Annotated in this window: 98 protein-coding genes and 3 tRNA genes (1 of these 101 only partly in view); 45 read left to right on the top strand and 56 right to left on the bottom strand. The window is 70.4% G+C overall.

The features are described 5' to 3' along the window. Nucleotides 1-617, top strand: the end of a protein-coding gene (locus ACTWPP_RS37085) for an SDR family NAD(P)-dependent oxidoreductase (protein WP_443109100.1). It extends 11242 nt beyond the left edge of the window; 617 of the gene's 11859 nt are visible here — the last part of the coding sequence; the start codon falls outside the window, past its left edge; the stop codon is at nucleotides 615-617. 37 nt (nucleotides 618-654) lie between these two features. Here the strand turns inward: ACTWPP_RS37085 and ACTWPP_RS37080 are convergent, their stop codons facing one another. Continuing rightward, nucleotides 655-1236 carry a TetR/AcrR family transcriptional regulator gene (locus ACTWPP_RS37080; RefSeq protein ID WP_443109099.1) on the bottom strand — a complete coding sequence of 194 codons (582 nt, stop codon included), beginning with the start codon at nucleotides 1234-1236 and terminating at the stop codon, nucleotides 655-657. A gap of 389 nt (nucleotides 1237-1625) precedes the next feature. Here ACTWPP_RS37080 and groL point away from each other — a divergent pair, with 389 nt between their 5' ends. Further along, nucleotides 1626-3257, top strand: coding sequence for a chaperonin GroEL (gene groL / locus ACTWPP_RS37075; protein ID WP_443109098.1), 1632 nt, complete (start codon nucleotides 1626-1628; stop codon nucleotides 3255-3257). 188 nt (nucleotides 3258-3445) lie between these two features. On the opposite strand, the gene ACTWPP_RS37070 is transcribed toward groL, so the two are convergent. Next, nucleotides 3446-4930: an MDR family MFS transporter gene (locus ACTWPP_RS37070; protein WP_443109097.1), complete on the bottom strand. Its 1485-nt coding sequence runs from the start codon at nucleotides 4928-4930 to the stop codon at nucleotides 3446-3448. 415 nt (nucleotides 4931-5345) lie between these two features. On the opposite strand from ACTWPP_RS37070, the gene ACTWPP_RS37065 reads away from it, so the two are divergent. The 4 genes from ACTWPP_RS37065 (at nucleotide 5346) to ACTWPP_RS37050 (ending at nucleotide 9913) form a co-directional block, all read left to right on the top strand. After that, nucleotides 5346-6620: a nucleotide disphospho-sugar-binding domain-containing protein gene (locus ACTWPP_RS37065; protein WP_443109096.1), complete on the top strand. Its 1275-nt coding sequence runs from the start codon at nucleotides 5346-5348 to the stop codon at nucleotides 6618-6620. A 51-nt stretch (nucleotides 6621-6671) separates the two neighbouring features. Continuing rightward, nucleotides 6672-7856: a cytochrome P450 gene (locus ACTWPP_RS37060; RefSeq protein WP_443109095.1), complete on the top strand. Its 1185-nt coding sequence runs from the start codon at nucleotides 6672-6674 to the stop codon at nucleotides 7854-7856. Between the two features lie 144 nt (nucleotides 7857-8000). Then, nucleotides 8001-8981, top strand: a complete 981-nt coding sequence (locus ACTWPP_RS37055) for an aldo/keto reductase (protein WP_443109094.1) — start codon at nucleotides 8001-8003, stop codon at nucleotides 8979-8981. A gap of 71 nt (nucleotides 8982-9052) precedes the next feature. After that, complete coding sequence (locus ACTWPP_RS37050; protein ID WP_443109093.1) at nucleotides 9053-9913, top strand: TylF/MycF/NovP-related O-methyltransferase; 861 nt, start codon at nucleotides 9053-9055, stop codon at nucleotides 9911-9913. A gap of 46 nt (nucleotides 9914-9959) precedes the next feature. On the opposite strand, the gene ACTWPP_RS37045 is transcribed toward ACTWPP_RS37050, so the two are convergent. Both ACTWPP_RS37045 and ACTWPP_RS37040 read right to left on the bottom strand, forming a co-directional pair. Next, entirely contained in the window at nucleotides 9960-10433 is a 474-nt protein-coding gene (locus tag ACTWPP_RS37045) for a MarR family winged helix-turn-helix transcriptional regulator (RefSeq protein WP_443109092.1), read from the bottom strand. A gap of 537 nt (nucleotides 10434-10970) precedes the next feature. After that, the gene (locus ACTWPP_RS37040; RefSeq protein WP_443109091.1) at nucleotides 10971-11615 is read right to left on the bottom strand and encodes a class I SAM-dependent methyltransferase; all 645 of its coding nucleotides are present in this window, start codon (nucleotides 11613-11615) and stop codon (nucleotides 10971-10973) included. 114 nt (nucleotides 11616-11729) lie between these two features. Here ACTWPP_RS37040 and ACTWPP_RS37035 point away from each other — a divergent pair, with 114 nt between their 5' ends. The 5 genes from ACTWPP_RS37035 to ACTWPP_RS37015 all read left to right on the top strand — a co-directional run bounded on the left by ACTWPP_RS37035 (nucleotide 11730) and on the right by ACTWPP_RS37015 (nucleotide 17255). Continuing rightward, nucleotides 11730-12827 (top strand): radical SAM protein, encoded by a 1098-nt coding sequence (locus ACTWPP_RS37035; protein WP_443109090.1) that lies wholly within the window; start codon nucleotides 11730-11732, stop codon nucleotides 12825-12827. A gap of 115 nt (nucleotides 12828-12942) precedes the next feature. Then, nucleotides 12943-13854 (top strand): putative selenate ABC transporter substrate-binding protein, encoded by a 912-nt coding sequence (locus tag ACTWPP_RS37030; protein ID WP_443109089.1) that lies wholly within the window; start codon nucleotides 12943-12945, stop codon nucleotides 13852-13854. Beyond that, a complete protein-coding gene (locus tag ACTWPP_RS37025; protein WP_443109088.1) occupies nucleotides 13851-14597 on the top strand; it encodes a phosphonate ABC transporter ATP-binding protein in 747 nt (248 codons plus the stop codon). The genes ACTWPP_RS37030 and ACTWPP_RS37025 overlap by 4 nt, the downstream gene beginning before the upstream one ends. 56 nt (nucleotides 14598-14653) lie before the next feature. After that, nucleotides 14654-16309: a PhnE/PtxC family ABC transporter permease gene (locus ACTWPP_RS37020; RefSeq protein WP_443109087.1), complete on the top strand. Its 1656-nt coding sequence runs from the start codon at nucleotides 14654-14656 to the stop codon at nucleotides 16307-16309. Between the two features lie 253 nt (nucleotides 16310-16562). Beyond that, nucleotides 16563-17255 (top strand): hypothetical protein, encoded by a 693-nt coding sequence (locus ACTWPP_RS37015; RefSeq protein ID WP_443109086.1) that lies wholly within the window; start codon nucleotides 16563-16565, stop codon nucleotides 17253-17255. 204 nt (nucleotides 17256-17459) lie between these two features. Here the strand turns inward: ACTWPP_RS37015 and ACTWPP_RS37010 are convergent, their stop codons facing one another. After that, complete coding sequence (locus tag ACTWPP_RS37010; RefSeq protein ID WP_443109085.1) at nucleotides 17460-17882, bottom strand: acyl-CoA thioesterase; 423 nt, start codon at nucleotides 17880-17882, stop codon at nucleotides 17460-17462. A gap of 172 nt (nucleotides 17883-18054) precedes the next feature. Then, nucleotides 18055-19125 (bottom strand): hypothetical protein, encoded by a 1071-nt coding sequence (locus ACTWPP_RS37005; protein ID WP_443109084.1) that lies wholly within the window; start codon nucleotides 19123-19125, stop codon nucleotides 18055-18057. 338 nt (nucleotides 19126-19463) lie between these two features. Here ACTWPP_RS37005 and ACTWPP_RS37000 point away from each other — a divergent pair, with 338 nt between their 5' ends. Further along, nucleotides 19464-22733: a phospholipase D-like domain-containing protein gene (locus ACTWPP_RS37000; RefSeq protein WP_443109083.1), complete on the top strand. Its 3270-nt coding sequence runs from the start codon at nucleotides 19464-19466 to the stop codon at nucleotides 22731-22733. Between the two features lie 377 nt (nucleotides 22734-23110). Beyond that, nucleotides 23111-24346 carry a poly(ethylene terephthalate) hydrolase family protein gene (locus ACTWPP_RS36995; protein WP_443109082.1) on the top strand — a complete coding sequence of 412 codons (1236 nt, stop codon included), beginning with the start codon at nucleotides 23111-23113 and terminating at the stop codon, nucleotides 24344-24346. A gap of 143 nt (nucleotides 24347-24489) precedes the next feature. Here the strand turns inward: ACTWPP_RS36995 and ACTWPP_RS36990 are convergent, their stop codons facing one another. The 7 genes from ACTWPP_RS36990 to ACTWPP_RS36960 form a co-directional block, all read right to left on the bottom strand. Then, entirely contained in the window at nucleotides 24490-27387 is a 2898-nt protein-coding gene (locus ACTWPP_RS36990; protein ID WP_443109081.1) for a M36 family metallopeptidase, read from the bottom strand. Nucleotides 27388-27964: 577 nt separating this feature from the next. Then, nucleotides 27965-29122, bottom strand: a complete 1158-nt coding sequence (gene alc, locus ACTWPP_RS36985; protein ID WP_443109080.1) for an allantoicase — start codon at nucleotides 29120-29122, stop codon at nucleotides 27965-27967. Further along, a complete protein-coding gene (gene allB, locus ACTWPP_RS36980; protein ID WP_443109079.1) occupies nucleotides 29119-30450 on the bottom strand; it encodes an allantoinase AllB in 1332 nt (443 codons plus the stop codon). Before allB ends, alc begins: the two co-directional genes overlap by 4 nt. Then, complete coding sequence (locus tag ACTWPP_RS36975) at nucleotides 30447-31589, bottom strand: glycerate kinase (protein ID WP_443109078.1); 1143 nt, start codon at nucleotides 31587-31589, stop codon at nucleotides 30447-30449. Before ACTWPP_RS36975 ends, allB begins: the two co-directional genes overlap by 4 nt. Before the next feature lie 8 nt (nucleotides 31590-31597). Further along, nucleotides 31598-32500, bottom strand: a complete 903-nt coding sequence (pucL, locus tag ACTWPP_RS36970; protein WP_443109077.1) for a factor-independent urate hydroxylase — start codon at nucleotides 32498-32500, stop codon at nucleotides 31598-31600. A gap of 38 nt (nucleotides 32501-32538) precedes the next feature. After that, the gene (gene uraD, locus ACTWPP_RS36965; protein WP_443109076.1) at nucleotides 32539-33066 is read right to left on the bottom strand and encodes a 2-oxo-4-hydroxy-4-carboxy-5-ureidoimidazoline decarboxylase; all 528 of its coding nucleotides are present in this window, start codon (nucleotides 33064-33066) and stop codon (nucleotides 32539-32541) included. A gap of 137 nt (nucleotides 33067-33203) precedes the next feature. Then, nucleotides 33204-34280 (bottom strand): C45 family autoproteolytic acyltransferase/hydolase, encoded by a 1077-nt coding sequence (locus ACTWPP_RS36960; RefSeq protein ID WP_443109075.1) that lies wholly within the window; start codon nucleotides 34278-34280, stop codon nucleotides 33204-33206. A 305-nt stretch (nucleotides 34281-34585) separates the two neighbouring features. On the opposite strand from ACTWPP_RS36960, the gene ACTWPP_RS36955 reads away from it, so the two are divergent. Both ACTWPP_RS36955 and ACTWPP_RS36950 read left to right on the top strand, forming a co-directional pair. After that, entirely contained in the window at nucleotides 34586-36307 is a 1722-nt protein-coding gene (locus tag ACTWPP_RS36955; RefSeq protein WP_443109074.1) for a sulfatase, read from the top strand. Between the two features lie 36 nt (nucleotides 36308-36343). Then, nucleotides 36344-38005, top strand: coding sequence for an ArnT family glycosyltransferase (locus ACTWPP_RS36950; protein ID WP_443109073.1), 1662 nt, complete (start codon nucleotides 36344-36346; stop codon nucleotides 38003-38005). Nucleotides 38006-38012: 7 nt separating this feature from the next. On the opposite strand, the gene ACTWPP_RS36945 is transcribed toward ACTWPP_RS36950, so the two are convergent. Further along, nucleotides 38013-40838, bottom strand: a complete 2826-nt coding sequence (locus ACTWPP_RS36945) for a hypothetical protein (protein ID WP_443109072.1) — start codon at nucleotides 40836-40838, stop codon at nucleotides 38013-38015. 257 nt (nucleotides 40839-41095) lie between these two features. Between ACTWPP_RS36945 and ACTWPP_RS36940 the strand changes: the two genes are divergently transcribed. Continuing rightward, nucleotides 41096-42574 carry a phytoene desaturase family protein gene (locus ACTWPP_RS36940; protein ID WP_443109071.1) on the top strand — a complete coding sequence of 493 codons (1479 nt, stop codon included), beginning with the start codon at nucleotides 41096-41098 and terminating at the stop codon, nucleotides 42572-42574. Here the strand turns inward: ACTWPP_RS36940 and ACTWPP_RS36935 are convergent. The 3 genes from ACTWPP_RS36935 to polA all read right to left on the bottom strand — a co-directional run bounded on the left by ACTWPP_RS36935 (nucleotide 42571) and on the right by polA (nucleotide 47415). Continuing rightward, nucleotides 42571-44124, bottom strand: a complete 1554-nt coding sequence (locus ACTWPP_RS36935; RefSeq protein WP_443109070.1) for an FAD-dependent monooxygenase — start codon at nucleotides 44122-44124, stop codon at nucleotides 42571-42573. The two genes, ACTWPP_RS36940 and ACTWPP_RS36935, sit on opposite strands and share 4 nt — an antisense overlap. 71 nt (nucleotides 44125-44195) lie before the next feature. Then, nucleotides 44196-44687, bottom strand: coding sequence for an inorganic diphosphatase (locus tag ACTWPP_RS36930; RefSeq protein WP_443109069.1), 492 nt, complete (start codon nucleotides 44685-44687; stop codon nucleotides 44196-44198). Nucleotides 44688-44775: 88 nt separating this feature from the next. Next, on the bottom strand, nucleotides 44776-47415 hold the full coding sequence (gene polA, locus ACTWPP_RS36925; protein WP_443109068.1) for a DNA polymerase I: 2640 nt from the start codon (nucleotides 47413-47415) through the stop codon (nucleotides 44776-44778). A 61-nt stretch (nucleotides 47416-47476) separates the two neighbouring features. Here polA and ACTWPP_RS36920 point away from each other — a divergent pair, with 61 nt between their 5' ends. After that, a complete protein-coding gene (locus ACTWPP_RS36920; protein ID WP_443109067.1) occupies nucleotides 47477-48316 on the top strand; it encodes an LLM class F420-dependent oxidoreductase in 840 nt (279 codons plus the stop codon). A 76-nt stretch (nucleotides 48317-48392) separates the two neighbouring features. On the opposite strand, the gene ACTWPP_RS36915 is transcribed toward ACTWPP_RS36920, so the two are convergent. Next, nucleotides 48393-49907, bottom strand: coding sequence for a M20/M25/M40 family metallo-hydrolase (locus tag ACTWPP_RS36915; RefSeq protein WP_443109066.1), 1515 nt, complete (start codon nucleotides 49905-49907; stop codon nucleotides 48393-48395). Nucleotides 49908-50430: 523 nt separating this feature from the next. Between ACTWPP_RS36915 and ACTWPP_RS36910 the strand changes: the two genes are divergently transcribed. The 4 genes from ACTWPP_RS36910 to ACTWPP_RS36895 are packed head-to-tail and all read left to right on the top strand — an operon-like array spanning nucleotide 50431 to nucleotide 54142. After that, a complete protein-coding gene (locus tag ACTWPP_RS36910) occupies nucleotides 50431-52740 on the top strand; it encodes a nitrate- and nitrite sensing domain-containing protein (RefSeq protein ID WP_443109065.1) in 2310 nt (769 codons plus the stop codon). Then, a complete protein-coding gene (locus ACTWPP_RS36905) occupies nucleotides 52725-53180 on the top strand; it encodes a roadblock/LC7 domain-containing protein (RefSeq protein ID WP_443109064.1) in 456 nt (151 codons plus the stop codon). The genes ACTWPP_RS36910 and ACTWPP_RS36905 overlap by 16 nt, the downstream gene beginning before the upstream one ends. Nucleotides 53181-53187: 7 nt before the next feature. Then, nucleotides 53188-53562 (top strand): DUF742 domain-containing protein, encoded by a 375-nt coding sequence (locus ACTWPP_RS36900; protein ID WP_443109063.1) that lies wholly within the window; start codon nucleotides 53188-53190, stop codon nucleotides 53560-53562. Then, nucleotides 53543-54142: a GTP-binding protein gene (locus ACTWPP_RS36895; RefSeq protein ID WP_443109062.1), complete on the top strand. Its 600-nt coding sequence runs from the start codon at nucleotides 53543-53545 to the stop codon at nucleotides 54140-54142. The genes ACTWPP_RS36900 and ACTWPP_RS36895 overlap by 20 nt, the downstream gene beginning before the upstream one ends. Here ACTWPP_RS36895 and ACTWPP_RS36890 read toward each other — a convergent pair. Continuing rightward, on the bottom strand, nucleotides 54139-54699 hold the full coding sequence (locus ACTWPP_RS36890; protein WP_443109061.1) for a TetR/AcrR family transcriptional regulator: 561 nt from the start codon (nucleotides 54697-54699) through the stop codon (nucleotides 54139-54141). The genes ACTWPP_RS36895 and ACTWPP_RS36890 overlap by 4 nt on opposite strands. A gap of 184 nt (nucleotides 54700-54883) precedes the next feature. On the opposite strand from ACTWPP_RS36890, the gene ACTWPP_RS36885 reads away from it, so the two are divergent. Next, nucleotides 54884-56020, top strand: coding sequence for an acyl-CoA dehydrogenase family protein (locus tag ACTWPP_RS36885; protein ID WP_443109060.1), 1137 nt, complete (start codon nucleotides 54884-54886; stop codon nucleotides 56018-56020). A gap of 15 nt (nucleotides 56021-56035) precedes the next feature. Here ACTWPP_RS36885 and boxB read toward each other — a convergent pair whose 3' ends face one another. From boxB to ACTWPP_RS36870, 3 genes are all read right to left on the bottom strand, one after another. Next, on the bottom strand, nucleotides 56036-57451 hold the full coding sequence (boxB, locus tag ACTWPP_RS36880; RefSeq protein ID WP_443109119.1) for a benzoyl-CoA 2,3-epoxidase subunit BoxB: 1416 nt from the start codon (nucleotides 57449-57451) through the stop codon (nucleotides 56036-56038). Nucleotides 57452-57453: 2 nt separating this feature from the next. After that, a complete protein-coding gene (gene boxC, locus ACTWPP_RS36875) occupies nucleotides 57454-59139 on the bottom strand; it encodes a 2,3-epoxybenzoyl-CoA dihydrolase (RefSeq protein ID WP_443109059.1) in 1686 nt (561 codons plus the stop codon). Between the two features lie 140 nt (nucleotides 59140-59279). Further along, nucleotides 59280-60881 carry a benzoate-CoA ligase family protein gene (locus tag ACTWPP_RS36870; protein WP_443109058.1) on the bottom strand — a complete coding sequence of 534 codons (1602 nt, stop codon included), beginning with the start codon at nucleotides 60879-60881 and terminating at the stop codon, nucleotides 59280-59282. A 176-nt stretch (nucleotides 60882-61057) separates the two neighbouring features. Between ACTWPP_RS36870 and ACTWPP_RS36865 the strand changes: the two genes are divergently transcribed. Continuing rightward, nucleotides 61058-61918 carry a PaaX family transcriptional regulator gene (locus ACTWPP_RS36865; RefSeq protein WP_443109057.1) on the top strand — a complete coding sequence of 287 codons (861 nt, stop codon included), beginning with the start codon at nucleotides 61058-61060 and terminating at the stop codon, nucleotides 61916-61918. Nucleotides 61919-61976: 58 nt separating this feature from the next. On the opposite strand, the gene ACTWPP_RS36860 is transcribed toward ACTWPP_RS36865, so the two are convergent. Further along, nucleotides 61977-62378: a PaaI family thioesterase gene (locus tag ACTWPP_RS36860; RefSeq protein WP_443109056.1), complete on the bottom strand. Its 402-nt coding sequence runs from the start codon at nucleotides 62376-62378 to the stop codon at nucleotides 61977-61979. Between the two features lie 185 nt (nucleotides 62379-62563). On the opposite strand from ACTWPP_RS36860, the gene ACTWPP_RS36855 reads away from it, so the two are divergent. From ACTWPP_RS36855 to ACTWPP_RS36845, 3 genes are all read left to right on the top strand, one after another. Further along, nucleotides 62564-63382: a 4Fe-4S dicluster domain-containing protein gene (locus ACTWPP_RS36855; RefSeq protein WP_443109118.1), complete on the top strand. Its 819-nt coding sequence runs from the start codon at nucleotides 62564-62566 to the stop codon at nucleotides 63380-63382. After that, entirely contained in the window at nucleotides 63379-64461 is a 1083-nt protein-coding gene (nrfD, locus tag ACTWPP_RS36850; RefSeq protein WP_443109055.1) for an NrfD/PsrC family molybdoenzyme membrane anchor subunit, read from the top strand. The genes ACTWPP_RS36855 and nrfD overlap by 4 nt, the downstream gene beginning before the upstream one ends. Nucleotides 64462-64613: 152 nt before the next feature. After that, on the top strand, nucleotides 64614-66503 hold the full coding sequence (locus tag ACTWPP_RS36845; RefSeq protein WP_443109054.1) for a carbohydrate-binding module family 20 domain-containing protein: 1890 nt from the start codon (nucleotides 64614-64616) through the stop codon (nucleotides 66501-66503). An 84-nt stretch (nucleotides 66504-66587) separates the two neighbouring features. Here ACTWPP_RS36845 and ACTWPP_RS36840 read toward each other — a convergent pair whose 3' ends face one another. Further along, nucleotides 66588-67127 carry a DoxX family protein gene (locus ACTWPP_RS36840; protein ID WP_443109053.1) on the bottom strand — a complete coding sequence of 180 codons (540 nt, stop codon included), beginning with the start codon at nucleotides 67125-67127 and terminating at the stop codon, nucleotides 66588-66590. Between the two features lie 320 nt (nucleotides 67128-67447). Here ACTWPP_RS36840 and ACTWPP_RS36835 point away from each other — a divergent pair, with 320 nt between their 5' ends. Together ACTWPP_RS36835 and qcrB are read left to right on the top strand one after the other, a co-directional pair. Beyond that, nucleotides 67448-68107 carry a hypothetical protein gene (locus tag ACTWPP_RS36835; protein ID WP_443109052.1) on the top strand — a complete coding sequence of 220 codons (660 nt, stop codon included), beginning with the start codon at nucleotides 67448-67450 and terminating at the stop codon, nucleotides 68105-68107. Nucleotides 68108-68252: 145 nt separating this feature from the next. Continuing rightward, complete coding sequence (gene qcrB, locus ACTWPP_RS36830; RefSeq protein WP_443109051.1) at nucleotides 68253-69929, top strand: cytochrome bc1 complex cytochrome b subunit; 1677 nt, start codon at nucleotides 68253-68255, stop codon at nucleotides 69927-69929. Between the two features lie 53 nt (nucleotides 69930-69982). On the opposite strand, the gene ACTWPP_RS36825 is transcribed toward qcrB, so the two are convergent. Next, the gene (locus tag ACTWPP_RS36825) at nucleotides 69983-70540 is read right to left on the bottom strand and encodes a TetR/AcrR family transcriptional regulator (protein ID WP_443109050.1); all 558 of its coding nucleotides are present in this window, start codon (nucleotides 70538-70540) and stop codon (nucleotides 69983-69985) included. Between the two features lie 177 nt (nucleotides 70541-70717). Here ACTWPP_RS36825 and ACTWPP_RS36820 point away from each other — a divergent pair, with 177 nt between their 5' ends. Both ACTWPP_RS36820 and ACTWPP_RS36815 read left to right on the top strand, forming a co-directional pair. Then, the gene (locus tag ACTWPP_RS36820) at nucleotides 70718-71056 is read left to right on the top strand and encodes a YciI family protein (protein WP_443109049.1); all 339 of its coding nucleotides are present in this window, start codon (nucleotides 70718-70720) and stop codon (nucleotides 71054-71056) included. Between the two features lie 4 nt (nucleotides 71057-71060). Further along, entirely contained in the window at nucleotides 71061-72296 is a 1236-nt protein-coding gene (locus ACTWPP_RS36815; RefSeq protein ID WP_443109048.1) for an RNA polymerase sigma factor, read from the top strand. Nucleotides 72297-72360: 64 nt separating this feature from the next. Here the strand turns inward: ACTWPP_RS36815 and ACTWPP_RS36810 are convergent, their stop codons facing one another. From ACTWPP_RS36810 to ACTWPP_RS36780, 7 genes are all read right to left on the bottom strand, one after another. Beyond that, the gene (locus tag ACTWPP_RS36810; protein WP_443109047.1) at nucleotides 72361-73065 is read right to left on the bottom strand and encodes a Crp/Fnr family transcriptional regulator; all 705 of its coding nucleotides are present in this window, start codon (nucleotides 73063-73065) and stop codon (nucleotides 72361-72363) included. Nucleotides 73066-73196: 131 nt separating this feature from the next. Continuing rightward, complete coding sequence (locus tag ACTWPP_RS36805; protein ID WP_443109046.1) at nucleotides 73197-73436, bottom strand: LysE family transporter; 240 nt, start codon at nucleotides 73434-73436, stop codon at nucleotides 73197-73199. A 196-nt stretch (nucleotides 73437-73632) separates the two neighbouring features. Next, on the bottom strand, nucleotides 73633-74592 hold the full coding sequence (locus ACTWPP_RS36800) for a PfkB family carbohydrate kinase (RefSeq protein ID WP_443109117.1): 960 nt from the start codon (nucleotides 74590-74592) through the stop codon (nucleotides 73633-73635). Continuing rightward, nucleotides 74592-75380, bottom strand: coding sequence for a DUF427 domain-containing protein (locus ACTWPP_RS36795; protein ID WP_443109045.1), 789 nt, complete (start codon nucleotides 75378-75380; stop codon nucleotides 74592-74594). Before ACTWPP_RS36795 ends, ACTWPP_RS36800 begins: the two co-directional genes overlap by 1 nt. A gap of 44 nt (nucleotides 75381-75424) precedes the next feature. After that, the gene (locus tag ACTWPP_RS36790) at nucleotides 75425-76846 is read right to left on the bottom strand and encodes an erythromycin esterase family protein (protein WP_443109044.1); all 1422 of its coding nucleotides are present in this window, start codon (nucleotides 76844-76846) and stop codon (nucleotides 75425-75427) included. Further along, a complete protein-coding gene (locus ACTWPP_RS36785) occupies nucleotides 76843-77040 on the bottom strand; it encodes a hypothetical protein (RefSeq protein ID WP_443109043.1) in 198 nt (65 codons plus the stop codon). Before ACTWPP_RS36785 ends, ACTWPP_RS36790 begins: the two co-directional genes overlap by 4 nt. 63 nt (nucleotides 77041-77103) lie before the next feature. After that, nucleotides 77104-78072 carry a helix-turn-helix domain-containing protein gene (locus ACTWPP_RS36780; RefSeq protein ID WP_443109042.1) on the bottom strand — a complete coding sequence of 323 codons (969 nt, stop codon included), beginning with the start codon at nucleotides 78070-78072 and terminating at the stop codon, nucleotides 77104-77106. Between the two features lie 233 nt (nucleotides 78073-78305). On the opposite strand from ACTWPP_RS36780, the gene ACTWPP_RS36775 reads away from it, so the two are divergent. Then, a complete protein-coding gene (locus ACTWPP_RS36775) occupies nucleotides 78306-79004 on the top strand; it encodes a dioxygenase family protein (protein ID WP_443109041.1) in 699 nt (232 codons plus the stop codon). Nucleotides 79005-79362: 358 nt separating this feature from the next. Continuing rightward, complete coding sequence (locus ACTWPP_RS36770) at nucleotides 79363-80511, top strand: DUF2637 domain-containing protein (protein ID WP_443109040.1); 1149 nt, start codon at nucleotides 79363-79365, stop codon at nucleotides 80509-80511. Nucleotides 80512-80583: 72 nt separating this feature from the next. On the opposite strand, the gene ACTWPP_RS36765 is transcribed toward ACTWPP_RS36770, so the two are convergent. From ACTWPP_RS36765 to ACTWPP_RS36715, 11 genes are all read right to left on the bottom strand, one after another. Then, entirely contained in the window at nucleotides 80584-81339 is a 756-nt protein-coding gene (locus ACTWPP_RS36765; RefSeq protein WP_443109039.1) for an SDR family NAD(P)-dependent oxidoreductase, read from the bottom strand. A gap of 100 nt (nucleotides 81340-81439) precedes the next feature. Continuing rightward, nucleotides 81440-82315 (bottom strand): ABC transporter permease, encoded by an 876-nt coding sequence (locus ACTWPP_RS36760; protein ID WP_443109038.1) that lies wholly within the window; start codon nucleotides 82313-82315, stop codon nucleotides 81440-81442. Further along, nucleotides 82312-83238, bottom strand: a complete 927-nt coding sequence (locus ACTWPP_RS36755) for an ABC transporter permease (protein WP_443109037.1) — start codon at nucleotides 83236-83238, stop codon at nucleotides 82312-82314. Before ACTWPP_RS36755 ends, ACTWPP_RS36760 begins: the two co-directional genes overlap by 4 nt. Then, entirely contained in the window at nucleotides 83228-84448 is a 1221-nt protein-coding gene (locus ACTWPP_RS36750) for an ABC transporter ATP-binding protein (protein WP_443109036.1), read from the bottom strand. Before ACTWPP_RS36750 ends, ACTWPP_RS36755 begins: the two co-directional genes overlap by 11 nt. Before the next feature lie 145 nt (nucleotides 84449-84593). After that, complete coding sequence (locus ACTWPP_RS36745) at nucleotides 84594-85814, bottom strand: ABC transporter substrate-binding protein (protein ID WP_443109035.1); 1221 nt, start codon at nucleotides 85812-85814, stop codon at nucleotides 84594-84596. 62 nt (nucleotides 85815-85876) lie between these two features. After that, entirely contained in the window at nucleotides 85877-86914 is a 1038-nt protein-coding gene (locus tag ACTWPP_RS36740) for a LacI family DNA-binding transcriptional regulator (RefSeq protein ID WP_443109034.1), read from the bottom strand. Nucleotides 86915-87377: 463 nt separating this feature from the next. Continuing rightward, on the bottom strand, nucleotides 87378-87821 hold the full coding sequence (locus ACTWPP_RS36735; protein WP_443109033.1) for an SRPBCC family protein: 444 nt from the start codon (nucleotides 87819-87821) through the stop codon (nucleotides 87378-87380). 47 nt (nucleotides 87822-87868) lie between these two features. Next, nucleotides 87869-88222 carry an ArsR/SmtB family transcription factor gene (locus ACTWPP_RS36730; protein ID WP_443109032.1) on the bottom strand — a complete coding sequence of 118 codons (354 nt, stop codon included), beginning with the start codon at nucleotides 88220-88222 and terminating at the stop codon, nucleotides 87869-87871. Then, nucleotides 88219-88671, bottom strand: coding sequence for an SRPBCC family protein (locus ACTWPP_RS36725; protein WP_443109031.1), 453 nt, complete (start codon nucleotides 88669-88671; stop codon nucleotides 88219-88221). Before ACTWPP_RS36725 ends, ACTWPP_RS36730 begins: the two co-directional genes overlap by 4 nt. A 482-nt stretch (nucleotides 88672-89153) precedes the next feature. Then, a complete protein-coding gene (locus tag ACTWPP_RS36720; protein WP_443109030.1) occupies nucleotides 89154-89627 on the bottom strand; it encodes a carboxymuconolactone decarboxylase family protein in 474 nt (157 codons plus the stop codon). A gap of 101 nt (nucleotides 89628-89728) precedes the next feature. After that, entirely contained in the window at nucleotides 89729-90289 is a 561-nt protein-coding gene (locus ACTWPP_RS36715) for a hypothetical protein (RefSeq protein ID WP_443109029.1), read from the bottom strand. Between the two features lie 452 nt (nucleotides 90290-90741). On the opposite strand from ACTWPP_RS36715, the gene ACTWPP_RS36710 reads away from it, so the two are divergent. After that, the gene (locus ACTWPP_RS36710) at nucleotides 90742-91188 is read left to right on the top strand and encodes a hypothetical protein (RefSeq protein WP_443109028.1); all 447 of its coding nucleotides are present in this window, start codon (nucleotides 90742-90744) and stop codon (nucleotides 91186-91188) included. 524 nt (nucleotides 91189-91712) lie between these two features. Here the strand turns inward: ACTWPP_RS36710 and map are convergent. Further along, nucleotides 91713-92537 (bottom strand): type I methionyl aminopeptidase, encoded by an 825-nt coding sequence (map, locus tag ACTWPP_RS36705; RefSeq protein ID WP_443109027.1) that lies wholly within the window; start codon nucleotides 92535-92537, stop codon nucleotides 91713-91715. A gap of 87 nt (nucleotides 92538-92624) precedes the next feature. On the opposite strand from map, the gene ACTWPP_RS36700 reads away from it, so the two are divergent. Continuing rightward, complete coding sequence (locus tag ACTWPP_RS36700) at nucleotides 92625-92894, top strand: helix-turn-helix domain-containing protein (RefSeq protein WP_443109026.1); 270 nt, start codon at nucleotides 92625-92627, stop codon at nucleotides 92892-92894. A gap of 521 nt (nucleotides 92895-93415) precedes the next feature. On the opposite strand, the gene ACTWPP_RS36695 is transcribed toward ACTWPP_RS36700, so the two are convergent. The 6 genes from ACTWPP_RS36695 to ACTWPP_RS36670 all read right to left on the bottom strand — a co-directional run bounded on the left by ACTWPP_RS36695 (nucleotide 93416) and on the right by ACTWPP_RS36670 (nucleotide 99942). After that, entirely contained in the window at nucleotides 93416-94543 is a 1128-nt protein-coding gene (locus ACTWPP_RS36695) for a hypothetical protein (RefSeq protein ID WP_443109120.1), read from the bottom strand. A 40-nt stretch (nucleotides 94544-94583) separates the two neighbouring features. Continuing rightward, nucleotides 94584-96860: a carbamoyltransferase HypF gene (gene hypF, locus ACTWPP_RS36690; protein WP_443109025.1), complete on the bottom strand. Its 2277-nt coding sequence runs from the start codon at nucleotides 96858-96860 to the stop codon at nucleotides 94584-94586. Nucleotides 96861-97066: 206 nt separating this feature from the next. Next, entirely contained in the window at nucleotides 97067-97702 is a 636-nt protein-coding gene (locus ACTWPP_RS36685) for an SRPBCC family protein (RefSeq protein WP_443109024.1), read from the bottom strand. Beyond that, on the bottom strand, nucleotides 97699-98085 hold the full coding sequence (locus ACTWPP_RS36680) for an ArsR/SmtB family transcription factor (protein ID WP_443109023.1): 387 nt from the start codon (nucleotides 98083-98085) through the stop codon (nucleotides 97699-97701). The genes ACTWPP_RS36685 and ACTWPP_RS36680 overlap by 4 nt, the downstream gene beginning before the upstream one ends. A gap of 46 nt (nucleotides 98086-98131) precedes the next feature. Further along, nucleotides 98132-98851, bottom strand: a complete 720-nt coding sequence (locus ACTWPP_RS36675; RefSeq protein WP_443109022.1) for an FMN reductase — start codon at nucleotides 98849-98851, stop codon at nucleotides 98132-98134. Next, nucleotides 98848-99942 (bottom strand): LLM class flavin-dependent oxidoreductase, encoded by a 1095-nt coding sequence (locus ACTWPP_RS36670; protein WP_443109021.1) that lies wholly within the window; start codon nucleotides 99940-99942, stop codon nucleotides 98848-98850. The genes ACTWPP_RS36675 and ACTWPP_RS36670 overlap by 4 nt, the downstream gene beginning before the upstream one ends. Nucleotides 99943-100065: 123 nt before the next feature. Between ACTWPP_RS36670 and ACTWPP_RS36665 the strand changes: the two genes are divergently transcribed. Beyond that, complete coding sequence (locus tag ACTWPP_RS36665; protein WP_443109020.1) at nucleotides 100066-100254, top strand: hypothetical protein; 189 nt, start codon at nucleotides 100066-100068, stop codon at nucleotides 100252-100254. Nucleotides 100255-100313: 59 nt separating this feature from the next. Here ACTWPP_RS36665 and ACTWPP_RS36660 read toward each other — a convergent pair whose 3' ends face one another. Beyond that, complete coding sequence (locus ACTWPP_RS36660) at nucleotides 100314-100931, bottom strand: YceI family protein (protein ID WP_443109019.1); 618 nt, start codon at nucleotides 100929-100931, stop codon at nucleotides 100314-100316. Between the two features lie 107 nt (nucleotides 100932-101038). Here ACTWPP_RS36660 and ACTWPP_RS36655 point away from each other — a divergent pair, with 107 nt between their 5' ends. From ACTWPP_RS36655 to ACTWPP_RS36635, 5 genes are all read left to right on the top strand, one after another. Continuing rightward, nucleotides 101039-101854 (top strand): universal stress protein, encoded by an 816-nt coding sequence (locus ACTWPP_RS36655; protein WP_443109018.1) that lies wholly within the window; start codon nucleotides 101039-101041, stop codon nucleotides 101852-101854. A gap of 169 nt (nucleotides 101855-102023) precedes the next feature. After that, the gene (locus ACTWPP_RS36650; RefSeq protein ID WP_443109017.1) at nucleotides 102024-102989 is read left to right on the top strand and encodes a CHAP domain-containing protein; all 966 of its coding nucleotides are present in this window, start codon (nucleotides 102024-102026) and stop codon (nucleotides 102987-102989) included. A gap of 41 nt (nucleotides 102990-103030) precedes the next feature. After that, nucleotides 103031-103103 (top strand) — tRNA-Gly (locus tag ACTWPP_RS36645). A gap of 29 nt (nucleotides 103104-103132) precedes the next feature. After that, nucleotides 103133-103203: transfer RNA gene (locus ACTWPP_RS36640), tRNA-Cys, on the top strand. A gap of 13 nt (nucleotides 103204-103216) precedes the next feature. Then, nucleotides 103217-103291: transfer RNA gene (locus ACTWPP_RS36635), tRNA-Val, on the top strand. Nucleotides 103292-103522: 231 nt separating this feature from the next. Here ACTWPP_RS36635 and ACTWPP_RS36630 read toward each other — a convergent pair. Together ACTWPP_RS36630 and ACTWPP_RS36625 are read right to left on the bottom strand one after the other, a co-directional pair. After that, nucleotides 103523-104728, bottom strand: coding sequence for a tyrosine-type recombinase/integrase (locus ACTWPP_RS36630; protein WP_443109016.1), 1206 nt, complete (start codon nucleotides 104726-104728; stop codon nucleotides 103523-103525). Between the two features lie 61 nt (nucleotides 104729-104789). Then, complete coding sequence (locus ACTWPP_RS36625; RefSeq protein ID WP_443109015.1) at nucleotides 104790-105005, bottom strand: helix-turn-helix domain-containing protein; 216 nt, start codon at nucleotides 105003-105005, stop codon at nucleotides 104790-104792. Between the two features lie 830 nt (nucleotides 105006-105835). Here ACTWPP_RS36625 and ACTWPP_RS36620 point away from each other — a divergent pair. Both ACTWPP_RS36620 and ACTWPP_RS36615 read left to right on the top strand, forming a co-directional pair. Further along, the gene (locus ACTWPP_RS36620) at nucleotides 105836-106258 is read left to right on the top strand and encodes a hypothetical protein (RefSeq protein WP_443109014.1); all 423 of its coding nucleotides are present in this window, start codon (nucleotides 105836-105838) and stop codon (nucleotides 106256-106258) included. A gap of 107 nt (nucleotides 106259-106365) precedes the next feature. After that, the gene (locus ACTWPP_RS36615) at nucleotides 106366-107454 is read left to right on the top strand and encodes an IS630 family transposase (RefSeq protein ID WP_443109013.1); all 1089 of its coding nucleotides are present in this window, start codon (nucleotides 106366-106368) and stop codon (nucleotides 107452-107454) included. A gap of 53 nt (nucleotides 107455-107507) precedes the next feature. On the opposite strand, the gene ACTWPP_RS36610 is transcribed toward ACTWPP_RS36615, so the two are convergent. Further along, the gene (locus tag ACTWPP_RS36610; RefSeq protein ID WP_443109012.1) at nucleotides 107508-108086 is read right to left on the bottom strand and encodes an ImmA/IrrE family metallo-endopeptidase; all 579 of its coding nucleotides are present in this window, start codon (nucleotides 108084-108086) and stop codon (nucleotides 107508-107510) included. After that, nucleotides 108083-108607 carry a helix-turn-helix domain-containing protein gene (locus ACTWPP_RS36605; protein WP_443109011.1) on the bottom strand — a complete coding sequence of 175 codons (525 nt, stop codon included), beginning with the start codon at nucleotides 108605-108607 and terminating at the stop codon, nucleotides 108083-108085. The genes ACTWPP_RS36610 and ACTWPP_RS36605 overlap by 4 nt, the downstream gene beginning before the upstream one ends. Before the next feature lie 199 nt (nucleotides 108608-108806). On the opposite strand from ACTWPP_RS36605, the gene ACTWPP_RS36600 reads away from it, so the two are divergent. The 3 genes from ACTWPP_RS36600 to ACTWPP_RS36590 all read left to right on the top strand — a co-directional run bounded on the left by ACTWPP_RS36600 (nucleotide 108807) and on the right by ACTWPP_RS36590 (nucleotide 112609). After that, on the top strand, nucleotides 108807-109814 hold the full coding sequence (locus tag ACTWPP_RS36600; protein ID WP_443109010.1) for an SMODS domain-containing nucleotidyltransferase: 1008 nt from the start codon (nucleotides 108807-108809) through the stop codon (nucleotides 109812-109814). 490 nt (nucleotides 109815-110304) lie between these two features. Next, nucleotides 110305-110865 carry a hypothetical protein gene (locus ACTWPP_RS36595; RefSeq protein WP_443109009.1) on the top strand — a complete coding sequence of 187 codons (561 nt, stop codon included), beginning with the start codon at nucleotides 110305-110307 and terminating at the stop codon, nucleotides 110863-110865. 697 nt (nucleotides 110866-111562) lie between these two features. Next, entirely contained in the window at nucleotides 111563-112609 is a 1047-nt protein-coding gene (locus tag ACTWPP_RS36590) for a hypothetical protein (RefSeq protein WP_443109008.1), read from the top strand. A 65-nt stretch (nucleotides 112610-112674) separates the two neighbouring features. Here the strand turns inward: ACTWPP_RS36590 and ACTWPP_RS36585 are convergent, their stop codons facing one another. Continuing rightward, nucleotides 112675-113403: a 3'-5' exonuclease gene (locus tag ACTWPP_RS36585; RefSeq protein WP_443109007.1), complete on the bottom strand. Its 729-nt coding sequence runs from the start codon at nucleotides 113401-113403 to the stop codon at nucleotides 112675-112677. Nucleotides 113404-113541 lie beyond the last annotated feature (138 nt).

The following is a 113541-nucleotide window of genomic DNA, read 5'->3' as shown; positions in this document are numbered from 1 at the left end:
AACTCGATCTGCGGCACCTGCGCGCGCAGCTCGTCGCGGACGCCCTCCCGCCGGTGCTGCACGGTCTGGTACGGGTGCCGCCGCGCCGGGCGAGCGGCGCGGAGACCGCCATCGCCGAACGGCTCGCCGGACGCGACCGCGGGGAGCAGGAGGCGATGGTGACGGAGCTGATCCGCGGGCAGGTCGCCGCCGTTCTCGGGCACGGGTCACCAGCGGAGCTCGCCGCCGACCGCGCGTTCCAGGATCTGGGCTTCGACTCGCTCACCGCGGTGGAACTGCGCAACGGGTTGGGCAGGTCGACCGGGCTGCGACTGCCGGCCACACTCGTCTTCGACCATCCGACCGTGCGGGCCCTGGCCGAGTATGTGCTGGACCGTCTCGCTCCGCCCGAGCCGTCGCCGGCCGACGCCGCGCTGGCCTGCCTGGACAGGTTGGAGGAGGCGCTGGCGGCGCTTCCGGTGGACTCCGCCCGCGAGCTGGTCGGCCGGCGGCTGCGGCCGCTGCTCGGGACCGCGAACGGGGCGAACGGCATGGCCGGAACGGACGGCGCGGAGATCGAAGGCGCCTCGGCCGATGAACTCATGGACATCATCGACCGGGAGCTCCGGCAGGCGTGAGCCGCGCTCGACCGGCCCGCCGGTTCTCCCGGACGGTTCAGGACCGGTCGAGCGCCCTCGGGCCCAGCACCTGCCGCAGCGCCTCCCCCAGCACCTCGGCGAAGGGCCACGGATCGGCGCTGCTGAGCCAGTGCTGTCCCGCCGCCCGGACGGCCGCCGCGACGGCGGCGGCCAGCACCACCGGGCGCAGTTCGTCGGTGTCATCGCCGAGGCGCTCGGCGATCGCAGCGGCCAGCGGCCCCTCGGCCATCGCGAACGCCTTCAGTGCCTCCCCCTGCAGCGTCGGCGTGGACATGATCATCTTCAGGCCGCCCCGGTCCGGTTCGGGATCGGCGAAGACCTCGATGGTCGCCGCGATGACGGCATTGTCCAGCGACTCCTCGACGGGCCGGTCGCGCAGCGCGCGGCCCAGGCGGCGGGCCTGGTCGGCCTGGAAGGCGCAGATCGCCTCTTCCCGGCTGGAGAAGTAGTTGTTGTATGTGCGCGGCGCGACGCCGGCCGCCTCGGCTATGTCCCGGACCCGGACCAGGGCCAGCCCGTCGGGTCCCTTCTCCAGCGCCAGGCGCAGGGCCGCCTCACTGATCGCCTCGCGTGTGGCCTGCTTGTTACGGGTCCGCATGTCATGGGGTTCTTCGACGGGTTCTTCGACGAACATGCTGGTCGAGGGACTGGTCAGGGCGCGGCCGCCGACTGCCGGTCCCGGCCTCCTTCCTCGTCTCGGGGACTGCCACATCGTTCTGGGCCGTCCCACAGTATTCTCCGCAAGCCGCGGCCGCCCCACCTGCACGTCGTGGACGCGGCTCACGAAACCTCTCCGGCTACGTGCCAAGCACTATATGCGCGATACGCATCTCTCGGCTAGAGTACGGAACTGCGCCTGGCACTCAGAGCATGTGAGTGCCAACCACAGTGGTGTGCCGGACGGCGAGGTCCGGTCCCCCGGACCGTCCGTCGCGGGCGTCGTCCCGGCCCACCGCTCAGGAAAGCAGACTGCAGGGAGGACAACCCATGGCAGCAAAGATGATCTCGTTCGACGAGGAGGCCCGCCGCGGTCTTGAGCGCGGCATGAACCAGCTCGCCGATTCCGTCAAGGTGACCCTTGGTCCCAAGGGCCGCAACGTCGTGCTGGAGAAGAAGTGGGGCGCCCCCACGATCACCAACGACGGTGTGTCGATCGCCAAGGAGATCGAGCTCGAGGACGCGTGGGAGAAGATCGGCGCGGAGCTCGTCAAGGAAGTGGCCAAGAAGACCGACGACGTCGCGGGTGACGGGACCACCACCGCCACCGTGCTGGCCCAGGCGCTGGTGCGCGAGGGCCTGCGGAACGTGGCGGCCGGCGCGAACCCGATGTCGCTGAAGCGGGGCATCGAGGCCGCGGTCGAGCGGGTCAGCGAGGAGCTGTCCAAGCTCGCCAAGAATGTGGAGACCAAGGAGCAGATCGCCTCCACCGCCTCCATTTCCGCCGGCGACCCGCAGATCGGCGAGATGATCGCCGAGGCGATGGACAAGGTCGGCAAGGAAGGCGTCATCACGGTCGAGGAGAGCCAGACCTTCGGTCTGGAGCTCGAGCTGACCGAGGGGATGCGCTTCGACAAGGGCTACATCTCGCACTACTTCGTGACCGACCCCGAGCGGATGGAGGCGGTCCTCGAGGACTTGTACATCCTGATCGTTCAGGGCAAGGTGTCGGCGAACAAGGACCTGCTGCCCGTCCTCGAGGGCGTCATGCAGTCCGGCAAGCCGCTGCTCATCATCGCGGAGGACGTCGAGACCGAGGCGCTCGCCACCCTGCTGGTGAACAAGGTCAAGGGTGTGTTCAAGTCCGTGGCCGTGAAGGCGCCGGGCTTCGGCGACCGCCGCAAGGCCATGCTGGGCGACATCGCCGTCCTCACCGGCGGCCAGGTCATCAGCGAGGACGTCGGCCTGAAGCTGGAGAACACCACCCTCGACATGCTCGGCCGGGCCAAGCGTGTCGTCATCAGCAAGGACGAGACCACGATCGTGGACGGCGCCGGTGACGCCAACGAGATCGCGGGCCGGGTCAACCAGATCCGCACCGAGATCGACAACACCGACTCCGACTACGACCGTGAGAAGCTCCAGGAGCGCCTGGCCAAGCTCGCGGGCGGTGTGGCGGTCATCAAGGCCGGCGCCGCGACCGAGGTGGAGCTCAAGGAGCGCAAGCACCGCATCGAGGACGCCGTCCGCAACGCCAAGGCCGCGGTCGAGGAGGGCATCGTCCCCGGCGGTGGCGTGGCGCTGCTGCAGGCCGGCACCAAGGCGTTCGACAAGCTGGAGCTCGCCGGCGACGAGGCCACCGGGGCCAACATCGTCAAGCGCGCTCTGGAGGAGCCGCTCAAGCAGATCGCCGTCAACGCCGGCCTCGAGGGCGGCGTCGTGGTGGAGCGGGTCCGCAACCTCACCCCGGGTGAGGGACTCGACGCCGCCACCGGCGAGTACATCGACATGTTCGAGGCAGGCATCATCGACCCGGCCAAGGTGACCCGGTCCGCGCTGCAGAACGCCGCGTCCATCGCCGCGCTGTTCCTCACCACCGAGGCCGTCATCGCCGACAAGCCGGAGAAGAACCCGGCCCCCGCAGGGGACCCGACCGGCGGCATGGGCGGAATGGACTTCTGACGCCCCATGGCCTTCCTGATGCGGCCGGCCGTGACGTACGGCGGCGAGGACTGTCTGGTCCAGTCCGCCGGTGACGTGCTCGCCGCCATCGAGAAGTGATGACGACGCCGCCCCGTTCCGTTCGCCTCGCCGGGTTGGAGCGGGGCGGCGCCGTACGCCCAGAGGCGCCGTCACATCACCTTGGGTCCTCACGTGGGGCGCGGGGCGCTCTCGGGCCTCTTCACGGGCCGTCCCCCCCGTACCGCGGTCGGCAGGATGAGCGTCGGCACGATGGCGAGGACGAGGACGAGGACGCTCCACCAGAACGTGTTGTTGTACGCGCGGGCGAGTTCGTCGAGCCCGCCCCCGGCCCCGGAGGAGCCGTGGCCGTGCGCGGTCAGCTGGAACTGCAGCACGACGCTGGTCACCGCGGTGCCCGCCGACAGCCCGACCTGCTGGAAGATCCGCGAGCCGCTCGTCGCGCGGGCGATCTGGTCCGGCGGCAGCCCGATGTACAACGCGGTCGTCATGGACAGCACCATCATGCCGAATCCCACCCCGGTCACGAACATGGCGACCAGGATGACGACGTCGCCGGTGCCGGCGTCGAACTGCGTGAAGAGGCACCGGCCGAACAGGGAGCAGACCAGGCCCGCGAACCCGACCTTGCGCGGGCCGAGCCGGTTGAACACCTTGCCCATCGCGAGCGAGGAGAGCGACGAGCCGAAGCCCGTCGCCACCAGCAGCAGCCCCGCGCTCAGCGCGCTGTCGGAACGGACCTGCTGCAGGAACAGCGGATCCACGAAACCGGCCCCCATGGTGACCCCGGACAGCAACAGAAGGACACTGGACGACGCGAACCCGCGGAACCGGAACAGACGCATCGGCACCAGGGCGTCGTCGTCCGGCCGCGCCGCGTGCACCGCGAACGCGGCGACCAGGGCGGTTCCCACCGCGAGCGGCACGGCGGTCCGGGCGTCGCCGAACCCGGCCTCGGGGGCCCGGGTGAAGCCGTAGACGATGGCCACGAGCCCGGGCACGATGAGCGCCACCCCGAGCACGTCCAGCACAGCGCCGCTGCGCGCCTTGATGTTCGGCATGGTCCGTCCCGCCGCCAGGAACGCCGCCACCCCGATCGGCAGGTTGATGAAGAACATCCACCGCCAGCTGAGGTGGTCGACGATGATCCCGCCGAGCACCGGGCCGAGCGTCGGGCCGACCAGCGCGGGCACCGCCATCAGCGACACCAGCCGCGCGCGGCGTTCGACGCCGCCGATCCGGATGAGCATGACCTGGCCGACCGGCACCATCATGCCGCCGCCGAGCCCCTGCACCACGCGCGCCGTGATCAGCATCCAGATCGAGTTCGACAGGCCGCACAGCAGCGAACCGGCGAGGAACGAGACGAGAGCGAGGTTCCACATCGTCCGGGTACCGAACCGGTCGGCCGCCCATCCGGCGACCGGCATCCCGGCCATCAGCGAGAGCAGGTAGGCGGTCACCACCCACTGCACGGTGGACACCGAGACCGACAACTCGCGCACGAGCCTGTTCAGCGCGATGCTGACCATCGTTCCGTCGAGTTGCATCAGCAGCATGCCGAGCAGCACGACGCCCGCGACCTTCAGCAGTTCCAGTGGGAGACGTTGGTCGTCGCCCGCCACCGGAGAGTCATCCGACCTTGCCTGCGCCATCAGACTTCCTTCGGAGAATGTAGAGATCGCGCGCGACCCGGGACACCGACCGGAGACCGCGCGCGTACCGGCCTTCGACGCGACGGCCGCGCCACCACGGTCGCGGCCCGGACGTTCTCTTACGCACCCCGCCAGGCCCCGGGCGGGGTAGCGGGGCCTGGCGGGGCGGCCTCACCTCGGCGTGACGGACTCGGCGGACGCGACGGTCCGGTCCGCCGGGGCGCCCCCCGTCTCGGTTTCAGGCTGACACAGGGTTGCGCGTCACGCAAGAAGATGTCGATACAGCAGAATTTTGCTGACTCGGCAAGGCTGGCTTCAGTCGGATTTTAGCCGGGCGGGTTTTGCTGGAACCGGTCCGCTGCTGCGGCGGAGCCGACCGCATCCCCGAGCGGAGCCGGCCGCATCCCCGAAAGGCATGCCGTTGCGAATTCTGTTCACCGTGGCCCCCTTCCCGACCACCCTGTTCCACATGGTGCCGTTGGCCTGGGCGTGCCGGGCGGCTGGACACGAAGTACGCGTCGCCGCCCAACCGGAGCTCGCCCCGTCGACCACCGGTATCGGGCTGATCGCGGTCGAGGTCGGCGGCGGCTACGACCTGATGGACGGCATCCTCCGGGCGCGCGGCGGGCGGCGGGTCATCGAGGCCCCGGCCAGGGACTGGAACCGGACCGAGCCGGCGGCGTCCCGGCCGGCGAACGGAGTCCCGCCCGCCGACGAGAAGCGCCGGCTGCGCGACCAGCTGATCAGCCCGCACGTCACGGCGGCCACCAGGGTCGCGTCCGACCTGGTGCGGTTCGCTGAGCGCTGGCGGCCGGACCTCGTGATCACCGATCCGCTGCTGTTCGCCGCTCCCCTGGTGTCGGCGGCCCTGGACGTTCCGTTGCTGCGCCACCTCGTGGGGCCCGACGTCTGGCGGCGGTTCTGCCCATTGCAGGGGCAGGAGGCCGACGGCGACGAGCGCGAACGCTGGCCGGAGAAACTCGTCGACCTGTTCGACCGCTTCGGCGCAGCGGTCCGCGACGACCATCCGGTCGGCGCGGTCGATCCCTGGCCGACCAGCCTCCAACTGCCCGGCGTCGCCGGCCGCATCCCGATCCGCTTCGTCCCGTACAACGGATCCGCGGTCGCCCCGGAGTGGGTGCTCGAACGGCCCGGCAGGCCGCGCGTATGCGTCACCTGGGGTACCACGACCGCGGCGCTCGGCGGCGAGGACACCTTCGTCCTCCCCCGCGTCCTCGACGCCCTGGCCGGGCTCGACATCGAGGTCATCCTGGCGGTGACCACCGCCGAGCGGGAGAAGCTCGACCGGGTCCCCGGCAATGTGCGGATCGCCGACGGGGTGCCGCTCCACCTGCTCATGCCCACCTGCGACGCGATCGTGAACCAGGGCGGCGCGGGCTCGGTCCTGACCGCGGCGGCATGGGGAGTGCCGCAGGTGATCATGCCGCGCACCGCGGACACCCCGATCATCGCCGCCAACGTCGGCGCCGGCGGGGCGGCCATCGCCCTGGACGTCGAGGACGCGGCCTTGGAGGCCATCGGCACGGCGGTGACCAGGACGCTCACCGACGACGCGGTCCAGGCCGCCGCACGGAAGCTGCGCAAGGAGATCGCCGAGACCCCGTCGCCCGCCGCCGTGGTGGGCGCGCTGGAGGACCTGGTCGCCCGGCACTCCGGTGCCCGGGTGTGAACACGGAGCCGCCGGACCGGCTGCTCAGTCTCGTTGACCACAGGAGGCACGATGGCCACCGAAGCACCTGTGCAGATGCCGTCACTGGCCGACGGAGGCACCGAGATGCTGGCCTGGATGCGGCGGATGCGCGACGAGCACCCGCTCTGGGCGGACGCCACCGGCATGCACCACGTCTTCCGGTACGCCGATGTGCAGGCGGTGATGTCCGATCCCGCGCGGTTCTCCTCGAACATCGGCCGGATATGGCCGAACTTCGACGCCGAGCAGCTCAGCGCCAACCTGCCCTGGCTGGACCCTCCGGACCATCGCCGGCTGCGGCAGTTGGTGAGCCAGGCGTTCACGCCGAAGACGGTGGCCGGGCTTCGGCCGCGGATCGCCGCGATCGCCACGGAACTGATCGCCGCCACGCCGGACGGCGAGTTCGACTTCGTCGAGCACGTGGCCTACCCGCTGCCGGTGATCGTCATCGCCGAGCTCCTGGGGCTCCCCCCGGCCGACCGGGCGTTCTTCCGGGAGTGCGCCGACCGGCTGCTGGGCATCGGCGGGGCCGGCTCGGACTCGACCCGCGAATTGGGCGAGGTCATCGCTGATGCGAACAAGGCGCTCAAGGACTACCTCACCGCCGAGGCCCGGCGTCAGCGCGAGAACCGGTCCGGCGGCCTGATCGGAGCGCTGGCGTCCGCCGAACTCGACGGGCGGCGGCTGACCGACGTACAGGTCGCCACGGTCTCCGGGCTGCTGCTCACCGCCGGGCACATCACCACCACGATGGTGCTCGGGAACGCGCTGCTGTGCCTGCGCGACAACCCGAACACGGAAGCGCGGGTGCGCGCGGACCGGTCCCTGGTACCGGCAGCGCTGGAGGAAGTGATCCGGCAGCGGCCGCCGTTCCACCGCGTCCTCCGGATGAGCACGCAGGACGTGGCGGTCGCGGGGCGCATGGTTCCGGCCGGCACGTTCATCCTGGCCTCGACGCTCTCGGCCAACCACGACGAGCGGCAGTTCCCGGACCCGGATCTGTTCGACGTTGACCGGTACCCCAATCGGCACATCGGGTTCGGCCATGGCATCCACTTCTGCCTCGGCGCCCCGCTCGGCCGGGCGGAGACCGAGATCGCACTGAACCTGCTGTTCGACGAATTCGCCGAGCTGGCGGTCAGCGGTGAGCCGGTCTTCCACGAATCGGAATTCTACGGCGCCAGGCAGATGGCAGTCTCCACGCGCCGGTCGTGATTGGAAACGTGGAGGTTCCCGCGCAGCGCACCCGAAAGACATGAACTGATCACGGATTGGACAACTCTGTGGTTGACTGGAGACATGCACTCGGCCATTGACCAGGAAACCGCATAACGGCGTCACGAAGAAAGAGACAGTGAAATGGAGTACACCCGTCTGGGGTCGTCCGGACTGAAGGTGAGCCGGCTCGCACTCGGCTGCATGAGCTTTGGCACCCCGTCCCCGATACTCCCGTGGGTGCTCGACGACGAGGCGGCCGAGCCGCTCTTCCGGCAGGCGGTCGAACTCGGCATCACCTTCTGGGACACCGCCAACATCTACGGTATGGGCGAGTCGGAGGAGATCGTCGGGCGCGCACTGAAGAAGTACACCAGGCGCGAGGAGATCATCCTCGCGACCAAGGTGTTCTATCCGATGCGGCGGGGCCCCGGCCGCCCCGGGCTGTCCCGCAAGGCGATCATCGAGCAACTGGATGCCTCGCTGACCCGCCTCGACACCGACTACGTGGACCTCTACCAGATACACCGGTTCGATCCCGAGACGCCGGTGGAGGAGACGATGGAGGCGCTGCACGATGTCATCAAGGCGGGCAAGGTCCGCTACATCGGCGCGTCGTCGATGTGGGCATGGCAGTTCGCCAAAATGCAGCACGCTGCGCAGATGAACGGGTACACCAAGTTCGTCTCCATGCAGGACCAGTACAGCCTGCTGCAACGCGAGGAAGAGCGGGAGATGTTCGGCCTGCTCGCCGACCAGGGCGTGGGGAGCCTGCCGTGGAGCCCGCTGGCCGCGGGAAGGCTCGTCCGGCCGTGGGGCGAGGGCGGCACGGCCCGCGCCGAGGTCAACCCGCCCAGCGACCCGTGGGGCCGCCCGCTGTTCCTCGACAGCGACAAGGCGATCGTGGAGGCCCTGCAGCGGATCGCCGGAGATCGGGACGTCTCGATGGCGCAGGTGGCCATGGCGTGGGTGCTGAAGAACCCCGTCGTGACCGCGCCGATCGTCGGCGCCACGAAGCCCCGCCACCTGGCCGACGCCGCCGCGGCGATGGAGGTCCAGCTCACCGACGAAGAGACCACCGCCCTCGAGTCCCCCTACGTACCCCGCCTCCCCACACACTTCTGACACCGCGCCCTGAGCACCCGTGCCCCATTCGGCGGGAACGTTTTAGGAAACCTCCAGCCACGCTTGATGCCATGGGCGTCAGCGACGGATTCGAGAGGAAGACGATGGCGAACAAGGTGACCGCGACCGAGCAGCAGAAGCCGAACCCGGAGATCTTGGCTGACACGGAGCTGGCCGATGCCTACCTCGACCTTTTGAAGAAATGCCTGCTGCGCTTCCACGACGGCGCGCTCTTCCCTTACTCCGCTGATCCGGAGACCTCTGTCGACGCGCGCATGCTCACCATGCTGAGCAGGGGGCTGATGCCCGCGCCGGGCGCGGACACCATGGTCAGCCGGGAAAGACTGGACAACATCCACCGCTGCGCCGCCACGGTCATCAAGGAGGGCGTGCCGGGGGACTTCATCGAGACGGGCGTCTGGCGCGGCGGATCGTGCATCCTCATGCGCGCCGCGCTCAATGCATACGGGGACCGGACCCGAAAGGTCTGGGTCGCCGACTCCTTCGACGGGTTTCCGCCACCCACCGACAAATACCCGTCGGACCCGTGGAACGGGCGGAGCCAGGACGTCATCGGCACGCTCGGCGTCTCCCTGAAGGTCACCTTCGAGGAGGTGAAGGAGCGCTTCGCCCGGTACGGGCTGCTCGACGAGCGGGTGGAGTTCCTGACCGGCTTCTTCGAGCACACCCTGCCTGCGGCACCGATCGACAAGCTGGCGATCCTCCGCCTGGACGGCGACCTCTACCAGTCCACCTACGAGGCGCTCCAGGCCCTCTACCCGAAGCTCTCGGTCGGCGGCTACTGCGTCATCGACGACTACTTCTACACGATGTGCAGCAAGGCGGTGGACGACTATCGCCGCAAGCAGGGCATCGACGACCCGATCGAGGCCGTCGATTGGACCTGCGTGCAGTGGCGCAAGACCAGGTGATGCCGGGATGGGCGTCGACGCTCCGCTCGGCGCCCGCCCACCGGTGTCAGGCGTCCAGGACCTCGTGGAACCGGGCGATGATCGACAGCAGGTACCGTCGCACGACCGGTTCGTCGGCCTTGCCGACCACGTCGTACAGGTCCCGCAGACAGAGATCGACGCGCTCGGCGGTCGCCGTGGCCACGTCGCGCCCCGTCGGGGTGATGGACAGGCGGACGGCCCGCCGGTCAAGGTCGTCGCGCCGTCGTTCGATATACCCGTTGCGTTCCAGGGTGTTGGCGACGGAAGTGGCCGTGGCCGGGCTGACCAGCAGAACCGTGGCCAGATCACCGGGGCGCTGGCCGTCCCGGCCCATCAGGGCGCGCAGCATCAGGAAGCCGCTGGGGCTCAACCCGTCGTGCTCGATGACCTTCGCGAGCACCTGTCCCGACTTCTGCGCCGCCGCCGCGAACAACCACCCGACGGACCCCTCTTCCAACGGCTCGAACGCCTTCGGACCCCCGGCCAGGTTCGTCCCCATGCACCTTTCCTAGACCACCGGGTTTCAGGTGTCAAATTTCATTCGAAACCAAAAAGAAGCCAGTTCCCAATCACTCCAGTTCAGACCTGTGCAGCAGAAGTGACACCCGGCCCCATGCGGCAGTGGATTGGTCAGCGAGTAGAGATGATCCGCCGCGAATGTGCGTCCATAACGGCCGTGCAATACGGCTTCCTTTCACCTGGGAATGTTCGGTGATATCGCTCGGCCACAGGCGATCGGGACCGGCGACGTGGAACCGGCGCTGCACCAAGCCCTCCTGGGTCGCCGGCGTCCACCAGGCTGCGGCTCCCTCGCCGCCGGGAGACCGGCCCCGGGCCGTTCTGAAGCAGGAACTTCCGATACGCGGGCGGTAGTGGCACTCCGAGATCAGGCACGCCGGTCTCCTCCCCGACCAGGCGCCGGGGACGGCAACGACGTCCCCTGGTAAGCGACGAGCTGCTTCTTCCCCGAACCGGGTAGTGACGAAGCCGGAGCACGCTGCTTCCGCTCTCCATCCCGGGATGCCCCAACGCGAGCTCAGGGGCGGCGCATCAGGACTGCGGTGAACTGCTGGGAGGTCCCCCACGGGGTGAGGTGGTCTTCACCAGCCGTGTCGACGAGTTCGTAGCCAGGGAACTGGTCGGCGAGTTCGGCGTGGGTGTAGCGGACGATCGGGAGGCCGCTGCACGTCGTCGGACCGTCGGGGCCGAAGGTCGCCACGACGAGCCGGCCGCCCGGTCGGAGCGAGCGTTCCAGCGAGGCGAGGTAGTCGGCGCGTTCCTCCGGCTCGGTGAGGAAGTGGTAGACGGCCCGGTCGTGCCACAGTGCGTATGAGCGCCCCATGTGCAGGTCGAGCACGTCGGCCACGGTGAGGACGACGTCCGCGCCCGCCGGGCCGAGCCGGTCGCGGACGGTCCGCAGGGCGGTGAGCGACAGGTCGACCGCCGACAGGTCTCGGTGGCCGCGTGCGACGAGGTGGTCCACGAGCGTCGACCAGCCGGCGCCCACGTCGATGATCGGCTCGTCGAGGCCGAGTCCGGCCCGGTCGACCAGCCCCAGTGAGAGATCCGGGACCGACTGCCACCAGGAGACCCCGTCGACGTCCTTGCCGTTGTGGACCTCTTCCCAGAACGCCGTCCGGTTCGCTGCCGCGTCAGGGCGCGGTACGCCGTGGTTGAACACAGGTGTGACGGTAGACCCGGTGGGCCGGGGCGCGGTGGCGCGAGGAGACTCCGTCAGCATTCCGTAAGGACCGATCCACTCCAGGCCGTACCCGGCCGCCGTTACGGTGACGCCATGGTCGAACTGACAGATCCTGAACGAGCGCCGAACCCGCTCGGCGAGGTCGAGGCCCTGGTCGACGGCGGCGACATGGACTGCGGCAGCGGTCTGCTGCTTCTGATCACGCGCGCGATGAGGCGGCTCGGGCCCGGGCAGCTGCTCGGCGTCCGCAGCGCGGAGATCAGTGTCGTCACCGATCTGCCCGCCTGGGCCGACCTGGTCGGGCATGAGCTCATCGCCGAGATCGCCGAGTCATCCGACGGACCCTGGTGGTTCGCCGTGCGCAAGGCGGGCGTGGCCGCCCAGGCTGCCACGGTCTTCACCCAGGGCGAGCGGACGCCGGTGGGCCACCGGCTGTGGATCTACACCAACTTCGACTGCAACCTCGCCTGCGGCTACTGCTGCGCCGAATCCTCCCCGAAGGCCGCGGCCCGGCGCTTCGACCCGGCCCTTGCCACCGCGGTGTTCGGCGAGTTCGTGGCCGAGGGCGGTCGCGAGGTGTTCTTCACCGGCGGCGAGCCCTTCATGAACCCTGAGCTCGGTGCCCTGGTCGCGGCGGCGGCCGGTCTGGACCGCACCGTGTTGACCAACGGAATGGTCTTCACACGGGGCACCCGCCGGGAGATCCTCGAGAACCTGGACCGCGACGTGGTGCTCCAGATCAGCCTCGACTCGGCCACGCCCGATCTGCACGACCGGCAGCGGGGCGCGGGATCGTGGTCGCGGGCTTTCGACGGCATCACGCTGGCCCGTTCGCTCGGGTTCCGGGTGCGGGTGGCCGCCACGCTGTACGACGAGGACCCGAAAGGTGTCGAGGCGCTGCACCGGCGCCTGGACGATGCCGGGATCGCCCTGCCGGACCGCGTCGTCCGGCCGGTGGCCCAGGAAGGTTTCGCCTCCCAGGGAGTGCACGTCTCTCTCGACACTCTGGAGCCGGAGCCGACCCTCACCGCGGACGGCGCCTGGTGGCACCCGGTGGCGGTCACCGACCCGCATCTGCGGATCGCCGATGCCCCGCTGCCGCTGGCCGAGGTCTTCGGCGTCGTGCGAGACACCCTCGCCGTCCAGGACGCCGCCGCGCAGTCGGGACGCGAGGTGTTCCGCTGTGCCTGACGAAGAACGGACGGACTCGGCATTCCGGACCATCGTCGCCGAGTACCCCCGCCTCGACGGGTCCCGCAGCGGCTGAGACTCCCGACCACACCCGGACCGGAACAAGGACGTGCCCATGCCTGTGAGATCGATGACCCGCCGCACGCTGCTCCTCGGCACCGGTGCGACGCTCATGCTGAGCGCCTGCGGCCGGGGAGCCGGGTCGGACGCGCGGCGGCGGCTCGGGATCTCCGCCATTCCCGATCAGGACCCCGAGCTGCTCAACCGGCTCTACCCCGCCATGTCCGAAAGGCTCGCCGACGCGACCGGCCTCGAGGTCTCCTACCGCCCCGTCACCGACTACACCGCCGTGGTACGGGCCTTCGAGATCGGCGACGTGCACCTGGCCTGGATGGGCGGGCTGACCGGCGTCCAGGCACGCCAGCGCGTAGCGGGTGCCACCGCCATCGCGCAACGTGACATCGACGCCGACTTCCGCAGTCTCTTCATCGCCAACACCGGCTCCGGTCTACGGCCGTTCGACAAGGTGGAGGGACTGCGCAGCCTCGCGGGACACACTTTCACCTTCGGCAGCGAGACATCCACCTCCGGTCGGCTCATGCCCCAGCACTTCATGCGGCAGGCCGGACTCAAGGAGAGCGACCTGCGGGGCAGAACGGGCTTCTCCGGCTCCCACGACGCCACCATCGAACTCGTCGCCAACGGCAGCTTCGAGACCGGAGCCGTCAACAAGCAGGTCTGGGACGCCACCGCCGCGGCAGGCGACGTCGACCTGGGGAAGGTGACCGTGTTGTGGCAGACCCCCGGCTACGCCGACTACCACTGGCTGGCACGCCCGGATCTCGACAAGACCTTCGGCGCCGGCACCGGAGAAAAGGTGCTGGACCTTCTCCTGGGTCTCGACCATCGCGTCGCCGAGGACGCCGGGCTGCTCAAGCTCTTCGGAGCCAAGTCGTTCGTGCGGACCAAGAATTCCAACTACGACCGGATCGAGGACGTGGCCCGCGACCTGGGGCTGCTGCGGTGAGCGGCTCTCCGCCGGTGATCCGGCTTCGCGGGGCGGGGCGCCGGTTCGGCTCGCACGAGGCGCTCCGCGACCTGGATCTCACCGTCCGGCCCGGGGAACGGGTAGCGGTTCTCGGCACCAGCGGCGCCGGCAAGAGCACACTCCTGGCTCTGCTCAACGGGTCGCTGGAGCCGACCACGGGCATCGTGGAGGTCTTCGGCGAGAACCTCGCACGCCTCACCTCCTCACGGCGGCGGCCGCTTCAGCGGCGCATCGGCTCGGTGAGCCAGGACCTCGCCCTGATCGAGCAGGTCCGGGTCCTGCACAACGTCAACGCGGGCAGGCTCGGCCGGTGGAGCACCACCCGCGCACTGGCCTCGCTGATCTGGCCCCACTCGCTCGGCGTGGTCCGGGACGCGCTCGACAGTGTCGACCTGGGCTGGGCGCTCCACGAACGCACCGAACGCCTGTCCGGCGGCGAGCGGCAGCGGGTGGCGATCGCCCGGCTCCTGGTGCAGGCGCCGGACCTGGTGGTGGCCGACGAACCCGTCGCCAATCTCGACCCGGTGCGCGCCGCGGGGATTCTCGGCCTGCTCGCCGCCTCGCCGACCGTGAGAACGCTCGTGGTCAGCCTGCACCAGCCGGCGCTCGCCCGTGAGCACTGCACCCGCGTGGTGGGCCTGCGCCAGGGCCGGATCGTCCTCGATCACGCGGCCGCCGACGTCGACGATGCGGCCCTGGACGCCCTCTACGCGCTCGCATGACGGTCCGCCTCGACGCCCCGCCGTCACCGACACGGTCCGTGCCGGGGCGAAGGCCCGTGAGCGGGCGGACGACACTGCTCCGCAAACTCGGGGCGCTGGCGGCGGCGGCCGGACTACTGGCCTGGGCGGTTCACCACGCCGTCCCATCAGACGACGAGCTGATCAACCAAGGTGGGTTGGCCCTGCTCGACGACCTCGCCGCGACCGCGCTTCACCCATCCCTCGAAGCCGACTTCCTCGGGGTGGTGCTCGAGGCGATGGCGACGACGCTGGCCCTGGCCCTGCTCGGTACGGCCGGGGCGCTGGTGCTGGGCCTGATCGGCGGCCTGGTCCTCAGCGACGTCGCGTGGGGCGCCTCGCTGCCCTGGCCGGTACGCGCGGGGCGGCTTCTCCTGCGCGGCGCACTGGTGGCCGTCCGCTCCGTCCACGAACTGGTGTGGGCGCTGTTCTTCGTCAGCGTGCTCGGCCTCGACCCGCTCGTCGCCGTCCTGGCGCTCGCCCTGCCCTTCGGCGCGCAGAGCGCTCAGGTCTTCGGCGAGACCTTCGACACCGTGCCCGACGCACCGCTGCGGTCACTCCGCACCGCCGGCGCCAGGCGCTGCTCCGCTCTGGCCTACGCCCTCCTTCCCGGCACGGCACCGCTGCTGCTGTCCTACTCCTTCTACCGGTTCGAGTGCACCCTGCGGTCCGCGGTCGTGCTCGGGGTCGCCGGCGTTGGCGGGCTGGGTTTCGAACTCACCGTGAGCCTCCAGTCGCGCAACTGGGGCGAGGTCTGGACGCTCGTCGCGGCCCTGCTCGCACTCGCGGGAGCGGTCGAGCTGTGGAGCAACCGCGTCCGCTCCGACCTCGCCGTCGTGACCTGCGCCGACTGGTCGGTCGGACATGAACGCTCCCGCGACGAGGGCCGGTCACCGCGTGGCCTGTCCCGCTCGACCCGCTGGTCGCTGGCCCTGGTGGTGCCGGCGATCGCGGTCGCCTGGTGGTGGGCGGGCCTCTCACCGGCCGGGCTCACCTCGGCCCGCACCCGGGACCTCGCCGGCCGGCTGCTCCTCGACCTGTGGCCTCCCGCCCTCCCCGAAGGCGGTCTGCGGGTGCTGACCGGCGCCGCCCTCGACACCGTGGCCATGGCCGTCCTCGCCATGGTGGTGGCGGTCGTGATCACCCTCGTCGTGGGCTCCTGGGCCAGCCGACCGCGCGCCGACCGCCGCGGACCGGCGGCCTGGGGCCGGCGGACCGTCTGGTGGACGGCCAGGCTGCTGCTCCTGGTTCTGCGGTCGATCCCCCCGACGGTGTGGGCCGTCGTCGCGCTCCTGGGGCTCTTCCCAGGCGTCCTGCCCGGAGCCCTGGCGCTGGGGCTCTACACCGGTGGCATCCTCGGCCGGCTGGTCGCCGAGGCATGGGAGACCATGGACCTCAAGCCCCGGGAGTCCCTGCGCAACGCCGGCGTGCCACGCGGGGTCTCGGCCGTCGTGTCCATGGGACCGCCGTCCGCGAACCACCTGATCACCTACACGCTCTACCGGTTCGAGATCTGCGTGCGCGACACCGCCATCGTCGGCGTCGTCGGCGCCGCGGGACTGGGCCGCCTGCTCAGCGAGCGTCTCTCGGCCTTCGACTTCCCCGTGGTCACCAGCGTCCTGCTGGCATCGCTACTGGTCAGCGTCGCCGTCGAGATACTCGGACGCCGACTGCGACGCGCGCTTCGCGCCTGAGCCCCACAGGCACGAGTCGCAGGTCCCACGGACCCGGGTGACCAGACCCGCTCGCCGCCTCCATGCCTTGGGACCGGATCCACGGCTGAGCCGGAACACCGACCTCTCCTCGTTGGCTGCCGGCACCCCATCCGCCATCCTGGCCGAACACCCGGCATCAACATGAAGGGCGCGGTCCGCTGGCAGAACTCTCCGCCGGCGACTGGGCCTCCCACGCCGACGACATCAGCCGCCGCAGCCGAGAAGGAGACCTGTGACCAGGCACGACACGAGCACCAAGATCCGGGATCCGTTCGGCACGCTCCGCCGGGCTCTGTGGATCGGCGGGGGGCAATGGGCCGGCAAGTCCACCGTGGCCCGGCTGCTCGCCGTCCGCTACGGCGTGACCGCCTACCACTACGACTACCAGGACGCCCGCGGCCACAATGACCGCCGGATCGCCCGCCGGGTCAAGCTCGGCCGGCCTCCCCGCGACCCGGACCCCGACGCCACCTGGGTGAACACCACCCCACAGGACATGGCCACCGAGACGCTGGCGGGCTTCCCGATCCGTTTCGAATGGGCCCTGGACGACCTGTGCGCGCTCTCCTCCGGACACCCCGTCATCGCCGAAGGCTGGGGGCTCCGCCCCGAGTTGGTAGCACCGATCATCGACTCGCCCCGGCAGATGGTCGTCATGGTGCCCACCCAGGAATTCCGCGCCCGGCAACTCCGCGAACTCACCCGAGCCGCCGCCCTCGGACATGACGTCAGCGATCCCAATCGGGCCCAACACAACCGGCTCGAACGCGACCGCCTCGTGGCCGACGACGCCGTCCGCACCGCCCAACGCCTCGACATCCGCGTGATCGAGATCGACGGAGCCCGCGACGCCAACGCCGTCGCCGACATCGTTGCCGAACACTTCCGCCCCTACCTCCCGTCACAAGAACAGCGGAAGGCCTGACCGGCGCGGGCATTCGGACCGGTCTGATACCCGCCTGTGCCGGTTGGTGGCGGTGCGTATCGCCGCACCCGACGCCGCCCAGGTGGCCGACCCGACGAGCGCACCGGTGCCACCGCGTCAGCCCTGAACCTTGCCGGATACCTGTATGCCTCCCACCAGGACCCTTCGAACGGGCCCGCCAGCAGGAGGCCGTCCCAGCCTCTCCTAACGTATGCCGGTGATCGCCTGGCGCAATGGCCCGGGAAGCTCGACGGCACTCCCGTCTGCGACCGCCACGTATGTCGCGTGGCCGATCACGATGGCCCTGTCATCGCCGTCCCGCCGCACCCTGAAGGACATCGAAAGGGAGGTACGCCCCATCCCCGTGGGGGCGATTTCCACCGCCAGGACATCGTCCAGGCGCGCGCTGCCCTTGTAGTCGCAGCCGTTCAGCCGGATGACCAGGTCCGCCCCGGCCGAACGCAGCATCGCATACCCGCCGACGAACCGGTCCAGCCACTCGAGAAAGCCGTCCTCGAAGAACTCGTAGTACCGGATCGCGTGCACCATCCCCTGCGCATCACAATGCCGAGGCTTGACCCCTACCCGGCACACCGCAACGGGCGCCTCGGCTCCTGACTCTTCCATGCCACCCCTTCCAAAGCGCAGCAATTACGACACTCCAACGAGTGATCGGCTTACGGGTGTCCATCTGACGTCTCGACGGACGCCTTCTCCTCACCCGCCATAGCAGTGTCCAGCCAATGCAGCGTCGAGTGATCTGCTTTCTGCAGATCGGCGTCACGGTCTGTCCTGCGGATCATGTGACGGGCGTCGCGGAGGCAGACTCCGATTGAGACGACGGGCTCAGCACGCAACGGGGGCGGGTACGTCGCTGGTACGACACGCCGGCGATGGCCAAGGCCCATCCGTACCCAGCGAACCCGGTCGCGGCGGCGCAGCCGAGTAGGTAATCGGCGGCCGAGCCGTTCATGGTGACGACGCCGGTGAAGTGGAGGAGGATATAGACCCACATCCCTGTGCCGTAGGCCGCGAGGGTGGGGGCGATCAGCCAGACCGGGGCCACGGGCAGAAAGCGCGGCACACGCCTGCCCGACAGCCACAGCGTCCACCGCGGGAATGTCATCCCCCATTTGTGCACCAGTCCATGGATCAGGAACTCGGCGGGAAGAACGGTGCCGAGGATGAAAGCCGGGATGGACGGGTCGCCGGGGGCGGCCAGGTCCCCGCCGCGAAATGGTGGTGCGTCGGCGAAGCGCAGCAGGTGGCAGCCGTAGTAGGGAACGAGCGCCAGGCCGCCGAGGTAGGCGATACGGCGGATGCGATCCGGTGCCGGCGGTGCCGGATGCTCGACGGCCGATACCGAACCCGTCGGGTGAGCCGGACGCCCGCACCGGGGACACGTATTCCGGGTGCGGTGTCGCCACGACGCAGCGGCCGCGAGGAACAAGACCGCCACGGCGGCGAAACCGAGCCGTTCGGCGAAGGCCTCCCAGTCCGGGCGACCATCCCGGCCGCTCACAGTGCCGTCCACGACCAGCTGGATCAAGTTGAGCAGCACGAACACGCTGCCCGCCAGCGCAAGCGCGGCCACAGTCCACAACCCCGCCGAAACCACCAATGGCGACAGCGATCGACCCCACTCGCGTACCGTCGCCATGGCCAGGGCCGATCCCATGAACAGCGCGGTCGCGGCCGCCCAGCCCAGATACGGGACGTCATACAGCGTCCCGCCATCCAAGGTGATCGCGAGCAGGACACCTCCATACACCAAGGCCCATCCGGCCGCGGCATAGCCGGCCCATGACGGCCACCGCTGCCACCAACGAGGTGAAGGCACCACGGTGCCGACCGCAGGTGCGGTGTTCACGCTTGACCTCCAGGTCGAAGAACGTCCTCGTCCCGTCAGCGTCCCTCGCGTCCTGATCTCGTGCCTCACCCGTAGGTACCCGTCACCTCGCCCATGCGGGGGAAGGCTCGTGATTGATAAACGCATGTCGTGGACATGGCCACGCTGACGGCCAGCGCTCACCGGAGGCGAAGGTGTGGATGCGGGTGCATGTGCAGGTTCACGGGTGCGATGGGACGGCGCGACGGGCGTTCCGCCAGGGAACCCGGCGGGCGACGGGAAAAGCAAGTAACAGATATGTTTTCTCGGGCCAGAAAGCTTGTCGAGTTCATTCGACGGCGCGGTGCTAGAACCGGTCCATGTATCTCATGGTCGACCCGAACGGGAACATTTTTCGGCGGAAAGAGATCTCGGGCTGGTTCAAGGTTCCCACCTCGCATCACGCGGCCTCGGTCTACCTCGACGCCACGATGATCTACGACGGCAGCATCCTCGCGATCAACGTCGCGGGGCAGCTGCATCTGCTGGCCACTCCCAGCGGGCCGGCCGAGATCATGAACCACGCCCTGGCGAGCCGGCCGCACGCCGTCGCCACGCTGCTCGACGGGACGGTCCTGGTGCTCACCGCCGCGGGCACGCTCCACTGGGCCGGGTTCGCCCGGGGGCCGTGGACGCCGGTCCCGCTGCCGCCCGGAGTGGTGCCGACCGACATCGCCGTCACCCCGGACGGCCACCTCCTGTGCCTCACCGCCGCCGGGGCGATCCACCAGGCCGCCGACCCGGGCGTGCCCAGGCGGGCCACGGCCTGGGCGGCCATGGCCGCACCGCCGCCGGCCAACGTCGAGCGGATCGAGTACCTGCACGACGGGTCACTGCTCGCCGTCGACAACGCGAACGCACCGCACCTTCTGCCCGCGAACCAGATCAACGCGCACGGCGCGTGGCAGGCGCTGCCGCACGTCGGGCCGATTCTCTCGGTGACCCCGCTCGGCGGCCACACGCTGCTCGCCATCGACCCCGCGGACAACCGCTTCATGACCGCCGATGCGCTCCCGGAGAACTGGGTGCAGGTGCCCGGCCCGGCCGGCGTCCCGGTGCTCGCGCTGGCCCACCTGCGCACCGGGCACGTCGCCGCGCTCGGCAACGACGGGCTGATCTACCAGGCAACGTTCACCTCCTCCGTGGCCGCCCCTCCCGCGATCGGAGCCTTCGCGCCTCTCATCCGGACTCAACCCCCGGTACCGCCGATCAGCATGACCGCCAACCCCGGCGGCAAGATCGTCGTGGTGGGCGACGACCACCGGCTCTACACCTGGGAGACCGCGCCCGGGCGGGCTGGTTGGTCCCGCTTGGACACCGGGCCGACGCGGTTGCGCTCGGTCACCTTCCTCGAGGACGGCGTCACGATGTACGGCGTTGACCGGAACAATGCCGATCGTCACATCTGCTGGCCGGACCCGACCTCCACCTTCGACCGGACCGCCCCCTGGACGCTGGCCGGCACCGACGACGCGACCGATTGCGTCGTCATGATCAAGGATGGCTCCGTCCTGGAGGTCACGGGCAGCGCCCTTCACCGGAGGCCGAGCCTGCAGGCCGACCGGGTCCCGTGCGGCTGGGCCGGGCCGTGCGTCCAGGTCGTCGAGCTGGCGACCGACCCGGCCGACACCCAGGTGCGGACCAGGAACTGGCTGCTGGAGTACACCCTCGATGACCCGGAGGGCGACCACGGCGACGGCCGCCCGTGGGGCGACGGAACCCAGATGGCCCGGCGCGCGAAGCTCCGCCGCAACCCCTGGGACGCCGGAAGCCGGGTGACCCCGCTGATCGGCGGATTCGCCGCGCTCAGCGCGATGCGCGACGCGTTCGAGGCCGCGATCATCGAAGCGAACGCGTCGCCCGACCCGCCGGGCCGGCGCGGGTACGTGTACCTCGCGGACTGGCTGTTCACCCCGCTGCGCGACCTCTCGGAGGACAACCCCTGGGGCGGCGGAAGCTGGACCACCCGGCACCAGGCCACCCGCGACCAGACCGCGATCGGGCTGATCGCGCGGATGATGTCGGCCGGTATCAAGGTACGGGTGCTCGTCTGGATGCCGACCACGACGCAGGCCTGGTTCGTCACGGGCGGGCACGCCCGGCAGCACTGGCATCTGGCGCGCATGGTCCAGGAGCTCAACGACAACCTGAAGGCCCAGGGCGGCGTGTGGGCGCAGGCCGACGACCTGGGCGTGGTTGCGCTCGACCTGCGCACCGCGCCCTTCACCGCGGTTTCCCTGCACCAGAAGATGTGCGTGGTCCGGGTCGGCGACGTCAATGTCGGCTTCTGCGGCGGCGTCGACCTGGCGTACACCCGGCGAGACTTCCGCCGCCCGGCCGACGGCCTCGCCGGCGCCGGCGACTGGCAGTCCGGCGACGGGATGCCCGTGATCAACGATGACTGGCCGAAGCAGCACCCGGCGCCGCTGTGCGGCTACCCGACGATCCCGCCCGCGCACTCCGACGACGTCATCGCCGACGAGCTGGGCAGCGACGTGTACGGCACGCTCCGGCACTGGCACGACCAGCACCTCAAGCTCGAAGGCCCGATCGTCGCCTCGCTGGAGGAGCAGTTCGACGAGCGATGGCGGTTGCCCGGCCGGCCCTTCCACTTCGACCCCCGCACCGCCTACGGCAACGACGACCAGGTCCAGTTCACCAGCGCCGAGGCGTTCCAGGGCCAAACCGTCCATCCGCTGCCGGTCAACCCGTGTGAGCCGGTCGGGAGCGCAGTGGTCCAGCTCTGGCGGACCATACCGGTGGACGATCGCCGCAGGAACCGGAGCCCGTTCGGCCGCGGTGAGTTCACCGTGATGGCCGGGATCTGCAAAGCGGTCCAGAAGGCCACCCAACTCATCACCATCTGGGACCAGTACTTCTGGAGCGTGCCGCTCAGCCGGTTGCTGGCCGAGCGGCTGAAGAAGGCCCCCGACCTCAAGGTGCTGATCGTCCTGCCGCCTTACGGCTCCAACTCTCCGAAAGAGGAGCTGTGGTACCGCAAGCGGGCACTGCAGGCCCTCCAGAAGGAGGTCGCGCCTGCCGACCAGGCCCGGGTGGTCGTGTTCAACGCCTGGTCGCACCTGTACCAGGTCGGCGTCTACGTGCACGCCAAGGTGCAGACCTATGACGACTGTCTGCTCGTCTGCGGTTCAGCCAACATGAACCGCCGCTCTTTCACCCTTGACATGGAGCTGGACTGCGCAGTCCTTCACAAGCCGGACGTCTCCCACCACTTGGCGAACCTTGCGCACATGCTCACCGGGCGTCCCTGGCTGGATTTCGACTACGGCTGGCTCCAGCGGTTCTGGACCCACGTCATAGCCAACGCGGCGCAGACGACGGTTCCCGACCCGTTCTACGGTGACCCCAACCAGCTTCGAAAGACCACCCCCAACGGCGTCCCGTACGCCCCCAGACAATTCATCCCGGAGATCTTTTTCGAGCCGACCTCTGTCCACCCCGGTATCGAGACCGTCGACGCCGACCAGTTCCCCTACTCCCCCGGCACGACGGGCCGCCTGGACCAGATCGTCTGGCTCCTGGAGTGGCACATGGCAGATAAAACCTTCCCCTTCCGCTACCCCACGTAGCAGGCCCCGACTGCGCCGGGACAGGCCGAGCCCGGCAACTGAGGCGGGCTCAGCTGGTGGTGAGGGCGAGGCCGTAGGAGTCGTGAGTCGGTGGCCGGAGCCGACCGGCTCGGCGAGGCCGCCCCTGACACGGCGACGCGGCCTCCCGCCGCCGGGCACTGACCGCCGGCGCACCCATGTGCCATGGACGACCGCACACGGTCCCCGGCCGGTGCCCGCACCGGCGATTTCACTGATTTCCATTTCCGGGATCCCAGCTTGAATCGGCATAGGCCGATTCCGGAACGGACTTCGGTGATCGAGAGCAGGGCACGACTCACGCGACCGCCACAACGGCGCGGTCGCGGTCATCAGTGCGGCTAGAAAGGATCTCAGACATGTCTCGTATTAGCGGGCGCCTGCGAATAGTCGGCGCAGTGGCCCTCGGCATCATGGCCATGGGCGCCGCCGGTGCCATCACGCCCGCCTCCGCCGCCACCACGATCTACAGCGAGGACTTCTCCGGAGGGCTCGGCACCTTCACCGCCTCCGGTTCCGTCACGACCGGCACATACGGCGCCCGGATGAGCGGGTCCCTGTGGTCCGACCCGTCCATGACGTCCGCGCCCATCGACCTGACCGGGCACAGCGACGTGACGGTGTCCTACACCCGGGCGGCGTCCGGGCTGGACGTCGGCGAGGCGTTCACCGTGGCCTACTCGGTCGGCGGTGCGTTCACGCCGCTGGAGTCGGCGCGCACCGCCACGGGTGCGGCCTCGTTCCGCCTGCCGGCATCGGTCGAGGGCCGCGACCTGCGGCTGCGGTTCTCCCTGGACGCCAGCAGCTTCCTGGAGACGCTGACCGTCGACGACGTGCGCGTCGAGGCCGGCGACGGTCAGGAGCCGCCGCCCGGGTCGCTGCCCCCGGTGGACGACGTCACCGCGCCCGGGCCGTACGCGGTGACCATCGACAGGTCCGCCGGTCCAGGCAACGACGGGTGGCTGGTGTACCCGGCCAACGCCGGCCAGAACGGTGTGGACCACCCGCTCTTCGTCTGGGGCCCGGGCGCGGGGTCCGACCCCGCCGACTACGAGGACATGCTGCGCCAGTGGGCCTCGCACGGGTTCGTCGTCTACAGCGAGGTCTCCTCCAGCAGCGGCGCCTACATGGTCGACGCGCTCGACTGGCTGGAGAACCAGAACGCCGCACCGAGCAGCCCGCTGTACCAGGACCTCGACACCTCCGAGGTGGCCTTCGGCGGCCATTCCCGCGGGTCGATCGGAACGTTCGACGTGGCCGACGAGCCGCGGCTCGAGACCACCATCCACGTGGCCGGCGGCTCCTTCGACGGGGACGGCCCGGACAGTCTCCGGAACCCGACCCTCTACATCGGCGGTGACGAGGACTTCGCGACCGCGAACATGGAGCGCGACTACACCAACACCGAGGTGCCGGTGTGGTTCAACATCCTCGACAACACCGACCACATCTACGCCACCCGCAACGGTCAGCACATCATCACCGCCTGGCTGCGGTGGCATCTGGCCGACGAGGAGTTCCGCCGCACGGAAGACTTCCTGAGCTCCGGCTGCACCTTCTGCGGCCTCGGCGAGGTCGAGTACAAGAACTGGTGACACCGCGGTGACCGGCCGGTGCCGCCCCGCCGACATGGCGGCGGGGCGGCACCGGCTTTGCCGGGTCCACGTGGGACGTACAAAAGGCGGCCACGAAGACGCGGGGGGAGACTCGCCCCCGCGTCTTCGCGTCGTGGCCTCGGTTACCGGGCGAAGGCCTGGAGTTCGGCGGCTCGGACTATGCCGGCCCGTGGGGCGGCGGTGGTGCAGTCGGTGTCGGAGCGTGGGTCGTTGTCCTGCTCGCCCGCGTAGGCCGGGGCGCCGGTGCACTGGCTGGAGACCACCTGCAGCCGCAGGTGGGTCGCGGTGAAGTCCCGTGTGTTGAACGAGCGCAGGGCGATGTCGGGTGCCGTGGGTCGCGGCCGGTCGGCGGGGAAGGCGTCGTCCGGGCTGGTGTAGACGGTGCGGTACGAGGTGTTCTGCGAGCAGTCGGCCTCCGTGGCGTTACAGGCCAGCAGCCGGAAGGCGCGCAGTGCGGTGAACCGGTTCTGCGAGGTGTCGGGGCCCTCCGGGTCGTCGGCCACCGTGGGCCGCAGCATCGCGCTGACCTGAACCCGGCCGATCCTGACCGGGCGGTCGCCGGCCAGGTCGACGGTCACCTGGCGGTCGGCGACCGGGGCCTCGACCGACTGCCAGTTGGTCGCCTCGGTCTCGTCGAGCAGCGCCTTGTGCGACAGGCCGTCGCCGGTGGCGGTGGCGCCGTTGGCGCTCGCGGCCTGGTTGCGGTGCATCGCGACCGGCAAGGTGCGCCGGGACCCTCTGATCGTGGCGGTGAACTTCTTGTGGCCGACGCCCTCGCCCACCGCGACGAAGGAGTAGCGGCCGGGTGCAATGGTGAAGGTGGCACCGAGCGGGGTCGCCGGGTCGGTGTCGGCCACCGGGACGGCGCGGGCCTCGTAGTCCCCCACGTACAGCCGGACCTTCGCGTCCTCGGCGTCGCCGCGGGGTTTGAGCGTGACCCTGGAGTTGCGCGAGAGCGGAGAGGCGAAGCTCGGCGTGGGATCGGCGTCGGCGGGGCCGTTGCTGGCGGCGGTCGCGCCCAGGCCGTGCTGGGCGAAGACCTTCCACATCAGCGCCTGGTTCTTGCCGCCGAAGCGGATGATGTCGGCGGCCAGCAGGGCGTTGCGGTGGTCGACGTAGCTGACCGCTCCGGTGGCCATGAGCAGGAGCGCGTCGAACGACAACTGCGCCCACCGCCTGTTCCCCGGGCACTTGGCCACCGGCACCTTCCCGTCGGCGCACTTGCGCTGCAGCGCCGCGTTGCCGTCGCCGTACCGCCGGATGAAAGCCTGACGCAGGTCGAACTGGGTGGCGGTCCAGATCTCACCGTCGGCGTGGACCTGGGTGCCGGTCAGGTCATAGCCGAGATCGCTGTAGTTGAGGGGGCTCCGGCTCATGTCGTAGTTGCGGATTCCGGCGCGCGGTTCGCCGGTGACGTACCCGCCGATGACGTACGGCGTCCGGCCGGGAGAGCGCAGCCCGTACTCGCTGAGGTACTCCATGGCGAGCAGGTCCGACGTGCTCTCGTTCATGGCCCCGGCCTGGGGTCCGTTCCATCCGGCGTCCGGCCCGGCGACCATGCGGCCGGAGATGGCGTGGCCGTACTCGTGCCCGATGACGGTCATGTCGAAGTCGCCGTCCACGCACGGCGGGTAGAACGCGCCCGCGATCGGCTGCCACAGGTACATGTTGGTGATGGCGGCGATGCCGTCGGGCGGTGTGATCTGGTTCGCGTTGTCGCGGATGGCGGGGAACCTGGCGCCGGCCTGCGCGTTGCCCTGCTCCGGGTCGCCGCCCAGGCCGCCGCGGTCGCCGTTGTCGACCTGCATGTTCCAGGCCGACTCGGTGAAGCCGAGCCGGTAGGACCAGTCGTGCATCCGGTTGTGCTGGACGAACAGGTTGGACATCGCCGCTTCGACATCGGCCTCCTGCGGGCTGTCCAGCGTCGCCGGGTCGCACTTGCTCCTGTACCACTGGTTGGCCCAGGGGTAGGTGTAGTTGCGGTCCGGCTTGGACGCGTTGGTGCGGGTGCCGACGCTGAAGGGGTCGTCGCTCGCGCGGTTCTCGTACGTCCGGGCCGCGTTGCCCAGGCTGGTGGTCGTGGACGCGCCGGTCGCGGGGTCGGCGTCCCACGGCAACCCGCTGGAGGGGTCGCCGCCCACGACCATGCGGCATCCCGCCGCGGGGACGAAGCACCAGGTCTGCCGGGTGTCACGGGACGAGTAGTCGCCGGGCGGGGTGGCCGGGAAGACCGACCAGCGCGGGTTGTCGCTGTCGTGGTCGACGAGGTTCTCCCGCACGAGCACCGTGCCGGAGCGGGCGTCGACGTAGGACGTGACCGCCTTGGGCTCCGCGCCGGAGGAGTCCATGAGGACGACCTGGTAGGCGCTGCGGACGCCCTCGGCGGTGGGGACCGCGACGAGCCGCACCCTGCGGATGTCGCCGGCGGAGACGGCGATGCCCGCGTCGCGGCCGGCGGCGGCCACCGCGTCGTCCTCGGAGAGCGTGGCGGGCGCCGGGGGCTCGTCGTCACGGGACAGCGTTGAGGTGACCGAGACGACCTTGCCGCCGGTCACGCCGACCGCCACCAGCCCGTCGTGGCCGGCGGGCAGATCGCCGAAGCGCTGGCGCAGCAGCACGGCGGCGCCCTCGCCGATGGGGTTGACAGCGACCTTCTCAAGGTCGGCCACGGCGGCGGCGTCAAGGCCGAACAGGTCCTGATGGCCGGCCAGGTACGCGCGCGCGGCCTTCTCGGGATCGTCGGCGAGCCCGGCGGCCAGGGGACCGTTTCCGGTCACCGAGGCGGGGGTGCCGAGCCTGTTCCAGCGCACGGTCACGCCGCGGGCGGCGCCCTGCTGCCGGGTGGTGGGCGCTAGGCGGCCGGTGCGGGCGTCCTTGTCGGGCAGTTCGGTGTGTTCGCCCGGGGGCTGGGAGCGGGGAGTTCGTGTCTCGGCTTGTCCGGGGACCGTGAGTCCCGATGTGAGAAGTGTTCCGGTGACCGCGAGCGCGGTCGCGGCGATCCAGCGTGTCCTGGGCACCATTGCCTCCTGGAGGCGGGCGGACGACCCGTGGGGGATCGGCCGGTTGATCACCCGGCCGCTTCACGAGACAAGCACCACACCAGGAGCGCAACTATGGCGATTTAAGACACGAAGTACGCATTAGTGGGGGGCGATCCTCGCCGTTGACAGTGGCCGCTTCTCATGGATGCAGTGACCACACGGCCAGACACGACCGTTCGGGGGCGGCCCTGCATGCACCGACTTTCGCCGCCGGACGTGGTGCACTACATCGGGCTGGAGATGTCACCTGCCGTGACCTTCAGATGTATTGCGCGGCACGGCACTATGGCCGCAGATGTACGCCGACCGCCCAGGTAGATGTCCCTGCCGCCGAGCTCTGTGACGCCGGGACAGTCGATCTCGAAGCCGCCGCTCAATGGGAAGCGGCCGGATGGCCGGCGGCGGGGAGGGCCTCCCGGGCACGGCGGACGCCTTCGGGGAATCCGCGAGGCGAGGGGCTGGGCCAGCCGGACGACCCGTCGCGCCAGCCGAGCCTCCCCCGTCGGGAAGGGTGCCCCGGCGGCAGGCCGTGGCCATCGGGCCTTCGTGGGCCGCTTCAGGGGTTCTGGAGGAGGCGGTCCAGGAGGTGGACGGGGAGTGCGGCGGGACGGGCGGCGAGGAGGGCTCTGGCCTCGGCTTCGGGGAGGCCCGCGTCGGTGGTGAGGACTTCGATGGCATGGTCGTCGGGCAGGAGGTCCAGGAAACGCGCGGTCGCGGCGGCGCGGCTTTCGGGGGTCAGGGCGCCGTGTACGCGCAGGCGGGCGATGCCGCCGTCAGGGTAGACGTCCAAGCGGACGTGGGTGACGGGGGCCGTGGCCGCCGAGCGGAGATGATGGCGGGTGTCCGGCTGCAGGCGGGTCTTCGGGATCAGGTCCACACGGGCGTCGCTCTGCGCGTCGATGCCCGTGAGGGAGGCCCAGCCGGGTGCGTTGCCCACGTAGTAGGACGTGTCGATCTCGACGCGGTGGACGTGGGCGCGGCCGGCGAGCGCGACGGTGACGTGGTCGTTTCCGTCGTCGCGGCGGCGGGCGTTCTCCCAGCCGTCGCTCATGACCCGTGACCGGCCGGGCAGGAGGATGTTGCGCGGTGAGCTGTAGAACATGTTGGAGCAGGCCACGACGTCGCCGCCGGACTCCAGGGCCGCGAGGTCGACGGTGCCGTCCATGAGGCGCGGGTCGGGGACCGGCTCGCCGTGGACGCGGAATCGCGCCACGCCGCCGTCTGGGTAGATGGTGAGCCGGACGTGGGTGAAGCGGTGGGGGTCGGTGACCGGGAAGGGGTTCTGCGTGTCGCCCTTGATGGGTGATTTGCCGACGAGTGTCACCCAGGTCGCCCGCCGCAGTTCCCCGGGTGAGGGGTAGCCCTCGACGCTGGTCGCCTCCACCGAGGCCAGGGGCGGGTAGTTGCCCTTGAACCAGGCGGTGTCGATGACGACGCCCTTGACCACGCCGGGTACGCCGAGGCGCACGATCGCGTGGTCTCCGTCGGTGCCCGGCTCGCGGCGGCGGCGCGTCTCCCAGCCGTCGTAGGTCTTGCCCTTGTGCCCGAAGTCCTCGGCGGAGAAGACGGCGGGCCCGGGTTCGATGAGGTTCTCGCGTTCGGCGAAGAACTCGTCGTTGGCGAAGACGACGCCGGCGGCGAGGTCCCGGCAGGCGAGGTCGGGCAGGGCGGTGAAGTCGGGCAGGGCGGTGAAGTCGGTGCCACCGGACGTCATGCTTCTCCTCTCGTAAGGAGCCGGCCGCGCGGCTCCTCGGCAGGTGCGCCGCGCAGCCAGGCGGCGCGCACGGTGCCGGTCAGCGGGCGGCCGTCGTACGGGGAGATCCGGTTCCGGTGGTGCAGGCGCCGGACGTCCACGGTGAAGGCGTCGTCGGGGGCGAAGACGCAGAAGTCGGCCTGGTGGCCCAGGGCGATCCGTCCCTTGCGGAGGAGGCCGGCCTGCCGCGCGGGATGCTCGGCCATCCAGCGCACGACGTCGGTGAGCGAGTGGCCGCGGCGGCGGGCCTCGGTCCACACGGCGGGCAGGACGACCTGGAGGGAGGCGATGCCGCCCCAGGCTTCTCCGAAGTCGCCGGTGTCGAGGCACTTCAGCTCGGGTGTGCACGGTGAGTGGTCGGAGACGACCATGTCGATCGTCCCGTCGGCGAGGCCGTGCCAGAGCAGTTCGCGGTTGCGGGCCTCCCGGATGGGCGGGCAGCACTTGAACTGGGTGGCGCCGTCGGCGATCTCCTCCGCCGCGAACGTCAGGTAGTGGGGGCAGGTCTCCGCGGTGATGCGGACGCCGTCCCGCTTGGCCGACCGGATCATCGGGAGGGCGTCCGAACTGGACAGGTGCAGGATGTGCGCGCGCGCACCGGTCGACCGTGCCAGCCCGATGACCTGGGCGATCGCGAGGTTCTCGGCGCCGCGGGGACGGGACGCCAGGAAGTCGCGGTAGTCGGCGCCGTGTGCGGCCGGAGCCCGGTCGATGGCGTGGGAGTCCTCGGCGTGGACGATCATCAGTGCGTCGAAGTCGCGCAGGGCCCGCAGGGCCCGGCGGAGCTCGTCGGCGGTGAGGGGCGGGAACTCGTCGACGCCCGAGTGCAGCAGGAAGGCTTTGAAGCCGAACACGCCGGCGTCGTGCAGTTTCCGCAGGTCCGGCAGGTTGCCGGGGACGGCGCCGCCCCAGAAGCCGACGTCAACCCAGACCTGGGCCGCGGCGGTCTCGCGCTTGATGTCGAACGCGCCGACGTTCACGGTCGGGGGGATGCTGTTCAGCGGCATGTCGATGATCGTGGTGATGCCGCCGGCGGCCGCGGCGCGGGTGGCGGTGGCGAACCCCTCCCACTCGGTGCGGCCGGGGTCGTTGACGTGGACGTGGGTGTCGACCAGGCCCGGCAGCAGGACCTCGTCGTCGCCGAGTTCCACGACCCGGGACGCCTGGAGCGCCGAGTCCGGCGGCTCGATCGCGACGATCGCTCCGTCCCTGACCCCGACGCAGCGGGGCGCCTCGCCGGAGCCGGTGATCACCCGCCGGGCGCGGACCAGGAGATCGAGATCGGTCATGCGTCGCCTCCGGGGCGGGCGAGGCCGAGGTCCGCGGCCAGCCGCGCGGCGAGCCGTTCCAGCAGCGGCCCGGCCTCGGTCATGCAGCGCCGCTCGTCGGGTTCGAGGTCGGTGAGGGTGTAGACGTTCGAGATCCCCGCCGTGGCGAGGTCCGGTGCGGCCAGGGTCGCACGTCCCGCGACGGCGGCCACGGGGACACCGGCCCGTGCGGCGGCCGCGGCGACCCCGGCGGGGGCCTTGCCGCTGAGGGTCTGCTCGTCCAGCGAACCCTCGCCGGTGATCACGAGCCTGGCTCCGCGGAGCCGTTCGGCGTAACCGACGAGTTCGAGGACGATGTCGATGCCGGGACGCGCTTTCGCGTTCAGCAGGGCCAGCGCCGCGAAACCCACCCCTCCCGCTGCGCCCGCCCCCGGGGTGACCGAGTGGTCGGCGCCGGTGGCGCGGGCCACCCGCGCGGCCCAGCGGGCCAGTGCACGGTCGAGGACGGCCACGTCGTCGGGGCCGGCGCCTTTCTGCGGGCCGTAGACCGCGGCCGCGCCCCGCGGGCCCAGCAGGGGATTGTCGACGTCGCAGGCCACGATGAACTCCGTGTCGGCGATCCTCGGGTGCAGGCCGCGCAGGTCGACGTCGGCCACGTCGAGCAGGCCCGCTCCCCCGCGTTCGACGCCGCGGCCGTCGTCCCGCCGGATCTCGGCGCCGAGCGCCCGCGCGAGGCCGGCGCCTCCGTCGGTGGACGCGCTGCCGCCCAGTCCCAGCACGACGGTGCCCGCTCCCGCGTCCAGGGCCGCCCGCACCACCTGGCCGGTGCCGTGGCTGCCGGCGCCGAGGGGGTCGAGCCGCCCGCCGGGCAGCCTGGACAGGCCGGAGACGTCGGCCATCTCGACGACGGCGACGCCGCCGCGGAGGGCGAAGGCGGTGGTGACCGGTTCCCCGGTGGGGCCTTCGGCGATCACCGGCACGCTGCGGAACCCCGCGGACAGCGCGGCCTCGACCGTCCCGTCGCCGCCGTCGGCCACCGGCACCTCGACGACGTCCAGGCCGGGGGCGGCCGCGCGCAGGCCCGCCGCGAGGTGCCCGGCGACCCGCCGGGCGGACAGGCTCCCCTTGAACTTGTCCGGGGCGACGACGACATGGCTCATTGCGCTCCTCAGCAGAATCCGGGGACGCTGAGCCAGGCCTGCCCGGCGTCCGGCGCGTCGTCGCGGGTCACGGTGGCCTCGATGAGGCCGTACGGGCGGTCGGCCGCGATGAACACCTCGCCCGGATTCTCCAGGCCGAACGGCGACAGGTCGACCTCGAAGTGGTGCTTGTTCGGCGCGGAGAAGCGGATCTCGGCGACCTCCGGGTGCCGTTCGAGCACGGCGCCGCCCATGGCGTACAGCGACTGCTGCAGGGCGAGGCTGTGCACCTCGGCGAACCGCTCCAGCAGCACCGAGCGGATCGAGGCGTGGCACCCGTCGAAGTCGACGTCCGTGCCGCCGTAGCGCCACCGGGCCACCAGCGACGTGGCGAGGACGCGGTCGTCGGTCTCGGCGAGCGTGGTGTACTCGTCCCTGAGGAACCCGGAGAACTCGGATCCGGTGGTCTTGGCGATGACGAGGTCCCGGAGGCCGGAGACGACCCAGGCCCGCCGGGCGGCGCCCTGACCCGCGACCGTGACGACCGTGGTGCGGGTGTCCCCGCCGCGCCGGACGAACGAGTGGTCATGGCCCGCGCCGCCGGACCGGATGCGGTCCCAGGCGTACTCCTCGATCTCGATGCGGGCGCCGTCGGCGGCGGGGGTCTGCGCGACGAAGTGGTCGGCGAGGGTCAGGCCGAACTCCTCGATCGCGCCGATGCCCTGCTTGGCGAAGGCGAACACGGTGTTCTTCTGGGTGTCGGTCGGCAGCACGCCGGACTGGTCGCCGGGGTCGTGCGCCGCGGTGAAGTCGCCGCGCAGCGAGGTCGACACGTTGAGGTCGCGTATCTCGTGCCGGGCGGTCTCGCGGTGGACGCGGAAGACCCTGTTCTGCGCCTTCCCGTACTGGTTGGGGCCCAGGACGATGCCCATGGATCAGCTCCCTCGGTCGGTGGAGTGGGCGGCGGGGCTCACGAGCCGATGGCCTTTCGCAGGCGCAGCAGGGCGATCTCGCGCAGTTCCCCGGCGATGACCCGCCGCTCGGTCTCGTCGTCGTTGCCGAGACGGGCGCGGGCGGCGTCGAGGACGTGATCGGCGTCCAGCCCGGTCGCGCAGATGAGGAACACCCGGCCGAAGCGCTCCTCGTAGCGGCGGTTGGCCTCGGCGAGGGCGGCTTGGACGCCGGTGTCTCCGCCGACCCCGGACTGCTCACCCCTGGACCAGCGGGCCTGTGTCCCGGTTCCGGCGGGGCGTTCCCCGATCCGCGGGTGCGCGGACAGAGCCCGGTCGATCTCGTCGGGCGCGAGCCTCCCGGCGGCCGCGCCGGCGCGTTCGAGGAGCGCGTCCAGATCGGCGTAGGGACGGGCGGACAGCAGGGCGCCCGCCCACGCGGGTACGTCGAGGCAGGCCAGGAGCAACTCCCGTGCCCGCGCGTCCGGCAGCGTGTTGAACCGGTGGAGGCCGATGGCCTCATCGGGGAACTCGTCCCGGAGTCTCATGGAGGCAGGCTAGCCGCCGTCGCCGTCATCGTCGGCCGACCGTCGCTCGTACCGCACCGGGGCCCACGGCGGTCATCCGCGCGGCGCCGTGGTGCGGATCCCCTCCGCCCGTTCTCGACATACCCCCGGTAATTTCCCTAGTGCCGCTGCCAGGAGGTCGGGGCGGCTTGGCAGGGGCCGCCCTTGTGGACGTCCAGGGCGCCCGCCGCGACGTCGAGGCTGACGGTCGCGAGGGTTTCCCAGCGGGTCTGGGACGGGTCGGCGGACGTGGGGTGCGCGCAGACCGGGGCGTCGTCGGGTGCGTGGCTCACCAGGGCCTCGGCACGCTCCAGCGGAGTCGGGGCCGACAGGGCGTCCGTGCGGGAACGCAGATGGTCGAGGCGGGCGCGGGAGCCGGGGAGTTCGTCGCCGCACGCTTCACCGGCCGCGAGACCGGGGTCCTCGAAGTGGTTGGTGTGCAGGAGGACTCCGTCCGGGTTCGCCGGGACCACGCCCACTCCGGCAGGGCAGATCTCCAGGGTGGCGGCCCGGCCGCGCCGGCCGTCGTAGGTGACGACGGTGATCGCGGTGGACGCCGAGGTGCGGGCCGAGCGGGCGATCCGCTCGGCGTCCTCCAGGGTCGCCGCCTCGTCCAGGATGCGGCGCGCGATCATGTGGACGGGAACGCCGGTCGCGCCGCCGTCGGAGGCGTGCCCCAGAATGTTGAAGTGCACGCCGAGCCCGGCGCCGTTCACCCCGATCTTGGCGAGCGCCCCGAACTCGGTGAAGGTGCGCACGCGGTGGCCGTGGCGCGGCTCGTACGTCCATACGACGGGGACGTCGCGCATCGCGTCGTGCCAGTCCCACGTCTGGACGGTGCGGGGCGGCGCGTCGTCCGGGAGGATCACGGCCGTGCTGCACTCGTTCCGGCCTGTCGCGTTCAGGGCGGCGAGGATCTCGGTGCGGGCGTTGACGGACGCGACCTGCCAGGGTTCGAGGTCCGCGCCCGCGGCGATGGCGTCGATCTCGGCACCGAGCGGCGGTGCCCACGCGGTCGTCTGCGCCAGGGCCTCCCCGCTCAGTGCGCGGACGCGGCCGGCGTCGCCGCCGAGGGTCTCGAACAGCTTCATGTAGCCGGTGTGCGTGGCGGCGATCTCGGTGCTCCAGCGTGTGCCGAACGCCCGGCCGCGTTCGGCGGCGTCGGACTGCGCGGAGACGAATGCGGGGATGGTCACGTCTCTCTCCTCTGGTCACCTCCGTTCATCATGCCCGCAGACGGCGCGATCGGCAGCGCCGGGATCGGGACGCCGGCGGGCGGCTGAAGGCGAGCGGTTCGTCGGCGTCGAACCGGCGGGGCGGTGTGAAGGTCTCCGCGCTCCCGATCTGGCCGGCGGTCCAGGCGGTGCCGGGGAGCGAGGTCGGGCGCGCCGCGCCCGGGGATGGCCGCACCGGCGCTCAGGTGGGAATGTTGAACCGGCGGGCGCCCCATCGACGTGCAGTGGGTGTCGCGTCTGCGGCGGGGGACCGAGCCTGGGAGGACGTGCTGACCACCGATAGCCGCCTGGAGCGGGTGAAAGACGAGGATGTCGCCGCCGGCGGCGCCGAGGAGAAGGCCGCCCCGGAGCCGGGCGGCCGGCGGAGATGGAGGCGGGCCGCGGGCAGGGCGGTCACCGGCGCGGCCTTCCTGTTCGTGGTGGCCGCGCTCGTCGCACCGGTCGAGTCCTCCCGGCTGACCCCGGCGGCGTTCGCGCGCGTGCCGGTGGAGGGGATCGTGGGCGTCGCCCTGATCCTCGCCGTGCCGGCGAGAGCGAGACGGTACGCGGCCGGGGCGGCTGGGGCAGTCCTGGGGCTCCTGTTCGTCCTGAAGGTCATGGACATCGGTTTCGAGGCCGTCATGTTCCGGCCGTTCGACCTCGTCCTCGACTGGCCGCTGCTCAGTCCCGCCATCGGCTTCGTCCAGGGGTCGGCCGGGCGGGCCGGGGCGGTCGGCGCCGTGATCCTGGCGATCGTGCTGGCCGTCGCCGCGGTCGTGCTCATGTCGCTGTCGACGCTGCGGCTCAGCGGCGCCGCCGCCCGCCACCACAGGACGGCGGCACGCTCGGCCGTCGTTCTGGGCGCCGTCTGGCTCCTGTGCGCCGCCCTGGGAGCCCAGTTCGTCGAGGGGGTGCCGGTCGCGTCGCGGAGCACCGCCGTCCTCGCCTACGACCACGCCGTGCAGGTGCGGTCCAGCCTGAACGACGGGGAGGAGTTCGCCGAGGCCGCCGCCGTCGACGCCTTCCGCGACACGCCCCCCGACAAGCTGCTGACCGGGCTGCGCGGCAAGGACGTCGTCCTGGCGTTCGTGGAGAGCTACGGGCGTTCCGCGGTGGAGGGCCCCGAGTTCGCGCCGCAGGTCGGCGCCGTGCTGGAGGCCGGGGCGCGGCGCCTGGACGAGGCCGGGTTCTCCGCGCGCAGCGGCTGGCTCACCTCCCCCACGGCGGGCGGCGGCAGCTGGCTGGCGCACGCGACCCTGCTGTCGGGCCTGCGGGTCGACAACCAGCAGCGGTACCGCACCCTCGTCAACAGCGACCGCTTCACCCTCAACCGCGCGTTCCACCGCGCCGGCTCCCGGACGGTCGCGCTCATGCCGGCCATCACCCGGGCCTGGCCGGAGGGCGGGTTCTACGGCTACGACAAGGTGTACGACAACCGCAACCTCGGGTACAAGGGGCCGCGCTTCAGCTTCGCCACCATGCCCGACCAGTACACGCTGTCGGTGCTCCAGCGCACCGAACTCGCGGCCGACGACCGCGCCACGGTGATGGCGGAGACGGCCCTGGTGTCGAGCCACGCGCCGTGGGCGTCCATCCCGCGGCAGGTCCCGTGGGAAGCGGTCGGCGACGGCTCGGTCTTCCAGGGCATGGGCAAGGGATACGACGCACCGTGGCCCCCGGCGGACCGGATCCGCGCCGAGTACCGCAAGTCCGTCGAGTACACGCTGAACACCCTCGTGTCCTTCATGGAGACCTACGGCGATGACGAGACCGTGCTCGTCTTCCTCGGCGACCACCAGCCCGCGCCGCTCATCACGGGCCCGGGCGCGAGCCGCGACGTGCCGATCACGATCGTCGCCAAGGACGACGCCGTTCTGGAGCGGATTTCCAGCTGGGGCTGGCAGGACGGTCTCAAGCCCGCGAAGAACGGCCCGGTCTGGCCGATGAAGGATTTCCGCGACCGGTTCCTTACGGCATTCGGGGGCGGCGCCACGCCGGGAAGGCGATGACGGTTTCCGGGCACGGCGGCATGTGAGGGTGGTGCGGTGACCTCGCTGTCCGCCGAGCACGGACGGCCGGCGTCTCGCGGTGAGGCGCCGGCCGGCCGGTTCGCGGCGCTGCTCCGGCACCGGCGGTGGCTGCTCGCCCTCGTCGTGGTGGCGCTGCTGGCCGAGATGGCCGCCGCGATGGCCGCCACGGCCGTGCGGCAGTCGCCCACCAGCGACGAACCCGTCTACGTGGTGGCCGGCGTCGAGTACCTGCTCGAACACGATCTGCGCCACAACCCGGAGCATCCGCCGCTCGGCAAGCTGATCATCGGGGCCGGGGCGGTGCTCGCCGGCCCGGACTTCGACGCCGCCTACCAGGGGACGCAGACGCAGGCCGGGCGGCACCTCCTCTACGAATCGGGCAATGACGCGCAGCGGCTGCTGCTGGCCGCGCGGATCCCGGTCATCCTTCTGACCCTGCTGTTCGGGCTGGTCGTCTTCGCCTTCGCCCGCGACCTGGCGGGCCCCGCCGGCGGAGTGGCGGCGCTCGCGCTGTACGCGTTCTCGCCCGGCGTCATCGCGCACGGGTCGCTGGCCACGCTGGACGTGCCCACGGCCGGTCTCCTGGTGACGTCGGTGTGGCTGGCGTGGCGCGCGAGACGGCGGCCACGGCTCTATGTGCCGCTGTCCGGGCTGGCGCTCGGCGCGGCCCTCGCCACCAAGATGTCCGTGCTGCCCGCCGTGCCCGTCCTGATGGCACTGGTGGCGTTGTCGGTGTGGTCGTCCCGCCGGTCCGGCCGCGCCGCCGTGGCGTCGGCGGCGGGGGCGGCGGCGCTGGCGGTCGCCGTGGTGTGGGCGTCCTATCTGGCCGTCGATCCGCGGCTGCACTGGACGACGCCCGCCGATCTCCCCGCCGTGGACGGGCTGCGGAGGCTCGCCGTCCACCTCATGCCGTTCCCGGAGCCGTTCCGGGACGGGATGCGCCTCCAGTTCGGCTTCGAAGACCTGAAGTGGGGCGGATTCCTGTTCGGCGACGCCTACCGGGGCACTCTCTGGTACTACGTTCCGGCCGCGCTGCTGGTGAAGACGCCCCTCGGGACGCTCGCCCTGGGGGCGGCGGGGATCGCGGCGATGGCGGCGCTGCCCCGGCTGCGGCCCGCCGCGCCGTACGTCCTGGGCGCCACGGCCGTGCTGCTGGCGGTGGCGATGACCGGCTCCCGCGACTTCGGCATCCGGTACGTCATCTTCACGCCGATGCTCCTGGCGGTGGCGGCGGCCGGCGTGACGCTCGTCCGGTGGCGCTGGGCCAGGGCCGCCGCCGGTGTGCTCGTGTTGTTCGTCGCCGTCAGTTCGCTGCGGACGTTCCCGTACTACCTCCCGTATTCGAACGAGGCGTTCGGCGGCCCGGCCAAGACCCACCTGCACTTGCACGACTCCAACGTCGACTGGGGCCAGGACCTCCGGCGGCTCGCCGACCGCCTCCGCGACCGCCACCCGGGCGAGAAGGTCTGGCTCGTCTACAAGGGCGGCGGCGTCCCGGCCTACTACGGCGTCCACGCCTCCGACCCGCGCACCGCGCGGCCGGACGAGGTGCACGGGCTTCTGGTGGTGTCCAACAGCTGGATCGCCAAGCAGGACCCGCGGCTGGTGCCGCTGATCCGCTCCAGCGAGCGGATCGGCGGGGTCGGCCACTCCATCACCATCTTCCGCCGCCCGTAGGCCACGGTCAGCGGCGGTGGCTGTGGGCGCGGGCCCACAGCGCCGTCCAGCCGCCGGAGGCGAGCCAGGACGCCGGGACGCGCAGGCCGTGCGCGGCGATCTCGTCCCAGAAGGCGGCGGTGTCGGCGCCGAGTTCGCGGGCGGCGGGCAGGGCGCGCCGCCACGGGCCGTCCTCGTCCTTGAGGGTGGTGGCCGGGTAGCCGGGGACTCTGATCCTCCTCGGCGCCGTCACGGGCACCAGATCGGTCCCGGCCGCGGAGGCGTCGCAGTGGACGGCGACGATGAGCGCGCAGAGGAGCGGCTCGGTCGCGCGTCGCGCGAGGGCGCGGGCGATGACCGGATCGTCCTGGACGGCGAGCCGCCCGATCGCCCGGCGCGTCCGGCGGCCCGCCAGGTCGAGGTTGTAGGCGTCGGCGATGGCGGGGAGCCTGATGAGCCTGCGCAGCGTCTTCGGGAGCGGCGGCTCGTCCAGCAGCAGCGGAAGCCGGTCGAAGCGGTCGCGCAGGGCCGGGTCGAGGGCGTCCAGCGCGGCGGCGAGGGGACGGTTCTCGGTCGCCGTCCACAGCCCGAGCAGGTCGACGGTGCCCGCGTCCAGCGCGCGCCGGACGGCGGAGGTCAGCTGGGCGGCCCCCAGGCGGCGCAGCCGGACGAGCGCGGCGTCCGGCGGTGTCGCGGCGACGGCGGCGAACACGTCGAGCACCCCGGGGCCGGTCTCCTCCCAGGCCCGCCGCGCGAGCGTCCCGAGCGCCGGGCCCGCGTCCTCGACGAGGCGGGGCGCGGCACGGCGCCGGGCGGGCCGGACGGGCGCGGGCTCGTCCGGGACCCGGACGGTCTCCTCCGTGACGGCGCCGGGGATCGCGGCGACCCACTCGCGGAACCGCCGCTCCAGCTCCTCGTCCGGATCGATGTTGAACCTCGCCGCGATCTCGCTGACCCGCCACCCCCGCGACGAGGGCCGCAGCGGGAACAGTTCGGCGTTGACGACCGGCATCCCGTCCTTGTCGTACAGGCCCACGAGGCCGGTGCGGCCGCTCCTGGCGCCTTCGACGTAGGCCGGGCCGGCGATGCAGTTGCCCATGTAGTCGGCCCATTCCGCCAGGTCACGGGCATTGCGGGCCACCTTGACGCGGACACCGGCGCCGGTGAGGGCCGTCCCGTCCCGGGCGAGCAGCGGCGCCGGGACGGCGAACTCGCCGGTCAGCGCCTCGGCGATCGCGGTGCCGGACATCAGGCCCCCGGTGAGCGCAGGCCACGTCCGGGCCCCGCGCGGCGGGACGCCGCCGAGCGCGACGAGCTGCGCGGCGCCGGAGACCGCCAGCGTGATCGAGTCGAGCCGCGGCGCCAGCGGCTCGGCGACCGGTTCCGGATCATGATCGAACCAGGGCGCCCCGGTCCCGGGCGTGCCCCGCGCCCTGTCGTGCCCGTGCAGCCGGGCCAGCGCGTCGACCAGGTCGGCGTACCACAGCAGGTCACCGACCATTTCCACGGTCGCCGGACCGTCCGGGCCGGCCGGCCGCGCGTGGAGCGGGTCGGTGTCCCTCAGAAGCGGGCCCGACCAGGGCGGGATGCCGGCCCAGCCGGCCGGAGGGCGCTCGTAGCCCACCGCCTCGCGCCAGTCCCGCAGCCCGGTCGCCGCCCACGCGCGGAGCGTCTCGTCGCGGACCCCGAGCATCTCGTCCATCAGCCGCTCGACGTCCTCGATGATCACGACGGCGTAGGCGCGGGCGGACGTCAGGCGGGGCCTGAGGTAGGCGGCGAACCCGGCGTCTCTCGGGGCGCCGCCGGAGAGCCTGCGGTGGATCTCGCGGACGTGGGCGGCCGGGCGCGCCGGGATGCCGGTGAGTCCCGGCACGCGGCGCGCAGAATGCGCCGCGGTCATGTCGTCCACCTGGGCCGCCGCGGCGCGGACGAGGGCCTCCGAGCGGTCCAGGCCGTCCCGCAGCCCGTGGTCGGCGACCGCCACCGCGGTCCGCAGCAGCGCCGTCGCACCGAGCGCGTCCTGGACGATCAGCTGGAGCCGGTCACGCCAGTACCGTTCGTCCGGCGTCCACCGCGCGGCGTCGGCGAGGGACGGGTCCCGCACGGTTCCCAGGGACGTCCGCAGGAGGTTCAGGATCCATTCGTCCTCGTAGTGACGGCGCCGCGCGCGCAGGTCGGGGACCCTGTCGCGGCTGCTCTGCGTCGCCAGCCGCCGCTTCCGCCGCGCCAGTGCCGCATGGTGGTCCAGGACCCGTCCCCACAGATCCAGGATCAGGTCGAGCCTGCGGGGCCGCGGCACCGGCTCCAACACCTGCCGCAGGTACAGCCCGAGCACCGAGGGCAGGCCACCGGGGACGACGTCGACGTTCTCGGGCGCCTCCAGCGCGAGGACGCGTTCCAGCTGTTCGGGACCGAGGACATCGCTGGCCGCCACGGCCAGATGCAGCGCCGCCCACCGCCCCTCCTCCACGGCCCGCCCGGCCGCCGCGCCCACCCGCTTCGTGACGGCGGGCCCGAACAGCGCCACCAGGAACCCGGTCCGGTCCCCCAGCCGTCCCGCGTCGTGGAGGCCGACGACCCGCAGCGCCGCCAGCACGGCGTCCCGATGGTCCCCGCGCGCCCCGTCCAGCCGCGCGGACCGGAACCCCGCCCCCAGGTCGACGCCCGCTCCCGCCGCGACCGCTCGCCCGGCCGCGACGAGCCGCGCCAGTTCCGCGACGGCGTGCTCGACATCCCCCTCGGCGGCGTCCTCCGGCCCCAGGGCGACGGCCTCCCCCGGGCGCGCGTCGGCCTCGTCCGGCAGCCGGGCCGGACCCGCCGGCCGCGCGACCCAGGCACCGAGGCCCGAAGCCACCACACCACCAGAAAGCCGTATCTTCACCCGCCCCATGATCCCGGCCGGACGGCCCGGCGCCAACGGAGTTTCGCCGACTCACCCGGCCTGGACGCGCCGCCGTACCCGTGGGCGGCGATCCGCTCGGCCATCTGCGGGTAGGCGCCCCCGTGGCCCGGGAGGCTCGTGCCAAATGCGTGTCGCCCGATCCTCCACCGAACGCCTGCGCGCCGGTGCCCTTCCCGCCTCTTCCTCTGCCCTGTGGTTCTCTGTGGGGCATGTACGACGTCGTCATCGCGGGTGGTGGGCATAACGGGCTGGTCGCGGCCGCTTACTTGGCTCGGGCCGGGCGGCGGGTCCTGGTGCTGGAACGGCTCGATCACGTGGGCGGGCTGGCCGTCTCGGCGCGGGTGTTCCCCGGGGTGGACGCGCGGGTGTCGCGGTACTCGTATCTGGTGAGCCTGCTGCCGTCGCGGATCGTCCGGGATCTGGGGCTGACGGTCGAGCTGCGGGGACGGCGGTTCTCGTCGTACACGCCGGTCGGCGACGGCGGGCTTCTGATCGACAACGAGGACCCGGCGCGGACGGCCGCGTCCCTCAAGGGCGACGCCGACGCGTGGCGCCGGTTCTACGGGATGGCCGGGCGGGTCGCGCGGCGGGTCGCGCCGACGCTGCTGGAACCGCTGCGCGACCGGGCCGGGCTGCGGTCGGCGGTGGGCGACGAGGAGGCCTGGCGCGACCTGTTCGAGCGGCCCATCGGGGACGTCGTGGACGAGCGGTTCGCCGGCGACACCGTCCGCGGAGTCGTGCTCACGGATTCGCTGATCGGTACCTTCACCGATCCGGCCGATTCCTCGCTGCTGGCCAATCGCTGCTTTCTCTACCACGTCATCGGAAACGGCACCGGCGACTGGAATGTGCCGGTGGGCGGAATGGGAGCGGTGACCGGGGCGCTGGCCGATGCCGCCCGGGCCGCCGGCGCGGAAATGCGGACCGGAATGGAGGTACTGGCCGTCGATCCGTCCGGTGAGGTGACTTTCCGGGACGCCGGCGGCGCTGAGCACGCCGTTTCCGCTCGATGGATTCTGGTCAACATGCCGGCTGAAGTCCAGGCCGAGGGATCGCAGCTCAAGGTGAACATGGTGCTCTCCCGGCTGCCCCGGCTGCGCGACCCTTCCGTCCGGCCGGAGGAGGCCTTCGCCGGTACGTTCCACATCAATGAGGGACGCGCACGACTCGGCAAAGCGTACGAGGACGCTGCGGCCGGTCGTGTCCCGGCACTTCCGCCCGCCGAGGCCTACTGCCATTCGCTGACCGATCCGTCCGTTCTCGGGCCGGAACTGCGGGCGGCCGGGGCGCATACCCTGACGCTCTTCGGCCTCCACATGCCGGCGCGGCTGTTCCGCGTGGACCCGGCGGCCGCACGGGACGAGGCTCTGCGCGCCACGCTCGCCTCGTTCGACTCGGTCCTCGCCGAGCCGATCGAGGACTGCCTGCTGCGCGCCCCGGACGGCACCCCGTGCCTGGAGGTCAAAACGCCCGTCGACCTGGAAAACGAGGTGGGGCTGCCCGGCGGGCACATCTTCCACCGCGACCTGTCGTGGCCGTTCGCGGAGGACCCCGGGGAGCGGGGGCGCTGGGGCGTCGAGACCGAGCATCCGCGCGTGCTGCTGTGCGGGGCGGGTGCGCGGCGCGGCGGAGGCGTCAGCGGCATACCCGGGCACAACGCCGCCCGCGCTGTCCTCGGAGCGGGCTAGGAGCGGCCGCAGGCGCGGTGCAGGGCAGCGGTGAGCGTCCCGGCGTCGTGGGACGGGAGCACGGCGGCGAGATGGCCGTCCGGGCGGACGACGTGGACGGTGTCCGGGCCGGCCCGCAGCGCCGCCCGGAGCACCCCGCCGGCGTCGATGTCGTCCAGCGCGTGGATCGCGTGCGGGACGTCGGTCGGGAGTTCGAGCGCGCACCGTTCCGCCGTCAGGACGACGAAGCCGGTCCCGAACAGGCGCCGCAGGCGGGTGGGTTCGCCGTAGATGACGCACGGGCCGTCCGGGCAGAGGGTTCCGGGCACGGGCGGGCGGACGGTCCCGGGTTCGAGCGGGAAGTCGTCCACCGGGCCGGACGGGGTGGTCAGCGGCGAGTCCAGGTACCAGAACGGTTCGGCGAGCTTGCCCGAGTCGATGATCGTGCGGGGGTCCGGGTGCGTCCTGGCCCTCTCCAGGGACTCCAGCCGGTGGGCGCGCTGAGCGGGCGTCTGCGGGACGAGGAACTCCATCGTCCGGGTGGTCACGCGGAGGTTCTCCCCCGCGGCGGCGCGGCGTTCGATGTCGTAGGACGCGAGCAGCCCGTCGGGCGCCCGGCCGTGCCGGACGAACGCGAGCTTCCACGCGAGGTTCTCCGCGTCCTGGATGCCCGAGTTCAGCCCGCGGGCGCCGAACGGCGCGTAAAGGTGGGCGGCGTCCCCGGCGAGGAACGCGCGGCCGGACGCGAACGTCGCGGCACGCCGCTCGTGGAACCGGTACACGGTCGCCCACACGATTTCGTACGGAATGTCCCCGACGATCTTCCGGATCCGGGCGTCGAGGGCCCCGGAGGCGCGTTCGGTGTCGAGATCGTGGTCGGCGGGGACCTGCCAGTCGATCCGCCAGGTGCCGTCCGGGCACTGGTGGACCAGGACCTGCCGGCCGGGATTCCACTCGGGGTCGAAATAGAACCGGCGTTCGCTCGGGAACGGCAGCTCCGCCCGGATGTCGCAGATGAGGAACCTGTCGGCGAACGTGCGTCCGGGGAAGCCGATGCCGAGCAGCTGCCGGACGGCGCTGTGCCCGCCGTCCGCGCCCACCAGATGGCTGCCCCGGACGGTGGCGCCCGCGTCGACCTCGACCCCGCGTCCGTCCTGGTGGAACCCGCTGACGGGATGCCCGTACCGGAGATCCACCAGCGGCTCGGCGACGGCGAGATTCCGCAGGTGCCGCTCCACCTCCGCCTGGGAGATGTTGATCCAGGGCGGGACCGCGCCGCGTCCGGCGTCGGGGAAGGTGACGGAGAACAGCTCGTCCCCGCGGTAGTAGGTCCGGCCCGTCGTCCACGTCACGCCGCGTGCGATCAGCGGCTCGGCGCAGCCGACCCGGTCGAGGACGTCCAGGACGTCCCGCTGGAAGCAGATGGCCCTGGACCCGGACGGGTCGCGCCGGGCGGCGGCCTCCAGCACCACGCTCGGCACGCCGTGCCGCGCCAGCAGCAGCGCCGTGACCAGGCCGACCGGCCCGGCGCCGACGACGACGACCGGCTCCATCACGCTCCGGGAGCTCACCTATGAAATGGTGCGCCGCCAGGCCGTCCCCGTAAAGACGGCCACGCCGGGCGCGCGTGCGGTGACCCCGGTCAGGCCGTCGTCTTGGTCCGTGCCCGGTCGGCGGCCTGGGAGATGGTCTGGTCGGCGATCTCGCGGTCCTGCCAGCCGCGCACGTCGGAGCTCTTGTTCGGCTCCAGGTTCTTGTAGATGTCGAAGAAGTGGGCGATCTCGTTGCGGATGTGCTCGTGCACGTCGCCCAGGTCCCGGAGTTCGGCGTAGCGGACGTCCTTGGACGGGACGCAGAGGATCTTCGCGTCCGGGCCGCCCTCGTCGTGCATCCAGAACACCCCGAGGCTGCGGACGGTGATCTGGCAGCCGGGGAAGGTGGGCTCCTCCAGCAGCACCATCGCGTCCAGCGGGTCACCGTCCTCGGCGATGGTGTCCGGGATGTAGCCGTAGTCGACCGGGTACTGGGTCGAGGTGAACAGCATCCGGTCCAGCCGGATGCGGCCGAGCCGGTGGTCCATCTCGTATTTGTTGCGCGATCCCCTGGGGATCTCGACGATCACTTCGATCTCCATGCGTGCCTCCCCGAGCGTCTTCTACCCAGTGACGGGATGTGTGATCTGCTCGGCGGCGCCCGGGTGCGACGCCCGCCGAGCGGGTGGTTCAGTGGGCGGCGGCGTTCCAGTCGGGGCCGGTGCCGATGGCGACCTCCAGTCCGACGGAGAGCGGGTAGGCGGTGGTCATGTGGGTGCGGACGAGCTCTTCCACCCTGTCACGTTCGCCGGGCGCGATCTCCAGGACGACCTCGTCGTGGACCTGGAGCAGCAGGCGGCTGGCGAGCCCGGCGCCGGTCAGCGCCTCGTCCACCCGCAGCATCGCGATCTTGACGATGTCGGCGGCCGAGCCCTGCACGGGGGCGTTCAGCGCCATCCGCTCGGCGGTCTCGCGGCGCTGCCGGTTGTCGCTGGTCAGGTGCGGCAGGTAGCGGCGGCGGCCGAGGACCGTGCGGGTGTAGCCGGTGACGCGGGCCTCGGCGACGACGTGGTCGAGGTAGTCGCGGACGCCGCCGAGCCGCTCGAAGTAGGCGTCCATCAGGGGGCGCGCCTCCGCCATCGGGATGCCGAGCTGCCTGGCCAGGCCGAACGCGGACAGACCGTACGCCAGCCCGTACGACATCGCCTTGATCTTGCGGCGCATGTCCGGGGTGACGGCCTCCGGGACGACCCGGAACACCTGCGCCGCCATCGTGGTGTGCAAATCCTCGCCGGACTCGAACGCGGCGAGCAGCGTCGGGTCCTGCGACAGGTGCGCCATGACGCGCAGTTCGAGCTGGCCGTAGTCGGCCGTCATCAGCGACTCGAAGCCGTCGCCGGGCAGGAACGCGCGGCGGATGCGCCGTCCCTCCCCGGTCCGGACCGGGATGACCTGGAGGTTCGGCTCGGTCGAGGTGAGGCGGCCGGTGGCGGCGACGGTCTGCTGGAAGGTGGTGTGGATCCGGCCGTCCCCGCCGATCTCCCGGATCAGCCCGGCCACGGTCGTGCGCAGCCGCGCCTGGTCGCGGTGGTGCAGCAGGACCTGCGGCAGGCCGTTGTCGGTCTGGGTGGCGAGCCAGGTCAGCGCGTCGAGGTCGGTGGAGTACCCGGACTTGATCTTCTTGGTCCTGGGCAGGCCCAGCTCGCCGAACAGGACCTCCTGGAGCTGCTTGGTCGAGCCGGGGTTGAAGCGGCGCCCGGCGATGTCGGCGGCCTCGTCGGCCGCGCGTTCCATCGCGTCGGCGAAGTGGCGTTCCAGCTCGTGCAGGAGGCCGGCGTCGACATGGACTCCGGCACGTTCCGCTCTGGCGAGCAGGCCCGACAGCGGCAGCTCGACGTCGCGGAACACCTCGTCCATGCCCGTGGAGGCGAGGTCGGCGGCGAACTTGCCCGCCAGGTCGAGGACGGCGCGCGCGCTCAGCATCAGCCCGGCCGCCCCCTCGGAGGAGGGGCGGCGCCCAAGGTGCCGTCCCGCCAGGTCGGCGATGCCGTAGGCGGCCAGGCCGGGCAGCAGGAGGTAGGCGGCCATCGCGGTGTCGGCGGCGATCCCGTCGAGCCGCCAGCCGCGCTCACCGAACACGCGCAGCAGCGACTTCACGTCGTGCAGTGCCTTGGGACGGCCGGGGTCGGCCAGCCAGCCCGCGAAGGCCCGCTCGTCGTCCTCGGTGAGGCCGGACGGTTCGAACGAGGCCGCATGGCCGTCACCGGTGGCCAGCGCGATCCGGGTGATGTCACCCGCGCCGCGCACCCACGTGTGGTCGGCGGCCAGCCCGACCTGGCCGGTCGCGTGGGACCGGAGCCAGCCCGCGAGCTCGTCCGGCCCCAGCTCCCTGCCCCTGATCGGCTCCGGCCCGGCCAGCCTCGCCTCCGGAGCGCGGCCGCCGCCCGGATCGGCGGCGAACAGGCGCTGCCGGAGGCTGGCGTTGCGGAACTCCAGCTCGTCCAGCAGGGACGTGAACGCGGACAGGTCGTAGGGCCGCCGCCGCAGGTCCCCGATCTCCACCGGCAGGTCCAGGTCGCGGACGAGTTCGGTCAGCCGCCGGTTCAGCCGTACGGTGTCCAGCGCGGCGCGCAGCTTCTCGCCCGCCTTCCCCTTCACCTCGCCGGCACGGTCCAGCAGGGCGTCGAGGGAACCGAACTCGCGGACCCATTTCGCGGCCGTCTTCTCCCCGATGCCCGGGATGCTCGGCAGGTTGTCGGAGGGGTCGCCGCGCAGCGCAGCGAAGTCGGGGTACTGCGCCGGGGTCAGCCCGTACTTCTCCCGCACCGCGTCGGGCGTGTACCGGATCATCTCGGAGGCCGTCCGGTAGAAGTACAGGACGGTGACGTTGTCGCTGACGAGCTGGAGGACGTCCCGGTCGCCGGTGATGACCAGAACCTGGAGGCCGTCCGCCTCGGCCCTGGCGGTGAGGGACGCGATCACGTCGTCGGCCTCGTAGCCGGGTGCCCGCAGCACCGGCATGTTCATCGCGGCGAGGAACTCGTCCAGGATCCTCAGTTGGCTGCCGAACCCCTCCGGCGACCGTGACCGTGTCGCCTTGTACTCGGGGAACGCCTCGGTCCGGAACGTCTGCCGCGACACGTCGAACGCGACCGCGGAGTGCGTCGGACGCTCGTCGCGCAGCGCGTTGGCCAGCATGTTCGCGAACCCGTACACCACGTTGGTCGGCTGCCCGGTGGTGGTGCTGAAGTTCTCGACCGGCAGCGCGTAGAAGGCCCGGTAGGCCAGCGAGTGGCCGTCGAGGAGAAGCAGGCAGGGCCGGTCGGTCATGCGTCCCATCCTGGCACCGGGGAAGAGGGCATGAAACGGCGGGACGATTGGTTGGGGTGACATGACGAAGATCGATCTGGGCCGGCTCGGCATCTGGCGCCCGTGGAGCGAACTCGACCCCGAACTGGCCGGGGACGTCGAGGACCTCGGCTACGGCGCGATCTGGATCGGCGGTTCGCCGCGCGGGGACCTGAAGGTCGCCGAACGGCTCCTCGCCGCCACCGACCGCATCGTGATCGCGACCGGGATCGTGAACATGTGGACCACGCCGGCCGATGAGGTCGCGGCGTCGTACCACCGGCTCCACGACGCGTACGGCGACCGGTTCCTGCTCGGCGTCGGCATCGGCCATCCGGAGGCGACGCAGGAGTACCGCAGCCCGTACGAGACGATCCTGCGGTATCTGGACCGGCTCGACGCGGCGAACGTCCCGGAGGAGGGGCGGGTGCTCGCCGCGCTGGGGCCGAAGGTGCTGCGGCTGTCGGCGGAACGCGCCGGGGGCGCGCACCCGTACCTGACCACGCCAGAGCACACGCGCCTGGCTCGGGAGACGCTCGGCGACGGCCCGATCCTCGCCCCGGACCAGAAGGTCGTGCTGGACACCGACCCCGAGCGCGCCCGCGCGCTGGCCAGGGAGAAGATCGGCTTCTACTTCCGGCTGAGGAACTACGTGTCCAGTTTCAAGCGGCTCGGCTTCACCGACGAGGACGTCGCCGGGGACGGCAGCGACGCGATCCTGGACGCGCTGGTCGCGCACGGGAACCCGGCTGCGGTGGCGGCGCGGCTGAGCGGCCACCTGGACGCGGGCGCCGACCACGTGGCCGTCCAGGTGCTGACCGAGCAGGGCGGCGACCCCCGCCCCGCGCTGCGGACGATCGCCGAGACGCTCTCCCCGCGCTGACCCGGCACCGCCCGCGGAAACGGCGAGGGACGCGCCCGGTCGCGGGCGCGTCCCTCGGACGGACTGCGTGGGCGGGCTACTTCGTCGCGAAGTGGCCGATCACGTCCGGCATGGCGCGCTTCTTGGCCTGCGCCTGCCTTCTGGCGAGTTCATTGCCGTTGACCGTCAGGGTGCTGTACGCGAACTTCTGGGTGACCGCCGCGGTGCCGTCGATCATCTGGTCGAAGCCCCGGAGGTTCACGTTGCCGTAGCGGTCACAGACCGCGTGGTAGCACGGGTCGTACGCCTCGCCCGCGGTTCCGCCGTACACCGCCGCCTGCTCGGGCGTCTTGATGCCCTCGGCGCCGGTGAACAGGCCGCCGGCGGGGATGCCGACGGTGATGAAGGCGTTGTAGTCCGAACGCCCGTTGAACGGCGACGGGTCGGTGGCCAGGTCCCGCTTCGCGAAGTAGTCGTTGAACGCCTTCTCGATCGCGCCGGACCCGGCGGGCGCCTCCACGTTGTTCTGCCCGGCGCTGTTGTCGCCGTCGTAGACGAACCGGACGAAGTTCGGCGAGCCGATCATGTCGAAGTTGAGGTTGAGCGCGATCTTGTCCCGCTCCTCCTGCGAGAGGCCGTCGACGTAGTGCTGGGAGCCGATCAGGCCCTCCTCCTCGGCGCCCCAGAACGCGAACCGCACCGTGTTGCGGAGCTTGGGCCCGAGCTTGTGGATCTGCTTGGCGATCTCCAGCAGCGCCGCGGTGCCCGAGCCGTTGTCGTTGATGCCGGGACCCTCGGTGACGCTGTCGTTGTGCGCGCCGACGACCACGACGTTGTCGGTCTTGCCGCGGCGGGTGTCGGCGATGACGTTGGCGGCCTCGCGCTCCTCGCTGAAGGTGTCGGTCTTGACGCGCAGTGTCACGCCGCCGTCCTGGGCCTGCTGGACGAGGGCGGTGCCCACGGCGTTGGTCGGGCCGATGACCGGGACGCCGTACGGCTTGGTCAGCGTGCCGGCGACGGGGCCCGGCTGGTCGGGGAGCTGGTAGATGACGACGGCGGTGGCGCCGGCGGCGATGGCGTGGTCGGCCTTGAGGGAGAAGAAGCAGCCGCCGCGCTGGATCAGCGCGATGTGCCCCGCGGGGAAGCCGGCGAAGTCGTCGGCCTCGCAGCCGCTGCCGACCCCGGTGGCGCCCGGGTCGACGGGGGTCGCGGCGGCGGTGACGTCACCGGCGCCGGAGTACTGCATGGTCGCGAAGTCGGTGTCGGGTTCGAACGTCTTCTGCTCGGGCGCGGTCTGCTCGAAGACCGGCTCTGACAGCTCCTGCCAGAAGTCGAACGCGAACTTCTGGACGGTCGGGTCGTATCCGGCCCGCTCGAGCTGGTTCGCGATGTACTTGACGGTGATCTCGCTGCCCGGCAGCCCGGCGGCCCGGTTGCCGCCGTTGGCGTCCGCGATCTTCTGCAGGTTCAGCTGGTGGTGGCGGACGTTCTTGAGCTTGACCAGGCGGGCCAGTTTGGAGTGCGCCGGTGCGGCGGCCTGGGCCGGTACCGCGGCCAGGGTGGTGGCGGCGAGTGACAGCCCGGTGAGGGCTGCTAGCGCGGCTCTGCGCATGACTAGGTCTCCGTTTGTGGGGGTGACGAAGCAACCCGAAGCCTGACATGCGTCAATTCATGCAACAAGACACGACTCTGCATCAAAACGGCCAATATTGGTCTCACCAGGAACCTCATTAACAAGATCAGCTTCCGCACCGCCGTCACCGTACGTAGCCGATTTCCTCACCGTTAGTGCCGATCACGCCGATACGGCGAAAACGCATTCTTCAGGTCAGCACCGGAATGGCCTCCATTCACCGGTCGTGACCTGCGGGAACGGCGGAAAGCGGCGTGCTGGCCCCACGCCGTCCGCCGACCGGGACCCGGGACGCGCGGAGCATCCGGCCGGCCCGAGTTCCAGCAGGTGAGGCCCCTGGCCCGGGCAAAACGGCCTGAGTATGCTTCGTCACCCTTGCTGGTGGCCGCCGACGATCAGGAGTGGGCCGTTGTCGAGTCCCGAACAGGTGCACCGATCTCGCGGGCGTCCCCGGACAAGTCCGATCGGGCGAAGGATCGCGCTTCTCCTGGCGATCCCGCTGGTGTCGCTCGTGGCCCTGTGGGCGTTCTCGGCCGTCCCGGCGTTGAGCGACGCGCTCCGGCGGATCCAGTACGCCGACAACCACGACCGGGTCGGCCAGCCGATCAACCTCGCCATGCAGGCGGTGCAGGAGGAACGCGCCGCCGGGATCGCCGCCCTGACGTCGCCGTCCACCGCGAACAGGCAGAAGTTCCAGGAGCAGACCGCCAAGACCCAGCGCGCGGTGGCCGCCTTCCGCAAGGCGGCCCTCTCCCCCGGGATCACTGCGCGGATGGACGACGACGTGCTCCAGCGCACCCGGAACGTCGGCAACCAGCTCGACCAGCTGTCCAGCATCCGGTCACAGATCACCGCGCGGAACGTATCGGCGCTGGAGGCCGTCAACGCCTACGGCGAGGTCTTCGACAACACGATCCGGCTGCTCACCACACTGGTGAACATCAACGACATCGGCGTCTACCAGCAGACCAACGGCGTCCTTTACATCTACTGGGCGCGCGACTTCATGCTCCGCGAGGACCTGCTGCTCACCGGCCTGCGCGGCAACCGGCTGAACTCCGGCGGCCGCGCCGCGTTCGCCCAGTGGGCGGGCGCCCGCGCGGAGCTTTTCGACCTCGGCCGGACCTCGCTCAGCGGCCAGGTCGCGCGGACCATGAGCGGCCTGGTGAACTCCCCCGCCTACGCCGACTTCGTCGCCCTGGAGAACGGCGTCGTGCAGCAGGGCAGGGCCCCCGACCCGCAGCGGTGGCAGGCCGCCACCAAGGCGGCCGGGCAGGTGTGGCTCGGCACGACCTACAAGGCCGGCGAAGTGATCCAGCACCAGGAGGCCGAGCCCGCCGGCCGGCGGATCATGACGCGGGTCTACCTGGCGGGCGGCGTCGGGCTGCTGGCCGTGATCGTGTCCGTCGCGCTGTCGCTGCTGTTCGCCCGCCGCCACGCCCACGAGCTCCGGAGGCTGCAGCGGTCGGCGCAGGACCTGGCGAACGAGCGGCTGCCCCGCATCGTCGCGCGGCTGCGGCGCGGCGAACGGGTGGATCTGGAGGCGGAGACGCCCCGCCCCGCGACCGGGAGGACCCGCGAGGTGGCCCTGGTCGGCGAGGCGTTCGACACCGTCCAGCGGACGGCCGTCAGCACCGCGATCGGTGAGGCGGAACTGCGCGCGAGCATCAACCGGGTCTTCGTCAACCTGTCGTGGCGCAGCCAGTCGCTGCTGCACCGGCAGCTGCGGCTGCTGGACCAGATGGAGCGGCGCGCCTCCAGCCCCGAGGAGCTGGACGACCTGTTCCGCCTCGACCACCTGACGACCCGAATGCGGCGGCACGCCGAGGGCCTGGTCATCCTGTCCGGCTCGCCGACCGTCCGGGCCTGGGACCATCCGGTCGCGGCCGAGGACGTGGTGCGCGCCGCGATCGCGGAGGTGGAGGACTACACCCGGGTGGAGCTGACCGGGGAGTCGTCGGCCGCGGTCACCGGCGGTGTGGTCGCCGACGTGATCCACCTGCTGGCCGAGCTGATCGAGAACGCGACGATGTTCTCGCCGCCCGCCACGGAGGTCACCGTCAAGGTCGAGACCGTCGCGAACGGGCTGGCCGTGGAGGTGGTCGACCGGGGGCTCGGGCTGAACGCCGACGAGCGGGACGAGCTGAACCGGCGGCTGGCCAGCGCGGTGGAGTTCGACCTGGTCGACACCGAGCGCCTCGGGCTGTTCGTCGTCGCGCGGCTCGCCGCCCGGCACGACGTCAAGGTCTCGCTGCAGCCGTCCCCGTACGGCGGGACCACCGCGATCGTGCTCATCCCGCACGCCCTCGTCGTCCTCAGCGACGACTGGCATTCCTCCCGCGGCCTCGGCGCCGGCACGCCGCAGCCGGTGGCGGCGGCCGCGGGCGGATCCCCGCCGCCGCTCGGCCGCCCGTCCCGCCCGGCGCTCCCGGCCGCCGCCCTGCCGCCCGCATCGGCCCTCGAACCACGGCCGGACCCCGCATTCGACCCGCCGGAACCGGGCGACGCCCTCGCCGGGAGCCGCGGCCTCCCGTCCGGCGAGGACCCGGAGGCGGGCGACATCGAGGACAGCGAAATCACCGGCAGGCTCCCGCGCCGGGTACGCCATGCTCACCTGGCACCGCAACTGCGCCGGCCTCCCGCGCGGCGGAGCGGCGGACCGCCCGGGGAGCCCGATGACGACTTCGACGAGCCCAACCCGGACCTCAGCCGCGACCTGATGACCTCACTACAGTCGGGTTGGCTGCGCGGCAGGAACGCCGGCGACGAACCGGGCGATCTCGATCCACACGACGAATGGGGGGACTCATAATGGGGCAGGGCCACGCCACCGGCGAGCTCGACTGGCTGCTCGACGATCTGGTGGAGCGGGTCGGCGAGGTCCACCAGGCCGTCCTGCTGTCCCGGGACGGGCTGGTCATGGGCGCCTCGAGGGGCGTCACCCGCAAGGACTCCGAGTTCCTCGCGGCGCTGTCGTCCGGCTTCCACAGCCTGGCCAACGGGGCGCGCGACCACTTCGAGGCCAAGCAGGTGCGGCAGACCGTCGTCGAACTGGACGGCATGCTGTTCTTCATCATCCCCGCCGGCAGCGGAAGCTGCCTGGCGGTCCTGAGCGACGCCGGCGGCAACGCCGGTCTCGTCGCCTACGAGACCACCATGCTGATCAAGCGGGTGCGCCGGCAGCTCAGCGCGTCACCCCGGACCCCGGACGGCGCGCAGGACCCTTCGCTGCATTCGGGTGCCTCGGGCTGAGCCGACCGTGGAGACCCCGAGAGAGCGCTGGATCGGGCGGGACGCCGGCCCGGTCGTCCGGCCGTACGCGGTCACCCGCGGGCGCACCCGCGCCCGCGGGCCCGTCGTCGACCTGGTGGCCATCCTCGTCGCGACCGGGCGGACCCCGGGCGACCGGGTGTGGCTGTCGCGCGAGCACCGGCTGCTCCTTGAGCTGTGCGGGCGGCCGTCCACCCCCGCCGACCTCGCCTCGAAGGCCGACCTGCCGTTCCGGGTGGTGCAGATCCTGCTGGCGGACCTGCGCGAGTACGGCCTGATCGAGGAATCGGCCCAGGACCGGCCCTCCGAACGCCCCGACCCCCGCATACTGATGAGAGTGCTCGATGAACTTCGCCGCCTCTGAGACCGTCCCGCCGCGAGACGCGGACGACGACGTCCCCCTGCACACGCTGAAGGTCCTGGTGGCCGGCGGCTTCGGCGTCGGCAAGACGACGCTCGTCGGCGCGGTGAGCGAGGTGCACCCGCTGCGCACGGAGGAGACGCTCACCGACGCCTCCGTCGGCGTGGACGACCTCGGCGGCGTGGAGCGCAAGACGACCACGACCGTCGCCATGGACTTCGGCCGCCTGACCTTCTCCGGCGGTGTCCGGCTGTACCTGTTCGGGACGCCGGGCCAGGAGCGGTTCTGGTTCATGTGGGACCAGATCGCCTACGGCGCGATCGGCGCGATCGTCCTGGTCGACACCCGCCGGCTCACCACGAGCTTCGCGTCCATCGACTTCTTCGAGCAGCGGGAGATCCCGTTCGTCGTCGCCGCGAACAGGTTCGACGGCGCCCGCGCCTACACCGTCGAGGAGATCCGCGACGCCCTCGACGTCGACCCGGAGGTCCCCGTCATGCTGTGCGACGCGCGGGACCGCGACATGGCGAGGAGCGCCCTGGTCGCGCTCGTCGAGCACGCGCTGCAGACGTCGAAGGTCTAGCCGGCGGCCATCCGGGCGACGATGAGGGACGCGAGCGCGGCGTAGGCGGCGGAGTCGTCCAGACCCGTCTGCGCCTTGATCTCGCCGCGGTGGATGGACTCCATGACCTGGCCCGCGACGGCGCCGACGAACGCGGCGTCGGCGTCGGTGCCGGGGGACGCCTCACGGACGAGCCCCTGTACGCGCTGGACGGCGAACCCGGTGTTCTGCTTGTAGATATCGCGGGCGGGGGCGAAGGCGTCCAGGTCGGCGAAGAAGGCGGGCGACGCGGGCGCCAGCTCACCGGAGATCGCACGCAGGTAGGCGCCGACGCGGTCGCCGGGGTCGGCGCCCGCCCGCGTGGCCGCGTCGAGGGCGGCCTCCACCCGCTCGGTGGCGCGGCGGAAGAACGCGCGGACGACGGTCACGATGATCTGCTCCCGGCTCGCCGCGACGGAGTAGAGGGTGCTCTTCGAGCAGCGCAGGGCGGCGGCCAGTTCCGCGACGCTCAGCTCGGCGAAGCCGCGGTCGAGGAAGACGTCGATGAGGCGGCCCACGAGGGCGTCGCGCCGCCGCACGGCCCGGGGGGCCCGGGGGGCATGGGGGGCCCGGGGGGCATGGGGGGCCCGAGGAGCATGGGGTGCCCGGGGGGCGCGGGCGCCGTCCGGCGAGGTCATGCCGAGACGGTACCAAAGGACAGTACTGGAATCAGTTCGCCAGTACTGTCTTTGGTACTGTCGGGGTGCCGAAAGGAGTCCGCCCATGCCCGCCACCCGGCATCTGCCCACGCCCGAGTCCGAGGACCTCATCGCGCTCACCCGCGAGATCGCGGCGAAGGAGCTGGAGCCGCGGGCCTCCGGCGCCGAACGCTCCGGGACGTTCCCCCGCGAGGTGTTCACGACGCTGGGCCGAGCGGGGCTGCTCACGCTGCCGTACCCGGAGGAGTTCGGCGGCGGCGCCCAGCCGTACGAGATCTACCTGCAGGTCCTTGAGGAGATCGGCGCGGCGTGGGCGAGCGTCGGCGTCGGCGTCAGCGTCCACGCGCTGTCGTGTTTCCCGCTGTTCGGGTACGGGACGGACGAGCAGCGCGCCCGGTGGCTCCCGGACATGCTGTCCGGCGAGCGGCTCGGCGCGTACTGCCTCTCGGAGGCGCACGCCGGGTCCGATCCGGCGGCGATGCGGGCCAAGGCCGTCCGGGACGGCGACTCCTACGTCCTGAACGGCGCCAAGGCGTGGACGACCCACGGCGGCAAGGCCGACTTCTACACCGTCATGGCGCGCACGTCCGACGACGGCGCCCGCGGCATCTCCTGCTTCCACGTCCCCGCGGGCACACCCGGGCTGGAGTTCGACGAGCCCGAGGACAAGATGGGCCTGACGGGGTCGACGACCGCGACCGTCCGGTTCGAGGACGCGCGCATCCCGGCCGGCAACCTCATCGGCGGCGAGGGCCAGGGCCTGTCGATCGCGCTCGCCGGCCTCGACGCCGGCCGCCTCGGCATCGCCGCCGTCGCCACCGGGCTCTCCCAGGGCGCGCTCGACACCGCCGTCGCCTACGCCAAGGAGCGCGAGGCGTTCGGCAAGGCGATCATCGATCATCAGGGCCTGGCGTTCGTGCTGGCCGACATGGCCGCCGCCATCGAGTCCGCCCGCGCGATGTACCTGTCGGCGGCGCGGCTGAAGGACGCGGGCCGCCCCTACGGCCGGGAGGCGTCGATCGCCAAGCTGGTCGCCACCGACAACGCGATGAAGGTGACCACCGACGCGGTGCAGGTCCTCGGCGGCGCCGGCTACACCCGCGACTTCCCCGTGGAGCGGTTCATGCGGGAGGCGAAGGTGATGCAGATCTTCGAGGGCACCAACCAGATCCAGCGCCTCGTCATCTCGCGGCAGCTTTGATCGCAGTGCCCTCGGCTACAGCCGCACGTAGTCGTAGTCGAAGGGCTTGCCGTTGATGCCGTTGCGGGGCGGGGCGATCCAGGCGGCGATTTTGCCGCGTTCGTGGACCGGTCTCATCAGGGAGCGGACGTGGATCTTGTCGACCTCGGTGGGGAGCCAGGCGCTCTTGCGGTGTTCCCACTGGTCGGTGGACAGGATCTCGCCGTCGGGGGCGGCCTCGATGGCGGCGAACGCGCCGACCTTGCGGTTGAAGGCGATGCCGGGCAGGTAGAGGCGCTGCGCCAGGCCGGCCTCGGCCAGGATGCGGTTCCAGCGGTTGACGCCGCTCTGGCAGTCGGCGATGTACTCGCGGCGCAGGTCGGTGTTCAGGCCGACCAGCGCGGCGACCTCGGTCTGCCCGATGGCGCCCTCGACCAGGGCGTCCACCATGATCGCATCATCGGTGAGGCGGTGGTCGTCGTTGCGGCGGCCCTCCCTCCAGCGGCCCTTGAGCCCGGCGGTGTAGTAGTTCGCGACGTTGGTGGAGGTCTCCGAGCCGAACAGGTCCAGCGACACCGAGTAGTGGAAGTTCAGGTACTTCTGGATGACGTCGAGCGAGATCGCGCCGTGGGCGGTGACGTCGTCGGTGTCGTGCTCGCGCATGAGCTGGACGGTCCGCTCCACCACCCGGTCGATGCCGGTGGTGCCGACCATCATGTGGTGGGCCTCTTCCTTGAGCATGAACTCGCACGTGCGCGACAGCGGGTCGAACCCGGACTCCTTCAGCGTGCCCAGCTGGTACTTGCCGTCCCGGTCGGTGAAATAGGTGAACATGAAAAACGACAGCCAGTCGGGCGTCTCCTCGTTGAAGGCGCCCAGGATCCGCGGCGCCTCCCCGCTGCCGGAATTGCGGTGCAGGAGCTGCTCGGCCTCCTGGCGCCCCTCCCGCCCGAAGTAGGCGTGCAGCAGGTACACCATCGCCCACAGATGACGGCCCTCCTCCACGTTCACCTGGAACAGGTTGCGCAGGTCGTACAGGCTCGGCGCGGTCGCCCCCAGATTGCGCTGCTGCTCCACCGACGCCGGCTCGGTGTCCCCCTGCACCACGATGAGCCGCTGCAGATCGGCCCGGTACTCCCCCGGCACCTTCTGCCAGACCGGCTCCCCCCGGTGCTGACCGAACCCGATACGCCGGTCACCGTCACGCTCGGCCAGGAAGATCCCCCACCGGTACTCACCCATCGCCACATGCCCGAAATGCGCCCAGCCCTCCCGGCCGACGTTGACGGCGGTGCGCAGGTAGACGTCCTGGGTGGGCAGCGCAGGGCCCATCGACTCCCACCAGTCCAGGAAGTTGGGCTGCCACGACTCCAACGCCCGCCGCAAACGCCGGTCCTCATGCAGATCGACGTTGTTGGGGATCTTCCCGGAGTAGTCGGCGCTGATCGCCATGCTCACACTCGCTTCCTGTCGAAGTCGGCACGCCGGCCGGTGCCGTAGCGGCGCAGGGCACCGCCCGGGCCGGAAGCGTTGGGACGGTAGAAGATCCAGTTCTGCCAGGCCGACAACCGACCGAAAATCTTGGTCTCGACCGTCTCCGGACCGGGGAAGCGGAAGTTGGCCTCCAGCCCGGTCAACGCATCCGGACTGAACCCGGCCCGCTCCTCCACCGCGATCCGCACCTCCTCCTCCCAGTCGATGTCATCGGGCGCGAAGGTCACCAGACCGAGCCGCTCGGCGTCCGCGGCTTCGAGGGGCTTGCCCTCGGCGTCACGGACGGCGGACAGCGCTTCGTCGTCGCCCAGGAACCGGGTCGCCAGGCGGCTGAGTCCGTTGCCCATCGGCAGCGGGTCGAAGTTCATGGCACCGGCGGTGACGGTGGCGGGGTCGGCGTCCGGGTCGACGTCCTCGAAGACGCCGTCGAGCTGGAAGGTGCGGTCGGCGGCCAGCGCGATCTCCAGAAGCGAGCCGGCGAAACAGCTGCCCGGCTCGATGAGCGCGATGAGGCTGCGGCTGGTGACGTCGAGGCGCTTCAGCGTCCGCTTCAGGTAGTGCAGGATCTCGTTGGCGAGCCAGTCGCCGGCGTTGTCGAGCAGCAGCCGGTCATGGGCCAGGACGTGCCGGGCGTCGCCGGCCGTGCGGAACACCCAGGTTCCGAGGTCGAGCTCGTTGGTGCGCAGGTCGAGGATCAGGTCGTCCAGCTCGCGGGTCATGGCGAGCGTCCAGAAGCCCGCGCCCTGGGCGTGGACGCCGTCGATGCCTTCCGGAGCCTCGTCCGGGCCGGTGACAGTGATCTCGACGGCGCCCGCGTCCCGGTCCAGCTCCGCCGACACGTACCGGTAGCCGATGGAGGTACCGGTGCGCGTCTTGCCGAGCGGCGTGAGCGCGATGCCCTCGGCGTCCCGCGGACGGGACGAGCGGGCGGCCAGTTCGCCCGCGCGCTCGGAGACCGTCGCGTCCCATGCCGTGCGGGGAACCGCCTCGTCCACGAGCCGCCACGCCACGGCCTTCTCGCCGCCGAGGCCCTCGGCCTTGGTGGAGAAGTAGTCGGCGCGGTCGCGGCGGACGTGCCGCTTGTCCGACACCCGGGTCAGGCCGCCGGTCCCGGGCAGGACGCCCAGCAGCGGCAGCTCCGGCAGCGACACCACCGACGACCGGTCGTCGACCAGCATGATGTGCTCGCACGCGAGGGCCAGCTCGTAGCCGCCGCCGGACGCGGTGCCGTTGCACGCCGCCAGGTAGGTCTGGCCCGAGTTCGCCGTCGCGTCCTCGATGCCGTTGCGGGTCTCGTTGGTGAACTTGCAGAAGTTCACCTTCCACGCGTGCGGCGAGGCGGCCAGCATGCGGATGTTGGCGCCCGCGCAGAAGATCTTCTCCTTGCCGCTGGTGATCACGACCGTCCGGACGCCGGGGTGCTCGAACCGCAGCCGCTGGACCGCGTCGTACAGCTCGATGTCCACGCCCAGGTCGTAGGAGTTCAGCTTCAGCTCGTAGCCGGGGACCAGGCCGCCCTGCTCGTCCACCGCCATCGTCAGCGTGGCGACCGGCCCGTCGACGTCCAGGCTCCAGTGCCGGTATCCGGACGGATCCACGCGGAACTCCACGTGCGGGACCGTGTCCGCGCCCTCGGGGCTCGTCATGAGGTGTCCTTCCACGTGCCGGTCTAAGGTGTCCCCACCTATGTTCCACAAAACAAGTTCGATACGTCAAGAGTTTGTAGAATATGGATGCATGGGTCACCGTCGCCGGGAGCGGCCCGAAGGGTCGCGGAGTGGGGAGATCAGGGGCCGAGCAGGGTCGCGGCCAGCTCGCGGACGGCGAAACGGCGCAGTTTGCCGGTCGGGGTCGTCGGGAGCTTGTCCACGATCAGCACCTCGCGGGGACGCTTGAACGACGCGAGCCCCGCACGGCAGAAGCCGATCAGCTCCTCCGGCTCGGCGGACGTTCCCTCCTTGAGGACGACGCAGGCGATCGGCTTGTCCAGCCCGTCGGCGTCCGGGAGGCCGACCACCGCGGCCATCGACACCGCCGGATGCTCCAGCAGCCGTCCCTCCACCTCCGCCGGCGACACCCAGATGCCGCCCGCCTTGAGCATGTCGCCCGTCCGGCCGAGACACGTGTAGTAGCCGTCGCCGTCCACCACGTACGTGTCGCCGGTGCGCAGCCACTCCCCCTGGAACACCTGCCGGGTGGTGTCGGTGCGGCACCAGTAGCCCGTGGCGATCGACTCGCCCTTCACCAGCAGCGAGCCCGGGGTGCCCGGCTCGACGTCGGCGCCGTGGTCGTCGACGACCCGCAGCTCGTAGCCGGGGACGGCGGTGCCCGTGGTGCCGGGACGGACCCGGCCCGGACGGTTCGACAGGAAGATGTGCAGGCACTCCGTCGAGCCGATCCCGTCGATGATCTCCACGCCGTACTTCCCGGTGAACCGGCGGCACAGCTCGGCGGGCAGCGGCTCCCCCGCCGACACCGCGAGCCGAACGGACGCGAACGCCTCCGCCGGGACGTCGGCGTTCAGGATCGCGGCGTAGAAGGTGGGGACGGCGAAGAACAGCGTCGGGCGGTACTCGGCCAGCCGCTGCGCCACCGACGCGGGCGTGGGCCGGTCCGGGTCCAGGATCGCCGTCGCGCCGACGGCGAGGGGGAAGAACAGCGAGTTGCCGATCCCGTAGGCGAAGAACAGCTTGGCGACCGAATAGCAGCGGTCCTCGGGCGTGATGCCGAGAAACTGGCGCCCGTAGGTCTCCACGACGTGCCGGATGTTGGCATGCCGGTGCATCGCGCCCTTCGGCCTGCCCGTCGTCCCGGACGTGTAGAGCCACAGCGCGCTGGAGTCGTCCGAGGTCCGGTATGGGTCGAGCAACTCGCCGCCCTGCGCCCGCCCCTCGGCGACCAGATCCTCGAAGGAATCCACCCGCACGCCCTCGGGGGCGCGGAGCGCCGCGTCCCCCTCGACCACCACCTGCCGGACGCCCGGCGCGTGCGCGAGCGCCGCCTCCGCGGGCACCGCGAACCGGTCGCCGACCAGCAGGACCCTGGCGCGGGCGTCGTCGAGGAGGGCCGCCAGTTCCGCGCCGGTCAGCATGGTCGACACCGGGACGGGGACGGCGCCGAGCCGCATGGCGCCCAGGATCGCGGCGGCCATGGGCGGGCCGTCGGCCATGAAGAGGACCACGCGCTCCTCGGCCCGCACCCCCCGGCGCTCCAGCCCGGCGGCGACCTGCCCGGTGAGGTCGTCCAGACCGGCGTAGCCGAGGTCGCCGCCCGGGCCGGTGAGCGCGAGCCGGTGGGCGGCATCGGGACGGTGCGCGGCCCGGAGCAGATATGCGGAGGCGTTGAACGTGTCCGGCGGGACCGGTGCGGTCACCGTTTCAGCGGTCATCGGGGTCTTCCCTTCGCCGGGAACCGTGCCACACATGCTCTACATGGACAAATCGCCAGTCAATAGACTTGTGGAATGTCCATGTCGCACGGCGGCCGTCGCGCGATACTGGGCGGCGTCGCATGGACGGCCGTGTCCCCGAAGACCCGAACGCGAAGGCCCGAAGAGGAGAGCAGATGCCCCGGACGGGCGAGTACGCGGCGCACGCCGAGCCGGAGTTCCGGCGGCGCCGCGAACTGGGCGCGGCCAGCGCCCGGTCGTTGCTGCTGACCGTGCTGGGCGAGTTCGTCCTCCCGGCCGGCGAACCGGTCTGGACGGCGACGTTCCTGCGGGCGCTCGGCCTTCTCGGGGTGGAGGAGAAGGCCGTCCGGCAGGCGCTCGCCCGCAGCGCCACCGAGGGCTGGCTCGCCGGGGAACGGCACGGCCGCCGCACCGCCTGGCGGCTCACCCGCTCCGGGGAGCGGCTCCTCACCGACGGCACCGAACGCATCTACGGCTTCGGCCGGCCCGCCGGCGAGTGGGACGGGCAGTGGCTCGTGGTCCTCGCCACCGTCCCCGAGACGAACCGCAGGCTCCGCCACCTCCTGCGGACCCGGCTCGTGTGGAACGGGCTCGGCAACCTGGCCCCCGGCGTGTGGGTGAGCCCGCACCGCGAGCGCGAGCCCGAGGTCCGCGAGGTCCTCGCCGAGATCGGCGTCGCCGGGACGTCCACGCTGTTCGTCGGGCGGCTCGGCGACCTGCCGGAGGCGCGGCGTGTGGCCGCGCAGGCATGGGACCTGGACGAGATAGAGCTGGCCTACGAGGACTTCCTCGACGCCGTCCGCGCCCTGCGTCCCGCCGACGACCCCGGGACGTTCGCCGCCCACACCAGGCTCGTCCAGGAATGGCGCCGGTTCCCGTTCCTCGACCCGGGACTCCCCGCGGAACTGCTCCCGGACGACTGGAGCGGCTCCCAGGCGTTCGCCCTCTTCCATGAGCGCCACGGCCTCTGGCGCCCCGCCGCCGACCGCCATTGGAAAACGCTGTCGGCGGACTGAGCCGGTGAACCGACCCGCCCGAGTGGACCGGCCCGATTAGACCGACCCCGCCTGCGGATCAGACTTCCGGCGGAGAGAGCCTCAGCAGGTTGACGGTGCCCTCGGCGACCACGCGGTCCTTCTCGTCGGTGATCGTCGACTGCCAGGTCACGTGGTCGTCCACCCGGTCGACCGGACGGGCGCGGGCGGTCAGCCGGCCCCCGCGCACGGCCCGGATGAACCGCGTGTGGTTGCTGACGCCGACGACCTGGCTGTCGAGCCCGACCGTGAGCGCCGCGCCCATGCTGCACACCGTCTCGGTGATCGCGCAGTACACGCCGCCGTGGACGATGCCGTACGCCTGCATGAGCTTGTCCGTGACCTCCAGCTCGGCCACGACCTCCCGCTCGGACGCCTCCACCACGAGGAGACCGAGCGTCTTGTCCAGCGGACCCGCGTAACCGACCCGTTCAACCGTCATCCCCAGAAGCTATCCAGCCGCTGAAATCGGCGTCAATGAAGGTGTGGGGCCCCGCTGCCCGGGAAGGGGGGCAGCGCCCCGGGAATGGAGGTCGTGGAATGAGCAGCCTGGTCGGACGGAATCTGCTGGCGGGGGCGGAGCCCGACGTCACGGCGAACGCCGGCTATACCGATCCTCCTCCCAGGATGGGCTTCTTCACCGACACGTCCGTCTGCATCGGCTGCAAGGCGTGCGAGGTGGCCTGCAAGGAATGGAACGCCATTCCCGAGGACGGCCTGGAGTTCACCGGCATGTCCTACGACAACACCCAGGGCCTCGGCGCCGACACCTGGCGGCACGTCGCGTTCATCGAGCAGGACAAGCCGATGGGGCACGCCGACGCGGGCGTCGACCACGGCGGCGCCCCCGGTGACGGCGGCACGGACCTCCGCTGGCTGATGGCGTCCGACGTGTGCAAGCACTGCACGCACGCCGCCTGCCTGGACGTCTGCCCGACCGGTTCGCTGTTCCGCACCGAGTTCGGCACCGTCGTCGTCCAGGAGGACATCTGCAACGGGTGCGGTTACTGCATTCCCGCCTGCCCGTACGGCGTCATCGACCAGCGCAAGGACGACGGCCGGGCCTGGAAGTGCACGATGTGCTACGACCGGATCGGCGTGGGGCGGGAACCGGCGTGCGCGAAGGCGTGCCCGACGGACTCCATCCAGTACGGGCCGCTCGACGAGCTGCGCGAACGCGCCGCCATGCGCGTCGAGCAGCTCCACGACATCGGCGTGGACGACGCGCGCCTGTACGGGCACGACCCGGACGACGGCGTCGGCGGCGACGGCGCGTTCTTCCTCCTCCTGGACGAGCCGGAGGTGTACGGGCTGCCGCCGGACCCGGTCGTCACCACCCGCGACCTGCCGTCCATCTGGAAGCACACGGGCGTGGCGGCGGCCACGCTGCTCGGCGGTCTCGCCGCCGTCTTCACCGTCCACGGTCGCAACGGAGGCAGGCGATGAGCGAACCCGGCGAGCAGACCGGTGTCGGCGAAAGCGGTGTCGACAAGGAGGGCGTGCACGGGCAGCGGCCGGGCCGCGAGGCGGAGATCGGCAAGGGCCTGCCCGGCCACGACGGAAAGCGCCGCAAGGGCGGCAAGGGCCGGGGCGAGAAGGCGATGGTGCCGGAGGCGGAGTTCACCTCCTACTACGGCCTGCCCATCCTGAACCCGCCCGTCTGGAAGGCCTACGACATCGCCGGGTACTTCTTCCTCGGCGGGCTGGCCGGAGCCGGTTCGGTGCTGGCCGCCGGCGCTGAGCTCACCGGGCGTCCCGCCGCCGCGCGGGCGCTGAAGATCTCGTCTCTGTTCGCCATCGGCGGGTCCACGGCCGCTCTGATCCACGACCTCGGACGGCCCGCGCGGTTCGTCAACATGCTGCGCGTCATGAAGCTCACCTCGCCGATGAGCATGGGCTCCTGGCTGCTGGCGGCCTACGGCCCGGCGGCGGGCGCGGCGGCCGTCCTGCACGTGACCGGGCTGTTCCCGCGCCTCGGCGGGGCGGCGACCGCGGGGGCCGCCGCGCTGGGCCCGGCCGTCGCCGCCTACACCGCGGCGCTGGCCGCCGACACCGCCGTGCCCGCCTGGCACGACGTCCACCGCGAGCTGCCGATGGTGTTCGTGGGCTCGGCCGCGGCCGCCGCGTCCGGGATGGCGTTGATCGCCTCCCCCACCCGCGAGACGGCCCCGATGCGCAGCACGGCGGTGCTCGGCACGGCCCTCGAACTGGCCTCGGCGAAGGTGATGGAGCGTCGAGCCGGTCTGGTCGCCGAGCCGTACAAGTTGGGCAAGGCCGGCCGGTTCGTGCGCGCGGGAGAGATCCTGTCGGCCGCGGGTGCCGCCGGGGGCGCCCTGCTCGGCGGGCGCAGCCGCGCGGCGGCGGCGCTCAGCGGGGCGGCGCTCCTGGCGGGCTCGGCCTGTACGCGTTTCGGCGTCTTCCACGCCGGGATGCAGTCGGCCCGGGACCCCAAGTACACGGTGGTTCCCCAGCGGGAACGCCTCGCCGGACACTCCAGCGGCCCGACCGCCTCTAACGGTGGCTAAGGAACTGCCGACTTTCTGAAAGTCGATTGAAATCTTGCGCAAGCTCTTGACCATGCTGCAAGAAGAGAGCATTCTCACGTTGCATCGCGGACGGCCGTCCCCCCACCCCCTCAAGGCGCCCGCCAGGCGCCCTGTGACAGGAGTTCGCCCACATGCAACGCGCAAGAGTTCCCCGCCGCCTGTCCCTCCTCGCCGCGGGCGCCCTCGTCCTCGCCGGGCTGGCACCCGCGGCCGCCCTGCTTCCAGACGACACCGCCAGCGCCGCTCCGCCAGCCCACACGACCCTCAACACCAGCGCGTCTCTCAACGCCGGCGACGTGACCGCCAATCTCTGGGAATGGAACTGGCCTTCGGTCGCGGAGGCGTGCACCGACCACCTCGGTCCCGCCGGGTACGGGGCCGTCCAGGTCGCGCCGCCGGCCGAGTCGGTCAGCCTCGCGAGCACCGCCGACGGCGCCCACCCGTGGTGGGAGGTGTACCAGCCCGTCTCCTACGGCCTGACCAGCCGGCTCGGCACACGCGCCGAGTTCTCCGCCATGGTGACCGCCTGCCACGACGCCGGCGTGCGCGTCTACGTCGACGCCGTCGTCAACCACATGGCCGGCCACAACAACACGGTGAACACCACCTACGGCGGCTCGACGTTCGACCCGGCCGGATTCTCCTACCCCGCCGTCCCCTACGGCCACGGCGACTTCCACCACGCGAACGACGGGTACTGCAACGACGACGACGCGGGCATCGACGACTGGAACGACAAGTCCGAGGTGCAGAACTGCGAGCTGTTGTCGCTGTCGGACCTCAAGACGCAGTCCGGATACGTCCGCGGAAAGATCGCCGGGTACCTCAACGACCTGATCGGGCTCGGCGTGGACGGGTTCCGCATCGACGCCGCCAAGCACATCGACCAGAACGACTTCGCCGCCGTCAAGGGCGCGCTGAGCACCACGACCGCCGAGGGCAGGCCGCCCTACATCGCGCAGGAGATCTTCCCCGGGGCGTCCAACCCGGACCTGAAGGCGTCCGCCTTCACCCGGAACGGTGACGTGCTCGGCTTCGCCTACGCGATGGGCCTCAAGACCCAGTTCCAGAACGGCACCCTGTCGAACCTGTCGGGCATCCCGTCCTGGTCGCTGGACGCGGACGGCTCGCAGACCCACGCCATGATCACCAACCATGACACGGAGCGGGACGGCTCGACGCTCAGCTACAAGAACGGCACCGACTACACCCTGGCCAACTACTTCCTGCTGGCCTACCCGTACGGGAAACCGGCCGTCTTCGACGGGTTCACCTGGTCGTCCAGGGGGCAGTCGCCGCCCGCCGACTCGCGCGGCTTCGTCACCGACACCGACTGCTCGAACGGCTGGCAGTGCATCACCCGGTCGACCGGCATCAAGGGCATGGTCGGCTGGCGCAACGCGACCGCGTCCGCCACGACCGTGTCCAACTTCACGGCCACGGCGGGCGACGTCATCGGGTTCAGTCGCGGGTCCCGGGGCTGGATCGGGCTCAACGACTCGTCCGGCCCGTCCACCGCGTCCTACACGACCGGGCTCGCCGACGGCGTCTACTGCGACGTCATCACCGGCGGGGCCGGGCCGGGCGGATGTGAGGGCACGGCCGTCACCGTGTCCGGCGGGACCGCGACCGTGACCATCCCGGCGGGCGGCGCGGTCGCCGTCCACGCGGACGCCAGGTCCGGCGCGACCCCGACGGCGTCCCCCACGGCGACGCCGACCTCCCCGCCGGCGACCGTCTCCGACACGTTCACCGTCCACGCCACCACCACCTGGGGGACGAGCGTCCACCTCGTCGGCGGCATCCCGGCGCTCGGCTCCTGGGACCCCGCCAAAGCCGTCAAGCTCTCCCCAGCGAACTACCCGGCCTGGAGCGGCAGGGTGACGCTGCCCGCCAACACCAAGGTCGAGTACAAGTACATCAAGAAGACCGATGCGGGCACCGTGACCTGGGAGGACGGCGCGAACCGGAGTTACACCAGCGGCACGTCGTCCCATACCGCGAACGACACCTGGAGATAGACCCGCCCGGACAGGCACCGTCCCCCGCCGGTGCCGCGGGGCCGGCCTCCACCCGTGTGCGGAGGCCGGCCCCTGGTCTTCGGCCTACGCTTCGGTCTCCTCGGCGGGCCGCCGGGCGGGACGCCAGAAGACGGCCAGGAGGAGCGCGGCGCCGAGGCCGCCGGCGAGGGCGGTGATGGCGAAGCCCGTCCAGCCGGACAGGTCGTCGGAGATCCCGAGCGCGCGGTCGAGGGACACGCCCCCGCCGCCCAGCGCGCCGAGCCCGCACGCCACCAGGATGATCATGAGGACGTACTCGTAGCCCTGGCCGGGGCGGAAGATGAAGAAGCCGTTGCGCAGGTGGGCGGTGATGAACGCGACCCCCATCGTGCCGACCGCGCCGGCCGCGGCCAGCGGGGTGAGCAGGCCGAGCAGCAGCAGGAGGCCCGCGCCGAGTTCGGTGGCGGTCGCCATCAGCGCGTGCAGCCTGCCGGGGCGCAGTCCCATGGACTCGAACCAGCCCGCCGTGCCCTCGATCTTCCCGCCGCCGAACGCGTGGTTCCAGCCGTGCGCGACGAGGGTGCCGCCGACCGAAACCCGCAGAATGACGGACGCGATGTCGAGACCCGCCGCGTCAACAGCCATCCACGGCCCCTTCCTCGCCGAGATCACGCCCTTTCGGACGCCATGTCCGGACAACGTACAGCCAGCGCCACGGGCGGGCCAGATCGCCCCGGCTCCTCACCTCCCGGCGGGAGGGCGCCGCGCTCCCGCCGCCGTCGCCGCGCGGCCGGCCGGTGGTGGTGATGGTCATGGACGCCACCGTGGTGCCCGGATTATCGGGCGCGTCGTGGGGCAGATCACAGAGGTCGGTACCCGGATCCCGTCACGTTCGGGACGTTCGATCCATCTTCTTTTGTGGGTGCCGCGGGTCCGGCGGCACCGGCGGAGAGCTTGGAGGCGCCATGGGCTGCGAACCAAGGCGGTTCGACCTGACGATGCTGTACGCGGCGTACAGTGCGTTCCGCCGCGACACGGCCCGGATCGAGGCCGCGGCCGACGCGGCCGAAGGCGCCGACGCGGGCGGCGCACCGGCGGCCGCGGCGGTCGCGAACACCTGGTCCCTGTTCAGGTTCCACTGGCGCGTCCAGGACAACACGGAGAAGAGCGCCCTCTGGACGGTGATGTACGCCAAGGACGCCGACGCCCCGGGGCGGCTCGGGATCGTCCTCGACTCCATGGCGTTCCGGACGCTGAAGGTCGTCCCGCTGATCGACGCCGTGGACGCGGCGCTGGAACATCGTGACCGGCTCATGTTCGCCCAGTACGCGCGGGAGCTTCGCACGTCCGTGGACGCGCTGCTGGCCTTCAAGGAGTCGGAGGTCCTCCCGCTGATCTCCGAGAGCCTGACCGCGTTCGAGTGGGGCACGTTCGACGTCGAGTTCCGCCGCGAACTCGGCCTGCGGGGGCTCGGCGTCTTCCTGCCGTGGCTGCTGGACGACGCCCCGGAGGCCACCCGCCGCGCGGTGCTGCATCTTCTGCCGCCGCCGATCCGGCTCTTCTACCGGACGAGCTGGCGTCCCCGGTATCAGCGCCGCAGCCGGCTGGCCGTGCCCGCCTGCTGAACCCGCCCGGAGTGTGACGGGGTCCACATCCGCGCCATGTCACATCCACCCGCACTGGATCGGTCTTATGCGCAGAAGCGCGACATGTGCGGTTTTCGGCATGCGCAGTCGCGCGGCGACGACGTGCGACGAGAGGACGTTGACGATGGCGGGGATTCGGACGGCCGGCGAAGGCCGACCGGGTGAGCGCAGACCACCGAAGGCCGTGGACGCGACCGCGCGGGCCCTCGACGAGCGTTTCGGCTCGACCGGATTCGCCCGCAAGGCCATCCGCAAGGCGTTCCCGGACCAGTGGAGCTTCCTGGTCGGCGAGATCGCGATGTACTCGTTTGTGATCATTCTGCTGACCGGCGTGTTCCTCACGCTCTTCTACAAGCCGAGCATGCAGGAGGTCATCTACGACGGCTCCTACGCCAAGCTGCAGGGCGTGGAGATGAGCGAGGCGTACGCCTCTACCCTCAAGATCAGCTTCGATGTGCGGGGCGGGCTGCTCATCCGGCAGCTGCACCACTGGTCGACGCTCATCTTCATGGCGGCGATCCTCGTGCACCTGCTCCGCCACTTCTTCACGGGCTCGTTCCGCAAGCCGCGGGAGCTGAACTGGCTGATCGGCATCGGCATGTTCATCCTCGTCATGCTGAACGGCCTGTTCGGCTACACCCTGCCGGACGACCTGCTGTCGGGCACCGGCCTCCGCATCCTGGAGGGCGTGCTCGCGTCGATCCCGCTGGTCGGCTCATACGCGGTGATGTTCCTGTTCGGCGGTGAGTTCCCGGGGACCGACATCATCCCGCGGCTGTACGTCGTCCACGTGCTGCTGATCCCGGGCCTCCTGGCGGCGCTGATCCCGCTGCACGCGATCGTGCTGACGTGGCGGCAGACGCACACCCAGTTCCCCGGGAAGGGCAGCTCCAACAAGGCCCAGTACGGCTACCCGTTCTTCCCGGTGTTCATCGCCAAGACCACGGCGCTGTTCCTGTGGGTGCTGGGGGTGTCGACGCTCCTCGCGGCGTTCGTGCAGATCAACCCGGTCTGGCTGTTCGGCCCGTACGACCCGGGCGCGATCAGCTCCGGATCGCAGCCCGACTGGTACATGGGCTGGCTGGAGGGCGCCCTGCGGATCATGCCGGCCTGGGAGATCACCGCGTGGGGACACACCGTCACGATGAGCGTGATCGTCCCGGCGCTGGTGGTACCCGGCGTGCTGTTCACCGGCCTTGCCCTCTACCCGTTCATCGAACGCTGGGTGACCGGCGACCACCAGATCCACCACCTGCTCGACCGTCCCCGCGACGTCCCCGCCCGCACCGGCATCGGCGTCGGCGGCGTGGTCTTCTACGGGACGCTGTGGCTCGCGGGCGGCAACGACATCCTCGCCGAGCGGTTCCACATCCCGCTGTTCTGGACGACATGGTTCTTCCGCGGCCTCATCATCCTCGGACCGGTGCTCGGCTACGTCATCGCCTACCGCATCTGCCTCGGCCTGCAGCGCCGCGACCTCGGCCTGGTCCAGCACGGGCTGGAGACCGGCGTCATCCGCCAGTCGCCGGACGGAAAGTTCAGCGAGGTCGAGCGGTCCCTGCCCGATGAGGCGATCACCGCGATCACCGACCCGCGCCCGGCGCCCGCCGTCGACCTGGACGTCCCGCCGCCGATCGACGACGTCGAGAGCCCGCGCGCCCGCAGCGCCGTGCGCAGGGTCCGCGCGTCCCTCAACCGCCGGTTCAGGGCCGACCTGGCCGCCGTCCCCGAACGGCGCCCGGTCGAGGGCAACGGGGACCGGCGCGAGATCACCGACTCCGAGTCCGTGTCGTCCGGCTGACTTCTGGGCCGGGCGGGTCTCGTCCCACCGGGGGGTGCCCGCGGGGGTCGGGGTCAGCGGTCGAAGAGGTGCCGGATGACCGGGCGGGCGGCGGCCACGGGGTCGTCGCCGAGCCCGGCGGGCAGCGCGCCGCTCAGCCAGAGGTGGGCGAAGCCGTGGACGATCGACCAGGCGGCGATCGATGCCGTCCGGTCGTCGTCCGGGCGGCCCGGTGAGACGCCGCGGACGCCCTCGGTGAGCACCCGGTCGGCGCGGGCGCGGGCGGCGGTCACCTCGGGGTCGTCCGGCCGGTACAGCTCCGGTCTGAAGATCACCTCGAAGTACGGGCGGCGGTCGACGGCGAAGCGGATGTAGGCGAGGCCCGTCTCGTGCAGGTCGTCGCCGGCCGCTTCGAGGGCGTCCGCGAACAGGGCGTAGCCCTCGGCGGCGACGGCTGTCAGCACTCCGGCCCTGTCGCCGAAGTGGTGGGCGGGGGCGGCGTGCGAGACGCCGGCGCGGCGCGCCAGCTCGCGCAGGCTCCAGGTGACCGGCCCCGATTCGGCGATCGCCCCGACGGCCGCCTCGATGATCGTCCGCCGCAGATCGCCATGATGGTAGGTGTCGCCGCTCATGGGCGGCATCCTATCTTGTCATTGACAAGACTCGATGTCCGCCTTCTCGGAGACCAGAGCCCGGCCGACCTGCCGATCGACCGGGCCGGGGCGCAGCGGCGAGGCGCGGAAAATTGATGTACTTCGGTGTCAGATCGGCGGAGCCGCCGTTCGTCTCTAGGGCAGGAGGTGGCGCACATGAGGTATGTGCTGATGTTCGTGGAAGCCGAGCAGTACGCCAAGGACTGGGAGTCCAGGACCGAGGACGAGCGGCAGGAGCTTTTCGGCAAGGTCGAGAAGTGGCTGGCCGACCACTCGGCGCAGATCGTCCACAGGACAAGGCTGCAGGGCCGCGAGACCGCGACCACCGTCCGGCTCGGCGAAGGCGACCCGGTCGTGACCGACGGGCCGTTCGTGGAGGGCAAGGAGGTCATCAGCGGCTACGTCGAGGTCGAGGTCGCGGACCTGGACGAGGCGCTCGCCATTGCGAAGGCCTGGCCGTCCTGCCCGACCGTCGAGATACGCCCCGCGCTCTGAACCCGTGAGCGGCGAACAGGGCGGGAAGCAGGGCGGCGAGCAGGACCTCCCAGCGAAGGAGACCGCGGCCGAACTGGCCCGCGTGGTGCGCGAGCACGCGGGCCGGCTGGCCGGGGCCCTGGTCAGGGTCCTCGGCGACTTCTCCCTGGCGGAGGACGTCGTCCAGGACGCGGTGTGCGTCGCGCTCGAACGCTGGCCGGTCGAAGGCATCCCCGACCGTCCCGACGCCTGGCTGTTCACCGTCGCCCGCAGGCGGGGGCTCGACGTGCTGCGCCGCCAGGCGCGCTACCGCGACAAGCTGGCGCTGCTGCAATGGTCCCCGCCGCACGAACCCGACGACCGGCTCCGGCTGATCTTCACCTGCTGCCATCCGGCGCTGCCGCGCACCGCCCAGATCGCGCTCACCCTGCGGGTCGTGTGCGGGCTCACCACCGCGCAGATCGCCGCCGCGTTCCTCGTCCCGGAGCCGACGGTGGCGCGGCGCATCACCCGGGCCAAACGCAAGATCTCCGACGCGGGGATCCCCTACCGGATCCCGCGCGACACCGAGATGCCCGAGCGGCTCGCCGAAGTGCTGACCGTCATCTACCTGCTGTTCAACGAGGGCTACCTGTCGAGCGCCCCCGACCAGGAACGCCACCTCGCCGACGACGCCGAATGGCTGGCCGCACTGCTGGCGTGGCTCGTCCCCGCCGACCCGGAGGTCACCGGGCTGCTGGCGCTGATCCGGCTCCACCAGGCCCGCGCCGCCGCGCGCTTCGACACCGCCGGACACCTCGTCCTGCTGCGCGACCAGGACCGGTCACACTGGGACCACGCCGCCATCGCCGACGCCACCGCGCTGCTGGCCCGCGCGGCCCGCCAGGGCGAACCGGGCCCGTACCAGCTGCAGGCCGCCATCGTCGCCTGCCACGCCGAGGCCCCCACCTGGGACGACACCGACTGGCACCAGATCGTCGTGCTGTACGACATGCTGCTGCGTCTCGCCCCGTCCCCGGTGACGCGGCTGCACCGGGCCGTCGCGCTGCACCGCCACGCGGGGCCGTCCGCCGCGATGGCCGAGCTCGACGCGCTGGCCGGCGACCTGGACGGCCACCACCTCTACCACGCCGTCCGCGCCGAGCTGCTGCGCGACCTCGGCCGCCCCGACGAGGCCCGCGAGTCCGACGAGCGCGCCCTGCGCCTGACCACCAACCGCGCCCAGCAGGCCCTCCTGGAGGAACGCCTCACCTGGGGCTAACCGCGCTCCCCAGCCGGCCGCCGCGTTCGCCAGTCGTTCACTTCCGCTAGTCGTTCACTCTGCGCTAGTCGTTCTCTTTGGCGTATTCGCGGAGGCCGGGCAGATCCAGGACCGTGATCTTCCGCCAGCCGGTGCGGATCAGCCCCTCGCGGCGCAGGCCGTTCAGGGCACGCGCGACCGTCTCGCGGGACGCGTCCATCCAGCTGCCCAGCTCCTCCTGCGACAGCGGCGGCCCGATCTCGATCGACCCGTCCGGCGCGGGCGGCGCGTAGTGGACGGACCGTTCCGCGAGTTCGGCGAGCAGCATCGCGAGCCGCTGGGTGCCCCGGCTGGTCACGTGGGCCTTCAGGCGCCGGTCCATGTCATCGATGCGCCGGACGAAGGTACCGGTCACGAGCATCCACACGTCCGGATGCTCGTCCAGGAAGCCGGTGAAGCGGGCGGCGGGCACCACCAGCGCGCGGACCGGCGACAGCGCGGTGACCGTGGCCGACCGGGTCCGGCCGCCGAGCACCGCGCTCTCGGCGAGCAGGTCGCCGGGGCCCCGGACCGCCAGCACCACGTTATGGCCGTCCTCGGTCGACGAGGTCACCTTCGCCCAGCCCCGCTCGATGACGATCACGTGGTCGGACTCGTCGCCCTGGTACACCAGGGGCGACTTCACCGGGAACTGCCGGGGACGCCCGGCGGCGCGCAGCGCCGCCTGCTGCGCGGCGTCGAGCGCGGCCCAGAATTCCGGGCGCGGAGAGGTCGCCGCGTAGGTTGCCACCCGCCTCCTCCTTGCCTCCGGCGTGCTCTGCCTCCGGTATGCCGGGCCCGCCCGGACGGCTTTGCCGAATCCTTGACATGCGCTGAGTCCTTGACATGCCCGGAGTTACATGGACAGTAAACCGGAAGGCGTCACTTGGGGACGGCGACCAGTCGGACGGCGAGCCCGGTGAACACCGTCCCGCTGAAGGTGTTCAGGCACCGCGCGACCCGGCGGCTGCGCCGCAGCATGTCGGCGAGCCGCCCGGACAGCAGCCCGACCCCGGAGTCGACGGCGAGGCCGATCAGCACGAGCGTGATCCCGAGGACGAGGAACTGCATCATCGGATGCCCCAGGGGGTTCACGAACTGGGCACCGGTGCCCACGCCCATCGCGGCCATCACACCGGCGGCGGGGCCCGCCGCGCCCGCCCATGGCGACGACGAACATCATGTCGGGTCCGGGGCCGAGGCAGAGGGCGAGCGCCGCCACGACGAACGCCGCATACGGGGATGTGTCCACCATGGTGAAATCATGCGGCAGCGACGGGCCTCGCCGCGAGCCCATTACCCCCTTGCCGCTGTGGCCCTAGAGTCCCGCGCGCTCACGGAGTGCGGCGGGGTCGAGGGAGGGTCTGCCTCCGGGGTGGCCGACGGTGTCGGCGGCCGCCGCGACGGCGAGGCGTGCGGCGCTTTCCGGTGGGTCGCCGCGGGCCAGCGCGGCGATCAGCGCGGCGGTGAGGGCGTCCCCGGCGCCGGTCGTGTCGGCCACCGGCGTGTCCTCCAGCGGCAGGACGAGATGTCCGCCCGGCCAGACGAAGACGTTCCCGGACGCGACGGCCAGCGCCACCAGCGACGGCCCGCGCCGGACGAGGTCCTCGCCCAGGTTCACGGCCTCGCGCTCGTCGGCGATGCGGGTACCGGCGAGCATCTCCGCCTCCCGGGCGTCGGCCCGGACGACATGGGCGGCGGCCAGCACCTCGTCACGAACGTCCTCGGAAGGCGCCCCGTCCACCGCGATGCGGGCGTCCGGCGCATGGTCCAGCGCCGCCCGCACCGCGTCCGGAGGCTGCTGAAGCTGGACGCTCACCCACGCGGAGTCGCGCAGCAGCGGATCGGCCGCCCTGACGTCGGCCTCGGTGAGCAGGACGGCGTCCGGCAGGTCCTCCAGGTAGCGCCACCCGGCCGAGGCGTCGACGACATCGACGATCAGCCCGGTCTCCGTGCCTTCGCGCCGCACGACGTGCGAGACGTCGATGCCGTCGCGGCGGGCCTGGTCGAGCATGCCGCCGCCGACATCGTCGTCCCCCACCACTCCGACCAGGCCGGCGCGGACGCCCAGCTGCGCGAGGGAGACCGCCTGGTTCGCGCCCTTGCCGCCGAGCATCTCCCGGCGCCGCCGCACGTCCGCCGACTCCCCCGGCGCGGGCACGTCGTCCACGACCAGCACCAGGTCACGGGCGACCTGCCCGAGCACGGCGACCCGCCCATGGACGGCACCCCGCTCAGGGACGGGCTCATGGACGGGCCCGCCGGTCGGACGCGGCATCACGTGCCCGGCGGAGGCTCGGTCTCGATCGTGAGGGCCTCATGGTCGAAGCACAGGTGGCCTCCCACCTTGACGGCGTCCTCAAGCGGGTCCTCGTAGGACCACGCGGCGTCCTCCGCGCCGTCCAGCGACCAGTACGTCGCCTCGCCCTTGTACGGGCAGACCGTCTGCTTCGCGCTCTCGCTCAGCAGCCCGCGGCGGACATCCGCGGCGGGGATGTAGAGGCGGTTGGGCAGCCCGGTCTCCGACAGCAGCTTCGGCCGCTCGGACTCGGCGATGACCTCCCCGTTCAGCAGCACCCGGACATGCCGGGACGAGGCGCGGGCGTCGACTCGGTGGAACGGGTCGCGCAGATGCCCGCGGACCTCCTCGTCCTCGTCGTACCAGGCGTCCATCCGGCCCCAGTAGAACGCCATGAGCCCGCGCAGCCACTCCGACTCCGGTTGCGGCTCCGGATACGCCCACACCGCGTTCTCCGCGGCCCGGTCGCCCACCCGGACCGTCCAGTACGCGGCGTCGCCCTTGAACGGGCAGTGCGTCGTGTGATCGGTCCTGTCCAGCAGGTCGGCCCGCACGTCCTCTTCCGGGACGTACAGGACCGGCAGCAGCCCCGTCTCGTGCAGGAGCTGCCCGCGCTCGGTGTCCAGGACCGTCTCGCCCGCGAAGCGGGCACGGACCCGCCGCGGGAAATCGTGCATGAACAGCTTGTGCTTCGGCCCGTCGATGCTGAAGTTGACCTCGTCTCCCGGCGATCCGGCGAGCGGTCCCGGCCGCATGGTCAGCGACATGCCGTGCTCCTAACGCTTCCATAGGCTCCTCATGCCCTGCCGGCTCATACTCCCGTCGGCAGGGTCTCAAGCTCACCACGCCGCGCCGCCCCAAGGTGCAGCGGCTCCAGCGCGGACGTGGTCCGGAACCAGCACAGGGCGTCGTACCGCTCGGCGAGCCTCGTCGGGACGTACTGGCGCCGGTCGCGGTCCGGGTCGTACACCACGCCGATCGCGCGGTGCCCGAGCGTCCGGGTGAGGAAGGCGGGCTTGTCCGGCTCGGGCGGCACGATGAACATCCCGCGGTGCAGCTCCGACTCCGCCAGCACCGCCTCCAGCGAACCGCGCACCGGCGGCGGCACGTGCATGTTCTCCATCGGGGCACCCCAGCGCGGGGCCGCGATCACCTCGCCGGACCCGCCGGCGAACCCGATGAGCACTACCTCATCCCCGCCCTGCGGGTCTCGACCGTGCTGATCCCGACCGTGCTGATCCCGACCGTGACGCTCCCTGGCGAGCTGGCCGAGGTTGACCATTCCGGCGCCGGCCATGTCGGTCGCCCGAGCGTCGCCGACGTGCGTGTTGTGCGCCCAAACCACGGCCTTGCCGGTCTTTTCTCCTGGGCCGGTCTTTTCTCCTGGGCCCGTTCCTTCCCCGGGGCCGGTCCGGCCGCCGTGGAACTCCATGAGCCGGTCGAGAGTGTCGGCCATGTGGACGTCCCGGATGTTCCACGACTCCGGCCCACCATTGATCATGGCGCGGTAGTACCGTTCGGCCCCCGCCGTGACCTCGGCGTTCTGCCGCGCGTCGAACTCCTCCACGGGGTCACGGGTGTCACCGTGGGTCACCGGCCGGCGCAGCCTGGTCAGCAGCGCGAGGATCTCGTCCCGGCACCCGTCCGGGACGAGCGCGGTGTTCCACCCGTACGCCTGCGGGTCGTCGCCGTGCGGCTCGAAGCAGCGGTACGCCTCCAGCGCGGTCTCCAGATACTCCGGACGATGCTCCGCCAGGTAGTCGACGACGGCCCGGAGCGACTCCCACAGGCTGTAGACGTCCAGCCCGTAGAAACCGGCGCGCTCGCCCGCCGGCAGGCCCGCGTTGTGGTCGCGCAGCCAGCGGCAGAATTTGACGGTCTCCTCGTTGGCCCACATCCACGTCGGCCATCGCTCGTAGGCGTCCAGGGCCTCCCGCGGGTCCTCGGGCGAGCCGGGCGCCAGGGTCACGCTGCGCCCGACCTTGCGGCAGTCCGGCCAGTCCCCCTCGACCGCGACGAACGAGAACCCGCGCTCGGCGATCAGCCGCCTCGTCAGCGCCGCCCGCCACGCGTAGTACTCGTGCGTGCCGTGGCTGGCCTCACCGATCAGCACGCAGCGGGCGTCGCCGATCCGGTCCAGAAGCGGGTCGAGGTCGTCCTCGTACTCCAGCGGCAGGGCCGCCTCGACGACGTCGGCGGCGGTGCTCGCTCCAGGGCTCGCTCCAGGGCTCACTGCGATCCCCTCCGCTCGCCCTTCGGACCCTCACCCCGCTCACTCGCGCGCCGCGGCCGGCGGTTTTCGTCCATCTGAAGCTCGTCGTTGGCGCGCTCACCGGCCTCGGAATCGGAGGCGAACCCCTCGTCCTCCATCCGCTTGCGGGTCTTCGCGCGTTTGATGTCGTACTTGTGGCTTCCTGGGCGTGGCATATCGACGTTCCCCCATTTTGTCGTCTTCCTCCCGCCCTTCCCAGGTTCCGGGCATCGATGCGGCTAGCCATCCCCCTGGATGCCGGTGGCGGCCGCGCGGTAGGCGGTGGGGGTCTGCCCGTAGGCGGCGCGGAACGCGCGGCTGAAGGCGGCGGCGTCGGGAAGGCCCCAGCGGTTCGCGATCGCGCCGATGCGCTGGGTGCCGAGGAAGGGGTCGCCGAGCTCGCGGCGGCAGTGTTCGAGGCGGCAGGTGCGGATATACCGGGCGACGGTCGTGCCGACGGGCTGGAACACCCGGTACAGCTGGCGGACGGAGATGTGGTGCGCCTCGGCGATCGCGGCCGGGCACAGGGCCGGGTCGTGCAGGTTCGCCTCGATCCACTCCTTGATCGCGCGCAGCATCTCCGCCGCCTCCGGAGACGAGGGCCGCGGCGCGCCGAGCCACTCTCCGGCCGTCCCCGTCACCAGCTCGACGACCGCGCCGCCGAGATGATGGGCGTAAGGCTCGTCATCCCCGTCACCGTCTCCGTTGTCGGCGAGGGCGCCCAGGAGCGAGGCGACGATCCGCCCGCCACGGGTGCTTCCGGCCATCAGGGTGCCGCCGAACGCGGCCAGCCGGTCGGGCGGCAACGGGATGGCGCTGTGCGGGATCACCACCGTGAAGATGTGGTGAGGGCCGAAGACGATCTCGACCGGCCGGGTGAGGTCGTAGAACACCACGTCCCCGGCCCCGACCCGGGCGCGGCGGCCGTTCTGGCTCAGGACGCACGAGCCGCGCAGCACCAGGCCGAGCTTGTAGCACTCGCGGGTGTCGCGGGCGATCTGCCGGGCGCTGCGCCGCACCGCGTGCGCGGGGGCGTGCACGTCACCGGCCTCGATCGGTCCGAGGGTACGGCCCGTCAGGCGGGCGGCGAACCCGCCGGGGGCGCGCGGCTGGACGTGGAACGGCCCGAAGGCCGAGGTGATCAGGTGGCGCCAGTATTCGGCCTGGTCGCGGGCAGGGTGGTCCGAGGTGTCAGCGAGCGTGGGCATGACGCTCCTCCGGTCGGCGGGCGGGGTCTCGGACGCCACCCGCAAGGTTTCTACGCCCGGTCAGGAACGTCAATGAGCGAGTCGGCACGACGCTCCGGGCGGGCTTTGGCACTCGACGCCAAAGTCCCGGCAGGCAGCGCCAAGACCACGCGACCGGGACCGGCTTATACATGGGACGAACTCCCAGGGAGCCCCGCCGACCGAACCACCGGACGACCCCGAGAGGAACCGCCATGCCAACCGATGCCCCAATCCCACCGGACGAGCACGCTCCACCGGGCGAGCATGCTCCACCGGACGAGCACGCCCCGGCGGACGAGCAGCCGCGCGGGATCAGCCGCAAAGGCTTCATCGTCGCCGCGGGGCTCGGGGCGCTCACGCTGCCCGCGGCGGTGTCCGGCGCGCCCGCGGAGGCTCGCGTCGGGCGGCCGCGGCTCGCTCCGACGCCGATGTGCGACGACGGCGATGACCCGACCCCGCCGCAGATGGAGGGTCCCTACTTCAAGCCCGGCTCCCCACAGCGTTCGTCGATCGTGACGCCCGGAATGCCGGGGACCCCGTTGACGGTGACCGGGATCGTCTACTCCTTGTCATGCCGTCCGGTGAATCGCGCGCTGCTCGACTTCTGGCAGGCCGACAATTACGGCAATTACGACAACTACGGATATAGGCTGCGTGGGCATCAGTACACCGACACAATGGGACGATTCAGCCTCACCACGATCGTGCCCGGCCTCTATCCGGGACGAACCCGGCACATCCACGTCAAGGTCCAGGCGCCGTACCAGCGGATCCTGACGACGCAGCTCTACTTCCCGAACGAGCCGCGGAACTCCAGCGACATGCTCTTCGACCCCGAACTGCTGATGGACGTCCGGACCGGCCCGACCGGGCGAGCCGCGACGTTCGACTTCGTCCTGCGCGTTCCGTAGCCCGGCTCGCGAGCCCGGCTACCCCAGCTTCCACGGGATCTCGTCCCCGCCAAGGCCACAGGCGCCCTGGCGGGGACGTCCGTGCGCGCCATATCGCACCCAGCCGACGCACAGCCGGCCGGCCGCCCCCCCGCAGGGTCGTCCGGAAAGCGCCGTTTCGCACCGTTTCTTTGCACGTCGTCCCATTCGGCGTCCCACAGGAACGGAACCGAGACGTGATGCGAATCCCCCACGAAACGCCAAAGGAATGGATAGTCTCCTTCCGATAACTTTCAGTTGGTAGCAAATCTGGAGCACACCCCGAATGAGCGTTGCCAACCGGGCACAGGTCATCACACGGTGGGGCGCCATCGCATTCATGGCGGCAGCGGTCCTGACCGCCACCGCCGGTGGCTTCGCCCAGTCCTACGCCGGCCTCTACCACTGGGCGTTGGAACACGGCCTGCGGGGCTGGAAGGCCGAATCGTTCCCGCTCCTAGTCGACCTGTTCATCATCGTGGGAGAACTCGGCCTCTTCCTGCTGGCCATCGACGCCTTCGTCCTGCACCGCCGGGCCCTGCTGAGCTGGCTGGACTTCTTCCTGCCGCTGACGATCGCCCTCGCCGGGTGGACGGCCAGCCTCGTCTTCAACGTGGGCCACGTCGGCCACAAGACGTTCTCGTACCAGGCGACGGCCGCGGTCCCGCCGATCGTGTCGATGCTCGGCCTGTTCGTCCTGCTGCGGACGCTGCACCGATACGTGGCGCAGGACGAGGCGGAGGAGCCGCCCAAGCAGCCGGAGCCGCAGACGCGCGCCATCGCCGGCCCCGTCACGCTGAACCAGATCACGCTGATGCCCATGCGGAACACCGGCCCGTTCCCGCGGATCCAGGTTCCCGGCCACTCCGGAAAGGCGATCGAGTCCGGCCGCTCGGCGACCGAGACCGCGGCCAAGGCGGGAGCGGGCGCCGAAACCGCCGCCGAGGCCCTACCCGCTCAACCGACCGCACCGACCCGACCAGCGGCGCCGCCCCTACCGACCAGGCCCTCCCAGCCGGCCGCACCGGCTCAGCCGGCCCACGCCCAGGCGGCCGCACCGGCTCCGGTCCCCACCGAGGCGCCCGCGCCCGCGCCGGAACCCGAGCCCGAACTGGCCGTCGTCAGCGCCGCCGCACGCGGAAGCCTCAACGGCCGCAGCGGTTACGGCACCGCCACCGAGGAGCCCGCGCCCGCCGTGGCCCCCACGGCACCCGACCCGGAGGGCCTTCGCGCCCTCGTCATCGACATCCTGGAGCGCCGCCACGGCGACGTCGCCGGGACGCTCGCCGAGGTCAGGGCCGAGGGCTACACCTGCAACGAGGCCGAGATCCAGCGGATCAGCGACAACCACTGGTTCCCGTACGCGGTGTACCGGCTGCTGGCCAAGCACGACGGCAACGGCGAGCTGGTCGCCGGGGAACTGAGGGCGCAGGGCATCATCTACGACGCGACCATGCTGGACGAACTCGTCCGCTCCTGGCGCGTCTGATCCACCCGGACCGCCATGTTCCGAAACCGTCCGGTCCCGCCCTGCACACGCAAGGGGGCGGGACCGTACGTTCTACGCGTCGCGCTGCTGTTCCTGGGACGGGTCGGTGCGCAGCCGTGCGTGCAGGCCGCCGTCCACGCGCAGGACATGCCCGTTGAGCTGCGCCGCCGCCGGTGAAGCCAGGAACAGCGTCGCGTCGGCGACCTCCTCCGGAGCGGTCGTGCGGCCCGCCGGCAGATCGGTGGCGGGCCGTACCTCCCCGACGACACTGGCCGGCGCGACACAGTTGGCGCGGATGCCGAGCCCGCCGAGTTCCACGGCGATCGCACGGCTGAGGGCCTCGATGCCCGCCTTCGTCACGTCGTAGGCGCTCTGGTCGTCGTGCGCGCGGGAACCGCCCGGCGACGACATGGTGACGATCGCGCCGCCGCGTCCCTCGTCGCGCCAGTACCGGACGGCGCGCACCGACAGTAGGTACGCCGACCGCAGGTTCGCGGCGATCACCGCGTCCCACACGGCGGCGTCGATGTCGATGAACGGGGTGCGCACCTCGGTCATCGCGGCGTTGTTCACGAGCACGTCCAGGCCGCCGTCCCGGCGGAGCCGGTCGAAGACGGCGTCGGCGACGTCCTCGCGGGCCAGGTCGCCGTCCATCGTGGTGACCCGCGGCATCGCGTCGAAGATCTTGAGCCCCTCGGTGTCCACGTCCACGGCGAGCACGTCGGCGCCCGCGTCCGCGAACCGGTGCACGAGCGCGCGGCCGATCAGGCCCGCGGCGCCGGTGACCAGCACCCGCTCCCCCGAGAAGTCGAACCGTACCGCGCTCATATGGTCATGCTCGCTCGACCGTGCCTGATCTGGCTGTGCCTGACCTGGCTGTGCCCGAAATGACTGTGCCCGAAATGACTGTGCCTCATATGCCTGAGGTTCATTCGCTGGGAGCCTCCCTCACCTGGGCGACGATCTGCGTCGGGTTGACGAACAGCAACGCGATGATCAGCAGCAGCGCCGACAGCGCCATGTAGATCACGGCCATCGCGTCGATGGCCTGCGCGGCGCGGATCCCCGGCGTGAACGCGGCGCTGTACAGCGCGACGATCAGGGTCTGGCTGTCCGCGTCGGCGACCAGGAACGTCAGCTCGAACATCGCGACGGTCCGCACCAGCACCAGGATCCCCGCGGCGAGAATGCCGGGGAGCAGCAGCGGCACCAGCACCCGCGCGAACACCTGCCGCGTGCGGGCCCCGCACATCCGCGCGGCCGACTCCACGTTGGTGTCGATCTGCTCGACGAACGGCGTCATGACGAGGATGACGAACGGCAGCGCCGGGACGAGGTTCGCCACGATGACGCCCGTCATCGTCCCCGCCAGATGCACCTTGTAGAGGACGGTGGCGAGCGGGATGCCGTAGGTGATCGGAGGCAGCAGCACCGGGAGCAGCAGCAGGAACATCACGATCCGCTTGCCCGGGAAGTCGCGCCGCGCGAGCGCGTACCCGGCGGGCACGCCGATCAGCAGCGACAGCGCCACCACGATGAGCGTGATCTCCAGCGTGACGGTCAGCACGTCGCCGAGCGCGAACTCCGACCAGGCGTTGGAGTACCACGCGGTGGTGAAGCCCTGCGGCAGCCATCCGGCGAACCATTTCGTGCCGAACGAGTTGACGATCACCGAGAAGATCAGCCCGGCCAGATTGACCAGGAAGAACGCGACGCAGGCCCAGACGAACCAGCCGCTCAGCCGGCCCTTCGGCAACCGCCTCCTCCGCACCGGGGCGGTGTTGCCCGCTACAGCGGCGGTCATGATCCCTTACCTCCCATCGCGGGCCCGGTGTACAGGCGACCGCGCAGCAGCAGCGTCACCGAGATGACGAGCAGCTCGAACACGCCCATCAGCACGGCGATGGTCGAGGCCATCGAGTAGTCGTACTTCTCGAACGCCGCCTGGTAGGCCGCGATCGCCATCACCCGCGTCTCCCCCGCCGGTTCACCGACGAGGCTCGCGGACGGGAACACCGAGAACGCCAGCACGAACGCGAGCACGAACGTGGTGGCGAGGCCCGGCGCCAGCAGCGGCAGGATGACCCGCCGCATCCGCTGCCAGGGCCCGGCGCCGAGCGTGGCCGCGGCCCGCTCCAGCGTCGGGTCGATGCCCGACATGTAGGCGAGCACCAGCAGGAACGCGAACGGGAACCCGGTGATGAGCAGCGAGAACAGCACGCCCCAGTAGTTGTAGATCAGCCGGACGGGTTCATCGACGAGCCCGATGTCCATCAGGACCCGGTTGAACCACCCCTTGGGGCCGAGGTAGCGCAGGAGCCCGTCCGCGACGAGGACGGTCCCGAGCGTCACCGGCAGGACGAGCGCCGCCGTCAGCAGCCGCCGTCCGCGGAACCTGCCGCGCAGCCGGTACGCGATCGGCACCGACGCGCCGACGTTGATCAGCGCGGCGGGAAGGGCGAGCCGGAGCGTCTTCCAGACGGTGCCGCGCTCATAGGAGTCACGGAAGAAGTCGGCGTAGTTGCCGAACGGGCCACCGCCGTTCTTCGGCTGCAGCGACAGGCCCACCCCGTACAGCATCGGGTAGATGAACAGCAGCCCGATGACCAGTACCGCGGGCAGCAGCAGGAGCAGTACCCGGTCGACGCCGCGTTCGGCGAGCCGGTGCCGCAGACCGCTGCGCCGCGGCACCGGCGCCTTCGGGCGGGCGGGAGCGTCAACCGCCATCCTGTACCCCGATCTCCGCGGGGTCGTCGAACGCCTCCGCCGCGTCCTGGACGTTCTCCCCGAACACGAGCACACGTTCGGGCGGGACGGTCAGCGTGACCCGCTCCCCCGGCGCGATCCGCTCCGGCGACCTGAAGTGGACGACGCGGCCGTCGTCCATCACGCCCTCGGCGGCGACCTCGCGTCCGTGGAACTCCGACACCTCCACCCGGACCGTCACAAGGTTCTCCCCCGTCGCCGAGCCGGGCGGCCCGGCGACGCGGAAGTCCTCGGGGCGGACGGCGGCGACCGCCCGCGCCCCGGTGATCGGCCGCCGGCTCATCCCGGTCAGCGTGAGGCCCGCCTTGTCGCCGAGCGACACCCTGCCACCGTCGACGCCGCCGTTCGCGGAGCCGCCGTTCGTTGAGCCGCCCCCTGCCGGGCCGCCGCCCGTCAGGACGGGCAGCTCCAGCAGGTTCCGGTAGCCCATGAAACCGGCGATGTAGGCGCTGGCCGGATGTGTGTAGACCTCCTCCGGCGTCCCGATCTGCTCGATCTCCCCGGACCGCAGCACCACGACCCGGTCGGCGAGCGCGAGCGCCTCCTCCTGGTCGTGCGTCACGTACACGGTGGTCAGGCCGAGGTCCTGGTGGATCCGCCGGATCTCGGTGCGCATCTGCACGCGCAGCTTGGCGTCCAGGTTGGACAGCGGCTCGTCCATCAGCACCAGCTTCGGCCGCAGCACGATCGCGCGGGCGATCGCCACCCGCTGCTGCTGCCCGCCCGACAGCTGGCCGGGCAGCTTGTGCTCGTGCTCGGTCAGCTCGACCGTCGCGAGCGCCTCGTCCACCCGGCGGGCCGTCTCGGCCTTGCCGACCCGCCGGACCGACAGCCCGAACGCGACGTTCTTCCGGACGGACAGGTGCGGGAACAGCGCGTAGTTCTGGAACACCATCCCGAACCCGCGGCGCTCCGGCGGCAGCGTGTCGATGCGCTCCTCGTCCAGCCAGATCGCGCCGTCCGACAGGGGCAGCAGCCCGGCCAGGCAGTTCAGCGCGGTCGACTTGCCGCATCCGGACGGCCCGAGCAGGGCGATGAACTCGCCGCCCTCGATCCGCAGATCGAAACCGCTCAGCGCGGTCGCCTTGCCGAAGCGGCGGGTCACACCGTCCAGGCGCAGATGCCCGAACCCGGCGCGCGCGTCCTTCTCCAGCACGGTCTCCGCCATCATGACGCACCTCCCGAGGACGCGAAGTCCCCTCGCGTCCGGTTGCCTTCGTGCGTCCTGTCAGATTCGTACGTCCGGCCGACGTCGTAGGTCCGGCCGACGTCGTGCGCGGGCATGACCGTTCGACAGGTCATGCCTTCCTCACATGTCATTGCTTCTTGACCTTCTGCCCGCCGATCTCGCGGTCCCAGCGGTCGAACGCGGCGACGAGGGCCTTGGCGTCCAGCGGCGGGGCCTTCGGGTTGCCGGCGATCAGCTGGTCGTACTCGGGACGCCCGAACTCCTTGATCGCCTGCCGGCTCTCGGCCGGCGCCATGTCCAGCGTCACGCCCTTCACCGCCGGGCCCGGGTAGAAGTAGCCCTTGTCGAACGTGATCGCCTGCTGCTGGGGCTGGAGCGCGAACTTCATCAGGTCGAACAGGACGGCCAGCTTCTCGCCCGAAACGCCCTTGGGAACGACCATGTAGTGCGCGTCGGTGACCCAGGTGAAGCCCTCCAGGGGCTGGATCTCGACGTCCTTCGGCACCTGGCCGAGCACGCGCGGGTTGATGTCCCAGCCGGTGGTGCTGAGGATGATGTCGCGGGTGCCCTCACCCAGCTCCTTCATCGTCTGCGTGGTGCCCGTCGGGTAGTACTCGACGTACTGGTCGAGATCCTTGAGGTACTTCCAGGTCTTCGCCCAGCCGTTCGTCGGGTCCATGGGGTCCTTGTCCCCGAGGATGTAGGGCAGGCCCATCAGCCACGTCCGTCCGGGGCCCGAGTTGGACGGACGCGCGTACATCAGCTTGTTCGGGTGCGCCTTGGCCCACTCCAGGAGTCCGTCCGCCGTCGTGGGCGGGTCGGAGACCGTCTCCGGGTTGTACTCCAGCAGCGGCCCGGACGGGTAGTACGTCACGACGACGCCCTTGCCCTGCGCCAAGTCCTGCATCTTGGACGCCGGCTCCAGATACAGCGACTTCAGGTCGGGAAGCTTGCCGGAGTACTTGCCGAGCACGTCGACCCACAGGTTCTGCTCCAGGCCCGCGGAGAGCCCGTCGGTGCCGGTCAGCACCAGGTCGATGTCGAGCTGCCCGGCGTCCTGCTGGGCCTTGACCTTGCCGGCCAGCTCCGGCGCGGTCGCCTTCGTGTAGGTGATCTTGCTGATGAGCTCGGGGTGCTCCTTCTTGTAGTTCTCGAAGATCTGCTGGGTGAGCTGCAGGTTCCCGGCGACGTCGATGATGTTCAGGGTGACGGGGTCGGACGGCATCTTGACGTCCGCCGCCGACGGCTCGGACGCCGTGCCGCCGTCGGAGCCCGGCGCGCCGCACGCGGCCAGCAGCAGGCCGGCGGCGGTCGCGAGGGTGAGGAGAGCGGATCGAGGAGTTCTCATGGGGTGGGTCCTCCTGGCAGGACGTCTGCACTCAGACGTCTCGTCCTGATGGCCGAGCCGACTCACACCGGCCCGGTGGTGCCTCGGATGAGGAGTCGGGTCGCCAGCTCCGCGGCCGGCGGCAGGGGAGGCGCCTTCGGCGCCCCGGGGTCGAGCATCGAATGCATGGTGGCGGCCGCCGCCCGCGACAGCGCGTTCACGGGCATGGCCACCGTCGTGAGGGGCGGATTGGTCATGGACGCCATCGGGACGTCGTCGAACCCGACGATGCTGACCCCTTCGGACTCACCGGTCTCGCCGGGCACGTGTCTTCCGGGCACGGGGACGCCGCGCGCGGTGAGCCGTGACAGCACCCCGAGCGCGACCAGGTCGTTGTAGGCGAAAACCGCGGTCACGCCGGCGGCGAGGACCTCGTCGGCGGCCCGGAAGCCACCGGTGAAGCGCGGCTCGTACGGGCCGAGATCGACCAGTTCGATGCCGCGTTCCGCGCAGGCGGCGCCGATGAACTTGCGCCGCTGCCGGTTCGACCACGAGTTGGCCGGGCCGGACAGGTACGCGCACCGCCGGTGGCCCAGCGCGTGGACGTGCGCCGCCGCCTGGTCCATGCCGGGCTGGAAGTCCAGCAGGACCGACGGCGCAGTCCGGCTCGTCCGGTTGGCGAGGACCACGGTCGTCTTGGACGCGACGGCCCGCAGCCGCGTCCCCGACATGCGCGGCGCGCACAGGATCAGCCCGTCCACCCGCTCGACCATGGCCTCGGCCAGCCTGACCTCCGTCGCGGTGTCCTCGTCGGTGTCGGCCAGGAACACCGCGAACTCGGTGTCCCTGAAGTAGGCCTCCACGCCCTTGATGAACGGCGCGAAGAACGGGTTGGCGATGTCGGGGACGATCAGCCCGACGTTGCGGGTCCGCCCGAGGACCAGCGACTGCGCCGCACGGTTCGGCTGGTAGCCCAGCCGCTCGGCGCATTCGAGCACGCGCCGCCGGGTCTCGGCGTTCACGAGCTCCGGGGAGTTCAGCGCACGCGAGACCGTCGAGGGCGATACCCCTGCGAGGTTCGCCACGGCCCGGATCGAGGCCCGGGTGCTGTCCGCGCTCATGGCGAAGAGTATGAAAACGTTTGCGGAACAGTGTCAATGCTCAGCGCCGAGAACCCTTGCCCGTGACGAACCCGTTACCTGAGCGCCTCCGGCCGCGGCGGCCCGCGACCACGGCGGCCGGCAGGGAGCACTACCGGACGCCGTCCCACCCGAACTCGTCCGTCTCGTCCGCCGGCAGGAAGGCTTCGAGGCGCAGCTCCGACAACGAGATGTCGACGTGAACCGAAAGCACCTGCTGACCCGACCGCGATTTCGAATGCGGCACACCAGCGACCGCGTCTTCGACCTGGCAGAGATAGACCCTTGCGGATCTTTGTAACAGGCCCATCGGCTTATGGGTCTGCTGAGTGAGTCCTCGTCCATGCTGACCGCTGCACGGCACCGCCTCCGCCGGCATCGCGGCTGGCGGAGGCGGTGTCTTGCGACGGCGCGAGATCCTGACTCGCGTCCGGTGAGCGGAAGGTCAGTTCCAGTTGTCGATCTTGGTGTCGTCGGGGTCCGGAGCGCCCTTCCCGGTTTCGATCAGCGACTTCAGGCTCATCATGAAGACCGCCCACTTGGTGCTGCAGTGGTGCATGAACTCCACCGGCTCCTTCCAGCCTTCATGCTTGAAGAGGACGATGGTGTAGCCGTCGACCTGATCGAGCTTCCAGTCCACGTGCGTGCCGATCCATTCTTCGGGTCCCTCGACCACCTCCCACAGCACGCGCTTGCCCGGGTTGAGTTCGAGGACCTTCATGTCGAATCCGCCGGCCCCGAACCGGAACTGGAGCACGCCGCCGAGTTCGTTGCCTTCGCCCTGTGTGTTGGTCGTGTACCAGCCGGCCAGCCCCTCGGGGGTGGTCAAGGCCGCGTAGACCTCGTCCACCGATGACTTGATTCCCGCTCTGTGCAGGATGTCCACCATTGCCGATTCCCCTTTTCAGTGTTATTTCTCGTCTGAACCTTGTGAATTCACTGCTGTGCCCCGGGCTGGTCCTTGCTGCGCTGAATGGCTTCGGCGATCTCCTTGATGCGCCGGAGCCTGGCGTCCCAAGCCGCCCCCACCGAGGACAACTGAGCGACCGCGCGGGCCAATTGCGCCTCGTCCACCCGGTACCTCCTCTCCCGCCCGGCAGACGACGCGTGCACCAGGCCGACGCGATCGAGCATGGCGAGATGTTTCGCGACGGCCTGCCGTGTCACGGGCAGCCGCTCGCTGAGGCTGGTGGCGGTGCCGTTGCCGTCCGCCAGGAGTAGATCGAGCAACCGCCGACGGGTCGGGTCCCCGACTGCCGACCACAGGTCGTCGTCGACGGCGGCGGTCACGTGGTCGACACCAGCCGCGCGAGGTACTCCCCGAGTCGGGGAATGAAGGTGTCCCAGCCGGCGCCGTGTTCGCGGTACTGCTCCGCCAGCTTGGCGGCCTCCCAGCCCATCTCCCGGAATCCGGTCTCGGTGAGCCGGATCGTCGTGCCCGTGCCCGACGGGGTCAGCTCGAACGTGACCAGCAGCGAGTTGGCGGAGTCGTCGACCTTGCCGCCGACATGGCTCCAGCGGAACGAGAACAATCGGGGCGGGTCGGCGTTCACCACGACGATCGGGGCGACCTCCGCCCTGTCGCCCCAGATGAGCTCACCGACAGCGCCGGGAGCCGCTTCGACGTCGGCGTCGTCCGCCCACCATTTCGAGATGTGCTCGGGGCGGCTGACGACCTCGAAGACCACCTCGGGCGAGGCGTCGACGTGAATCTCGCGTTCGATACTGCCGTACTCCATACGCCTGCTCCATCTCCATCTGCAACGTTTGGTTGCATTAAACCTAGCGTGCCATCCACGATCACGCAACCGTCGGTTGCACATAGCAGGTGAGCAGGACTGATCCGGGCCCGACCAGGCCGCTGGTACGCGATGACGCGGTCGAGGCGTAGGCGGCGACGAAGCGCCCACGCCGCCACGTATGCCAGACCGCGTCGGGTGGGGGCCGGAAGGAGGCGGTGAGGTCGCCCAGGGTCGCGAACCAACCGGCCGGCGTACCAGACGCCTTCGTCGCTCCAGGCGTACAGGGGGACGGAGTCGCCGTCGATGTGGGTGACGACTTCACGTCCCTGTCGCGGGTGGACGTAGAAGCCTGAAAGGCCCCGCCGAGTGACCGGAGGATTCGGCGGGGCCTTGGTGCTGGTTGACGGCTTGGTGGTCGGGCCGTCCGATTCAGTCGACGCGCTTGGCGACCTTCTCGCCCTGACGGGCGGGGTTGCCGGTCACCCCCACTGGCCGGGCTGGTAACCGCCGGCGGGCTGCTGGACGATGACGTTCATACGGTTCCAGGCGTTGATGAGGGCGATGGCGGACACCAGGGCGGCGAGCTGGTCGTCGTCGTAGTGCTTGGCGGCGTTCGCCCAGGCTTCGTCGGTGACGCCGCCGGCGGCGTCGGCGATGCGGGTGCCCTGTTCGGCCAGTTCCAGGGCGGCGCGCTCGGCCTCGGTGAAGACCGTCGCTTCCCGCCACGCCGCGACCAGGTTGAGGCGCACCGAGGTTTCCCCGGCGTGCGCGGCATCCTTGGCGTGCATGTCGACGCAGACTCCGCAGCCGTTGATCTGGCTGGCGCGGAGCCTCACCAGCTCCTGCGTGGCGGCCGGCAGAGTCGAGTCCGCGAGCACCTTGCCCGCCGACTGGAGGTACTTCATGTACTTGGCCACGATGGAGGTGCCGTAGTAGTCGATACGAGCGTCCATGTTGATCTCCTTGCCGTGTCGGCTGTTACACCCCATTGACGGAGCGGCCCGGGAAGATGTGACAACTGGCCGGGTGTGATGCTCAGACGCCGGATTCACGATCAAGAATTGCTCTTGGTCGGTGTCCGGGGTTGATCGGTGTTTCGCGGTCTTGTGCGTGGTGTGGGCTGGGCCGGTGCCCGCCTGTCGCGGCGGGTGGGCGGAGGTTCCGCGGTCCTCGGTGTGTTTGCGCTGGTCGGGACAGGGCTTGGTGGGTCAGGCGGGATCGGGCAGGGCGGTGAGGCGGTCCAGGACCCGGACCAGGAGATGGTGCCCGGATGGCAGGCGCACCCCCAGGCGGGCACTGCGATGAGTTCGCGGCGGAGCCGGGTGATGGTGGCGCGGCCGCGTCCGTTGCCGTGGTCCAGGCCGCAGATCTCCTGCAGCCAGGCCGACATCGCGCAGGCCAGCAGCGAGGCCCACATCCACATGGCGCTGACCTCGGGGTGGCCGGAGGTCAGGTGGCGCAGGGCGACGCCGTGTTTGGCGTCGCGGTTGAGGGCCTCGATGTCGGTGCGGTGCCGGACCCAGTGTTCGGCCTCGGCCGCCTTCTCGGGTGTGGTCACGTGCACCCCGCGGAACAGGCACTCGCGGGCCAGGTCCCCGGCGAAGCCCAGCGGCATCGGCCCGCAATCGATCCAGCCCCACCAGATGATCGGTACCCGCCAGCTGACCCGAGGCCACCGCCACCAGCACTTTCCCCAGCCGGCAAGCCCCGATCCCGCTGTTTGAACCGCCCAGTGACCCGGTCCGCATCCTCCACCGCCGCATCGATCACGGCGGCCATCCCCAGCTTGGCAGCCAGCCCATCCACCGCCACCAGCCCCGACACACCCGTCAACGACGGATCCGCACGGCCGATCACAACCTTGCGCCCGCACCTGCCACGCGAACCCCCGTATCCTCTTCACCGGCGGGCGCTTTCCCACAACAAATCGAATCGGATGCGGCAGATCTGAGCGCGGCGGCCGAGCGGGACCGGGCTCCGACCCGGAGGAACCTGCTCAACCGTGCTTACTCGGCTGAGGATGTAGACGCCGCGATCGAGAAGATGCGTGAACCGAAGGAAGGGAATATGACGACCGTCACCGGTGAGGTGGCCCTGCTGCTGGACGTGCTGGGGCGCTGGCAGGGCGACAGCCAGATCCTCGAGGCCATCGCCCTGGTCGGTCCCGAGATGGAGGTCGAGGAGTTCGACCTCGACAGCGAGAAGTCCACGTACTTCATCTTCAAACCGGCCGGCACGGACCTGCTCTTCGAAAACAATGTCCTGGTGTCGGTCATGGTGCGAACACAGCCCGACGGCCAGGACCCGGGCTATGGCCAGTATCCGCGGCCCACAGCGCTGATCGACGGGCTATCACCTACCGCCACCCGCGCCGAAGTCGCCGCGTTCCTCGGTACCCCGGAACGCACCGGGCGGACTTTCGACCGGTACGAGGTCAACAAGCGTTATCTGCACTTCGAATTCGAACCGAACGGCAGAATCGGCAAACTCTCCGCATTGCTCGAACCGATCTGACCCGGATCCACGATCGATCGTTGTGGGGCGGGTGGTTGATCTGGCTGTGTCGGGTCGGTTTTCGGGGTGTGGGCAGGGGTTGCGGCCCGCTTGTCACCGTGGGTGGGCGGAGGTTCCACGGTCCTCGGGCGGTTTGGGCTGGTCGGGATAAGTGCTGGTGGGTGTCAGGTGGGGTCGGGCAGGGCGGTGAGGCGGTCCAGGACCCGGGGCGGCGCAGCCGGGTGATGGTGGCGCGGCCGCGTCCGTTGCCGTTGGCCCTGGCCGCAGATCTCCTGCGGACAGGCGATGATGGCGGCCGCCGGCAGCGCGGCCCACATCCACATCTGTTGACGGCGGGGTCGCCGGAGGGCAGGTGGCGCAGGGCGGCGCCGTGTCGCGTTCCAGGCTCAGCACACCCGAAGTTGATCAGAGGACGCTGTTCTCCTGATCACGACACACCGGCCAAGATCACACTGTGCGGCCGCCCTACCAGATGACCAGAACGGTCGGGAGGCGCTTCTCAGCACACTCACACCGCTGGAGCATCAGGCGTCCTTCGTGGACAGACGAGCTGGCGGATCCACTCTCGTTGCAGGGCGGTCCGATTCACGCTGGGTGAGCACCAGGGGGCCGTCCTCGGTGATGGCCACCGTGTGCTCGGAGTGGGCCGTGCGCGAGCCGTCGGCCGACCGGATGGTCCAGCCGTCGGCGTCGTAGACGATCCGGTCGGTCGTCCGGGCGAACCAGGGTTCGAGCGCGAGGGTCAGACCCGGGCGGAGCGTGAGGCCGCGCCCCGCCCTGCCCTTGTTCGACACGTGGGGCGGCTCGTGCATGGTGCGACCGAGGCCGTGGCCGCCGAACTCGTTGTTGACCGGGTAGCCATGGTCGCGGGCTACCGCCCAGATCGCCGCCGAGATGTCGCCCAGGCGGTTGCCGGGGCATGCCATCTCGATCGCCGCCTCCAGCGCCTCCTCGGTGGCGCGGATGATCCGCAGGTCCTCCTCGGCGGCGGTCCCGACGACGACCGTGCACGCCGAGTCCGCCACCCAGCCGTCGATGCCGACCGCGAGGTCCGCGCTGAGGACGTCCCCGTCACGCAGCGCGTAGTCGTGGGGCAGGCCGTGCAGCACGGCGTCGTTGACCGACAGGCAGATGACGTTGCGGAAGGGGCCCCTGCCGAAGGACGGCGCGTAGTCCCAGTAGCACGACTGCGCACCGCGTCGCTTGATCATGGCGCGCGCATGGTGTTCCAAGTCCAGGAGGTTGACGCCCACTGCGGCGAGCCGGCCGACCTCGGAGAGCACCTCGGCGACGAAACGCCCGGCCACATGCATGCGCTCGATCTCCGCGGGCGTCTTCAGTTCGATCACGAGTACCTCAAGTACAGGAGTTCTGGTATTTCTATACCCACACCCTAGCTCTTGACGGTATAAAAATACCAGCCATACCCTAGGGACATGGTCCGCCAACCGCTCACGCCCGAACAAATCGAAGCCGGCAGGCGTCTCGGCGCCCTGTTGCGCCACGCGCGGGCAGGACGCGACCTCGCGCAAGTCGCGCACGCGGCCGGCATCTCGCCGGAAACCCTGCGCAAGATCGAGACCGGCCGCCTGCCCTCCCCCGGGTTCGGCACGATCGTCCGCCTCGCCGAGGCGCTCAACGTGCCGGTGCAGGAACTGGCAACCACCTGGCGTGGCAGCGACCTACCACTGGAAGCCGCCTCGTAGCCGTCCCCCAACCGTCCGCGAAATCTCGGACCACCTGCCGGAACCACCTTCACGGCAGGCCCGGCAACCGCGGAACTATCAGCAAGATCCGCCCGCTCGACGGACGTCGGTCGGGTAGCGTGCAGGCCATGTCGGGCCCTGAGGCATCCAAGGCGGGGGCTTTCGGTCACGCCGTCAGCCCCCTGATCCACTGAGCTCGTAGTCCCTGCCGTCCCGCCGCGTCCGCGGTCGGACGAGTGCGCCCTAGGGGCTGACCGCGGTGACGAGACGTCCTCTCGTGCTTCTCCTCACCTCGGAGCCACTCGATGCCTCTCCCGCTGTACCTGCTTGCCATGGCGGTCTTCGCCATGGGCACCTCGGAATTCATGCTCGCCGGCCTGTTGCCGGATATCGCCTCAGACCTCGACGTCACTGTCTACGCACGCCAATGGGCCTTTGAAGAAGAGCGAGCCAGGACGATCGCGGTCTGGAACGTCCATTACAACTATCACCGACGTCATGGCCAGCACCACTACCGACATTCAATAGGCGTAGGTCGATCCACAGTTCGAGAAGTCAGAGGAGATCGTTGGGAATTCGCCATTGATCGCCCGGCCGAAGGCGTCGATACCACCCAGGCAGGCGTACCGGGGTTCTTCCTCAGTGGAGAAGGAGAACAACATTGCGGTGTTGGGCTTGGGCGCGATCGTCTTGGTGACGCGCATCGGCTCGTCCTCGGCGAAGGTGAAGATGATGGTGGTCGCAGGCTGTCCCTTCTTCATTACGCCGTAGCCGGTGCGGCCGTCCGGAGCCATCACCGCGGAGGTGACCCGTCCGAAGTCGTCCGGTTGCCGGAACAGGCGGCGTGCTCCGTGCAAGTCGGTGCCCTGCTCATCGGTGTCGAGGGCGTAGAGGGTGACGTTCACGATCTTGCCTCCGTTGGGCACGCCTTGGTGGACGGTGCCGTCGGCGGACGGCGCATCTCGGCGGACGTCACTGAGGGTGTAGCCGAGGGTGTCGTTGTCGCTCGCCCAGACGATCCCGCCAATGACGGAGGGTGCGGACGTGCTCCATGTGCGACGTCCGCCCGAGTCGAGGTCCAGGACGGTCAAGCGGGCGCGTGACGGCTGGGGGACGTCTGTGCAGGGGGCCGTCGCGAAGGCGAGCCGGTCGCCGTCCGGGCTCATCGCCATGCCCGCGACGCGGGACGGGATGACGCCTTCGTGCACTGGCGCGATATCGGTCGCCTGGCCGTCGCCGTCGAGCCGGAAGCGGTAGAGGCGCGACTCGCACGGCTCTTCGCGGGACGAGGCCACCAAGTGCATCCCCTTGGGGCCGGTGAGGAGCTCTCGTGCTTTACCGGCGGAGGGCGACGGCGGCCGGACCGAGTCGACCGGGCGCTGCCGTCCGCCGTGCAGCGAGTGCACCTGGAACCATGGTTCGGGTCCGTTGTCCTGCGAGGGACCTCCGAGTCGCCCAACGGTGAGGAAGAAGCGCGGTTTCCGATGGTCGCCATAGGGCGTCGCGGAGGAGACGTGTTCGTCGGCCAGCAGTTGCACAGCGCCGATGGAGGCCGCGACCGACAACGCCATCGCGATCGGTGCCGCCCATCGTCGTATCCGCCATGACAGCGGCTCGTGGTCGTGCGGCTCGTCCCATTCGTCCGGCATCCGTTGATCATGCCGTGCCACGTCGCCGTCGTGGGCTCGTTCAGGACGATCGGGCCGTGGCCACGGCGGCCTGGCCCAGGCTTATGCCCCCGTCGTTGGGCGGGACGCGGTGGTGGGTCAGCACGTCGAAGCCCGCATCGGTAAGGCCGGACACCGCGCGGTCCAGCAGGAACATGTTCTGGAACACACCGCCTGACAACGCGACCGTGCCCAGCCCGGTCGTGTCTCGGATGCGGGTCGCGCCGTCCACGATCAGGGAGGCTACGCCGTTGTGGAATCTCGCGGCGATCAGCGGGACGGGGACGCCGACCTGGATGTCGGCCACCACCGCGTCGAGCAGATCGCCGCCCCGCACCGTGAAACCGTCCACCCCACTGATGGACGCCGGATATGCGGTGAATTCGGCTGGGTCGGCGCGTTGTTCGAGTTCGATGGCGGCCTGTCCCTCGTAATTGACCTGGTCGCGGACGCCGAGGACGGCGGCGACCGCGTCGAACAGGCGTCCCATGCTGGATGTGAGCGGTGCGTTGACGCGGCGGCGTGCCATCGCGGCGACCGTGGCCCAGCCGGGCCGGCGGGCGACCGGCAGGTCGTCCGGGACCCCGTACGCGGCCGCCATCCGCCACGGCTCGCGAATCGCCGCCGCGCCGCCCGGCATCGGTACCGGGTCCAGGTGCCCGGCCCGTTCGAAGCCGCGCAGGTCGGCGACGAGGAACTCGCCGCCCCACAGCGTCCCGTCCGCGCCGAAGCCGGTGCCGTCGAAGGCGACGCCGATCACCGGGCCGGCCACGCCGTTGTCGGCCAGGCAGGACGCGATGTGCGCGTGGTGGTGCTGGACGGCGATCACCGGCAGGTCCTGGTCGTGGGCGTACTTCGTCGACAGGTACTCGGGGTGCGGGTCGTAGGCGACCAGTGCGGGGGTGATGTCGAACAGCCGCCGGAAATGCCCGATGCCCTCCTCGAAGGCGCGGAGCGTCTCGTAGTTCTCCAGGTCGCCGATGTGATGGGAGATGAACGCCCGGCCGTCGCGGGTCAGGCAGAACGTGTTCTTCAGCTCGGCCCCGCACGCCAGGACGGATCGTCCCCGCGCGATCGGCACGGGCTCCGGCGCGTACCCGCGGGAACGCCGCACGGGCAGCGGGCGGCCGCGGAAGGCCCGCACCACCGAGTCGTCGGTGCGGGTATGGATCGGACGGTCGTGGAACAGGAACGCGTCGGCGATGCCGCTGAGCCGTTCAAAGGCGTCGTCATCCCGGTAGGCGATCGGCTCATCGGAGACGTTCGCGCTGGTCATGACGAGTGGTTCGGTGACGAGCAGGTGATGCAGCGGGGTGTAGGGCAGCATGAGGCCGATGAATCCGTTGCCTGGCGCGACGGCATCGGCGAGCGGCGGTCGGCGGCACGGCGCGCCGGGGGCCCGGCGGGCCAGGACGATCGGACGCCGGGGGCCGGTGAGCAGTCCCTCCTCGGTGCCGTCGAGCAGGCAGATCGAGCGGGCGGCCGCCAGGTCGGGCACCATGACGGCGAACGGCTTGTCGGCACGGTGTTTGCGTGCGCGCAGTGCGGCCACCGCGTCCTGGTCCGCGGCACGTGCCGCCAAGTGGTAACCGCCCAGTCCTTTGACGGCGAGGACGGCGCCGTCCGCGAGCATCGCCCGAGCGGCCGCAATCGGTTCTGCCGCCGCATCGTCCGCAGGTGGGCACACCGGGCCGGCGATCCGGCCGTCCGCCGGAGTGGGTTCGGACGGGAGTAAGGACAGGGACGGGCCGCAGGCCGGGCAGCACACCGGCTGGGCGTGGAATCGGCGGTCCGCCGGGTCCTCGTACTCGGCGGCGCACGGCCCGCACATCGCGAAGCCCGCCATGGTCGTGTTGGGACGGTCGTACGGGACGTCCGTCACGATCGTGAAGCGCGGCCCGCAGCCGGTGCAGTTGATGAACGGGTACCCGTGGCGCCGGTCGGCCGGGTCGCGGAGTTCGCGGAGGCAGTCGTCGCAGGTCGCGGAGTCCCAGGACACCAGTGCACGCCGATCCCCCGACGCCTCGCTGCTCACGATTGCGAACCCGTCGCGTCCCTGTGCGTCGAGGTTCTGCGTCGTGACGCGTTCGACGACCGCTAGGCGCGGCGGGCGGGTGCGCAAGCCGTCCAGGAACCGCCCGACCACGTCGGGTGCGCCCTCGACCTCGATGAACACGCCGCCCGCGTCGTTGCCGACCAGTCCGGACAGTCCGAGGCCGGTCGCGAGCCCGTGCACGAACGGCCGGAACCCGACGCCCTGCACGACCCCCTCGACGCGGACGCCGACCCTGACGTCCATGCCGCCATTCTGCCTGGTCAGCACCCACAGAACGGGAAGGCCCTCGTGAAGGGCGTGTCCCTGGGGAACGCCAGACGCCGGGTAGCAGGGCGTGCAGTTCGCGCGTAGGAGGTCGGGGACGTCGTCGGCCGGGGGCCGTGGCGTGCCGCAGGGCCGACCCCAGTGGATCGCGTCCCAGGCCCCGCAGCGGCGTCACGAGCTGGAGATCACTCGGTTTCTCCGGTGTAGGCGGCGATGGTGCGGTCCGCACAGGCCCGGGCGACGGACTCTTCGGTGCCGGACGCGATGTGCGCCTCGCGCCAGGCCTCGCCGCTCTGCCGCGTGAACTCCTTGCCCTCGTCCGTCAAGGACCACTCTGGCCCCATCCCTTCGGGGACGCCCTCGCCGGACGACAGGTGCAGCGCGAGGCCGAGGAGCCCCTGATCCCAGCCGATGCCGACGGCGCCGGGTCCGAACCGGTCCCACATGTCGTCGTCGACGTGGGCGATGTGCTCCAGTTCGAACCGTGCACGGCCGTCCGCCTCCGGGGTCAGCCGCACCTCGATCCAGCTGGTCTGGCCGCCGTACTCCCATGTCGCGGAGAAACCCTTGGGCGGGTCGCAGCGCTCGATCGTCCCGCTCGCGTTGCCCTCCAGCTCGTAGTGGCCACCGAGCCGCAGGTCGCCGGAGACGGGGAGGAACCAGCGCGAGATGCGCTCGGGGGTGGTGACCGCCTCCCAGAGGTCCTCGACGTCGGTGTCGTAGACCTGGCTGACCGTCGCGGTCCGCGCGGTGCCGGCCTCCAGCACCCGTTCGCCGACCCGGCGCCGCACCGCGTTGATCTGACCCGTCACTTCGATCATGGCTGGCTCCCTGCTGCTTCCTGTCCCGGTGACTGTTCGTCGGGCGCCCGGCGGTCCGGGCGGCGTGCGCGCTTGCCACGGGCGATCTCCGTCGCCAGGGCGTCCAGATGCGGCGTCCAGAACCGGCGGAAGCGGTCGAGCCACGCGTCGACCTCCCGCAGCGGTGTGGAGTCGACGGCGTAGAGCCGCCGTGTCCCTTCCGCGCGCACGACCGCGAACCCGGTGTCCCGCAGCACCTTCAGATGCTGCGACACCGCGGGCTGCGAGATCCCGAACTCCTCCCGGATGACCCCCGACACCTCCCCGGAGGATCGCTCGCCGTCGGCGAGCAGCTCCAGGATCCTGCGCCGTACCGGATCACCCAGCACATCGAATGCGTGCACACGCCTAAGCTACAGTCTCCGCTTATATAAGCCAAGCCTTAGATACTTACCGACTGCTCGCGGACAGGAGATCCTCGAACGGGACCGGGGTGTCGTACGGGTCGGGCTTCGCCGGCGCGGGGCGGGCGTTCATCAGCGCCGCCAGCTCCACGCCGGCACGGGCGACCCGGTCCGCGAGAGGATCGGCATGGCGGGCCGGGCCGCTTCCGGAGCCGTCGGCGCCGCCCCAGTCCTCGGACGCCGCGTACACGGAGGTCGGGACGACGGCGGCGCGCAGGTAGGCGAACAGCGGGCGCATGGCGTAGTCGATGGCGAGGGAGTGCCGCTCGGTCCCGCCGGTCGCGCCGAGCAGCACCGGCTTGCCGTCCAGGGAGTCGCGTTCGACGACGTCGAAGAAGGTCTTGAACAGGCCGCTGTAGGACGCGTTGAAGACGGGCGTCACGGCGATCAGGCCGTCGGCGTTCGTCACCGTCTCGACGGCGGCGCGGAACGTCCCGGTCGGGAAGCCGGTGAGAGTCGCGTCCACCATCGCGTGCGCGTGGTCGCGCAGCTCGATCACCTCTACGGCGACGTCCCGCCCGGACCCGTTCGAACCAGCGGCGCCCGAACCGAGGGCACCCGAACCAGCGGCGCCCGGCTTGAAGGCGTCCGAACCGACGGCGTCCGGGCGGAGGGCGTTGGCGGTCGCCGCGGCGAGGCGGTCGGCAAGGAGCCGGGTGGACGAAGGCTGCCCGAGCCCGGCGGAGATCACGGCGAGGGTGCTCATCGAACCTCCTCCGCGTCCCGCGCCGCGGCGACGCGGGAGGCGTGAGTTGGGGCGGTCGCGGGGACGTGCGCCGGGCGCAGGGCCTCGAACTCCCTGCGGAGCACGGGGACGACCTCCTCCCCCAGCATGTCGATCTGCTCCAGGACGGTCTTCAGCGGCAGTCCGGCGTGGTCCATCAGGAAGAGCTGGCGCTGGTAGTCGCCGAAGTTGTCGCGGAACGTCAGGGTCTTGTCGATGACCTGCCGGGGGCTGCCGACGGTGAGGGGCGTCTCGGCGGTGAACTCCTCCAGCGAGGGGCCGTGCCCGTACACCGGGGCGTTGTCGAAGTAGGGACGGAACTCGCGGACGGCGTCCTGGGAGTTCTTCCGCATGAAGACCTGCCCGCCGAGGCCGACGATCGCCTGGTCGGCGGAGCCGTGGCCGTAGTGCTCGTAGCGCTGCCGGTAGAGGCCGATCAGCCGCTGGAAATGCTCCTTCGGCCAGAAGATGTGGTTGGCGAAGAAGCCGTCACCGTAGTAGGCGGCCTGCTCGGCGATCTCGGGGCTGCGGATGGAGCCGTGCCACACGAAAGGCGGCACGCCGTCCAGCGGGCGCGGGGTCGCGGTGAACGACTGCAGCGGCGTGCGGAACTTGCCCTCCCAGTCGACGACGTCCTCGCGCCAGAGCCGGTGCAGGAGATGGTAGTTCTCGATGGCGAGCGGGATGCCGTCGCGGATGTCCTTGCCGAACCACGGGTAGACCGGGGCGGTGTTGCCGCGTCCCATCATCAGGTCGACCCGGCCGCCGGCGAGGTGCTGGAGCATCGCGAAGTCCTCGGCGATCTTCACGGGGTCGTTGGTGGTGATCAGCGTGGTCGCGGTGGACAGGATCAGCCGCTCGGTGCGGGCCGCGATGTAGCCGAGCATCGTCGTCGGGGAGGACGGCACGAAAGGCGGGTTGTGGTGTTCGCCCGTGGCGAAGACGTCCAGCCCGGCCTCTTCCGCCTTCGCTGCGATGGCGACCATCGCCTGGATCCGCTCGGCCTCGGACGGGACGCGTCCGGTGGTGGGGTCCGGGGTCACGTCACCGACCGTGAAGATTCCGAACTGCATGCCGGGCTCCCAAATAGTAGAACGTTCAATCATCTTATCGAACGTCGCGACCGGAGATCATATTCCTGGTGGTCCGGGCAGGGCGCCCCCAGACAGCGCAGGCCCCGCCGGCTGATCACCCGCATGGTCGACGGCCCGGCCTGGGAGTACGGGGCCGGGGATGCAGAGGCGACCACCGCAGACGTGACCACCGCGGGCATGACCGCCGCCGGGCCCGTCCGCGAACTGCTGCTGGTACTCGCTCGCCGCCGCACCCCGGACGACCCGCATGAGGTGAAGGTGACCGGTGACCGACCGCTCCTGAACCACTGACTCGCGCGCACGGCGATCCGACTTCCAGCGACGAAGACGCCCCGGCGCAGGGGCACAGGTCAAGCGTGGGCGTCGGCCGAGGCATCAGCGGCGGCGTCCCTGTAGGCCTCCTCGGGGGCGCGGACCGCCTGGATCTCCAAGGCGATCGTGACCTCGTCGCCGAGCATGACCTTGTCGCCCTGGAACGGGACGTTGAACTCGATGCCGAAGTCGCGGCGGCTGATGGACGCGGTCGCGGTGAAACCGGCGCGGGTGCCACCCCACGGATCGGCCCCGACACCGTGGAACTCGGTCAGCAGCCGGACGGGACGGGTGACGTCCTTGATCGTCAGATCTCCGTCGAGGTGGTAGCGGGGGCTGCGGGCCCTTCGGCCGATTGTGGCACGTTCCACAGCCGTTCCGGTGAACGTCATGAACGGGTGCCCGTCCACGTCCAGGATCTCTGAGGAGCGGACATGATCGTCGCGTTCGGCGTTGCGGGTGTCGATCGAGGCCATCCGGATCTCGGCGCGGGCGCGGGAGTCGAGCGGGTCGTCCCCGATCACGACCTCGCCTCCGAAGTCGGGGAACGAGCCGCGCACCGTGGTCATCAGATGCCGGATCGTGAAGGTGATCTCGGAGTGGACCGGGTCGATGATCCAGCGGCCGGCCTCGAGGTCGGGCACCTCGGCCCCCATGCGTATCCCCCCAATAATTGACAACCAGGAAAAACTACCTCAAATCCCCCCTGGTCTGATCCGCCCCCTCGGGGGAATGCTGGTCCCATGATCGGAGCGCGGGTCACATGATCGGGGATCACGTCCTGGCGGGATACGTCAACGACGGCGGCGGCAGGGAGGCGGTCGACCTGGCGTCCGCCATCGTCGCGCTGACCGGCGGGCGGCTGAGCGTGGCGACCGTCCATCCCCCGGACCTGCCGGCGGCCGCCGGCGAGGCCCGCACGTTACTGGACCAGGTGCCCGACCTGCTGGACGGCCAGCCCGCCGACCTGCTCGTCCAGGAGGGACGCAGCGTCGCCCGCGGGCTCACCGTCCTCGCCAGCAGGATCGGCGCGGACCTGATCGTCGTCGGCTCCCCCGAAGGCGGCGCCCGCGGCCGCATCGGCGTCGGCGCCGCCGCCGACCACCTGCTGCACTCGGCGACGGAGGCCGTGATGCTCGCCCCGGCCGGCTACACCCCGCCCGACGACCTCGGCCGCATCACGGTCATGTACGTCCGGCGACCGCAGTGCGACGAGGCGGTCATCCGCGCGGCGCAGGCCGCCGAGCGCCTGGACGTCCCCCTGCGCCTGGTCACGCTCGCCGTCGGCGACGTCGGCGGAGACGACGGCGCCGAGCGGCTCCGCGACGACCTGGCCCTCGCCATCCGCCTCGCCCTGGACTCCGCCGATCTGCCCTCCGAGGACGTCTCCGCGGAGCTCGCCGAAGGCGACGACGTCGCCGACGCCCTGGACGACGTCGACTGGCCGGAGGACGAGATCCTCGTCTGCGCGTCCAGCGAGGACGCCGCCGCGCACCGCGTGTTCCTGGGCGAGGTCGCCCTCAAGGTTCTGCGCGCCGCGACGTGCCCCGTGACCGTCCTGCCCAGGGGCTACTTCTGACTAGCCCGTTTTGACCGGTTCCGCCGAACGGGTTGCCGCCCACGGTTTACCTCGGCTACATTCCGTCGAGATCAGAACGTGACCTTGGAACGTGCCCTGGTGACAGGGCATGTTCCGTCCCCCGGTCGGGCGTCCCCCTGCCCGAGCGAGCGAGGCGGCAGGGAGCGCAATGGACCCGATCGGCAAGAAGCTGCTCGACATCGCCGAGAACGAACTCGGATACACCGAGAAGGGCGACGGCTACACCAAGTTCGGCGACTGGTGGACCGAGAACGTCGACGGCGACCACGACGACTACTTCACGACGGCCCCCTGGTGCGACATGTTCCTCGCCTGGGCCGCCGACAAGGCCGACGTCACCGAGCAGGCCGGGCAGTTCGCCGCCACCGTCGACCACGCCAAGTGGTTCAAGAAGCACGACGCCTGGGGCACCGAGCCCGAACCCGGCGCCATCGTCTTCTACGACTGGAACGGCTCCAAGGACATCGACCGGATCGACCACGTCGGCATCGTCGAGAAGGTCGACGGGCACACCCTCCGCACCATCGAGGGCAACGCCGACGGCTACAAGCTCATGCGCAAGACCCGCGACATGGACACCGTCGTGGGCTTCGGCTACCCGTCCAAGGTCAAGGTCGAGGCCAAGTACACCCCGAAACACGCGGCCCCCGCCCCCACCGTCGACAAGGTCGGCTCCCGCACCACCTCGACCAACACCCACGAACAGGAATCCCCCGCCCCCGAGCAGCTCCCCACCCAGGAAGTCATCCTCGGCGGCATCCTCGCCTTCGTCCTGTGCGGCAGCGTCGCCCTCGCCGCCGGCCGCGCCGCCGCCGCAAAGACCCCCACCACACCGCCCATCCGCGTCCGCAAGCGCGGCAAGCACCACCGTCCCTCCACCCCCGTCGCCCTGCCCGCCGACATCACCCCCGCCGACCTCGAGTCCGCGGACGCCGGCACCGCCGTCATGCCCGCCCTCTCCCTCGCCGCCGCCCACGAGGCCGAGGACCGCGAGTTCTGGGGCCGCATCGCCCACCTCGAAGAGGACGGCGAACTCGCCTTCTGGAACTCCCTGCACGACGAAGTCAGCGAGACCACACCCGCTCAGTACGCAAGCACCCCAGGATTCCGCTAGAGTTGTCCATGCAAGCCCGGAGGGCGACCTCCGGTCGGCAAGCGGACGTGGCTCAGCTGGTAGAGCATCACCTTGCCAAGGTGAGGGTCGCGGGTTCGAATCCCGTCGTCCGCTCTGAGAGGCCCCCGGTCAGGCCTCGCTCTGGTGGAGTGGCCGAGAGGCGAGGCAACGGCCTGCAAAGCCGTGTACACGGGTTCAAATCCCGTCTCCACCTCGCAGCGCACAAAGGGCGATTAGCTCAGTGGGAGAGCGCTACCTTGACACGGTAGAGGTCACTGGTTCAATCCCAGTATCGCCCACCATTGTCTCCCCAGGTCAGGCACTATGTCCGGCCTGGGGATCTTGCGTTGCGGGGCCTGTAAAGCGCGGAATCGGGAGCAAATCGGGAGCAGACCGCTCCCCGCCATGATCGAAACTACCCACACGCGGGTCGGGGTCACCCGGTACCTGTGGGTCGGGGTCACCGGGAGCAGTGCTCCCGACCGTGCTCCGGGGCGTGCTCCCGGTGTGAACCGGCGGGGTGGGGGTCGCGATCATGGTCGACGGCTCAGGGCGGTCCATCGCTGCTGGAGCCGCTCTCGCAGCCCCTGCCGCATCGGTTCGGTGGCGTGACTGTAGACACCGGCGATGCCGGGCATCCGGTGTCCCATCCGCTCGAATTTCAGCGCCTCCTGGATTCCGAGTTCGTCCAGCATGCTCTTGTGGTGGTGCCGCAGACCGTGGAAGACCGCGCCGGGCAGAACGGGCGGCCAGCCGCGTCCACTGTCACCGTCGCAGGCGGGCCGCCACAGGCGCCGGGCGAAGTTCGAGCGCCGGTGCCAGCGCCCGTCGGCGGTGACGAATACCTGCTGGTGGTCATGGCTGTCCATCACCTGCTGCAAGAGCGTGGCCAGGAAGGGCGGCAGGTCGATGGGGCGAGCCGCGGTTTCGGTCTTGGGCGGGCCGAGCCACAGAGCGCCGCGGACTTCGTGCAAGGCCCCGGTCTCGGGATCGACCTGCAGATACAGCTGCTCGGGATGGCAGTTGTGCTTGGCCAGGCCGGTGATCTCACCCCACCGCATCCCGGTGAACGCCGCGGTGATCACCATCACCTGCGCCGCCAGCCCGCCCAGATCTTTGACGCGGTCGGCGATGGCCAGGATCTGGTCGCCGGTCGGCACCGGGCGCTTTCGCACCTGTCGCACCGCGGTGCGCGGGTCGTGTCTGGTGCGCGGTTCGGCCGTTCGCAGGCCTTGGATCGGGTTAACGGCGATCATGCGTTCCTCCACCGCGGCGCCCAGCAACAGCGACATCAACGTCACGATGCCCCGGACGGTGGCCGGACTGTAGCGGGCGCGCAGGCCGGTCGCCCATTGCTTCACCACGCTCCGGCGGATCTGATCGACCGACACCTGCCCGAACTCGGGAATGATGTGGGTGTCGAGGTAGTGGTCGTACTTGGCTTGGGTGCTGGCGGCTACCGTGTGCGTGGTGCGCCACTGCTGCGCCCACTCGGCCAAGCTGGTACGTGCGGCACGCGGATCGATGAAGGTTCCGCGGCGGTGGTCGGACTCGAGATCTCCGGCTGCTTGGAGGGCTTGTGTCTTGGTCCGGTACTTGTCCGGTGCCGTGCGGACGCCGCCGTCGGCGTCGCGGTAGCGGACCCGGTACCACGGTCCGCGTTTCTCCGCCCAGGCCATGATGATCTCCTTCGGATAGGTGAGGGCCGCGCCCCGGCGGGGGCGCTGGGTCGGGGTCATCCACGCTCGCCTCGCTACCGGCGCTCAAGTTCTCGCACCGCCCGGCCGGCGCACGGTACGGCTATGGGCGTCGGCTTGAGCGAGCAGGCTGTTCACCGTCGGCGATGATCGCTTCCAGATCAGCACGGGAGAACCGCAGATGCTTTCCGATGAAGGTGCACGGGATCACCCGAGCGGCGGCTTTGCGGCGCAGCCATGAAGGCTTCACACCCAGAAGACGCGCGGCCTCCTCTGGCGTGAATAGCAGTGGTTCATCTCGGCGGTCAGCAGGACTCATTTGGACGCACCCACCTTCGAGTAGCAGAAAAGCGCCGGGCCACCAGCGGCGCTGCATCGGCCAGGCGCGATCAGTAGCCGCTGTGGCCCCGCAACGGCCGATCGGCAGAGCCCGGCGGCAGTCTGATTACGGCGGTCTGAACTGGGCACTTGGGACCGCCGCGGTCAGCGGTCACTGCGAGGCTGCTAGGCCAGCAGGCGCTCTTGCGCATCCACTCGAACAGCACAAGCCCCAGCACACACGGCCGCGTAGGCATTTCTTAGGCACATCCCTTAGGCGCGCCACCGGCGATCTTCGGCACGTCCTTGGGCACGTCCTCAGCAACCGAGCCAGGGCATAAGGTCGCTGAAACCGGCATGCAGTGCCTGCAAGGGAGCCGCCGCCCCTAACCCGCGGTTCCGGGCGCGCACTTTCCTCGCGGCACACCCGCCCAACCGCCAACCTGATTCCCTGCTCCCCCGACGTACCACTGGCTGCAACTCCTCGACGGACGGCTACGCCCCGTTCCTGATGAGCAAGACCTCGTCCGCCGCCGAGGCATCAATGCCCCCCGTGTGCGCAGGTTCGAATCCGGTAGGGGGTACATCACAGATAGGTGCAACCGCGTGTCCGCCCGGATCGCCCAGCGGGCAGCTGGTGATCAAGGGTGTGTTCGCCCTCGGTTCGGGAGACCCAGGGCCGTACTGAGGGTTGTTGTGGGCTAGTGCCGCATCAGACAACGTTCGCCCCGTCTTGTCGATCTGCACCGGCCGACGCGGAGACTGGCGGGACGGGTGCGAGTGGGGCCTGCGCTGACGCCTGAAAACCACCTCCGACTACGCTGTCGGCACATGAACCCGATCTTCCGGCTTCCGACCAATTCCCCGCTGGGCATGGCTGTTCCCGAGGACTGGGGCCTGATCCCGTTGCGTGTTCCGGCTGGTTGGAACATCATCTACAACCAGTTGTCGGCCCGACGTCTGCCGGATGGAAGGGTCGAGGCCAACGACTCCCAGGACCTGTACTGGGCACGTACGGCACCACCGCCGTGGCTGACTGCGGAGGAGGTGGCGGAGAGGGGCGGGCTGCAGGCTCGGGAGATCAACATAGACGCTGGCTGGTACGCCGGCTATGGGTTCCGCGTCGTCGTCCTCGACCCCGACTGGGACCATGAGCGGGCCTCCTGCACCACTCCCGACCTCGATGAGTTCGTCACCACCCTGGAAGGGTGGATGTGGGTGATCACCCAGCGAGGACAGCTCCCCACGTCGTGAGCCTGTCCTGCAGGAATCCAATCGTGCGGCGGCCAGCAACGCTTGCCCGACTATGACGTGCCGTTGGAATGCCAGCCCGGGCGGTGTAGTGCCGCCAGACTGTGCGGGTGGCAGAACGAGTACGTGTCCGTGCGATCGACGATGACGAAGGCAGGCGACTGCTGCGGATCATCCGCCGCGGCACCGGGTCGGTGGTGACCTGGCGGCGGGCCCAGATGGTGCTGCTGTCCGCACAGGGCATGGCGGTGGCGAAGATCGCCGAGGTGACATTCACCAGCGCGGACCGGGTCCGGGACGTGATCCACAACTTCAACGCCGACGGCTTCGATTCTCTCTACCCCAAGTACAAAGGTGGCCGGCCCAAGACCTTCACCCTGCCCGAGCGCCGTGAGATCAAGAAGATCGCCAAGTCCACCCCGGCCGAGCACGGCCTGCCGTTCTCGACCTGGAGCCTGACCAAACTGGCGGACTTCCTGGTCGCCGAGGGGGTGGTCGACGACATTAGCCACGAGGGCCTGCGCATCCTGCTCCGCGAGGAAGGCGTTTCCTTTCAACGCGTGAAGACCTGGAAGACCTCGCGCGACCCGGACTACGCGGCCAAGAAAGCACGGGTCGAGCACCTGTACGCGATTGCCGACGGCGAGGTCATACCCGATGAAGACGAACCGAAGGCGGTGTTCTGCCTGGACGAGTTCGGGCCGCTGAACCTCCAGCCACACCCGGGACGGCACTGGGCAGAACGCGGCGGCCGGCACGAGGACCCCGACCGCGAACCCAGGCGGAGACGCCGGGCGACCTACACCCGCCCCCACGGAGTGCGGCATCTGTTCGCCGCCTACGACCTCGCCAGGGACAGGCTCTATGGCCACATCAAGAAGACCAAGAACCGCTCGAAGTTCCTGGAGTTCTGCCGCTACCTGCGCACTCTCTACCCCCCAACGGTCCGCCTGGCGATCGTGTGTGACAACTACTCCCCCACACCTGACCACCAGGCGATGCCGCCGGGTAGCGGACTGGGCGGAGACCAACAACGTCGAGATCGCCTACACCCCGACCAACAGCTCCTGGCTGAACCGCATCGAGGCCCAGTTCACCGCCCTGCGCTATTTCACCCTCGACGGCACCGACCACGCCAGCCACAAAGAGCAGGGCAGCATGATCCGCCGCTACATCATCTGGCGGAACCGACACGCTGACGATCAGCAGCTACGAGCCGTGGTCGACAGGGCAAACGTTGCCTGATGGGGCACTAGCTGCCCGATGCTGCGGAGTAGCTTCCTCGCCGTTTGGCCTGCTTGGCGACACCCGTTGTGTGGTAGCGAAATCTTGCCATCTCGGTCGTGACGTTGTAGTTCGTAGCGATCTGCTCCGGTGTCATCCCTCGAGTGACGGCAGACAGGAGCAAGGGACGGGGGAGCATGAGGGTTCCCCCCATGGCTGTGGCTTGCTCCTCCTCTTCGGGCTGACAGGTGCGGAACGGAGTGCCGTCGACTTCGCGTACCTCCGTGAGCTCGTGCTTGAGGAGCAGGTGAGAGAGTTCGTGGGCGATGTCGCTGGCTTGTCGGCCATCGGTGCGGAGGGGATTGGTGACGACGTAGTGCCTACCGCGGACCACGAAGGTCGCTGCCGAGAACGAGAAGCTCTGTAGTCGCTCGAGTTCCTCCAGCCGGTCTACGGCGATGAGTCGTCCTGCGTCAACGACCTTCACGCCGAGGTGGCTTGCGAGGTCGAGGATGTCGAGGCTTGCATGTGGAGCCAGCCCGAGCTCGCGGCGCAGTCGAACAGCTTCACGTTCTGCGTTGGCTTTGAAGCCACGAGGTAGGGTCACAGCTCGCCCATCTCGATCTTGCGGACAAGTTCGTCGTGCATGTCACTCAAAGCCGTTGCCAGTCGTTGAGGAACTCCTGGTCGCATCACCGAGGTGGCGCGCAGGTGACACGCAACCGGCGGCCGCGCCGGTGCCACATCTCTTGCGAGGACCTCGTACATCTCACGCAGTACCGAACTAATCCTCGCCGCGGCATCGTTGGTGAGCCGCGGATCGGTTCGCAGATGGCTGATCGCCTGATCGAGTGGGGAGCTCTCCTTCTCGACCACCGGGTTGAAGAAGCGTGCCGGTGACACAGCAAGCCAAGCGCACAACCGCATAAAGGTGGCCAAGTCGGGCTGCGAGCCAGCCTCGACTCGGGACCAAGTGCTGAAGCTGACCTCGGCCTCCGCCGCAGCCTTCCTGATCGACAACTTTCCGCGGCGGTCCTTGAGCATCCGCCCAAGCTCGGCAACGTCCAACCGTTCGGTCTCGACAGGTATCTCTTCCTGCGAGAACTCCGGGGTTGGCTGCTGGGTCATGAGCGAATCCTACGGTCCCACGAGGTCCCAGCGAAACACGAACACCGACCATCCATCCAGCGATGAAGCTTTGCTGCAACGGAACCTGCTAGGGTTCTGCCTGAAGCCGATAGCTCCATGCAGAGGGTGCAAACCACCCGCTTCCTGGCGTTGCCGCAGGTCCGGGACGTCCGCTGATGCCAGCGGGAGAGGATGGTCGATGAAGAGCACCAAGGCCGCGTTCGATGACTTCGACGGGTCACTCAACCTGGACTCAACCGAACGGGCAGCGGCTCAAGAACGCCATCGAGAGATCACTGAGGTGCTCCGGGCCGCAGGTCTGATCGTGGCGACATTCCTGCAGGGCAGCTTTGCTCGCAAGACCATGCTCAAGCCCCTCAAGGACGTCGACATGGTCGTCCTTCTCCACCCACGGTTCGCGGCGATGCTGAGGAGGCCAGGGGGTGCAGCGGCGGCGATGGCGTTGCTACAGAAGGAGATCGAACAGGTTTTCGCTGGAGTACAGTTCGATCTCGATGGCAAGTCCCCACACGCCCTCCAGGTGACCTTCGCGGACTTGTCCTTCACCTTCGACTTGGTCCCTGCCTTCGCTGACCCCGACAGCGAGGACATCTTCATCGCCGACCGCGAACACGATGACGGACGGTGGGAGCGCTCAAACACCCGCGTCCTCAACCGAGTCATCAGCGAACGAAATCAGGCCACGGACGGGATGTGGGTGCATCAGGTTCGCATGCTCAAGTCGTTCAAGAAGAACCATTGCGCCTTGGTCGACACTTGCGGGCTCCTGTGGGAAGCGTTCGCCCATGGTGCTGTCACCAAGCGTCTCGAACACTCAGAGGCCATCACTCGCACCCTCGCCGTAGCTGCGCGGCTGACAATGGGGACTGTGTACGACCCCACGGGCATCGATGACTTGTCCGCCGAATGGGCTCCCTCAGAACGCTCATCCATCATCGCTGCCCTCAAAGGCGCTGCACGCCAAGCAGAGGAAGCCCGACGCCTAGAACAAGATGGAGAGCACGCCGGTGCCATCGAAATCTGGCACCAGCTAATCGGCGATCCATTTCCCGGGGCACCTGTCCAAACTGCCGCACAGGCGCTACATGGACTTGCGGGCGGCAGCATCACCTCGACCGGGCGAGCCGTGACATCGCCACGTGGCCGGCAGGTCAACCGAGCAGGACGGCCATGGCGTACCCGCTAATAGGCGTGCTCACCAACCCTGCAGCAGCGGCATTGCATGTCCTTCATTCTGCGGAACTTTTCGGAGTCGAGGAGGCCGCAGGTCATGCCAGCGCATATGGAGCTGCACGGCTTGAATTGGCCTTGGCTCCCTTGCCGACGCTAAAGCGCGAGGGATACCCAACCGAGCATGTTCGGATAATCATCCGGAGCAACGGGGGCATCCATGCCTTTCCTCGCCAATCCGCCGCTCGCCGCTTCAAACACCGTAACCCGCTCCCGCTGGCGGACCTATGCCTGCAGTATCCCAAAGACGACCCAGCTTTACTCTGGCTCCCAGAAGACGGACTGGAACCCTTGATCACTCTGGTTCATCGCCACGTCATCTATGAAGAAGCTTGGCGACGGACCGGCCGATGGCCTGCCGAGGACACACCCCACGGTCATGCAAAATCCGGGGTGTATCCCATCCTGACTCGCCGGCTCGAACGGGAGAGCGTCAGATGGGCTCGATGAACCTGATCACCAACGCGGCACCTTCTGGTGCGCCAGCCAGCGCTGGATCAACCAATCTACTCCTGCTTCTATTGACCTCATCCGTGGTCGCTGGGCTTATCACCCATCTGCTTTCCAGCCTCCGCTCCAGCGCTGAAGCGCGTCGCGACCGTTACGCCGAGGCTGTTAAACTACTCGTCGCAAAACTCGAGTACCCCTACCGGATCCGCCGGCGGACAAGCGACGAACCGGAAGTTCTCGCTTTACTGGCCGCCGCGGGTCATGATCTACAGGAACAGCTCGCCGAGATGAGAGCCTGGATCGCTGCCGAGAACGGGGTGCTCAGTGAGGTCTTCGATCGTTGTCTCTCACGCCTCGACGAACCGGTTGCACAAGCATGCAACGACGCATGGCGCAATCCACCCATCCTGGCGGCCGAGCAAATGAACCTGAACGGCTTTGGCCCAGGTGATCAACAGCATGTCATCTTCGCCATAAGGCAGGCAATTAGGTACCGCTTCGGAATAAGACGTTTTCTGCCTGCACGGATGGTTCGAGATAAACTGCACTCATTGTGAATCAATGGGTCCCTAAAATGTCAGTCGAAATTACGAAGCCTCCAACTCTGCGATCAATTTGTCTACCCGCTGCTTCGGCGAGGGGTGGCCGGACAGTTCCCCTGCAGAGCGATGGCTGGAAGATCGGACGTGGACCACCATCCTCCTGTTGGAGAAGTGCCACGGCCGTCGGTCTTGCACCGGCCTGGCCGCCCAGTCGTCTGCTCCCTGGAAGGAGACGATCAGATCACTTGCCTACAAGGTGCACGCACCACTGACCGGGAATATTGGCCGCCTCGCACTGATCTCCGGGGCGGTGACGGGCGGACGAGGCGTTTGCCGCGACAATGCTGGCCAGGCGACAGGAGAGCATGGCCCCATGCACGTTGTCACTACCAGTGACGGCAGTAAGTCGAGTTAAAGCCCTGCCCACCCTGGTGCATAGGCGACGCTGTTGTTCAACGCCCGTCGCGGAGAACTGGCCACCTGGTATGAGCAGGCCATCGACCAGCGCGGTACCGGACTTGCCCGCGAGCTCGCCGACGTCCGGCCGGGGGCCAGATCCGGCCAGCACCACAGGCAAGGTGCCACGGGTATAGAGCCGTCGATGACGTTCATTAGTATCGTGAAGATTTTGTACTCCAGGCTGCCCTAGAATTGTTGAAGATGAAGCTGACGATGCGGGTCGGAGGCGTCGGAACTGATCAAGGAATCCGCCTTGCGGGGCTATCTCCTCGAAGAGTCGCTGGCCTGGATGCTGCGCTTCAGCGGATACCGGCTCTTGGTCCATGCAGACCAAGACCCCGCTGAGTTGGTCATGGACGGCGGGACACTGCGGGTTCGCGGGCGGGGTGCGCTCCATCAAGTGGACGTGCTCGGCGAGTTCGCCTTCACTCCGGCGTTCTCCATGCCGGTAAGGCTGTTTCTGGAGGCTAAGTACCTCCAGGGGAGTTGTGGTCTTGAGGTCGTCCGTAACGCTCATGGTGTGATACACGACGTGAACGAGAACTATACGGCGTACGACGGTGCACGCCCCCGGCAGCGGTATAAGTACTCCTATGCCTTGTTCTCTGCAAACGGGTTCACCGGAGACGCGCAGAGGTACGCACTCGCCCATCAGATCTCCCTGGTTGATCTTTCGGGCGCATCCTTCGCCTGGCTGCTCGGCTTGATCGGGACGACGGCTTCGAGCTTGTACGGGGGGCAGCAGCATCTGCCGGGCGCTGAACCGTTTCCGGTGACGTGGATGCGGACGGAGCTACGGAAGGCCCTGGGAACCTCGCCTGTGAATCTGCTGCCTTCCGCGTCGGTCCCTGACGGAAGGTTCACGCAGACCGCCGGTGCGGCATTGGCACAGTTCGCCGCCGTGCTGGAGCGGCGCAGCGAGGCGGAACTGCTGCTGGGTTTTCCGTCCGCTCCGTTCATTCTTCCGCTGGCTGCTGACGATCATCGGCGGTTTTTGGCGTATGCGGAGACGAGGCCGGATCATCCGGTGAGGATCAGGCGTCGTGGGACCGGCACTGCGGCTGAATGGACGCTGTCGCCTGCGGACGCGGCGGGCGCGTACGAGTTGACGTTCAAGCTCCCGGAGCACATTGAAGAGTGGATCAGCGGCATAGGGGAGAAGGAGCGCCGTCGCACTACCCAGTTCAAGGAGCAGTTCCTGTCCACGATCACGCTCTACCGTATGGACGGTACCGGGGTGCGCACCTACCAGTTACAGTACGAGCCAAGTTCGCTGTCCCGCCCGGGAACAGAAGAGTAGACGGGCTCCCCATGCTGCCGGCCTGACGTGCGTGCGAGGGGTCACTTCCCAGGGCATAAGCCAGGTCAGAGCGGCAGGTATGGGCTCGGTCGGCCGTGCCAGCTGATGGTGAGGGCGTCGCGGGCTCGGGTGGCTGCGACGAAGAGCAGAGAGCGGGCCTTGCGCTGCTCGCGCTCGTATCGGATCGGATCTTTGGTGCGGTAGCGCTCGATGATGCTGGTGTGCGGAATGATGCCGTCGCTGGCCCCAACGATCGCGAGCCGCTGGTACTCGAGACCTTTGAACCGGTGCATGGTGCCCACGTGGATATCGCCGTTACCTTTGGGGCCGTCCTTGGTGAGTTCGGCGCAGCTGATGCCGGCCTGGCTCTCCAGGTAGTACATGGCCTGGCTGACCATGTTGCGGTCGGCGACGCAGACGGCGATCAGGCCGCCGGGGTCGCGAATAGCCCCGTTGTCGGCGGTGGACAGTTCTCCGCGCCAGCTGCGCAAGGTGGCGGCGAGACCGGCGAGTTCGTCGTCCCAGTTGTTGTAGGGGACGAGGACAGGGGCTGGGCCGCGGAGGACGGACCGGTAGCCGGCGAGCGTGTCGGTTCCATCGTCGAGATCGTCGTAGGAGATCTTCTCCTTCGGGCGGGTGGGGTCGACGACGCGGAGGGCCTTGGCGAGGATTTCCTTGGTTGTGCGGTAGCTGAGGGTCAGGCGCGATGAACGGCCGCGGATGTGAATGCCGAGAGCGCCGAGCGCGGCCTGGTGGTCGTAGATGCGTTGGTGGGTGTCGCCGGCGATGAACATGTCGTTGGGCTTGAGGGGCCGCGCGTTTTCCGGACAGCGTCCTGATGGGTGATCTGCGGGTAGATCTACGCCGCTTGCTGTCGCTCCAGGTACTCGATGTGGACCTCAAGTGGGGTCCGGTACCCGTTCGCGGAATGA

Source organism: Actinomadura sp. 3N407 (genome assembly GCF_052245875.1).
Lineage (GTDB): Bacteria > Actinomycetota > Actinomycetes > Streptosporangiales > Streptosporangiaceae > Spirillospora.
Note: the sequence above shows the minus strand (reverse complement) of the source record. Positions and strands in the feature narration are given on the sequence as shown.

What these genes read in the sequence shown, in the direction of transcription:
- ACTWPP_RS37080 (WP_443109099.1), bottom strand. Translation starts at nt 1,236, where the DNA reads ATGCGGACCCGTAACAAGCAGGCCACACGCGAGGCGATCAGTGAGGCG.
- groL (WP_443109098.1), top strand. Translation starts at nt 1,626, where the DNA reads ATGGCAGCAAAGATGATCTCGTTCGACGAGGAGGCCCGCCGCGGTCTT.
- ACTWPP_RS37070 (WP_443109097.1), bottom strand. Translation starts at nt 4,930, where the DNA reads ATGGCGCAGGCAAGGTCGGATGACTCTCCGGTGGCGGGCGACGACCAA.
- ACTWPP_RS37065 (WP_443109096.1), top strand. Translation starts at nt 5,346, where the DNA reads ATGCCGTTGCGAATTCTGTTCACCGTGGCCCCCTTCCCGACCACCCTG.
- ACTWPP_RS37060 (WP_443109095.1), top strand. Translation starts at nt 6,672, where the DNA reads ATGGCCACCGAAGCACCTGTGCAGATGCCGTCACTGGCCGACGGAGGC.
- ACTWPP_RS37055 (WP_443109094.1), top strand. Translation starts at nt 8,001, where the DNA reads ATGGAGTACACCCGTCTGGGGTCGTCCGGACTGAAGGTGAGCCGGCTC.
- ACTWPP_RS37050 (WP_443109093.1), top strand. Translation starts at nt 9,053, where the DNA reads ATGGGCGTCAGCGACGGATTCGAGAGGAAGACGATGGCGAACAAGGTG.
- ACTWPP_RS37045 (WP_443109092.1), bottom strand. Translation starts at nt 10,433, where the DNA reads ATGGGGACGAACCTGGCCGGGGGTCCGAAGGCGTTCGAGCCGTTGGAA.
- ACTWPP_RS37035 (WP_443109090.1), top strand. Translation starts at nt 11,730, where the DNA reads ATGGTCGAACTGACAGATCCTGAACGAGCGCCGAACCCGCTCGGCGAG.
- ACTWPP_RS37030 (WP_443109089.1), top strand. Translation starts at nt 12,943, where the DNA reads ATGCCTGTGAGATCGATGACCCGCCGCACGCTGCTCCTCGGCACCGGT.
- ACTWPP_RS37010 (WP_443109085.1), bottom strand. Translation starts at nt 17,882, where the DNA reads ATGGAAGAGTCAGGAGCCGAGGCGCCCGTTGCGGTGTGCCGGGTAGGG.
- ACTWPP_RS37000 (WP_443109083.1), top strand. Translation starts at nt 19,464, where the DNA reads ATGTATCTCATGGTCGACCCGAACGGGAACATTTTTCGGCGGAAAGAG.
- ACTWPP_RS36995 (WP_443109082.1), top strand. Translation starts at nt 23,111, where the DNA reads ATGTCTCGTATTAGCGGGCGCCTGCGAATAGTCGGCGCAGTGGCCCTC.
- ACTWPP_RS36990 (WP_443109081.1), bottom strand. Translation starts at nt 27,387, where the DNA reads ATGGTGCCCAGGACACGCTGGATCGCCGCGACCGCGCTCGCGGTCACC.
- alc (WP_443109080.1), bottom strand. Translation starts at nt 29,122, where the DNA reads ATGACGTCCGGTGGCACCGACTTCACCGCCCTGCCCGACTTCACCGCC.
- allB (WP_443109079.1), bottom strand. Translation starts at nt 30,450, where the DNA reads ATGACCGATCTCGATCTCCTGGTCCGCGCCCGGCGGGTGATCACCGGC.
- ACTWPP_RS36975 (WP_443109078.1), bottom strand. Translation starts at nt 31,589, where the DNA reads ATGAGCCATGTCGTCGTCGCCCCGGACAAGTTCAAGGGGAGCCTGTCC.
- pucL (WP_443109077.1), bottom strand. Translation starts at nt 32,500, where the DNA reads ATGGGCATCGTCCTGGGCCCCAACCAGTACGGGAAGGCGCAGAACAGG.
- uraD (WP_443109076.1), bottom strand. Translation starts at nt 33,066, where the DNA reads ATGAGACTCCGGGACGAGTTCCCCGATGAGGCCATCGGCCTCCACCGG.
- ACTWPP_RS36940 (WP_443109071.1), top strand. Translation starts at nt 41,096, where the DNA reads ATGTACGACGTCGTCATCGCGGGTGGTGGGCATAACGGGCTGGTCGCG.
- ACTWPP_RS36930 (WP_443109069.1), bottom strand. Translation starts at nt 44,687, where the DNA reads ATGGAGATCGAAGTGATCGTCGAGATCCCCAGGGGATCGCGCAACAAA.
- polA (WP_443109068.1), bottom strand. Translation starts at nt 47,415, where the DNA reads ATGACCGACCGGCCCTGCCTGCTTCTCCTCGACGGCCACTCGCTGGCC.
- ACTWPP_RS36920 (WP_443109067.1), top strand. Translation starts at nt 47,477, where the DNA reads ATGACGAAGATCGATCTGGGCCGGCTCGGCATCTGGCGCCCGTGGAGC.
- ACTWPP_RS36915 (WP_443109066.1), bottom strand. Translation starts at nt 49,907, where the DNA reads ATGCGCAGAGCCGCGCTAGCAGCCCTCACCGGGCTGTCACTCGCCGCC.
- ACTWPP_RS36905 (WP_443109064.1), top strand. Translation starts at nt 52,725, where the DNA reads ATGGGGGGACTCATAATGGGGCAGGGCCACGCCACCGGCGAGCTCGAC.
- ACTWPP_RS36895 (WP_443109062.1), top strand. Translation starts at nt 53,543, where the DNA reads ATGAACTTCGCCGCCTCTGAGACCGTCCCGCCGCGAGACGCGGACGAC.
- ACTWPP_RS36885 (WP_443109060.1), top strand. Translation starts at nt 54,884, where the DNA reads ATGCCCGCCACCCGGCATCTGCCCACGCCCGAGTCCGAGGACCTCATC.
- boxB (WP_443109119.1), bottom strand. Translation starts at nt 57,451, where the DNA reads ATGGCGATCAGCGCCGACTACTCCGGGAAGATCCCCAACAACGTCGAT.
- boxC (WP_443109059.1), bottom strand. Translation starts at nt 59,139, where the DNA reads ATGACGAGCCCCGAGGGCGCGGACACGGTCCCGCACGTGGAGTTCCGC.
- ACTWPP_RS36870 (WP_443109058.1), bottom strand. Translation starts at nt 60,881, where the DNA reads ATGACCGCTGAAACGGTGACCGCACCGGTCCCGCCGGACACGTTCAAC.
- ACTWPP_RS36865 (WP_443109057.1), top strand. Translation starts at nt 61,058, where the DNA reads ATGCCCCGGACGGGCGAGTACGCGGCGCACGCCGAGCCGGAGTTCCGG.
- ACTWPP_RS36860 (WP_443109056.1), bottom strand. Translation starts at nt 62,378, where the DNA reads ATGACGGTTGAACGGGTCGGTTACGCGGGTCCGCTGGACAAGACGCTC.
- ACTWPP_RS36855 (WP_443109118.1), top strand. Translation starts at nt 62,564, where the DNA reads ATGGGCTTCTTCACCGACACGTCCGTCTGCATCGGCTGCAAGGCGTGC.
- nrfD (WP_443109055.1), top strand. Translation starts at nt 63,379, where the DNA reads ATGAGCGAACCCGGCGAGCAGACCGGTGTCGGCGAAAGCGGTGTCGAC.
- ACTWPP_RS36845 (WP_443109054.1), top strand. Translation starts at nt 64,614, where the DNA reads ATGCAACGCGCAAGAGTTCCCCGCCGCCTGTCCCTCCTCGCCGCGGGC.
- ACTWPP_RS36840 (WP_443109053.1), bottom strand. Translation starts at nt 67,127, where the DNA reads ATGGCTGTTGACGCGGCGGGTCTCGACATCGCGTCCGTCATTCTGCGG.
- ACTWPP_RS36835 (WP_443109052.1), top strand. Translation starts at nt 67,448, where the DNA reads ATGGGCTGCGAACCAAGGCGGTTCGACCTGACGATGCTGTACGCGGCG.
- qcrB (WP_443109051.1), top strand. Translation starts at nt 68,253, where the DNA reads ATGGCGGGGATTCGGACGGCCGGCGAAGGCCGACCGGGTGAGCGCAGA.
- ACTWPP_RS36825 (WP_443109050.1), bottom strand. Translation starts at nt 70,540, where the DNA reads ATGAGCGGCGACACCTACCATCATGGCGATCTGCGGCGGACGATCATC.
- ACTWPP_RS36820 (WP_443109049.1), top strand. Translation starts at nt 70,718, where the DNA reads ATGAGGTATGTGCTGATGTTCGTGGAAGCCGAGCAGTACGCCAAGGAC.
- ACTWPP_RS36805 (WP_443109046.1), bottom strand. Translation starts at nt 73,436, where the DNA reads ATGGGCGTGGGCACCGGTGCCCAGTTCGTGAACCCCCTGGGGCATCCG.
- ACTWPP_RS36800 (WP_443109117.1), bottom strand. Translation starts at nt 74,592, where the DNA reads ATGCCGCGTCCGACCGGCGGGCCCGTCCATGAGCCCGTCCCTGAGCGG.
- ACTWPP_RS36795 (WP_443109045.1), bottom strand. Translation starts at nt 75,380, where the DNA reads ATGTCGCTGACCATGCGGCCGGGACCGCTCGCCGGATCGCCGGGAGAC.
- ACTWPP_RS36785 (WP_443109043.1), bottom strand. Translation starts at nt 77,040, where the DNA reads ATGCCACGCCCAGGAAGCCACAAGTACGACATCAAACGCGCGAAGACC.
- ACTWPP_RS36780 (WP_443109042.1), bottom strand. Translation starts at nt 78,072, where the DNA reads ATGCCCACGCTCGCTGACACCTCGGACCACCCTGCCCGCGACCAGGCC.
- ACTWPP_RS36775 (WP_443109041.1), top strand. Translation starts at nt 78,306, where the DNA reads ATGCCAACCGATGCCCCAATCCCACCGGACGAGCACGCTCCACCGGGC.
- ACTWPP_RS36770 (WP_443109040.1), top strand. Translation starts at nt 79,363, where the DNA reads ATGGCGGCAGCGGTCCTGACCGCCACCGCCGGTGGCTTCGCCCAGTCC.
- ACTWPP_RS36765 (WP_443109039.1), bottom strand. Translation starts at nt 81,339, where the DNA reads ATGAGCGCGGTACGGTTCGACTTCTCGGGGGAGCGGGTGCTGGTCACC.
- ACTWPP_RS36760 (WP_443109038.1), bottom strand. Translation starts at nt 82,315, where the DNA reads ATGACCGCCGCTGTAGCGGGCAACACCGCCCCGGTGCGGAGGAGGCGG.
- ACTWPP_RS36755 (WP_443109037.1), bottom strand. Translation starts at nt 83,238, where the DNA reads ATGGCGGTTGACGCTCCCGCCCGCCCGAAGGCGCCGGTGCCGCGGCGC.
- ACTWPP_RS36750 (WP_443109036.1), bottom strand. Translation starts at nt 84,448, where the DNA reads ATGATGGCGGAGACCGTGCTGGAGAAGGACGCGCGCGCCGGGTTCGGG.
- ACTWPP_RS36745 (WP_443109035.1), bottom strand. Translation starts at nt 85,814, where the DNA reads ATGAGAACTCCTCGATCCGCTCTCCTCACCCTCGCGACCGCCGCCGGC.
- ACTWPP_RS36740 (WP_443109034.1), bottom strand. Translation starts at nt 86,914, where the DNA reads ATGAGCGCGGACAGCACCCGGGCCTCGATCCGGGCCGTGGCGAACCTC.
- ACTWPP_RS36735 (WP_443109033.1), bottom strand. Translation starts at nt 87,821, where the DNA reads ATGGTGGACATCCTGCACAGAGCGGGAATCAAGTCATCGGTGGACGAG.
- ACTWPP_RS36725 (WP_443109031.1), bottom strand. Translation starts at nt 88,671, where the DNA reads ATGGAGTACGGCAGTATCGAACGCGAGATTCACGTCGACGCCTCGCCC.
- ACTWPP_RS36720 (WP_443109030.1), bottom strand. Translation starts at nt 89,627, where the DNA reads ATGGACGCTCGTATCGACTACTACGGCACCTCCATCGTGGCCAAGTAC.
- ACTWPP_RS36715 (WP_443109029.1), bottom strand. Translation starts at nt 90,289, where the DNA reads ATGCCGCTGGGCTTCGCCGGGGACCTGGCCCGCGAGTGCCTGTTCCGC.
- ACTWPP_RS36710 (WP_443109028.1), top strand. Translation starts at nt 90,742, where the DNA reads ATGACGACCGTCACCGGTGAGGTGGCCCTGCTGCTGGACGTGCTGGGG.
- ACTWPP_RS36700 (WP_443109026.1), top strand. Translation starts at nt 92,625, where the DNA reads ATGGTCCGCCAACCGCTCACGCCCGAACAAATCGAAGCCGGCAGGCGT.
- ACTWPP_RS36695 (WP_443109120.1), bottom strand. Translation starts at nt 94,543, where the DNA reads ATGCCGGACGAATGGGACGAGCCGCACGACCACGAGCCGCTGTCATGG.
- hypF (WP_443109025.1), bottom strand. Translation starts at nt 96,860, where the DNA reads ATGGACGTCAGGGTCGGCGTCCGCGTCGAGGGGGTCGTGCAGGGCGTC.
- ACTWPP_RS36685 (WP_443109024.1), bottom strand. Translation starts at nt 97,702, where the DNA reads ATGATCGAAGTGACGGGTCAGATCAACGCGGTGCGGCGCCGGGTCGGC.
- ACTWPP_RS36675 (WP_443109022.1), bottom strand. Translation starts at nt 98,851, where the DNA reads ATGAGCACCCTCGCCGTGATCTCCGCCGGGCTCGGGCAGCCTTCGTCC.
- ACTWPP_RS36670 (WP_443109021.1), bottom strand. Translation starts at nt 99,942, where the DNA reads ATGCAGTTCGGAATCTTCACGGTCGGTGACGTGACCCCGGACCCCACC.
- ACTWPP_RS36665 (WP_443109020.1), top strand. Translation starts at nt 100,066, where the DNA reads ATGGTCGACGGCCCGGCCTGGGAGTACGGGGCCGGGGATGCAGAGGCG.
- ACTWPP_RS36660 (WP_443109019.1), bottom strand. Translation starts at nt 100,931, where the DNA reads ATGGGGGCCGAGGTGCCCGACCTCGAGGCCGGCCGCTGGATCATCGAC.
- ACTWPP_RS36655 (WP_443109018.1), top strand. Translation starts at nt 101,039, where the DNA reads ATGATCGGGGATCACGTCCTGGCGGGATACGTCAACGACGGCGGCGGC.
- ACTWPP_RS36650 (WP_443109017.1), top strand. Translation starts at nt 102,024, where the DNA reads ATGGACCCGATCGGCAAGAAGCTGCTCGACATCGCCGAGAACGAACTC.
- ACTWPP_RS36630 (WP_443109016.1), bottom strand. Translation starts at nt 104,728, where the DNA reads ATGACCCCGACCCAGCGCCCCCGCCGGGGCGCGGCCCTCACCTATCCG.
- ACTWPP_RS36625 (WP_443109015.1), bottom strand. Translation starts at nt 105,005, where the DNA reads ATGAGTCCTGCTGACCGCCGAGATGAACCACTGCTATTCACGCCAGAG.
- ACTWPP_RS36620 (WP_443109014.1), top strand. Translation starts at nt 105,836, where the DNA reads ATGAACCCGATCTTCCGGCTTCCGACCAATTCCCCGCTGGGCATGGCT.
- ACTWPP_RS36605 (WP_443109011.1), bottom strand. Translation starts at nt 108,607, where the DNA reads ATGACCCAGCAGCCAACCCCGGAGTTCTCGCAGGAAGAGATACCTGTC.
- ACTWPP_RS36600 (WP_443109010.1), top strand. Translation starts at nt 108,807, where the DNA reads ATGAAGAGCACCAAGGCCGCGTTCGATGACTTCGACGGGTCACTCAAC.
- ACTWPP_RS36595 (WP_443109009.1), top strand. Translation starts at nt 110,305, where the DNA reads ATGAACCTGATCACCAACGCGGCACCTTCTGGTGCGCCAGCCAGCGCT.
- ACTWPP_RS36585 (WP_443109007.1), bottom strand. Translation starts at nt 113,403, where the DNA reads ATGTTCATCGCCGGCGACACCCACCAACGCATCTACGACCACCAGGCC.